The organism is Bradyrhizobium sp. LM2.9 (assembly GCF_054056555.1).
In genome coordinates this window covers 6,428,753-6,544,095 of record NZ_JBSRYJ010000002.1, presented here as the reverse complement: position 1 = coordinate 6,544,095, position 115,343 = coordinate 6,428,753, and the positions used below count along the sequence as shown (strand labels likewise).

Sequence of the window (115,343 nt, the reverse complement as noted above, 5' to 3'; positions counted from 1 at the left end):
GTCTGGACGCCCTGCGCGGGCCCGGTGCTCGGCTCGATCCTGACGCTGGTCGCGACCGCGAAGAATTTTGGCTGGGCCGGCACGTTGCTGGTGGCCTACGCGATCGGCGCGGCGATTCCGATGCTGGCGATCGCCTATGGCGGGCAGGCCGCGACCACGCGGGTGCGCAGCCTCGCCCGCATCTCGCCACGGCTTCAGCAGGGGCTTTGGCGTCGTGGTGATCGGCTTCGCCCTCGCCGCCTATTTCCAATACGACACGCTGATCGTGGCGTGGCTCACCGGCTTTTATCCCACCGGCCAGATCGGCCTGTGATCATCGCGCATCTCAACCGGAGGACTCATCCATGACTTTCAAACTGCTCGCCGTCTCCGCCGCACTGATCGGCATCGCTGTGACCGGCGCCGTCATTCCCGGCATCTGCGACGAGGCCGCGCGCGCCGTGCCTGTCGTCACCGCTGCCGCCAGCCAGGAGGCCGCGCCCGACTTCGCCGGCATCAACAACTGGTTCAACTCCAAACCGCTGAACATTGCCGATCTCCGCGGCAAGGTCGTGCTGGTGGACTTCTGGACCTATGGCTGCGTCAACTGCGTCAACACGCTGCCGCACGTCACCGAGCTCTATGCGAAATACAAGGACAAGGGCCTCGTCGTGGTCGGCGTGCACACGCCGGAATTCCCGTTCGAGCGCTCGGCCTCCAACGTCCAGTCCGCACTGAAGCGCCACGGCATCACCTATCCGGTGGCGCAGGACAATGATTCCAAGACCTGGAACGCCTACCGCAACCGATATTGGCCGGCGCAATACATCATCGACCAGAACGGCAAGATCGTGTTCCAGCACGAGGGCGAAGGCCGCTATGACGAGATTGATCGCACCGTGGCAAAGCTGCTGAACGCCAACAGCTGATGCCGGTTGCGGCGGTCCCGCCCTTGTTGCTTGACTCCACGGACCCGTCCGTGGAGTTTCGCGGCAACGCAATCAGCCGCCCGCGATGGACGACGCCAGCACCAGCACCGACATTCGCCTTCGTGAAGGCGCCTCGATCGCGCAGCGGCTGGTCATGGCCGGCTTTGCGGCCGCCGTTGCGCTGTGCTTCACGCCGGGCCTGTTCACGCACGACACCCTGGAAGTGATCATCTCCGTGGTCGCGCTCCTCGTGGGAGCAGCGTTCGTCGGCGTCATCATGCTGGCGCCGGCGGTGGTGTGGATCATCACGGCGGACGAGATCTTGATCGGAGAGCAGCGCCCGTTCGGAAAACTCCGGACGCGGGTCGTCGCCAAAGACGACATCAGGGGATTGCAGGTTCCCGGCAGCAAGAGGGCGAAAGCCCGCTTTCGGCTCGCCTTCACGCTGGCCTCCGGGGAGCGCCTGACATCCCCGCCGATCGCCGATGTCACCCACGTGCACGACACGGTGGCGCGGATCGCCGCACAATTCGACGTTCCCGACGTCGAGTCCCCCGTCAATCCGCTTGATGCCAGCAATCCCGAGATGCGTCTCGGCGACCCCCTCGAGCCGTTTTCCACGAGGGACATAAGGATCGTCGCACTGATCGTCGTCGCGCTATGTGCCGTACCCTACGCCTACAGGCTCTGGCGTGGCCTCTCCCCCGGGCCGGTCGACATGATGCTGCTGCCGGTTGGCGCGATTGCCGCTTTCGCCGTGCACAGATACGCCAATCTCGTGACCGGCGCTTTCTGGATCATCCGCCAAGGCGATATCCGCGTCGAACGCCTGTGGGGCGACGGCACGTTGCGCGCCGACCATATTGAAGGGCGCCAGGTGAAGACGATCACGGTCGAGCGCCGCGGCCGGTCGGAAGACGAGCACTGCATCGTTGTGATCCGGTTGCTCTCAGGACAACGGTTTCGCAGCCCGCGCATCGGTTCGCGGCCTGAGGCCCGGGCCGTAGGCGCCGAGATCGTCCGGCGCCTCGGGATCGCGGCTGAGAGCAATCAGATCCAGTGACAAGGTTGCCCTTCGGCTCACGTGATCTGGCCGCGTGCTCGCTCTAACCTCTCCCCCTTGCGGGAGAGGTCGGCGCAGAGCGCCGGGTGAGGGTTCTCTCCTCTGGGGGAGTCTTCCTGCGGAGACACCCTCTCCCCGACCCTCCCCCGCAAGCGGGGGGGAGGGAGCACATCGCGCCCAGCTCACTGCTTTTCGCGCCATGCCCCGTTTGTGGCATTGCCCGCGCTCCGTCAAAAAACCAAAGCATTCTCGTGACATACCAGCCGGGCGCAGCATCAACTTGCCATGAAGCTGCCCCTGGGTTCAGATGGTTTCTGATGATTTGCGCTGTGGCAGCGGGGAGAGCTTGAAATGACGGATATTCGTCGCCTGACTGGGATGTTTGTGGCTGCGATCGGCCTGGTCCTGGCCATCCCGCATGCCTACGCCCAGCAGCCCGACCGCGGCGACGAGCCGGGCCTGGTCGCCGACGATGCCTACCAGCTCGATCCGGAATGGCAGAAGCAGGTCGTCTACTTCCGCACCACCGAAGCGCCCGGCACCCTCATCATCTCGACCGCCGAACGGCATCTCTATCTGGTGCAGCCCGGCGGTCGCGCAATCCGCTACGGCATCGGCGTCGGCCGCGATGGTTTTCAGTGGCAGGGGCTAGTGAACATCACCAACAAGAAGGAGTGGCCGGACTGGACGCCACCGCCGGAGATGATCCAGCGCCAGCCCTATCTGCCGCGCTTCATGGCCGGCGGCCCCGGCAATCCGCTCGGTGCGCGCGCCATGTATCTCGGCACCACCGTCTACCGCATCCACGGCACCAATCGGCCCGACACGATCGGCACCAAAGTGTCCTCGGGCTGCTTCCGGCTCGTCAACCACGACGTCGCCGATCTCTACGATCGCGTCCCTGTCGGCACCAGGGTGGTGATCCGGCAGAAGCCCGAACTCTGATCTTCCCGCTTCGTCAAAATTCCTTTTCCCGATATTTTCGAGAGAGCAACATGATGCGCACTTTTCGAGGCGGCCTGCTGATCGGGCTCGCAGTCGCCGTGCTGGTCGCCGTCCTGGCCATCATCTATGAATTCTACGACACCCGCACGCTGAAGCGCACCGTGCGCCGCGGCGAAGTGCTGTGCGGCGTCAACAAGGGCCTGCCGGGGTTTTCGATCCCCGACGACAAGGGCAACTGGACCGGCTTCGACGTCGATTTCTGCCGCGCGGTGGCCTCCGCGATCTTCAACGATCCGAACAAGGCGAAATTCGTCGCGCTCGATGCCAGCGAGCGCTTCAAGGAATTGCAGAGCCGGAAAGTGGACATCCTCTCGCGCAACTCGACCTGGAGCATGGCGCGCGAACTCGAATATGACCTCTATTTCCCGGCGGTCGCTTATTATGACGGCGCAGGCTTCATGCTGCCGCGCGCGCGCAACAAGGAGACCGCACTGGACCTGACCGGCAGCAAGGTGTGCGTCCAGACGGGGACCACCACGGCGCTCAACGTCGCGGATTACTTCCGTGCGAACAACATGAAGTACGAAGAGATGAAGTTCGACAAGCTGGACGACGTCGTGAAAGCCTACGATACCGGCAAATGCGACACGCTGAGCGCCGACGTCTCCCAGCTCTACGCGCTGCGGATCAACCTGTCGAAGCCCGGCGACCACATGATCCTGCCGGACATGATCTCCAAGGAGCCGCTCGCCCCCGTCGTGCGCCAGCGCGACGACGACTGGATGATGATCGTGAAGTGGACGCTGTACGCGATGATCAACGCCGAAGAGCTTGGCGTCTCCTCGGAAAACATCGACGAGGCCCTGAAGTCGAAGAAGCCGGAAGTGATGCGACTGGTCGGCACCGAGGGCAATTACGGCGAGCAGCTCGGCCTCACCAAGGACTGGGTCGTCCGCATCATCCGCAACGTCGGTAATTACGGCGAGATGTACGAGCGCAATATCGGCGAGAAGTCCAAGCTGAAGATCCCGCGCGGGATGAACCAGCTGTGGAATGCCGGTGGCGTGCAGTACGCGCCGCCGGTGAGATAAGGAGCTCTATCCGCCGTCATTGCGAGCGGAGCGGGGCTCGCGCCACATCCTCATTCGTCATGCCCGGGCTTGTCCCGGGCATCTACGTTTGAGGCACATTAAGAACGTAGATGGCCGGGACAAGCCCGGCCATGACGACCTACGTAACGGGTGACGCTCTCTCCCCCTCATCCTGAGGAGCGCGGAACGCGCGTCTCGAAGGATGCAGGCCCCAGCCGGGCCTTCATGGTTCGAGACGCCGCGCAAGAGCGCGGCTCCTCACCATGAGGAGATGGAGCTCAATACCCCCGCGCCCTTGCCAGCTGCTCGGTGTGGTAATTGGCGTCCCCGAACAATTCCTCGCACACACGCGCGCGCTTCATGAAGAAGCCGATGTCGAACTGGTCGGTCATGCCCATGCCGCCATGCATCTGCACGCCTTCCTGCACCGCGCGCGCGGCGGTGGTGCCGGCGCGGGCCTTTGCCACTGCGACGGCTGAGGCGGCCTTGGCAACGTCCGTATCCAGCGCCTGAAGCGCCTTCATCGTCGCGGCGCGGGAAATCTCGATGTCGACATAGAGCTCGGCGGCGCGGTGCTGCAGCGCCTGGAATTCGCCGATCAGCTTGCCGAACTGCTTGCGGCTCTTCAGGTACTCGACGGTGCGGTTGAACACCTCTTCGCTCAAGCCCACCATTTCGGAGGCAACTGCGCCACGGCCGATATCGAGCACGCCGTCGAGCAGCGCGCCACCCTGGTCGACTTCGCCGAGCACGCTGTCGGCATCGACTTCGACATTGGCAAGCTCGATGCGCGCCGCATTGTGCGCGTCGACCATGATGGTGCGCTCGATCGCAACGCCCTTGGCCTTGGGGTTGACCAGGAACAGCGTCAGCCCCTCGCGCTCGCCGGCAGCGCCCGCGGTGCGCGCGGCGACGATGAGGAGGTCGGCGACATGGCCGTCGACGACCAGCGCCTTGGCGCCGGAGAGCCTGAAACCGTTGCCGGCGCGCACCGCCTGCAAGCTGGTTTGAAGCGGGCGGTGCTTTGCGCCCTCGTCGACCGCGAGCGTCGCGAGCAGCGAGCCGTTGGAAATCTTCGGCAAATATTCCGACTTCTGCGCGGCATTGCCGCCACGGTTCAGCGCCGAGGCCGCGACCACGCTGGTGGCGAGGAAGGGCGACGGCATCAGCGCGCGGCCGATCTCCTCCATCACCACGCCGGCCTCGACATAGCCGAGGCCGCTGCCGCCGAACTCTTCCGGCACCAGCAAGCCGGCAAAACCCATCTCGGCGAAGGAATGCCAAAACTCCTTGGAGAAGCCGGTGGGGTCTTTGCTATCGCGCAAGCTGCGCAGATGCGACACCGGCGCCTTGTCGCTGATCAGCCCGCGCGCGCTGTCGCGGAGCATCGATTGTTCTTCGGTAAGGACGAGGGCCATGGCGGGCTCCAACAAAGTGCGGTTCGGCGGAATTCGGTGGTGACCCTCATGGTGAGGCGACGCGTCAGCGCCGTCTCGAACCACGAGGCCATCTTCGAGACGCGGCCTGACGGCCACTCCTCGGGATGAGGACTTCGCTTACGCCCCCGGCAGATCGAGGATGCGCTTGGCGACGATGCCGAGCATGACCTCCGTCGTGCCGCCCTCGATCGAGTTGGCCTTGGTACGCAGCCAGGCGCGTGGCCGGGCGCCTTGCTTCGAACGCTCGCTCTCCCATTCCAGCGCATCGACACCGCCGGCCGACATCAGAATTTCGTAACGGCGCTTGTTGAGCTCGGTGCCGTAATATTTCATCGCCGAAGAGAACGCCGGATGCGCCTGACCCGCCTTGGCGAGGTCGACCGCGCGCTCGGCGCAGGCCGCGAGCGCAGCCTCGTCGACGTCGAAGCTGGCGATCCGGCCACGCAGCATGGGATCGTCGAGCCGCCCCAGCGCATCGGTGCCGACGGAATCCGCCGCGATCTGGCCGAGCGGACGACCGACGCCGCGCTCGCCCATGCCTGATATCATCGCGCGCTCATGCTGAAGCAGATATTTTGCGACGTCCCAGCCGCGGTTGACGGTGCCGACCACATGCGATTTCGGCACGCGGACATTGTCGAAGAAGGTCTCGCAGAACGGCGAGTAGCCGGAGATCAGGAGGATGGGCTTGGTCGAGACACCCTTGGACGTCATGTCGAAGAGGATGAAGCTGATGCCGTCGTGTTTCTTCGCCGCGGAATCGGTGCGCACCAGGCAGAAGATCCAGTCGGCATAGTTGGCATAGGACGTCCAGATCTTCTGGCCGGTGATGACGAAATCATCGCCGTCGCTCTCGGCGCGGGTCTGGAGCGAAGCGAGATCGGAGCCGGCGTTCGGCTCGGAATAGCCCTGGCACCAGCGGATCAGGCCCGCGGCGATGTTGGGCAGATGCTCCTTCTTCTGGGCGTCGTTGCCGTATTTCAGAAGCGCCGGCCCAAGCATCCAGATGCCAAAACTCGACAGCGGCGGCCGCGCACCCAGCTTGGCCATTTCCGCGCGCAGCACCTTGTGTTCGGCAGCGCTGAGGCCACCGCCGCCATATTCCTTCGGCCAGTCCGGCACGGTCCAGCCCTTGTCGCGCATGCGCTCGAACCAGATGCGTTGCGGCTCGGACGAGAATTTTGCGTTACGTCCGCCCCAGAACACATCGGCGTCGGAGATCGCGGGCCGGCGCATCTCCGGCGGGCAGTTGGCCTCGAGCCAGGCACGTGTTTGCTTGCGGAACGTTTCAAGATCGGTGTTTTCAGCATCGCTCATGGGCGTTTCCATCAATCAAAAACGACTTGTTGTCGGCGACTCTGGGCCATCGCCTCGTGGAATTCAACCACTTCCGCGTCCCGCATCGGCTATAGTCGCCGCGACGGCGAAGCTTGAAAAGAAAGAGGAAACAACAATGCGCCTGAAGCTTCTTTCGCCTGGCGAAATGAACGAGAGCCAGCGGCAGACCTATGACGAGTCGATTGCCGGCAAACGCGGCAAGCCGCCGGCGCCGATGATGGCCTGGCTCAACAGCCCCGACATGGCCCGTCACGCCACGCGACTCGGCGAGGTCCTGCGCTACGACACGATCTTCCCCGCAAAACTTTCGGAGATCGCGATCCTGGTGACGGCGCGGTACTGGACAGCGCATTACGAATGGTATGCGCATAAGCGCCTGGCGCTTGCAGGTGGCATGAAGCCCGAGATCATCGACGCCATCCGCGACCGCCGCACGCCCGTCTTCGACGATCCCAAGGGCAAGATGATCTACGACGTCGCGAAGTCGTTGCACGAGGGCCACGGCGTCGAGAAGGGCCTCTATGACGAGGCGGTAAAGGTGCTCGGCGAGCGCGGCGTCGTCGAGGTAATCGGACTGTGCGGTTATTACACAATGGTGTCGATGACGCTGAACACGTTTGAGTTCGAGTTGCCGGAGGGCGAGGTCCAGGAGCTGGCTTGATTGCCGATTCGGAAACGCTGGGTTTCGGAATAGCCCGGTAGCGCTGTGCCCCGGCTCGCCTTATGTGGAATTCACCAACGGAGCAGCTACATGTCGCAAAGCCCAGCCGTCCATGCCGGCACCAGGATCGGCCACGTTCACCTCAAGGTCGCCGATCTCGATCGCGCGCTCGGCTTCTATTGCGGCGTGCTCGGCTTCGAGCTGATGCAGCGGATGGGCTCCGGCGCGGCCTTCATCTCGGCCGGCGGCTATCACCACCACATCGGGCTCAATACCTGGGAGAGCAAGGGCGGCTCGCCGCCGCCACCTGATGCGACCGGTCTCTATCACACCGCGATCCTCTATCCGACACGGCCCGCGCTGGCGGATGCGCTGCACCGCGTGCTCTCGGCCGGCATTGCGCTGGACGGCGCCAGCGACCATGGCGTCAGCGAGGCACTGTATTTGCGCGACCCGGACCAGAATGGCGTGGAGCTGTATCGGGACCGGCCCAGGGAGCAATGGCCGTTCGGGGCGGACGGAAAGCTTGCGATGGTCACGAAGCGGCTGGACCTGGAAGAGCTGCTGAAGCAGCGCGAGGCTTAAACTCCACTCTCTCCCCGTCATTGCGAGGAGCGAAGCGACGAAGCAATCCAGAACCTTTCCGCGGTGGCAGTCTGGATTGCTTCGCTGCGCTCGCAATGACAGGGTGTGTAGAGACGCTGTCGGGCCCTACGTCGTCTTCACATGCGGTCTCCCGCGCACCATGATCAACGCGCGCCGCCACCACCTCCAGCGCGATGCAGAGATAGAACGGAAGCGCATAGCCGCCCGAAAAGTCGCGCAGGAAGCCGACCACGCCGGGGCCGAACGCATAGGTCACCTGGTTGATCGCGGTGTTGAGGCTGATCAGCACGCCGAACGAGGCGGAGTCGAATTCCTGCTGCACGATCAGCGACGGCAGCGTGATGAGGTTGCCGACGGAGAAGCCGAACAACGCGCAGGCGGCGATCAACACGTAATCATTGTGCAAATTGATGACGGCGAGAAGCGCCACGGCCTGGCTCAGGAACGACAGCGCGGACGCAAGCCGCTGGTTGAGGCGGTCGATCACCAGCGAGAACAGCACCCGACCGATCACCGCCATCGCCGTCAGCACCGCGACGGCCACGGCGGCGCGCTCGCGTCCGATCACGGGATCGAGGAACGAGATCAGGTGCACGATGAAGCCGACCTGCGCGAACAGCACCAGCGCGAACGCGACCGTCACGGTAAGAAAGCCGACATCGCGCAACGCCCCGGCGCGGATCTGCGCCGACGATTGCGGCTTTGCTTTCGTCGCTGCACGCCGACCATGGAGATCGGGCGGACGGCCGACGACAATCAGGATCACCGGCACGAGCAGCGCCAGCATGGCGCCGGCGACGGTGAACATCGCGCTGGCGAAGCCGATACGACCGATCAAGGTCACCAGCAGCGGCACGCCGACGATGCCGCCGAAGCTTGCGCCGTTCAGCGCCAGGCTGATCGCCATGCCGCGCTTCTGGTCGAACCACAGGCTGATCGTGTTGGTGATCATCGCCAAACTGGTGCCGGCCCAACCGAAGGCGAGCACGGCGTTCGCGAGATAAAGCTGCCACGGCTCGCGCACCGCGCCGATCGCGACCGCTGCGACCGACATCGCCAGCGTGCCCGCGATCAGGCCGAGGCGCGGCCCGTACTTGTTGACGGCCTCGCCAACGAAAACGACGAGCAGCGCGCCGAACAGATAGAAGAACGTCGTGCCGGATGAGATCAGCGAGGCCGACCAGCCGTGCGCGCGCTGGAGCTCGGCGACATAGACGCTCTGGCCGTAGAAGCCGAGGCCCCAGCCGAAGGTCGCGAGCAGGAAGCACACCGCGACGATGGGCCAGCCTTCGTAGCGAAGAGAGGATTCGTCGATGGATGCGTCGTGCCGGGGATTGTCGAGCATTTGCGCTTGTCCTTTGTTTCCCCGCGAGCGCCGTGCTTCACGCCCGCCTGTTCATGACGAGCATCATGTAACAACCCAAGCCCCGAAAATCACTTCGACCCGGGTCGAACTATCAACGCTGCTGACAGTCTCCTGCCACCTTAAATCGCATCCGGGAACTCACCCATGGCAGCGTCCAGCCGCGCCTTTCGGCGGCGGGCAAAGGAGGCGAACGAAAGCACGGCGAGGCCGAGCAGCACCGGTGGGAACACCACCATGTTCACCGCGGACCAGCCGTAATTGGCGAGCAATTGGCCGGACGAGAACGAGCCGATCGCCATCATGCCGAACACCAGAAAATCGTTGAAGGCCTGCACCTTGTTGCGCTCCTGCGGCCGGTGCGTCTCCAGCACCAGCGCGGAGGCACCGATGAAGGAGAAATTCCACCCCACACCGAGCACGATCAGCGTCGCCCAGAAATGCATTGCGGTGATGCCGGACAGGCCGATGCCGGCCGCACCGGCCTCCAGCAGCAGGCCGCCGGCAACGACCTTCGGCGCGCCGAAGCGCGCGATCAGCGCGCCCGTGAAGAAGCTCGGCCCGTACATGGCGACGATGTGCCATTGAATGCCGAAATTGGAATCGGAAAGGCTCAAGCCGCACAACTTCATGGCGAGCGGCGCCGAGGTCATCACCAGATTCATCATGGGGTAGGAGATAACGCCGCACAGCGCCGCCGCGATGAAGCGTGGCTGGGTCACGATGTCGAGCAGCGGCCGCCCGCCGTGCAGATCGGCCGGCGCCGGCTTCGGCATGTCGACTCCGGCGACGATGCCCATCGCGACCAGCGCGACCGCGGCCTGCACCAGGAAGCTGAAGGCGAACAGATAAGGCTGCCAGACGTCCATGGTCCATTGCACGAGCTGCGGACCGAGCACGCCGGCGAACACGCCGCCCGCCATCACCCAGGAAACCGCCTTGGGCCGGTACGCCGCGCTGGCGCCGTCCGCGGCGGCGAAGCGATAGGATTGCGCCACCGCGCCGTAGAGACCGCCGAGGAAGGTTGCGACACAGAACAGCGCGAACGAGGCGTGCAGGATCGCGAACGAGCCGAGCAGGCCGGTGAGCGTACCCAGACCCGTGCCGATGATGAACGCCCAGCGGCGACCGAAGCGGCGCGAGATCGCGCCGGTCGGCAAGGTGCCGGCCGCAAGCCCCAGCACATACATCGACAGTGGCACGGTCGCGAGCGACATGTCGGGTGCGAGCGTCGCACCGACGATCGAGCCGGTGGCGAAGATCACCGCCGAATTGGCGCCGGTCAGCGCCTGAGCGGCGGCAAGGCGCACCACATTGGCGCGCACGCGTGCGTCGGCGGCGATCTCATCGGCTGCAGTCACGTCTAACATCGGCATTTCCGCCCCAAGAGGCTTTCACGGGGCTTTCAAGGGACCCTGTTGATTCCAGGCACTATGGCGGGGCGCGCGAGGGCGGGCAACCGGTGCAAACGGGCGCAGGCCATGCCTCTGACGCAATCGGGCCGATGATAATGGGCCGCGCTCTTGACGGCTTGCGCTCGATCAAATCCTATCCGCCGCGATCTCAGGAGTTTCGTTCATGTCCGTCGACGACAGGCCTACGCTCAGCGCTCCCGACGACGATCCCTGGCTGTGGCTGGAGGAGATCGAGGGCAAGCTGGCGCTCGATTTCGTCGCGCGGCAGAACAGCCTGACGCTCGACGCATTTGGTGGAAAGGCCTTCGAGCGCGATCGCGACATCCTCGCGGCGATCTACGATCGCCCCGACAACATTCCCTATGTGAGCCGGCGCGGCAAAGATCTGCACAATCTCTGGAAGGACGCGACCAACCCGCGCGGCCTGTGGCGGCGGACTTCGCTTGCAGAGTTTCGCAAGCCGCATCCAGCGTGGGAGATCATGCTGGATGTCGACCAGCTCGCCGCGCGCGAAGGCGAGGACTGGCTGCTGAGCGGCATCACCACACAGCCGGGAAACTCGCGGGCGATTTTGAGCCTGTCGCGCGGTGGCAGCGACGCCGTCACCTTGCGCGAATTCGACATCGACACCAAGAGTTTCGTTGAGGACGGATTTGCGCTGCCGGAAGCCAAGGGCGGCGCCGATTGGCTCGATGCCGACACGCTGCTGCTGTCGAGCGCCCATGGCGAAGGCATGGCGACGAGTTCGGGATATTCGCGGACGGTTCGCCTGTGGCGGCGCGGCCAGTCTGTCGATCAGGCGCAGATGATGATCGAGACCACGGCCGATCATATGGCCATGTCCGGCATAGCCGACGACACCGCCGCGGTCCCACGCAGCTGGTTCGTCGACCAGATCGACTTCTTCAATCATACGATCTGGCTGCGGGATGCAGACGGCACGACGACGAAGCTCGACCTGCCGACCGGCATCTGGATGCAGGCACATGGCGACTGGTTCGCGATGAAGCTGCGCGAAGCCTGGTCGATCGAGGGGAGAACCTATGCCGCCGACACCGTGCTCGGCATGTCGCTCTCGGCATTCCTTGCCGGCAGCCGCGATTTCGCGGTCCTGTTCGAGCCGGAGCCTCGCCGCGCCCTGCAAGGTCTGTTCTGGGCCGGGGGCAGACTGGTACTGTCGATCCTCGACGAACTCCAGCCGCAATTCGAGATATGCACGCCGTCCGCCACGAGCTGGAGCCGCGAGTCACTCGGCGGCCTGCCGCAGATCGGCGTCGTCGACATCTGGCCGCTCGATCGCCATCCCTCCGAGAGCAATGGCGACCTGCTCGCCAATGTGCAGGATCCCCTGACGCCGCCGTCGCTGCTGCTGATGGAGCGCGGCGCCGCGAGCCCGATTGTGTTGAAGCAGGCGCCGAAGATTTTCACTGCCGACGGCCTCGTGGTGACCCAGCACGAGGCGATCTCGATCGACGGCGAGCGCATTCCCTATGTCCAGACCGGCCCCGCCGGCGAGAGCGGCGATGCGCCGGTCTATATGAGCGCCTATGGCGGCTTCGGGCTCTCGGTGAAGCCGTATTACAACGCATCGCTCGGCAAGCTGTGGCTGGAGCGCGGCGGCACGACGGTGCAGGCGAATTTGCGCGGCGGCGGCGAATTCGGCACACGCTGGCACGATGCCGGCCGGCTCGCCGGCAAGAAACTGTCGCACGACGATTTCGCCGCGGTCGCCGCGGATCTCGTCCGCCGTGGCGTGACCAAGGCGAAGCGCATCGCCGCGCAGGGCGGATCGAACGGCGGCATCCTCATCACCAACATGCTGGTGCGATACCCCGAACGTTTCGGCGCGCTGTTCTGCACGATCCCGCTGATCGACATGCGCCGCTACACAAAGCTGCTCGCCGGCGCGAGCTGGATCGCGGAATATGGCGATCCTGACAAGCCGGAGGAGTGGGACTGGCTGAAGACGTACTCCGCCTATCACAACGTCAAAGCCGGCCAGCCCTATCCGCCGATCCTGATCGCCACCACCCGGCGCGACGACCGCGTCCATCCCGGGCATGCGCGCAAGATGGCGGCAAAGCTCCAGGCGATGGGTTATGAAGCCTGGTTCTACGAACCGGAAGCAGGCGGCCACGGCTACGGCAAGGACAACAAGGAGCGCGCCGGCTTCGAGGTGCTCGGCTTCCGGTTCTTGAAGAACAAGATCGGGTGGGAGGACGGCGAGGCGTGATCGCCTCTTGCCCGAGTTCAGCGCACGCCGCCCAGCAAGTGGTGCATCTCTCCCGGTTGCGGGAGAGGTCGGCGCGTCCCGGGCGATGCGAAGCATCGTCCCGCGCGCCTGGTGAGGGTTTTATCCTCTAGGAGGTACCCCCGTTGCGGAAACACCCTTTCCCCAGCCCTCCCCCGCAGGCATAGGGGGAATCGCATATTGCACCGCTGCTGCAGGCGAGGTGGAATAACGACTTCCTCCTCTCCGTCCTCGCCCATATGCGATAGCCCTACCCCCGCGCGGCGAGCCGGAGCGGCGGAGAATTTAATTTGATTTTGCATTAAAATTATGTGTTATATATTTAATTCAGCTATCTTATTTATTCTATGACATTAATTAATTCGATGAGTACCAAAACCATGCGACCAGGCCGATTAATCACGCCATTGTAGTTGTTATTGAAAGAGGCGTGATGCATGCGCCGCCCAATTGATATTGCGCCGAGGAACGGAGAAGACATCTGGGTGGAAGATGCGGCCGGGGCTGTTGAGGCCGCCCACTGGTCGTGCGAGGAGGGCAAATGGGTTTGGACGGACGGCTCTCCGATCGACATCGCGCCGACCCATTGGTATCCCGCAACCGAGGATGTCGATCCAGAGGATTGAGCCGTCAGGCAGTTCGCTCGCGGCGGCTGTGATCTTGATCGTCGCAATCTTCGTGGGAGCAACCCTGCTCGGTGTGTTCGAGCCATTCAACGCGCGAACGGCTCAGGAGGCGACGCGCATCGACGGCGAAAGTGTCGTCAGCCTCGGTCGGCAGGCGGAAATCGCGACCAATTCGCAAGCAACACCTCAGCCAGAAACGATTGGAGCCCCGGTGTTGGCGGTGCCGGCAAGCACGGGCCGGCAGCAGCTCGTCGACGATTCTCCCCGCAGTGATCCACGCGCCAGCGAACTGGCCGGGGCGCGCAAAGAGCTTGACGAGGCGGTCCAGCGCACGCAGGCGGCTGAAATGGCCACGGAGCAGCTGCGGCAATCGCTTCAACAGGAGCAAGCTCACAGCGCCGCGCTCGTGGACCAACTCGCCGGAACCCGCCGCGAAATCGAGACGCGGAACCAACAATCGCGCGACGCGGAGGCTGTCGCTGCGCAGCAGAGAGATGCGGCGGCTCAGGACATCGCAGAACTGCGACGGTCATTGGAGAAGGAGCGGGACAGGAGCGCCGTGCTCGACAAGCAGGTGAACGCCGCGCAAGCAGCGACCGCGACCGCTGTGCAACAACGCCACGAGGCACAGTCACGCGCCGCGGCACTCGCGAGTGAACTTGCCGGAATACCTCGCGGACCGCTCACGCCGGATGGTGCGGCAGCTGAGCAAAGCGATCTAAAGGGACAGGAGATCGCGGAATTGCGGCAGTCCCTGCAGCAGGAACGGGAAAGGAGCGCCGTTCTCGTCGCAGAGGCCAAAGCGGCGCGAGCGGTAACGGCCGACGCCGAACAACAACGCCGCGCACTCGAAGAAGCCAGAGCGCACGCCGCTGCGCTGGCGAGCAAACTTACCGTAATGCGCCGCGAAATCGAAAGCCGAAACGTGCATTTGCGTGAGGCGGCCGATGCGGCCTCGCAGCAGGAACAGGCAGCGGGCCGAGAGATCGCCGATTTGCGGCAGTCGCTGCAACAGGAGCGGAGCAGGGCTGACGCCAGGGAGAGCGACCTCGCATCGGCGGGGCGCCCCGATGAGCGCGGCCCCGAGCAACCACCTGCAGGCTCGATCTTGCCGGCGACGCAGAAGGTGAAAGTGACCTCAGCGGAGCCGCTGATAGTTTCAGAGCAAAACGAGGTAGAGGCCAGATTGATCCCGCGCGCCAGGGAATTGCTCGATCAGGGAAATATTGGTGCAGCGCGAATTGTGCTTGAGCTTGCGGTTGAGAAGGACATTGCACGAGCAAGTTTCATGCTCGCGGAGACATATGATCCTGCGGTTTTGTCGGCCTGGGGTACCTATGGAACGCGCAGCGAAGCGATCAAGGCGCGAGAACTCTACGCCAAGGCACAGAGAGGCGGCATTCGCGAGGCCAAGGAACGGCTGGATGCGTTGCATCCCTGAGTCTTGTTGCAGAACGAAAGGCTGCGATGGCGATCGAGAAGGGAACGACATGAACAAGGTGCCAAGGTCACTCTCGCTGCTGCTGGTCACCGCGCTGGTGCCAATGGCCATTCTGCTTCAGCCGGCCTGCCTGAAAGCACAAACTGGGAAAAACTCCACGGGCGATGCACAATTCGTCCGACGGCCACTCCCGCAAGTGAACGAAAAAGACCGAATGAACGCCTGGACGGTCGGCCTTGCCGGCGGCCTGCTCGAGGGCGCGCCGATCCGTCTCGCAGCAGAAATGGCCCGGGTCGTTGACGACGGTGCAGACCTGCATCTCCTCCCGATCGTCACCCGAGGCGCTACCGACAATCTTAATGCGCTGCTCTATTTGCGTGGTGTCGATACCGCCATCATCAATTCCGACGCGCTCGATGAATACAAGCTTCAGGTACCGCAGATCCAAAGTCGCATCACTTATCTGCTCAATCTTTTCCCGTCTGAGCTGCACATTTTCGTGCGACCGGAGATCACAAGCCTGCAGGATCTTGCCGGCAAGAAAGTGAACTTCAATACCCAGGGCACCGCAGCCGCCTATTCAGGACCGCTGATCTTTAGCCGTCTCGGCATCGAGATCGACAAGGCGTTCATTCCGCATCAAGTTGCCCTGGAGCAGATGCGCAAAGGAGAGATGTCGGCCGTCGTGTTCATCACATCGAAACCCGTCGACGCCTTCGTGCGCGGCCGCTGGGAGGCGGGCTTCAAGTTTCTCCCTGTCCATTACGACAGGAAGTTCGAGGACTATTATCTGCCCGCGACCTTGGACGCAAATGAGTACCCCAATCTGATCAAGCAGGGTGAGCGGGTCTCGACCATCGCGGTGCCGACAGCACTTGTTGCATTCAACTGGCCGCCGCGCTCGAACCGCTATCAACGCGTGGCACGCCTTGTCGAGTACCTGTTCTCGCGCGTCGATCGCCTGCAGGCGCCGGGCTTTGACCCGAAATGGCGGTCGATCAATCTCGCGGCAACCGTCCCCGGTCTCACCCGCTTCCAAGCCGCGCAGGAATGGCTAGACCGCAAAGCGCGCAGCGCACAGGCGCCGCCATGAAGACTGCTGCTCCTCCACTCGCCGTCGCCTTCAACATTGTCTGCGGAATCGCGTACGCGCAAAGCACGAGCGATTCCATGGAAACACTTGGGGCATGTTCGGCGACGAAGGGATCAGCGCAGCTGGAGTGTGTGCAAGATTTATCACCTAAGGGCCCACCGCTTGGCCGACGCGGGGCAGATGATAGCTGGCTGGTCAGCGAGACCACATCGCCGGTCGACTATTCACCGATCGTCACCGCCACCATCTCTTCTGTCAGCGGCCCGAACGGCGCCGCGATGCAACTCGCTATCCACTGCCGCAAAGGTCGCACGGAAGTCATGATCGCGGGACCGGCGCTCTCACGCGGCGCCAACGAATATGCTGTCTCTTATCGACTCAATGCGGATCCGCCAATTCAACTTGCGGCCGCCTCGCCGTCGTTCGGGTCTGGAATCGCTTTGGGAGGCGATGCCGTGCAATTGCTGAAGTCATTACCCGATGACGGTAGCATCATTGTGCGTCTTTCCAGCCGCACCGGCGCGGTGCAAGAGGGACAGTTCCGGCTCGGCGGATTCAAGAACGTGCGTGAAAAAATGGCGGCTGCGTGCAAATGGCCACATAGCGTCGCCAGACCAGGAGGGTGATGGTCATGGAGCGGGGAGAAACAAGATGATCAGTCTGAAGTCGGCAATCGCAGTCATCAGCGGCTTGGCGATGATGTTCCTGGTCGGGCCAAACGTCCAGGCCGAGTCGGACAACCATATGATCCCGCAGGCGAGTGAGAGCGTAGCGAGCAATCAGAAGCACCCGGGCGGACACAGGCAGGCGAGAAAGCCGGCGCAGAATCAAACAATTAACCGGGCCCCCGCGAGTGAGACGCGGCTGGCTCAAGCAACAAGACCCGAGATCGCCAACAAGTCGCATCGGCTGATCCTGCAAGTGAATTCCAACGAACCCGCGATGATGAACTTGGTACTCAACAATGCAACCAACGTCGCGCAATACTACCGCGAGCTCGGTGAGGCGGTGTCGATCGAGGTCGTCACCTTTGGCCCTGGCCTTCACATGCTGCGCGATGACACTTCGCCGGTAAAGCCGCGCATCGAGGTGCTCGCGATGAGCCATCCCGAAATTTCTTTCAAGGCCTGCGGAAACACCCAGGAAAATATGCGTAAGGCGGAGAACAAGGACATCAACCTGATTGCTCAGGCGACGGTTGTTAAATCCGGCGTCGTCCGCGTTATGGAGCTGCAGGAGCAGGGCTGGAGCTACATCAAACCGTGAGGTCACGCGAGAACACCAGGGTCAGATTGTTCGCCGGCATGTCGATCGTATCGACGAGGCGAAGACCTACGCCGCGTGCGAGGCGCTCGACGTCGCTGATGTCGCGCACGCCCCAGTCGGGATTGCCTTCACGCAAGGATGTGTCGAACACGGCATTGCTGAGCGCGGTGTGCTTGCCGCCGCGCTTGAAGGGGCCGTAGAGGAACAGCTTGCCGTCGGCCCGCAAATAGCGGCCGGCGCCGGCGAACAGGCCCTCGGCGACCTCCCATGGCGCGATGTGGATGACATTGGCGCAGAACACGGCGGCAAGACTTGTCGGCCCCTGCCCGCTCGTCATCTCCAGACACCAGTCGGGATCCGTGAGATCGATCCGCAAGGGCGAACGGATGTTTTGCAGGCCGGCATGAACGCGCCAGGCCTCGATGCTCTTGATGTGGCGCTGGTTGAGATCGCTGGGCCACCAGATCAGGCCGGGCGTGTGGCGGGCGAAGTGGACCACGTGCTGCCCGGTTCCGCTGCCGAGCTCGACCACGTCGCCGGTGCAGCCGGCGAGATGCTTTTCCAGTACCGCCCAGAGCGATTCGTGATTGCGATGAAACGCGGGTGCATCGAGACGGCCATCCGACTCGACCCGCCCGCCGTCCCTGCCAAATTCGACGACATATTCAGCCAATTGAAGTCCCCGGAAAAGAAGAAGCAGACGAAAACGCGATCAGAGCCAAGCGCCCGAGAAAAAATGACTGGCCCCAACAGGCCTTACGGACGAACTAGCTCCTTAAGTTGCAATGCAGAAGATATTAACTCCATTTTGCGGCCTGCATAGTCTTGATTGTCAGAACGAGCCGGGTGTGCTTTTGAGCACTACCTTTGGTACACCAGATCATGTTTCGGGACGACGCCTTGACCGCCTTTCCCTGCAAACCCGCCCTGCTCGTTGCGCTGGCCGCCTTGGGGCTCTTGGCGGCCGCGACCCCGGTGCGGGCGCAATCCGCCGTGACCGAGGGCCAGAAACTCGCTTTCGACCGCGGCAAGGGCAATTGCCTGACCTGCCACGTCATCAAGGGTGGCGACCTGCCGGGAACGATCGGGCCGGAACTGAAGGACCTCAAGGCCAAGTACCCCGATCGCAACGAGCTGACCGCGATCATCTTCGACGAGACCAAGCGTAATCCGCAGACCATGATGCCGCCGTTCGGCCCGGAACCGGATTTTGACCGAACAGGAGATCAGCGCGATCGTTGATTTCCTGCAAACCCTGTGACCGCCGGCACGCCAGGAGACCTGAGATGACCGCACTCACCGGCCCACGCGCGACGCGGCGCCTGATCCTCCAGGGCGCGGCCTCGGTCGCGCTGCTCGGCCTCGGCAATCTGCCGTTCGCTCCCGCGCGTGCCGCGGCCAACGACAAATATCCGGAAGAGGCCTTCAGGCAGAAGAGCGAAGCGGACGCCATCAAGGCGCTCTACGGCAGGACCGCCGAGCCGTCCGACAAGGTCAAGCTGGATGCCCCCGAGATCGCCGAGAACGGCGGCGTCGTGCCGATCTCGGTGACGACGACGCTCGACAAGGTCACCTCGATCTCGTTCTTCGTGGCCGAGAACCCGAGCGCACTGGCCGCGAGCTACAAGATTCCCGAAGGCACGATCCCTGGTGTCGCCAACCGCCTGAAGATGGCCAAGACCACCAACGTCGTCGCAATCGTGGAGGCCGACGGCAAGCTCTACAGCGCGACCAAGGAAGTCAAAGTCACCGTCGGCGGCTGCGGCGGCTAAGCGAGGAAGTTCGACATGGCATCCAGCATTCGCGTCCGCGCTACCGCCAACGGCGACATCACCGAGGTTCAGGCGCTGATCCAGCATCCCATGGACACCGGCTTCGTCAAGGATGCCAAGGGCGAGTTGATCCCCGCGCATTACATCCAGGAGCTAAAGTTCGAATGTAACGGCAAGGACGTCTTCGTCGCCGATTGGGGCACCGCCATTTCCAAGGACCCCTACGTCAAGTTCAGCTTCAAGGGCGCCAAGAAGGGCGACGATCTCAAGATCTCCTGGACCGACAACAAGGGTGGCTCGGACACCACCACCGCGAAGATCGCGTGATGAAGGCCCCCATCTCTCTCCTGCTTGGCTCGTTGAGCGCCGCGCTCGTCGCGTTCGCCCTCGCCTCTCCGCGTGTGGTCGCGGCCGACAAGGTCGATCCCGTTGCCGATGCGAAAGCGTTCCAGAACTTCTTCTTCCAGAAATTTCCGACCGTGAAGCACGAGGATTTCGTCAACGGTCCTTATTCGATGAACGAGGACATGAAGCGGCAGTGGCAGGAGAAGGAGGAATTCCCGCCTTACGAGTTCGCGCTCGACGCCGGCAAGGAAATGTTCGCGACCCCGTTCAAGAACGGCAAGACCTATGCCGATTGCTTCCCGAACGGCGGCATCGGCGTCCGCCAGAACTATCCTTACTTCGACGAGAAGGAAGGCAAGGTCGTCACGCTGGAGCTGGCGCTCAACCGCTGCCGCGAGGCCAATGGCGAGGCGCCCTATTCCTACGTCAAGGACGAGATGGCCTCGCTCACGGCGTACATGGCCTTCACCTCGCGCGGCAAGCCGATGGACATCAAGATTCCCGATGATCCCCGCGCGCTCGCGGCGTTCGAGAACGGCAAGCGGTATTTCTACACCCGCCGCGGCCAGATGAATTTCTCCTGCGCGAGCTGCCATGTGCAGAGCCCGGGCGAGCGCATCCGCGCCGAGATCCTGGCGCCGGCGCTGGGCATCTTGAACGCGATGCCGATCTACCGCTCCGAATGGAGCGGCATGGGCACGACCACCCGCCGCTTCGTCACCTGCAACAGCCAGACCCGCGCGGTTCCACTGGAGCCGCAGGCGGATGAATATCGCGACGTCGAGTATTTCCTGTCCTACGTCGCCAACGGCCTGCCGATATCAGGCCCGGGAGCGCGGCCATGAAGCGGTCACTTCCTCTCGCCATGCTGCTCGCCTTGGGCCTCGCGCCGGCGGCGCGCGCGGCAAATGAGGCGGATTACAAGACGGCCTATTCCGCCGCCGAAGCCGCATCGAAGGAGGCCGCCAGCTTGCGCCACCAATGGACCGTGACCGTCTCGGCGCTGGCCGCCGCGAAGAAAGCGGGCGATGGCGGCGATTTCGACCGGGCCGTCGCCGCAGCCAAGCAGGCCGAGGCGCTGGCGAAGGCCTCGATCTTCCAGGCCATTTCCGAAAAAGAAGCCTGGAAGGCGATGGAAATCCGCTAGACTGTTCGCTCGTGCAACAGCCTTGCGACCATTAGAGGGCGCGGAGAATTTCTGGATGGCGATCCGCCGCCGCGATTTCCTGAAGAATGCTGGGCTCGCCGCCGCATCGCTCAGCCTGCCGCGGCTTGCGCGCGGAGCCGAGGCCGCGAGCATTTACGACCTCGAACGGTTCGGCAATGCGCGCATCCTTCACCTCACCGACACGCATGCGCAGCTCAATCCGGTCTATTTTCGCGAGCCCAGCGTCAATATCGGCATCGGCGAGATGGCGGGACGGCCGCCGCATCTGGTCGGCCGCGCCTTCCTCGAACGTTTCGGCATCCGGCCCGACAGCGCGGATGCCTATGCCTTCAGCTGCTTCGAGTTCGAGAAGTCCGCAGGCCGCTTCGGCAAGCTCGGCGGCTTCGCCCATCTGAAGACGCTGATCGATCGCCTGCGCGGCGATGCCGGCGAAAAGCACTCCGTGCTCGTTGACGGCGGCGATCTCTGGCAAGGCACGGGGCTCACCAACATCATGCAGGGCCGCGACATGGTCGAGGTCGCAAACCTGCTCGGTATCGAGGCGATGACCGGGCATTGGGAATTCACCTATGGCGAGCAGGCGCTGCGCGACAATCTCGGGCGCTTCAAGGGCGAGTTCCTGGCGCAGAACGTTTTTCTCACCGAGGAAGCCGCATTCAACGACGCGCCCGCCTTCGACAAGGCGACGGGGCGCGTGTTCAAGCCCTCGGTGATCAAGGAGCTAGGCGGCCATCGCGTCGCGATCGTCGGCCAGGCCTTCCCTTACGTGCCGATCGCGCATCCCAAACGGTTCACGCCGGACTGGACCTTCGGCATTCGCGAGGAAGAGCTCCAGAAGCACGTCGACGGCCTGCGCAACACCGACAAGGTCGATGCGGTCATCCTGCTGTCGCACAACGGCATGGACGTCGATCTCAAGCTCGCAAGCCGCGTCACCGGCATCAACGTCATTCTCGGCGGCCACACCCATGATGCGATCCCGCAGCCAATCGCAGTAAAGAACGCGAGCGGCACCACGCTCGTCACCAACGCCGGCTCCAACGGAAAATTTTTGGCCGTGCTCGACCTCGCGCTCGACAAGGGCAAGGTCAGCGATATCAAATATCATCTGCTGCCGGTCTATTCCGAGCTGTTGAAACCCGATCCGGGGATGGCCGAACTGATTGGCCGGTTGCGGGCGCCCTTCGTCACCGACTGGTCGGAGAAGATCGCAACGCCCGATCGCCTGCTGTATCGCCGCGACAATTTCGCCGGCCCGGTCGACGAGCTGATCTGCACCGCGCTGCGCAGCGAGCTCGATGCCGAGGTCGCGCTGTCGCCGGGCTTCCGCTGGGGCGTCACCGCGCTGTCCGGCCAGGCGCTGACCATGGAGGATTTGCTTGCGGAAACCGCGATCAGCTATCCCGAGACCTATGTGCAGGAGATGACCGGCACGCAGATCAAGGACGTGCTGGAAGACATCTGCGACAATCTCTTCAATCCCGACCCCTATTACCAGCAGGGCGGTGACATGGTGCGCGCCGGCGGGCTCCGCTACACCTGCACCCCGACGGCTGCGATCGGCAGCCGCATCTCCGAGTTGAAGCTCAACGGCGGCAAGGCGGTTTCCGCAAACCACCGCTACAAGGTGGCGGGCTGGGCCTCCGTCAACGGCCAGCAAGGCGCGCCGGTGTGGGAGGTCGTCGCCAAATATCTGCGCTCGGGCCGGATGTTACAGGAGCGGCTCGGCTCCGGCGTCACGCTGAAAGGCGTCGAGGGCAATCCAGGTATTGCAGGACAGGGATGATGCGATCGCAGATCTTATCCGCGATGCTGCTGGCGCTGCTCGCCTTCGCTGCCACGCCGCTCGCTTACGCACAGCAGGTGCCGCTCCAGGACAAGCCGTTCGCGGAGCACAAGGTCGTGTTGCAGCTCTCCGATGGCGATGCCAAGAAGCAGGCGCTGGTGCTGAGCGTCGCCAACAATTTGCTGAAGGCCTACGACCCCGACAAAATTGCGATCGAGGTGGTGGCGTTCGGTCCCGGCATCGATCTGCTGTTGTCAGGCAGCGAGCGCCGCAAGCAGGTCGAGAGCCTGATCGCGCAAGGCGTACGCTTCGACATCTGCCTCAACACCGTCGACACGATCGAGCGGGAGACGGGCAAGCGGCCGGAGTTCATTCCCGCGGCCACACCGGTGCAGGTGGGTGTCGGGCAGATCCTGTTTCTGGCGGAGAATGGGTACACATTGGTGCGGCCCTGAGCCTTTTGTCTGGGCAAAACGTCGCGGCACATTCGGTGTCGTCGCCCGCGGTCGGCGATCCAGGACTCCGACACCGCGAGGGGTACGGAAAGGCCGCGGCGTACTGGATTCCCCGCCTTCGCGGGGAATGACAGCGGTGGCTGAGGTGACTCCCAGCCGCCCATCGCGGGAATAAAAATCTTCTAAATTACCTTACTTAGACAGTCAATTACTTCTCTTTTTGGACCGAAGTGTAGTAGAATTTCAAGGTAGTTCACGCGGGTCTTGCCATGATCTTCCGCCAGCTCTTCGACAGTGTTTCGGGTACCTACAGCTATCTTCTGGCGAGCCGCCCCGGCGGCGAGGCGCTGATCCTCGATCCCGTGCTGGAGAAGGTCGACCGCTACTGCCAGTTGCTGCGCGAGCTCGACCTCAAGCTGGTCAAGGCGGTGGACACGCATCTGCACGCCGACCACGTCACCGGCCTCGGCGAGCTGCGCGACCGCACCCATTGCATGACCGTGATGGGCGACCAGACCAAGGCCGACGTGGTGGCGATGCGGGTTGCCGACGGCGACAAGGTGACGATCGAGGGCCTGTCGCTCGACGTGATGTACACGCCCGGCCACACCGACGATTCCTATTCCTATCTGATGGGCGACCGCGTCTTCACCGGTGATACGCTCCTGATCCGCGGCACCGGCCGCACCGATTTCCAGAACGGATCTTCGCGCGCACAATACGAGTCGATTTTCAATCGGCTGCTGAAGCTGCCGGACGAGACGATGGTGTTCCCGGCGCATGACTACAAGGGCGACACCGTCTCCACTATCGGCGAGGAGAAGCGCTACAATCCGCGGCTTCAGGTGCGCTCGGTCGACGACTATATCGAGCTGATGGCCAATCTGAAGCTGCCCAATCCGAAGATGATGGACGTCGCAGTGCCCGCCAACATGCATGTCGGCCTGCATCAGGAGGAGCTCGAGAAAGAGGGCCGCGCGCTCAGCGCCGTCGAGGCGATCCGCTCGCTCGGCCGGCCCGACATCCTGCTGGTCGATTTGCGCGAGACCAATGAGCGGATGAAGCACGGCATGCTCGAAGGCGCGCTGCATACGCCCTATCCATCCATTGAAGACAGCCTCAAGCCCGGCGGCATGCTGCGCGAGGTCGCGGCCGCCACCGGCCGCCGCGTCGTGTTCTTCTGCGCCTTCGGCGAACGCTCGGCGATGGCTGTGGCCGCCGCCAAGGAGACCGGGCTCACCAACACCGCGCATATCGCCGGGGGGATCGATGCCTGGAAGAAGGCCGGCGGGCCGGTGATGCACTGACGACGGCCTCGCCGCCATTCTTGAGATAGATCAGGAACCGCCCATATAGTCGGGCTAGGACGGATGCAGCATCACCATCCGGGAGCAGCCATGGCCAAGATCGGCAAGCCGAGCGAGCCGCCAAAGACGAAGACCAAGACGGCCGAGAACAAGGCAAAGCAGCCTCCGCCCCCGCGCGAGATCGACGACGATTACGAAGACGGCGATTTTGCTACACCGAAGCGTGATCGCCATGGGAATGACGATGAGCCCTTGTGAGGCGGTGATGTTCGCCCTGCGACCGCTGAATGATCGAGATCGCAGCCAGTCACCTCTGCTACCTGCCATGCGCCTGCGTTCATGGACAAATAACCGCTGTCCCCGATAATTTGCGCGTGTCCAAGTGACGTGAAACGGAACTGCAATGGTTGACGTTCTTGCCGCACCGCAGCAAGGCAAGGCGGACAGCGCGCTACGCACGCTGACCGGAATTTCGATCGCGCATTGGGTCAGCCATTTCCATCTGCTGGTCCTGCCGATGCTGTTCCCGTTCCTGAAAAGCCAGCTCGGCGTCGGCTATGTCGAGCTCGGCTTCGCGCTTACCGTGTCCGCCGTGGTATCGGGGCTGACGCAGGCGCCGACCGGCTATCTCGTCGACCATTTTGGCGCGCGAAAGATCCTGCTCGGCGGCCTCACCCTCGGCGGGATCGCGCTGATCCTGCTCGGCCTGCACCTGAGCTACACCTCGCTGATCGCCTGCGCCGTGCTGCTCGGGCTCGCCAACAGCGTCTACCATCCCGCCGATTACGCCATCCTCGCCGAGCACATGGACGAAGCGCGGATGGGCCGTGCGTTCTCGATCCACACTTTTGCCGGCTATTTTGGCGGCGCGGTCGCACCCGCAATCGTTGCTGCGCTCGTCACGGTGTCTGGCGGTGGCGGTGCGCTGATCGCGTCGGGCGCGATCGGTGTTCTGGTCGCGCTGTTGCTGGTGACCATGAACATTCCCGATGCCGGCGCGCACAAGTCAAAGCCGGGCAACGAGAACGCACCGAAGCAGGCCGTCATCACGCCGGCGCTGATCACGTTGACGGCGCTGTTCATGCTGCTCAGCCTGTCGGTGGCCGGCATCAACAATTTCGGCGTGGTGGCGCTGATGAGTGGCTATGGCGCGACCTATTCCGCAGCCAATGTCGCGCTCACCGCGTTCCTCGGTGCAAGCGCCGTCGGCGTGCTCGCGGGCGGCTTCCTTGCCGACCACACCGAGCGCCACGGCTATGTCGCCGCCGCCTGCTTCGCTGCGAATGCGCTGATCGTGCTGCTGATCGCGCTGGTGACGCTGCCCGGCTGGATCCTGACGGCCGCGATGATGATGGCGGGCTTCCTCTCCGGCGTGATCGCACCCTCGCGCGACATGCTGGTGCGCAATGCAGCTCCTCCCGGCGCGGCAGGCCGCGCCTTCGGCATCGTCTCCACCGGCTTCAATCTCGGCGGCATCGTCAGTCCGCTGTTGTTCGGCTGGATCATGGACCAGAGCGCGCCGCATTGGGTGTTCGGGGCGTCCGTGATCTTCATGCTGGCGACGGTGGTGCTGTCGCCGTTCACGGAGCGGAAGCGGCAAGCCAAGGCGTAGCTGCAACGCCGGGACGACAAGAAACAACAACAAACGGGGAAGAAACACCATGAGCAACCCTGATCTCGTGATCCGCGGCGGCACGGTCGCAGATGGAAGCGGCGGCGAGCTGTTCGAGGCTGACATCGCCATCACCGGCGGCAGAATCAGCAAGATCGGAAAGGTCGCTGCAAAGGGACAGGAAGAGATCGACGCGCGCGGCAAGCTCGTCACGCCGGGCTTCGTTGACGTTCACACCCATTACGACGGCCAGGTCACCTGGAGCCAGGACATGACGCCGTCCTCGCAGAACGGCGTCACCACCGCGATCATGGGCAATTGCGGCGTCGGCTTTGCGCCGTGCAAGCCCGCCGACCACACCCGCCTGATCCAGCTCATGGAAGGCGTCGAGGACATTCCCGAGCCCGTCCTGAGCGCCGGCATCCCCTGGGCATGGGAGAGCTTTCCGGATTACATGGAATGGCTCTCCAAGCGCGATTTCGACATCGATGTCGGCGCGCAGCTGCCGCATGCGGCGCTGCGGGTCTATGTCATGGGCGAGCGCGGCGCGCGCCGCGATCCTTCTACGGCGGAAGACAATGCGGCGATGGCAAAGCTCGCGGGCGAGGCGGTGCGCTCGGGCGCGCTGGGCTTCTCGACCTCTCGCACCCTCAACCACCGCACCTCGACCGGCGATTTCACGCCGACGCTGAAGGCCGGCGAGGACGAGCTCACCGCGATTGCGGGCGCGATGCATCGTGAGGGACGCAGCGTTCTGCAATTCGTGCTCGATCTCTCCACCATCGACGAAGACCTGCCGATGATGCTGCGGGTGGCTGACGCCACGAAGTGCCCGATCTCGTTCTCGATCACGCAGAACGACAAGGCGCCGCAGCGCTGGCGCCGGACGCTGGACGAGATCAATGCGGCAGCGAAGCGTGGCCTCTCGATCACCGCGCAGATCGCCGCGCGGCCCGTCGGCCTCCTGCTCGGGCTCGAGCTGTCGCGAAACCCGTTCCAGACCCATCCGAGCTACAAGGCGATCGCGCATCTGCCGCTGAAGGAGCGGCTGGCGCGGTTGCATCAAAGCGAGGTGCGCGAGGCAATTTTGAGCGAGACGGCGACTGCGACCGACGATCCGCTGTTCTTCCGTCCCAACTACGACAAGATGTTCTTGCTCGGCGACCCCCCCGATTACGAGCAGCCGCCGGAGAACGCGCTGGGCCCGCAGGCGCGCAAGCAGGGCCGGCAGCCGGAGGAGCTCGCCTATGAGGCGATGCTGTCGGACGACGGCCGCGGCATGCTTTACGTGCCGTTCCTCAACTATGCCGACGGCAATCTGGACGCGACGCGCGAGATGCTGATTGATCCGCAATCGGTGCCCGGCCTCTCCGATGGCGGTGCGCATTGCGGCATCATCTGCGACGCGAGCTTTCCGACCTATCTGCTGACGCACTGGACACGTGACCGCAAGCGCGGCGAGAAGCTGACGATCCCGTTCGTGGTCGCCGCGCAATCGCGCAAGACCGCGCTCTCGGTCGGCCTCACCGATCGCGGGCTGATCGCTCCCGGCTATAAAGCCGACGTCAATGTGATCGACTACGGCCGGCTGCATTTGCATCCGCCGAAGGTGCACTACGATTTGCCGGTCGGCGGACGGCGGCTGTTGCAGGATGTCGATGGTTATGAGGCGACGATCGTGTCGGGCGTGGTGACGCGACGGCAGGGCGAGGCCACGGGAAGACGGCCGGGGAAGTTGATTCGGGGTGCGCAGGGGATGCAGTAGCGCTAAGGCGCGGAGGCGCTGCCTCTATCTCCGGTGTCGTCCCGGCCTAGTGGGCAATTGCGGACGAGGCCGGGACGACAGTGTTGGTTGGAACGAGCAGCGCGCTCCTTACGTCGCCGACACCGCGCTCTTCAGCGGCGCAGCTTGCGGGGCTGCACTACCGGTCAGCCTGGCCCTTTCCGTGTTCGGCCAGAGCAGAAGCAGCCCGAGCAGACCGGAGCCGACCATGACCGCCGCGTTGATGGTGAAGCCGGTCATGTAACCGTCGAGCATGCTGCCGGAGCGCTGGATCACGGCGCCCATGACGTTCGGCGCGATGATGCCGGAGAGCGTGTAGAGCGCGCCATAGATCGCGAGGATCGCGCCGCGCTGCGACGTCGGCGTGAACTCGCCGAGCATCGGCGGGCAAACGACATAGATTGCGCCGCACAGGCCCGAGCCGACGACGAGTAGCGCGATCTGCAATCCAGCGCCCTGCACATGCGGCATCGTCGCCAGGATCAGACCGCCGATGATCAGCGGCACCGAGCCGAGCACGCCGCGCGAAATGCGCGTGGTATAGCCGCGCGCATTCATCACCTGCGAGATCCAGCCCGTGAGAATAACGATTGTGGCGCCGAACACCCAGGGCAGGATCGAGACGAAGCCGGCCTGGCTCTGCGTGAACCCGAGGCCCTTGACGATGAATGGCGTGAACCAGGTGAGGCCGAGCGACAGCGCCCAATAGGCGCCGAAGGTCGCGATCACGCAGCCGAGAAAGGTGCGTGAGGTTAGAAGGCGCAAGTAGGGGATTTTCGGTTGGGTCGCTGCCAGAGCCTGCGTATCCTCCAGCGGGCCTTCCTGGCCGAACGCGAGCCAGGCACAAACCCACATCAGGCCGACGACGCCGAGCGCGCCGAAAGCATAGTGCCAGGAATGGTTGACGATGATCCAGTTCAGCGCCGGCACCGCGAGGATTACACCGAAGGCCGAACCTTGCGACAGGATCGCGGTCGGCAGCGTCCGCTTCTCGTCGGGGAACCATTTGTAGATCGCGTGCGCGGCGACCGAGAAGGCGGGGCCTTCGCCGGCGCCCAGCACGATGCGACAGATCAAGAACGTGGTGAACGAGACGGTGCCGACCATCGGAAACTGCGCCAGCGCCCAGACCACCGCCAGCGCGAGCAACACCCAGCGTGTCGGCACCTTGTTGACGATGAAGCCGACTACGATGGCGGAAATCGAGAACAGGAAGAAGAACGAGGAGCCGAGCAGACCAAACTGCTCCGGCCGGAGATTCAGGTCTGCCATGATCGGCACGCCGGCGAGGCCGACGACGATCTTGTCGGCGAAGTTTACCAGCATGAACAGAAACAGCAGAAAGGTGACCGTCCAGGCTCCCTTTGGCGTCCCCGTCGTCTTGCCCGCCACCGCTGCCGTTCCCTGAACGCTCATGATTCCCCCCGTCGTCTTTTTGGCACTTTTTTGATTTGACCGTCCTGGAAGCTAACAACGGCTTCGAGACCAACGCAACCCGGCATTTCCGGAGCAAGTGTGCTACGCAGCAATTCCGCTAATTCCGTCCGGCGCCATTCATCGTGCTGAGCATTCGAAACCTCTCCAAGACGTTCCCTTCGGCCGGCGAGCCGGTCCATGTGCTGCGCGGCGTCGATCTCGACCTCAAGGCCGGCGAGCGGGTCGCACTGACCGGCGAATCCGGCAGCGGCAAGAGCACGCTGTTGCACCTGATCGCGGGGCTCGATGCCGCCGATGGCGGCACGATCCGGCTGGAAGGCACCGAGGTCACCAAGCTGTCTGATGCGGGGCGTGCAGGCCTGCGGCGCGATCGGATCGGCCTGGTGTTTCAGCAATTCAATCTGATCCCGTCGCTCTCGGTCGCGGACAATCTCGCCTTCCAGGCGCGGATCGCCGGCCGGCATGATGCAGCCTGGTCCAGGGAGCTGATCGAGCGGCTCGGGCTCGACAGCCTGCTCAAGCGTTATCCAGAAACAATTATCAGGCGGGCAGCAGCAACGGGTCGCGATCGGCCGTGCGCTGGCGACAAAGCCCTCGCTGCTGCTGGCGGACGAGCCGACCGGCAATCTCGACGAGGCCACCGCCGAGGACGTGCTGGCCCTGACGCGCGATCTCGTCACGCGCACCGGCTGCGGCTTCCTGATGGTGACGCACAGCCTGCATCTGGCTGCGACACTCGATCGCCAGGTCATCCTGCATGCAGGCCGGATCGCATGAGGCGCGCGCTCTGGATCCTCGCCGTGCTGCTCAGCCATTGGCGGCGCCACAAGATGCAGTTCGCGACGCTCCTGATCGGGCTGATTTCGGCAACCGCGCTGTGGAGCGGCGTGCAGGCGATCAACCAGCAGGCACGCAACGCCTATGACCGCGCCGCGGCGACCTTCGGCGGCGCGCGCACCGCGATGCTGGTCGCACCTGATGCCGCGACCTTTTCGCAGGAGCTGTTCGTCAAGCTCCGCCGCGCCGGCTGGCCGGTTTCGCCGATGCTGGAGGGACGGGTCCAGGTCAACGGACGCTCGGTGCGATTGCTCGGGATCGAGCCAGTGACGCTGCCGGCGGATGTCGGCAACGCGCCGCGCCTCGGTGCTTCGGATCTCGGCAGCTTCATCGCGCCGCCGGGCCAGACGCTGGTGGCGCGGGAGACGCTGAGCGATGTGCAGGAGCAGGAAGGCGCGGCACCACCGATCAGCAACGGCGCAAAACTGCCGCCGCTGCGCGTGCTGCCGCAGCTCGTGCCCGACGTGCTGGTGGTCGATATCGGCGTGGCGCAGCGGCTGCTGAACAAGCCGGACCAGATCTCGCGGCTTCTGATCGGCAAACCGAAGGGCAAGCCCGCGCCATTAGCGAGCGTCGTCGGCGACCAGTTGCAGCGCGTCGAGCCGAATGCGGAGACCGAGCTGGAGCGCCTCACCGACAGCTTTCATCTCAACCTCACGGCGTTCGGCCTGCTGTCGTTCTTCGTCGGTCTCTTCATCGTCAATTCAGCCGTCGGTCTCGCTTTCGAACAGCGGCTGCCGATGCTGCGCACGCTGCGGGCCTGCGGTGCCTCGGCGCGACTGGTCAACACCGTGCTGGTGGTCGAGCTGGTGGCACTGGCGCTGGTCGCCGGCCTGATCGGGCTGGTGTGCGGCTATTTCATTGCCGCCGCGCTGTTGCCCGACGTCGCGGCGTCGCTGCGCGGGCTCTATGGCGCGCAGATCCCGGGACAGCTCACGCTGCGCTCCGAATGGTGGCTCGCGGGTATCGGCATCAGCATTGCCGGCGCGCTGGTCGCGGCCGCGACCAGCCTGATCAAGGCGGTCAGGATGCCGGTGCTGGCGACCGCGCAGCCGCGCGCCTGGCAACAGAGGCAGCGCCGCTGGCTGATCCTGCAGAGCGGGGCTGCATGCGCCGTGTTCGCGGTCGCGCTGCTGCTGCTCCAGTACGGACAGTCGCTGATCGCGGGCTTTGGCGTGCTGGCAGCACTGATGCTCGGCGCGGCGCTGATCCTGCCGGCCTTCCTCGAACTCATCCTGCTCGTCGGTCAGCGTTGTGCACGAAAACCGCTCGCGCTGTGGTTCTGGGCGGACAGCCGGCAACAGCTCTCCGGGTTGTCGCTGGCGCTGATGGCGCTGCTGCTCGCGCTCGCCGTCAATGTCGGCGTCTCCACGATGGTGGAAACGTTCAGCCGCACTTTTGTCGGTTGGCTCAATGGGCGGCTCGCAGCCGACGTCTACATCAGCGCCTCCGATAATGCGAAAGCCATCGCGATCCGCAACTGGCTGAAGGAGCGCAGCGATGTCCAGGCGATCCTGTCGGGCGGGCGGGCCGAGACGCAAGTGCAGGGCCAGCCGGTGGAGCTGTTCGGCCTGCCCGACCACGCGCTCTATCGCGAGCGGTGGCCGTTGTTGGAGGCCGCGCCACGTGCATGGACCCAGCTCGTGCCCGGCAATGCCGCCTTCATCAGCGAGCAGCTGAGCCGCCGCCTCAACGTCCGCGTCGGCGATGTCCTGGAGGTGCCGGCGCCGGGCGGGACCTGGGAGCTCGACATCGTCGGCATCTATGCCGACTACGGTAATCCCAAGGGACAGTTGGCGGTGAATGTCGCGGCGCTGATCCGGCAATTTCCGCAGACGCCGCAGACGCGGATCGGCCTCATTGTCGCCAAGGAGAATATCCCCGGCCTGATCGCAGCGCTGCAGAAGCAATTTGCGCTCGACCACCGCAGCGTCGCCGACCAGGCGACGGTGAAAGCGGAATCCATCCGCATCTTCAACCGCACCTTTGCCGTCACTTCCGCTTTGAATGCGTTCACGCTCGGCGTCGCCGGGATCGCGCTTCTGACCAGCTTGCTGACACTGGCGAACTCGCGCCTGCCGCAGCTCGCGCCGCTCTGGGCAATCGGCATCACGCGGCCTCGCCTCGCCGCGATCGAATTGACCAAGACGCTGTCGGCTGCGCTGTTCACGTCGCTCTTGGCTGTGCCGCTCGGGCTGTTGGTGGCGTGGTGCCTGATCGCGATCGTCAACGTAAAAGCGTTCGGCTGGCGGCTGCCGTTCCACGTGTTTCCGCTGCAATTGATCGAGCTGGTCGCGGTCGCGCTGCTCGCCGCGCTGCTGGCCGCCCTGCTGCCGATGATCCGACTGGCACGGATGCAGCCGGCGAGCCTCGTCAAGGTGTTTGCCAATGAGCGCTGACGGGATTTCGCGGCGCACCTTCGCCGGCGGCATCGCCGCGCTCGCGGCTGTTCGCCGCGCCAGCGCGCAAGGCTATGCAGGGCTCGGCGAGACGGCCGACGGCTTTGCGAAGGTAACGCCCGGGAAAACGTTCGCTTTTCCGAACGATCACGGGCCGCACCCGGAGTTTCGCATCGAGTGGTGGTATCTCACGGCGAATCTCGTCGATGCCGGCGGCGCGGCTTGCGGCCTGCAATGGACGCTGTTCCGCCAGGCAGCGCAGCCGGGACCGCAAGGCGAGGGCTGGGCCAATCAGCAAATCTGGATGGCGCATGCCGCGGTGACGCGCGCCGATACTCACCGTTTCAACGAGCTGTTTTCACGCGGTGGGATTGGGCAGGCCGGCGTTACGGTAAAACCGTTTGCGGCCTGGATCGACGATTGGGCGATGAACGGATCCGAGCGCACCGGCGACCGAACCCTGGCGCCGCTGACGCTGAAGGCCTCGGGTGCCGATTTCAGTTACGCGCTGACGTTAGAGGCCGATCGTCCCTTGATATTGGAGGGCGATGGCGGCTACAGCCGCAAGTCGGAGCGCGGGCAGGCCTCCTACTATTACAGCCAGCCGTTCTATCGCGCCCGCGGCAGGCTCACCGTCGACGAAAAGACGCTCGATGTTTCCGGCCAGGCCTGGATGGACCGCGAATGGAGCAGTCAGCCGCTCGACACCGACCAGACCGGCTGGGACTGGCTGTCGCTGCATCTCGCGTCGGGCGACAAGCTGATGCTGTACCGGCTGCGCCAAAAGGGCGGCAAGGATTATCCGTTCGGCAACTGGATCAGCGCCGCCGGCGACACGCAAATGATCGCGGGCAACGACATCCAGATGAGTCCGAAGGCGACCGCCGAGGTCGCGGGACGCAAGCTGCCGGTGGAATGGCAGATCGCGATCCCCTCACGATCGTTCTCGATCCTCTGCAAGCCGCTCAATCCAAAAGCCTGGATGGGGACCGGCTTCTCCTATTGGGAAGGGCCGATCAGCTTTGCCGGCACGCATGACGGCGTTGGCTATCTCGAGCTGACCGGGTATTGAACCGGGACCTCTTCGAAGGGATTAGCGATGTATCACCTCACCGGCCTCGTCACGCTGCTGGCGATCCTGTTCTACTTCTTCACAGCCATGAACGTGTCACGCTCGCGCACCAAAACCGGCGTCAAGGTGCCGGCAATGTCGGGCCATCCGGATTTCGAGCGCGCGTTCCGAATCCAGATGAACACGCTGGAATGGATGCCGATCTTCCTGCCGGCTCTCTGGCTGTTCGCGATCTATATCGGCGACGCGATCGCAGCGGGAATCGGCGCGGTCTGGATCGCTGGCCGTATCGTCTATTTCATCGGCTATTCGAAGGCCGCCGCAAAACGCGGCCCGGGCTTCATGATCCAGGGCATCGCCGCGATTGCGCTGTGGGCGGGGGCGCTGGGAGCGTTGGTGTTGCGGCTGGCGTAGGGGGCGACGGCGTGGAGTAGCATGGGCCCCGGCTCTGCGGTGCACCGCCGAGAGGCGCTGCACCGCGTCCGGGACACGAGAAGCCTACTTCGTCAGCGGGCAGCCGCTTTCCTTGGCGGTGAAGAACGCCTGATCGCCCGGAACAACCGCGAGCTGCTTGTAATAGTCCCATGGCTTCTTCGACTCCGAGGGCTTCTTGACCTCGAACAGATACATGTCGTGGACCATGCGGCCGTTCTCCAGCACCTTGCCCTTGGCGAAGGCGTCGTCGACCGGCAGCTCCTTCAGCTTCTTGGAAACCGCTTCAGTATCCCCTTTGTGCCGGCCGCCTTGACCGCCTTGAGATAGCTCAGTGTCGCGGAATAGGTGCCCGCGTGGATCATGCTCGGCATCCGGCCGATGCGCTTGAAAAAGCGTTCGGAGAAGGCGCGCGTGGTGTCATTCTGATCCCAATAGAAGCCTTCGGTCAGGACCAAGCCTTGTGCCGCCTGCAGGCCTAGACCGTTCACCTCGGCGAGAGTCATCAGGAGACCGGCTAGCTTTTGGCCACCCTGCACGATGCCGAACTCGGCCGCCTGCTTGATCGAGTTGGTCGTATCCTGGCCGGCATTGGCGAGACCGACGATCTTCGCCTTCGAGCTCTGCGCCTGAAGCAGGAAGGAGGAGAAGTCCGAAGAGTTGAGCGGCACGCGCACTGAGCCGACCACCTTGCCGCCATTATGGATGACGATCTCGCTGGTGTCCTTCTCGAGCGCGTAGCCGAACGCATAGTCGGCAGTGAGGAAGAACCAGGTGTCGCCGCCGGCCTTGGTCAGCGCGCCGCCGGTGCCAACCGCAAGCGCATGGGTGTCGAAGGCCCAGTGGAAGCCGTAGGGCGAGCATGCAGCGCCGGTGATGCTCGAGGAAGCCGCACCGACCACGATGTCGATCTTCTTCTTTTCCTTCGACAATTCCTGCACGGCCAGCGCCACCGACGACGTCGTCAGTTCGGTGATCATGTCGACGTTGTCGGTGTCGTACCAGCGCCGCGCGATGGAGGTGGCGAGATCAGGCTTGTTCTGGTGATCAGCGGTGATCAATTCGACCTTCTGGCCGAGCACTTCGCCACCAAAATCCTCGATCGCCATCTTGGCGGCTTCGACCGAGTATTTCCCGCCGTAGTCGGCATAGACGCCGGACTGGTCGTTGAGAATGCCGATCTTGACGCCTTGCGCGAAGGCTGGCGCCGCCAGCAGCAGGGCAGAGGTTGCGACGGCGGCCAAAAGTGCTGATTTCATTCGTTAGCTCCCAGCAGTGTTCTATTTTGAAATCGCGCGGATATTAGTGAAGAACCCCGCGCCTGCCCATCCATTGCATGTTGGTCGTTAGTATGAAGGGCGGCACCATAATGCGCCGTCATCCAGGCTTTCGCAGGGACGGCGCTGTGGGAACATCACGCCGCGACCTTCGGCTTCTTCTCGTTCTTCCCCTCCGCCAGATTCCTCACCACCACGTAGAAGATCGGCGTGAACAACAGGCCGAACAAGGTGACGCCGATCATGCCGAAGAACACGGCGACGCCGACGGCTTGCCGCATCTCCGAGCCCGAGCCTGACGATATCACCAGCGGCAGCACGCCGAGGATGAAGGCGAAGGACGTCATCAGGATCGGCCGCAGGCGCAATCGACAAGCGTCGATCACGGCTTCCAGCCGCGGCTTGCCCTCCTTCTCGATGTCGCGGGCGAACTCGACGATCAGGATCGCGTTCTTTGCCGCCAATCCCACCAGCACGACAAAGCCGATCTGGGTGAGGATGTTGACGTCCTGCCCCATGATGCGCACGCCGATGGTGGCGGCCAACAGGCACATCGGTACGATCAGGATCACTGCGAACGGCAAGGTCCAGCTGCCATATTGCGCGGCGAGCACGAGATAGACGAACAGCACGCAGATCGGGAACACCAGCAGGCCCGCATTGCCGCCGGTGATTTGCTGGTAGGAGAGGTCGGTCCATTCGAAGGTGAAGCCGCTCGGCAAGGAATCGTCCGCGAGCTTCTTGACAGTGTTGAGCGCGGTGGTCGAGCTCACGCCCGGCGCTGGCTCGCCTTGGAGCTCGGAAGCTGCATAGAGATTGTAGCGAGCGACGCGGTCGGGGCCGGAAACATCCTTGAAGTCGACCACGCTGCCGAGCATCACCATGTCGCCGGAGGCGTTGCGCGTGCGCAGCCGCGAGAGATCGCTCGGCTCTTTGCGGAACGGAAAATCGGCCTGCGCGGTGACGTGATAGGTGCGGCCGAACAGGTTGAAGTCGTTGACATAGGTCGACCCGAAATAGGTCTGGATCGTGTCGTTAATGTTGGCGATCGGCACCCCGAGCTTCTGCGCCTTGGTGCGGTCGATGTCGACGAAGAGCTGAGGCGTGTTGGCTGAGAACGGCGAGAACACCGTCGGAGCGAGCAGCAAGGGCGATTTGCGCGCCGCGGCGACGAGTTCGTCGGTCGCGGCCGCGAGCATCTCCGGCCCGCGGCCTTGCCTGTCCTGGATGCGGATGGTGAAGCCTCCGCCAGTGCCGATGCCGGGCACGGCCGGCGGCGGAATCACGATGATGAAGGCCCCCTGAATCGCGGCCAGGCGCTTGCGCAGCTCGATCGTGATGGCGTTCGCAGACAATCCCTTCTTCATCCGCGCCTCGGGCTCGTCGAACACCGGGAAGAGCGCCGCCGCGTTGCCGGCCTGCGTGCGCGTGGCGCCGGAGAAGCCGGCGAAGGCGGCGACGCGGACGATGCCGGGCGTATCCAGCGAGATCCGCTCGATCTCGCGCACGACCTCGGTGGTGCGCGCCAGCGAGGCCGCGCCCGGCAATTGCACGGAGATAATGACGTAGCCGCGATCCTGCGCCGGAATGAAGCCCTGCGACGTGGTCGCGATCAGCCAGCCTGCGCTGCCGATCAGTACGACATAGATTAGGATCATCACCACTGAATGCCGGATCACGAAATTGGCGAGGCCGGCATAGCCATGCGCGAGACGGTCGAACACGCGATTGAAGACGCCTGTGAAAGCGTTCCAGCCACGTGCGAGAAGGTTCCAGCGCGCCGGCGGCCGCTTCTCCTCGTGCGGAACGAGCAGAAGCGAGGCCAGCGCCGGCGACAGCGTCAAGGAGCAGAAGCAGGAGATTGCGGTCGCAACCGCAATGGTGACGGCGAATTGCTGAAAGAATTGTCCGGAAATGCCGCCCAGGAACGCGGTGGGGACGAACACCGCGCATAGCACCAGCGCGATCGACACCAGTGCGCCGCCGACCTCCTCCATGGTCTTCAGCGCGGCGTCGCGCCGGCTCATGCCGTGCTCGAGATGTCGCTCGACATTCTCGACCACCACGATGGCGTCGTCGACCACAATGCCGACGGCGAGAACGAGACCGAACAGCGTGAGATTGTTGATGGAGAAGCCGAGCGCCGCCATTACCGCGAAGGTGCCGACCAGCGAGACCGGAATCGCGATGATCGGAATGATCGCGGGTCGCCATCCCTGAAGGAACACCAGCACCACGATCACCACAAGCAGCATGGCCTCGTAGATGGTCTTGATCAGCTCATGGACGGACTGCGCGATGAACTCGGTCGGGTTGTAGCCGATATTGTAGTCGAGGCCTTTCGGAAAGGTCTCCTTCAGCTTCGTCATCGTGTCCGAGATGTTTTTCGCGGTCGCGAGGGCGTTCGATCCGGGCCGCTGCGTCACCAGCATGGCGACCGCCGATTTGCGCAACAGGAAGCTGTTGGTGGAGTACGCCAGCGCACCGAGCTCGATACGCGCGACGTCGCGCAGGCGCACCGTACGGCCGTCGGAGCCGGCCTTGATCAGGATGTCCTCGAACTGCTTCTGGTCTTTCAGGCGCCCGGTGAAGGTGAGGTTCGGCTGGAAGGCGCGGTCGGAAATCGGCGGTTCGGCGATCTGGCCACCCGCGATCTGCACGTTCTGCGCGCGGATCGCGGCGAGCACTTCGGCCGAGGTCAGGCCGAGATTGGCGATTCGATCCGGGTCGAGCCAAAGCCGCATCGAATAGTCACGCGCGCCAAAAATCTGGATGTCGCCGACGCCGTCGATGCGCAGCAGCTGGTCGCGGACCTGGAGCAGCGCGTAATTGGAGATGTAGAGCTGGTCGAAGGTATCGTCGGGCGACAGCATGAACACGACCATCAGGATGTCGGGCGAGTTCTTGCGCGTAGTGACGCCATTGCGCTGCACTTCCTCCGGCAGACGCGGCTGCGCAATCGCGACGCGGTTCTGCACCAGGACCTGGGCCTTGTCGAGATCGGTGCCGAGCTTGAAGGTGACGGTGATGGTGAGCTGGCCGTTCGAGGTCGCCTGGCTGTAGAGATACAGCATGTCCTCGACGCCGTTGATCTCCTGCTCGATGGGAGCTGCGACTGTGTCGGACACGGTCTGCGCGGAGGCGCCGGGATATTGCGTGGTGACGACGACGGTCGGCGGTACCACTTGCGGATATTCGGAGACCGGCAGCGTGGTATAGGCCAATGCGCCGACGATCAGCAGCACGATCGACAGCACCATCGCGAGGATGGGCTGGTTGATGGAGAGACGGCCTAGATTCATGATTTGTCACCCGGCTTGCCACCGGCCGGCGCTGGCGCAGTCTGCGGCGCGACCTTGGCGCCGACACGGGCGCGCTGGATGCCGTTGACGATGACGCGATCGTCGGGCTTCAGGCCTTCGCGGATCACACGCAGGCCCTCATCGAGCGGCCCAAGCGTCACAGGACGCGCCTCGACGATGTCATCAGGCTTCACCACGAACACGATCTTGCGGGACTGGTCGGTCGCGACCGCGACGTCCGGAATCAACAACGCCTCATAAGGCGCGCTGCCGATCAGCCGGACGCGGCCGAACTGGCCGGGCAGGATCGAGAGATCGGTGTTCTTGACCACGGCGCGGCTGCGCAACGTGCCGGTCGAGACATCGAGGCGGTTGTCGAGGAAGTTGATCGAGCCCTCATGCGATGGCTTGGTCTCGCCGGCGAGCGTCACCTGTATCGGGTTCGCGGTATCGCGCGAGCTGGGGCGGCGACCCTCGAACCACAGCTTGCTGTATTTGATGAAGGTCGCCTCATCCATGTCGAAATAGACGTAGATCGGGTCGAGCGTCACGATCGAGGTCAGCAGCGTCGACGAGCCGTTGTCGCTGCCCTGCACGAGATTGCCGGGGCTGACGAGATGGCGGCCGACGCGGCCGGTGAGCGGCGCAGTCACATGCGTGAACTCGATGTTGAGCCGCGCGGCCTTGAGTGCGCCTTCGGCCTGCGACACCGCGGCGTGTGCCCCCTGCAAGGCCTGGCGGCGCTGGTCGACAACCTGCTCGGAAACCGCGCTGGTCTGAACCAGGCTCAAGCCACGGTCGAGCTCGCGCTTGGCAAGCTCCACCTTGGCGCGTGCGTCGGACAGCTGGCCGTCCGCCTGCTCGGCCACCGCCTCGAACGGACGCGGGTCGATGACGTAGAGCAGATCGCCCTGATGCACAATGGCGCCGTCCTGGAACTCGACGGAGTTGACGAAGCCGCCGACGCGGGGGCGCACCTGCACCTCCTCCGTCGCCTCGAAGCGGCCGGTGAATTCGTCCCAATCGGTGACGGTGCGCTTGACCGGCTGGGCGACGGTCACCGGCGCGGGCGGCGGTGCACCCGCCTGCGACGTCGGCTGGCCGCAACCGGCGAGAGCGAATACCGCAACGAGAAGCCCGGCGATCGCGCGAGGTCGAGGCGAAACGAGATCGTGCATTTTGACAAACTGCTCGCTTCCGTCCGGTCCACTCATTCCAGGTCCTCGCCTAAAGCCGCGGAAAAGGCAGGGTACGCCTCTACCCGCGGGCGCCACAAGATGGGTCGCAATGATGAACTGTTCAAGACCATCGCACGCGCAATGCTCGGAAGAATGCCCCGGCCGGATGGCGGGTTGACACGGACATAGCGGGCTTCGCACGCGATGATTAGCGGGCGGGATGCGAATGGAGCTATTCGCCGGGCTCATCAATGGCAGGAGGCGGTGCGTCGAAGGTGTCACCCTCCGCTGGAGGCGGGAGCGGGGCCAGCGTCTTCGCACATGACGGCCGGAGCCGGCTCGGCTAGATTACCCCCAGAAAACAAGACGAATTGTCCGGGGAGGACAGGCGTGCACCAGGGACGTGTCGTTTACGGCGCGATCGAGGAGGTTGTGTTCGGCCACCCCGCCGCCGACGCCGTGGTCGCGCAGATGGACCGGCTGGGGACGCGTCGCGCCTTCCTGATGGTGTCGGGCACGCTCAACCGGCAGACCGACGAAATCGCCAAGATCAAACAGGCCCTGGGCACACGCTGCGCGGGCGTCTTCGATGCCATGCCCGCGCACACCCCGCGCGAGGCGGTGATCGCCGCCACCAATGCGGCGCGGGAAGCGGGCACAGACCTGATCGTCACGGTGGGCGGCGGCTCGGTCACCGACGGCGCCAAGGCGGTACAGCTTTGCCTCGCCAACGGCATCGACGATATCGACGGCATCGAGCGTATCCGCGTGCACAAGGGCGTCGCGCCCGAGATGACCGCGCCGACTGTGCGCCAGATCAGCGTACCGACCACGATCGCAGGCGGCGAGTTCAGCTCCATCGCGGGCGTCACCGACCGCACCACGCATGTGAAGCAGATGCTACGGCATCCGCTCGCGGTGCCGCGCGCGACCATCCTCGATCCCGCCATCACCGTGCACACGCCGGAATGGCTGTTTCTTTCGACCGGCATCCGCGCCATCGATCATTGTGTCGAGGCGATCTGCTCGCGCGAGACGCACCCTTATGCCGACGCACAGTCGGTGAAAGGCCTCGCGATGCTCGCCGACGCGCTGCCGCGGGTGAAGGCTGACCCGTCCGACCTCGACGCGCGGATGGATGCGCAGATCGGTACCTGGCTGTCGATGGGCGCGCTCGCCGCCGGCGTGCCGATGGGGGCAAGCCACGGCATCGGCTACGTGCTGGGCGCGACCTTCGACGTGCCGCATGGCTACACCTCCTGCGTCATGCTGCCAGCGGTGATGCGCTGGAATGCGCGCGACAATGCCGAGCGCCAGATGATCGTCGCAGCCGCGATGGGCTTTCCCGGCCGCAAGGCAGCCGATGTGCTCGATGCCTTCATCCGCTCGCTCGGCATGCCGCGCAGCCTCGCTGAGGTTCACGTCTCGCCGGAGCATTTCGACGCCATCGCGGAGGCTGCAATGCGCACGAACTGGATCCCGCGCAACCCGCGCAAGATCGACAGCCCTGCGCAGTTGCGCGAAATCCTGCTTCTTGACCGCATGATCTAAAGCCGGAGGACTGATGTACCCAGGTTACCATGCCCGCCTGCGCCCGCTCCAGCCTGCCTTCATCATGGCGGCGACTGGCGAGGCCGTCACCTATCGCGAGCTCGATGCGCGCAGCAACCGGCTGGCGCATTTGTTTCGCAAGCACGGCTTGAAGCGGCTCGACCACTACGCGATCTTCATGGAGAACAATTCCCGCTACCTCGAAGCCTGCGGCGCGGGCGAGCGATCCGGGCTGTACTACACCTGCATCAACTCGTTCCTGACGCCGGGCGAGCTCGCCTATCTCCTCGTCAACAGCCAGTCGAAAATCCTGATCACGTCGGTTGCGAAGCTCGATATCGCCCGCGAGGCGATCAACGCCTGCCCCGAGATCAAGCTGTGCATCGTTGCCGACGGCCCGGGCGAGAGTGAGCGCATCGTCGGCCTCGCGGAGGTGACCGCCGATCAGCCGACGGCGCCGCTCCACGATGAATGGCTCGGTACCGCCATGCTGTATTCATCGGGCACAACGGGGCGGCCGAAGGGCATTATTCGGCCACTGCCGGAGGAGCCGCCGAAGCACAATCTGCCGCTGTTCGATTTCCTGACAAAGCTCTGGCAATACCGCGAGGGCATGGTCTACCTCTCGCCGGCGCCGCTCTATCATTCGGCGCCGCAGGCCGCCGTGAACCTCACGATCCGCATGGGCGGGACCGTGATCATCATGGAGACTTTCGATCCCGAGCGTTATCTCCAGCTCGTCGAGCAATGGGGCATCACCCACACCCAGCTGGTGCCGACGATGTTCTCGCGCATGCTCAAGCTGCCGGAGGGGGTGCGAAAGCGCTACGATCTCTCCTCGATCGAGATCGCGATCCACGCCGCCGCGCCCTGCCCGGCCTTGGTCAAGGACGACATCATCAAATGGTGGGGACCGATCATCCACGAATATTACGGCGCGACCGAAGGCCTCGGCTTCACCGCCTGCGACAGCGCGGAATGGCTCGCCCCATCGCGGCACCGTCGGCAAGGTGCTGCTCGGCGACCTCCATATTCTCGACGAGAACATGAAGCCATGCCCCACCGGCACCCCGGGACAGGTCTGGTTCAGGACGGCCACGCCATTCGAGTATTTCAACGATCCGGAGAAGACCAAGGAGGCGCGCTCGGCCGATGGCAGTATGAGCACGGTGGGTGACGTCGGCTATGTCGACGAGGACCGATTCCTTTATCTAACGGACCGCGCCACCTTCATGATCATCTCCGGCGGGGTGAACATCTATCCGCAGGAATGCGAGAATTTGCTGATCACTCATCCGAAGGTCGCGGACGCCGCGGTGTTCGGCGTGCCCCATCCCGATCTCGGCGAGGAGGTCAAGGCGGTGGTGCAGCCGATGCCCGGCGTCGTGCCGGACCAGGCACTCGCCGAAGAGCTGATCGCCTTCTGCGGGGCGTCGCTGTCGCGGCAGAAGGTGCCGCGCTCGGTCGATTTCGAGAAGGAATTGCCGCGCGGCTGCCGACAGGGAAGCTGTACAAGCGCCTGCTAAGGGACCGGTATTGGGGGAACAAGGCGTCGAGGATCGTGTGAACCCCGATGTCGTCCCGGCGTTCGCCAACGATGCCGGAGGAACTTCTCTCACATCGTGAGAGGAAATCGCCTGCGGCCTTCCGTCATCCGAATTGTCGAGAGCGTGGGCGGCCTTGCCGGTTGCCTCCCTCCGCGCGCGTCGCTATCGTCCGTTCAAACAGGCCGCGAAAGGCCGAGGTCCAGGGAGGACGAGGATGCGGAGCGTACGAGCGCTCGCCGCAATGGCGGCGCTATCTTTGCTGGCGTTTTCGACGATTGCATTGGCCGGCGAGCCAAAGCAGGGCGGGATTTTGCGGATGTACCACCGCGACAGTCCCGGCAATGCCTCGATCCACGAAGGCGCGACCTACTCGCTCAATGTTCCCTTCATGCCGGTGTTCAACAACCTCGTCATCTACAAGCAAGACGTGGCGCAGAACAGCATGGACACCATCGTGCCCGAGCTCGCCGAGAGCTGGGCCTGGGTCAACGACAACAAGACACTGACCTTCAAGCTGCGCGCGGGCGTGAAGTGGCACGACGGCAAACCGTTCACCTCGGCGGACGTCAAATGCACCTTCGACATGCTGATGGGCAAGTCACAGCAGAAGTTCCGGCAGAATCCGCGCAAGAGCTGGTATGAACAGGTCAACGACGTCTCCACCAACGGCGATCTCGAAGTCTCCTTCAACCTGAAGCGGCCGCAGCCTTCGCTGCTGGCCCTGCTCGCCTCGGGCTACACGCCGGTCTATCCCTGCCATGTCTCGCCCGGCGACATGCGCACCCATCCGATCGGCACGGGGCCGTTCAAGTTCGTCGAGTTCAAGGCCAATGAATCGATCAAGCTGACCCGTAATCCCGACTATTGGCGCAAGGGGCGGCCCTATCTCGACGGCATCGAGTTCACCATCATCCCGAATCGCTCGACCGCCATCCTCGCCTTCGTCGCGGGCAAGTTCGACATGACCTTCCCGACCGAGGTCAGCATTCCGCTGTTGAAGGACGTCAAATCGCAGGCGCCGAACGCGGTCTGCGTGGTCGAGCCCAACAACGTTGCGACCAACATCATCGTCAATTCGTCCGCGCCGCCGTTCGACAACATCGACATCCGTCGCGCCATGGCGCTGTCGCTGGACCGCAAGGCGTTCATCTCGATCATATTCGAGGGCCAGGGCGACGTCGGGGGCACCATGGAGCCCGCGCCGGCCGGCCTCTGGGCCATGCCGAAGGAGATGCTCGAGAGCATTCCGGGCTACGGCCCCGACATCACCGCCAACCGCGAACAAGCCAAGAAGCTGATGCAGAAGGCCGGCTACGGCCCCGACAAGCACCTCGCCGTCAAGGTCTCGACCCGCAACATCCCGGTCTACCGCGATCCCGCGGTGATCCTGATCGACCAGCTCAAGAGCATCTATATCGACGGCGAGCTCGACGTGGTCGAGACCGCAAACTGGTTCCCGAAGATCGCGCGCAAGGATTACATGCTCGGGCTCAATTTAACCGGCAATGCCGTCGACGATCCCGACCAGTCGTTCTACGAGAACTATTCCTGCGGCTCAGAGCGCAACTACACCAATTACTGCAACAAGGAGATCGAGAAGCTGTTCGACGTGCAGTCGCAGGAGACCGACCTCAACAAGCGCAAGAAGCTGGTGTGGGATATCGACAAGAAGTTGCAGGAGGACGTCGCCCGCCCGATCATCTTCCATGCACGGACCGGCAGCTGCTGGCAGCCTTATGTCAAGGGCGTGACGGTGATGTCGAACAGCTCGTATAATGGATACCGGTACGAGGATGTCTGGATGGACAAGTAGCGCTAGCAGCGGACGGGTTCGACGGGAGGCGATGCATGTTTGCCTATCTGGTGCGGCGCCTGTTCCTGATGCTCGTGACCCTGTTCGGGATCTCGGTCGTCATCTTCTTCCTGCTGCGCATCGTCCCCGGCAACATCGTCGACATCCTGTTTGCCGCGGCCGGCTATGTCGATCCCGCCGACAAGGCCAGTCTGGAGAAGGAGCTCGGCATCGATCAGCCGCTGGTGGTGCAATATTGGCACTGGATCAGCGGTTTTCTGCGCGGCGACTTTGGTTACTCCTATGTTTCCGAGAAGCCGGCGCTTCAGGAGATCCTGCCACGGATCCCGATCACCGCACGGCTCGCCGGGCTGGCGTTGTTGTTCTCGGCTTCGATCGGCATTCCCTTGGGCGTCATCAGCGCGGTGAAGCAGGGAACGAGGCTCGATTACGCGTTGCGTGTGGTGAGCCTCAGCGGATTGTCGCTGCCTTCGTTCTGGCTCGGCCTCTTGATCCTCACCGCGTCGGTGGCGATGTTCGGCCAGATGCCGATCTTCAACCCGAATCCGGCGACATGGCTGGAAGCCTTCGCAACCTATGCCGTGCCCGCCGCCGCCGTCGGCTTCCGCAGCGCGGCACTGACCATGCGCATCACCCGCTCCTCGATGCTGGAGGTGCTGCGACAGGATTATATTCGCACCGCGCGCGCCAAGGGCGCATCGGATGCCGCCGTGAACTATCATCATGCGCTGAAGAACGCGATTCTACCCGTCATCACCGTGATCGGAATCGAGGCGGCGTTCCTGATCGGCGGCCTCATTGTCACCGAGACCGTGTTCAACATCCCCGGCGTCGCGCGCTTCCTGGTCGAGGCGATCCGCTGGCGCGATTATCCGATCGTGCAGAACCTCGTGATGCTGATCGCCATCGTCGTGGTGAGCGCGAATTTCATCGTCGACATGCTCTACGCCGTGTTCGACCCGCGCATCCGATTTACGGATTAGGAGATCAGTTTGACCGCGATCGACTATGACGTTGAACTGAGGCGCGCCGGCGCCTACGCGCCCGGCGGCTGGCGGCGCGTGCTGTTCCTGGCGCAGCGGCACGTGCTGGGCGCGGCTGGGCTCGTGATCATGACCCTGTTCGTGTTCACCGCGGTCTTCGCCGACTTCATCGCGCGTTATGATCCCCTGACGATCGACGCAGCCCGGGCGCTGGGCCGCCCAAGCCTGTCGCACTGGATGGGGACGGATTCCTTCGGCCGCGACGTCTTCAGCCGCATCATCCATGGCGCGCGGATCTCGCTGGCGGTCGGGATCGGCTCGACTGCGCTCGGCGGCACCATCGGCGTGATCGTCGGATTGACCTCAGGCTATCTCTCCGGCTGGGTCGATCTCGTGTTCCAGCGCGTCTCCGACGTTCTCCAGGCGTTACCGCTCCTGGTCCTGGCCCTGATCATGACCGCCGCGCTGGGTCCCTCCTTGCCGAACGTCATCATTGCGATCGCCATTCCACTGATCCCGACCGTGTCGCGCGTCATCCGTGCCAACACGCTGGCGCTGCGCGAGCTGCCGTTCATCGAGGCCGCCAAGTCGATCGGCATGAGCGAGGTGCGGATCGCGCTGCGCCATGTGCTGCCGAACACGCTGGCGCCGCTGATCGTGCTCGCGACCGCCCAGCTCGGCTCGACCATCCTCACTGAAGCCTCGCTCTCCTTCCTCGGCCTCGGCATTCCCGAGCCTTATCCGTCATGGGGCCGCATGCTCTCTGAATCCGCCGCCGAATATGTCCGCACCGCGCCATGGCTGGTGATCTTCCCGGGCATCGCGATCAGCCTCGCGGTGTTCGGCGCCAATCTGTTCGGTGACGCCTTGCGCGACATCCTCGATCCCCGGCAGCGCGGCTGATGGCGGACAAATCCGATCTCGTGCTCGATGTGAAGAACCTGAAGACGGTGTTCTTCACAAACTCCGGACTGTTCAAGGCCGTCGATGACGTTTCCTTCACGGTGAGGCGCGGCGAGACGCTCGCGATCGTCGGCGAATCCGGCTGCGGCAAGAGCGTCACGGCCCTCTCCCTGATGCGGCTGGTGCCGGATCCGCCCGGCCGCATCGTCGGCGGCTCCGTCACGCTCGAAGGCACTGATCTTCTGGCGCTGGACGAAGCTGAGATGCGCGCGATCCGCGGAAATCGCATCTCCATGATCTTCCAGGAGCCGATGACCTCGCTCAATCCGGTGATGCGGATCGGCGACCAGATCGTCGAGGCGGTGCGGCTGCACCGGAACATGTCGAGCAAAGAGGCCCGCGACATCGCGATCGAGATGCTGCGCCTGGTGCGCATCCCCGAGCCGGCTCGGCGCGCGCGGGAATATCCGCATCAACTCTCAGGCGGCATGCGCCAGCGCGCCATGATCGCGATGGCGCTGGCGTGCCGGCCGGCGCTGCTGATCGCGGACGAGCCCACCACCGCGCTCGACGTCACCATCCAGGCGCAGATTCTGGCGCTGATCCTGGACCTTCAGAAGGAGCTCGGCACCGGACTCGTGCTGATCACGCATGATCTCGGCGTCGTCGCGCAGACCGCGCAGCGCGTCATCGTGATGTATGCGGGTCGCAAAGTCGAGGAAGCCAGCGTCGAGGCGCTGTTCGCCGCGCCAAAGCATCCCTACACGCGCGGATTGATGGCGTCGATCCCGGCAGTGCCGGCGCCGGGCGTCGCCGCGCAGGCACGGCTGAACGAAATTCCCGGCACAGTTCCGTCGCTGGTGCGACTGCCAAAGGGTTGCGCCTTCGCGCCGCGCTGCACGCTCGCTATCAAGCGCTGCGAGGCCGAATATCCGCCGCTCATCGATTGGGGCGGCGGTCATCTCGCGGCCTGCTGGCGCGCGGCCGAAGTGGCGGAGGTGGCATGACCGAGGCGCTGCTCGAAATCACTGACCTCAAGAAACACTATCCGGTGCGCGCCGGCGTGTTGCGCCGACAAATCGGCACCGTGCATGCGGTCGACGGCGTCTCATTTTCGGTTGGCACCGGTGAGACGCTCGGCCTTGTCGGCGAATCCGGCTGCGGCAAGTCGACGGTGGCACGCAGTGTGCTGCGGCTGGTCGAGCCGACCTCCGGCCAGATCCGCCTCGACGGCGAGGACATCACTCGCCTCTCCAAGGCTGCGCTGCGGCCGCACCGTCGTTCGATGCAGATCGTGTTCCAGGATCCGTTCGCGTCGCTCAATCCGCGCATGACCGCAGGCGACATCGTCGGCGAGCCGCTGCTCGTGCACGGACTCGCGACCGGCAAGGCACTGGAGGCGCGTACCGCAAAGCTGTTCGAGCAGGTTGGCTTGCGGCCCGACCAGATGCGCAATTTTCCGCACCAATTCTCCGGCGGCCAGCGCCAGCGCATCTGCATCGCGCGGGCGCTCGCGCTGGAGCCGCGGCTGATCGTCTGCGACGAGCCGGTCTCCGCGCTCGACGTCTCGATCCAGGCGCAGGTGATCAACCTGTTGATCGATCTGCAACGCGAGCACGGCTTCTCCTATCTCTTCATCGCGCATGACCTCGCCGTGGTTGCCCATATCAGTCACCGTGTCGCCGTGATGTATCTCGGCCGCATCGTCGAGATTGCCGACAAGGACGAGCTGTTCAGGAACCCGCGCCATCCCTATACGCAGGCCCTGCTCGCCTCCGTGCCGATCGCCAACCCACTCGCCAAAAAGCTCGCGCCGCTGGTCGACGGCGATGTGCCAAGCCCGGTCAATCCGCCGTCCGGATGCGCCTTTCACACCCGCTGCCGGTTTGCGATGGAGCGGTGCAAGACGGAGCGGCCGGCGCTGGTGGGTGCGGGCGACCGGCACCAGGTGGCGTGCTTGCTCAATGACGGGACGGGGCGGGGCTCTTGATTAGGCGCACGCCTTGCCGGGACGAAGTGCGAGACGGCACTATCTCCCCATCGTCATTGCGAGCGCAGCGAAGATTCCATGGGGAGTGGATAGCGACCAAGTCTGAGGCCAGACTGAGGTTGCAATACCACCCAACCTGGAGACGACGATGTTGCTCGATCATCCTTCCGACGGACCGACCGCTATCCGCACGCAGTTTGGCGCAATTTTTGTGTCTTTGGAACTGAGCCGTTCGACATGGCTGGTGACCTCGCTGTCGCCGGGCCATAGCGAGAAGATGTCCAAACACAGCGTGAAGGCCGGCGATCTTCCGGAACTTTTGAAGCTGTTTTCCGAGCTGAAGCAGAAGGCCCTGGCGCGAACGGGGGAAAGCTATCGGATCGTGAGCATCCAGGAGGCGGGGCTGGACGGGTTCTGGCTTCACCGCGCTCTGCAACAGGAAGACATTGAGAGCCACGTGGTCGATCCGGCCTCGATCGCGACCCCGCGCCGGCGCCGGCGCGCCAAGACGGACCGGCTGGATGGTGAGACGTTGTTGCGGTCGCTTCTGGCCTACAAGCGCGGCGAGCCGCGGGTCTGTGCGATGGTCGCTGCTCCCTCCCCGGAAGAGGAGGACCGTCGCAGGCTTTGCCGCGAGCGGCGGACATTGATCGCCGAGCGGATCGTGCATGTGAACCGGATCAAGGGTCTTCTGTTCGCACAAGGCATATTCGACTACGTGCCGATGCGGCGCAACCGCCGGGCAGCGCTCGATGTCCTGCGCACGGGGGACGGACGGGTGCTGCCGGCGCATTTGAAGGTCCAGATCGGCCGCGAACTCGACCGGCTCGAACTGCTGCTCGAGCAGATCGCGGCGGTGGAGCGCGAGCAGGATGCGTTGCTGGCCGCGAGCAGGCCGGCCGGAGGGACGGAGGGATCGAACCCGGTCGCGATGCTGCTCGACCTGAAGAGCATGGGTCCGAACTTCGCTGCCGTTCTCTGGACGGAGGCCTTCTGGCGACAGTTCGCCAACCGCCGCCAGGTTGCGTCCTATGCCGGTCTTGCGGCCACGCCCTGGCGCAGCGGCGGGATCGCGCGCGAGCAAGGCGTGTCGAAAGCCGGCAATCCGCGCCTGAGAACCACGATGATCCAGCTCGCCTGGTTATGGATCCGCCACCAGCCGCAATCGGCGCTGACCCGATGGTTCAACGCCAACAGCCCGCGCGGCCGCAAGCGCACGATCGTGGCGCTGGCGCGCAAGCTGCTCGTGGCCTTGTGGAAGTACGTGACCGCCGGCGTCGTGATTGAGGGAGCCGTGATGAAGTCCGCCGCCTGAGGCAACCCCTCTCACAGTCTTCAAACCAATCAGCCGAGGAACGATCAGCCTCGGCCGATCCGGGTGGACGAACCGATGGATTGCATGGCTTCAAATGCCGCAACGAAGAATGGTCCCGTCCTCTCGAGCCTGCCCCGCCGCAAGCGGAATGTTGGTGCAGTCGCGACCGCGCGACGACCGGATGTGAGTTTGATCTGGCACGCGAAACCAGATTGCGAAAACCGGCTCGAACCTGAGATCGCCTGACGAGAAGGAGCTATCCGCCCCGCATCCGCCCGACCACCAAAGCCTGATGGCGTGCTCGCTCGCGTCAAGGTCAAGCCGCTTCGCGGCGGCCCTCCGGGCCGACCTTGACACGATCTGCGCGCGCCATCCGAAAGACCCAGCGGTCGGGACGAAAAGCTGGCAGCAATCAAACAAAAAGCTGAACATCCGCCTTGACACACCAAATCCCCATGTGAGCAATCCAGAATCTTTCCCCGGATGCAGTCTGGATTGCTTCGTCGCTTCGCTCCTCGCAATGACGAGCTGCCGCTCTACCCAGCCCCGATCTCAGCCACGATTTTCCCCGTCGTGACCTGCTCGCCCTCGGCGACGTCGATCGCCGCGACCACCCCGTCGATGCCGGCCTTGTGGACGTGCTCCATCTTCATCGCTTCCAGTGTCATCACCGGCTGACCGGCGGTGACGCGCTCACCCGGCTTGACCAGCACGGCAACGACACGGCCGTTCATGGCGGCACGGACTTTTCCGTCGCCGCCATTTGTTGCAGCGGCTTTCGGCGCGGCGAAGGTGAGATCGGTCGCCGCGAGCGGGATGCCGCGGTACTGGAGGTAGAGCCGGTTGCCGTCGCGCAGGAATTTTGCGCTGTCCATCACGCCGTCATGGCGGAAGCGGATCACGTCGAGGTCGAGCTGATCGACCTCGAACTTGTCCTGCCGGCCGTCGATGGCAACGGTGTAGCTGCCATCGCGCTCCCGGGTGACCTCGAGCTCATGCGTCTGGCCGGCGATATCGATCTTTGCCGGTAGCGGAAACGTTGCCGCGAGGCTTCGCCCACTGCGCCACGTCGGTGCCTGCGGGCTCGTGACGTAGAGCAGAAGGCCCGCAAGCGCGGCGCTGAATGTGCTACTCGCAACCGGCCCCAGCAATTCGTCGCGATGCGCACCAATGAACGCCGTCGTCGCTTCGCCCTTGGCAAAGCCGGGATGGCGCAGGCATGACATCAGGAACGCCTGATTGGTGGTCACACCGAATCCGATCAGTTGCTCCAGACCGACGATCAGCCGCCCCCTTGCCTCCTCGCGTGTCGCCCCATGGCTGATCACCTTGGCGATCATGGAATCGTAGAACGGCGGAATCTCAGAGCCCGATTGCAGCGCATGCTCGACGCGAATGCCATCCGGCACCTGCCAGCGCGCCATGCGCCCGGACTGCGGCATGAAATCATGCGCGGCGTCCTCCGAGCACAGCCGCACCTCGATCGCGTGGCCTGTGAAGCGAATGTCCTGCTGCTTCACCGGCAATTGCTCGCCGCGCGCGACGCGCAGCTGCAGTTCGACGAGATCGAGCCCGGTGATCGCCTCGGTCACGGGATGCTCGACCTGGAGGCGCGTGTTCATTTCCATGAAGTAGAACGCGCCACTCGTATCGAGCAGGAACTCCAGCGTCCCGGCGCCCTCGTAACGCAACGCCTTCACCGCGGCGACCGCGACCTCGCCCATCTTTCCGCGCAACTCGGGCGTGACCGCGGGCGACGGCGCCTCCTCGATCAGCTTCTGGTGCCGCCGCTGCACCGAGCAATCGCGCTCGCCGAGATGAATGGCATTGCCGTGGCTGTCGCCGAACACCTGAATCTCGATATGACGGGGATTGTGGATGGCGCGTTCGAGGATGACGGAGGGATCGCCGAACGCCGCCTTCGCCTCAGACCGTGCACTGCGCATGGCATCGCCGAAGGATGCAGTGTCGGTGACGAGCCGCATGCCGCGGCCGCCACCGCCGGCGACCGCCTTGATCATCACGGGGAAGCCGATCTTTTTGGCTTCCGCCAGCATGACCTCGTCGCCCTGATCGGCGCCTTGATAGCCAGGCACGACGGGCACGCCGGCCTTGTTCATGATCTCCTTGGCGCCGGCCTTGTTACCCATCGCCGCGATCGCCTGCGGCGACGGGCCGATGAAGACCAGGCCGGCATCCTTGCAGGCCTGCGCAAAATCCTCGTTTTCGGCGAGGAAACCATAGCCGGGATGCACTGCATCCGCGCCGCTGGCTTTTGCGGCCGCAATGATCGCGGGGATGTTGAGATAGGACTGCGCCGGCAGGGCTTCGCCGATGTGCACGGCCTGGTCCGCCTGCCGCACATGGAGCGCGTCGCGATCCGCATCCGAATAGACCGCGACGACGCCGAGGCCGAGCTTCCGCGCGCTTCGCATCACCCGCAGCGCGATCTCGCCGCGATTGGCGACCAAAACCCTAGAGAACGGCCGGTGCTGCACTGATCCGTTCCTCATGGGCGGGCCACCGAGAATTGCATGCGCTGGGGCGTGCGCGCATCGCCCTCGCGGCAGATCGCGAGCACCTCAGACAGGACCGCGCGGGTGTCGCGCGGATCGATCACGCCGTCGTCGAGCATGCGCGCGCTGGTCGAGAACACGTCCATCTGGCCGTCGAACACGCCGATGATCTGCGCCTTCATGGCATCGAGCTTTTCCTTCTCGACCGGCTTGCCGCGGCGGACTGCGGCGGCTTCGGTGACGATCGCCATGGTCTCGGCGGCCTGCTCGCCGCCCATCACGGCAGTCTTGGCGTTGGGCCAGGAGAAACAGAAGCGCGGATGGAAGCCGCGCCCGCACATGCCGTAATTGCCGGCGCCGAACGAGGCGCCGCAATAGATGGTGATCTGCGGCACCGTCGCCGACGTCACCGCCTGGATCATCTTGGAGCCGTGCTTGATCATGCCGGCTTCTTCGTAGGATTTGCCGACCATGTAGCCGGTGGTGTTGTTCAGATACAGCAATGGCGTGCGGGTCTGGCAGCAAGCCTGGATGAAATGCGTCGCCTTGTTCGCGCCGGCGGGATCGAGTGGGCCGTTGTTGGTGATGATACCGATCGCCTGGCCCTCGATGCGGGCATGGCCGCAGACGGTGGCCGGGCCGTAGTTCGGCGCCATCTCGGTGAAATCGGAATCGTCGACGATGCGCGCGATCACCTGCTTCATGTCCACGGAGCGCTTGTGGTCCATCGGCATGATGCCGAGCAGCTCGTTCTGATCGTAGCGCGGCGGATGGAATTGCGCAGCTGCCTTGCCCGACCGCTCCCACTCCAGCGCCGCCATGATCTCGCGGGCGATGCGCAGGGCGTCGCGGTCATCCTCGGCGAGATAGTCGCCGAGACCGGAAACCTGCGTGTGCATCTCGGCGCCGCCAAGTTCCTCCTCGGTCGCGATCTCGCCAGTTGCAGCCTTCAGCAGCGGCGGACCCGCGAGGAAGGCGCGAGTGCGGCCACGGACCATGACGATGTAATCGGACAGGCCGGTCTGATAGGCACCACCGGCGGTCGACGAGCCATGCGTCACGGTGACGACGGGCAGCCCGGCAGCCGAGAGCCGCGCGAGATTGCGGAAGATGTTGCCGCCACGGACAAAGTCTTCGACGCGGTAGCGCAGGAGATTGGCACCGGCGCTTTCGACCAGCTGGACATAAGGCAGCTTGTTCTCCAGCGCGAGCTCCTGCACGCGTATCGTCTTGTCCAGGCCGTAAGGTTGGAGCGCGCCGGCATCGATGCCGGAATCGTTGGCGCTGACCATGCAGCGGATGCCCGAGACGAAGCCGATGCCGGCGATGACGCCGCCGCCGGGCACGCTCTTGCTTGGATCCGGCACGTCGAACATATAGCCGGCCAGCGTGGACAGCTCGATGAAGGGCGCGCCCGGATCGAGCACCAATGCGACGCGCTCGCGCGGCAGCAGCTGGCCGCGCTTGTGGAAGCGATCTTTCGCCACGGCCGACGCGGCGCGCGTCCGATCTTCCAGCGCCCGCATGCGGTCGATCAGGCCGAGCATGCCGTCGCGGTTGGCGTGATAGGCGGCGCTGCCGAGGGAAACTGTGTTTTCGAGAATGGACATAAATTCATCCTGCTCGTCATTGCGGGGAGCGGAGCGACGAAGCAATCCAGACGGCCTCAGCAGAAAGATTCTGGATTGCTTCGCTGCGCTCGCAATGACGGTTGAGGCGATAACTTACCTGTTCGTCCCAAAAATCTTCCGCGCTTCCGCCGGGCTCGCGATCTCGCGGCCCGCGCGCCGGGCGCAGGCGGCGATGGCCTCGATCAGCTGGCCGTTGGACGTCACCTTCTTGCCGTCGGCGAGATAGAAGGCATCTTCGAGGCCAGTGCGCAGATGGCCGCCGAGCTCAGCGCAGCGCTGATGCAGCGGCCAGATTTCTTCGCGGCCGATCGCCGTGACCTGAAAATGCGCCTCGGGACGCTTCAGCTTGATCAGGATCGGCAGCAGATCGGGATCGGACGGCATGCCGGAGGCGACGCCCATGACAAAATTATACTCGAGCGGACCCTTGTACATGCCGACCTGGCGGTACATGCCGACGCAACGAACAATGCCGACGTCGAAACATTCGAATTCGGGGATGGTTCCGACCGCATTCATGACGTCGAGATAGTCCTTCACCTTCTCGACCGCATTGTCGAACATCATCGGCGGCCAGGCCCAGCTGTTGTCGGCCTTCACCTTCAGGTAATTCAGCGAGCCTGCGTTGCAGGCCGCGATCTCCGGCCTGGTCTCGCGGATGCAATCGAGCGCGCCTGAGTAGTTCGGCCCGGAGACGCCCGAGGTGTGATTGATGATGACACCCGGGCAGGCTTCGCGGATGGCCTGCTGGATTTCCTTGCTGACGCTGACCTCCCAGGACGGCAGATGCCCTTTGTCCGGCGCCTGCTGGCGCAGATGGATGTGCATGATCGACGCGCCGGCATCGAACGCAGCCTTGGCCTCGCGCGCCATCTGCTCGGGCGTCACAGGCACATTGTGCTGCCTGGGGTCAGTGAGCACGCCGTTCAGCGCGCAGGTGATGACGGCCTTGTCGCTCATGCCTTGAATGTCTCGCACGTTGATAATTCAACGCTTGCGATCATGTGATGGGCGACACGCGGCTTCTTGCGCGGAGAAGCTGGAAAAAAGCGAGAAATCGCAGGGTGGGTTACGCTGTCGGACTGCGCTTCGCACAGCCGCGAGCTAACCCACCACTACGAGAGCGATGCTAGCTCGCCTCCGCCAGCCTCACCGTCTCGCTGCTGCGATAGATCGCTAGATCCCGCGAGCCGACGAAGATCGCGCGCGGCTTCAGGCCGTAGAAGCGGCGGATCGAATGGCTGAAATGGGTGCTGTCGGGATAGCCGATATCCTGCGCGAGATGGGCGAGGTTGAGGTCCTGGTTGGCGAAGTGCAGCAGATGCCGCGCGCGCTTCCAGGCGCGAAAGGAGCGAAACGAGATGCCGGTCTCTTCCTTGAACAGATGCAGGAAACGCGAAGCGGAAAGTCCGGCGTCCGCCGCACATGTGTCCGCCGTCACGGGCTCGCCCGTGAAGCGGCCGATGCGCGCCACCGCACGCGTCACGCGCGGGTCGAGCACGCGCCGCGGCAGCGCTTCGCCAAAACACATCTCGTCAAATTCGGCGGTGGTGATGTCGCCGTAGCGGCGCTCGCGCAACAACGTGTAGGCGGCGAGAATCTTGCGGGCATAGACAGCCTGGTCGGGTCCGGTGAGCCGCGCGGCCAAGGCCTCGATCACGCCATCAGGCATGCTCTCCGGCTCCAGCGTCACGCTGATCGCCGTGCGGTAGTCGCTGGCAATGGAATGCCGCTGGTTCGGCAGGGTGACGAACAGCTCGCCGGTGGCGAGGACTTCGTCGAGCGTCAGATGCAGGCTACCTTTGACCGCGACATACACGTGGCAGCAGCCGGGCGTCCGCTTGCGGGGGCGGCCGAGCAGGCCGGCATAGAATACCCGCTCCGGCGTGATCAGCATCAAATGGTCGGATTCGCGACCGTTATCTTCCATTGGGATCCTCCTCGCGCGGCTCTTTGGCCGCTGCGGACGGAGGTCACCTTAGCGGAAATTTGGGCGCTGTCACGGCGCGGTAGCGCTGTCATGGAGCGTAAAACATCGGCGTTCCCGGACGTCCAGAGGACGAACCCGGAACCGGCAAGCAACAATTTCGTCCAGGCGACGGAGCTACGCCCTCACACGCGCCGCGATGTTCTGTTCGACTCCAGCCTTCTGCTCCGCAGCAACCGCACGTTTGAATCCATCGCGCTGCTGCAAGCACGCCCAATAACCTGCGACATTTGGCCCAAAGTCCTTGGCGAGCCCGATGTTGCTGGCGAGGCGGAGCGCATAACCAATGACAATGTCAGCGGCGGTGAAGCGACCCGCGCACAATGTTTCGGCATTGGCGGTCGCGGCCTCGACGGCGCGCAGCCGGCCCAGGAACCACTTTGCATAGTCGGTAGCGACCTGCGGATTGCGGCGCTCTTCCGGCTCGAGCTGGGTGTATCGGAGCACCAGCGTCTGCGGGAACGTTAACGTGGCGTCGCTGAAATACATCCAGTTCAGGAACGCGCCATAGGCGGGATCCTCAGGTCCCACCATCAGCGGCGTCGGCCCGTGCTTGATGCCGAGATAGTGGCAGATGCCGGACGATTCCGTCATCTTGGTCTCGCCGTCGACCAAAAAGGGAATCGTGCCCAGCGGATTGAGCGCGAGGTATTCCTTGGCGAAGACCCGCGGCGGGAACGGCAGCATCTTCAGTTCGTAGGGAAGTCCCATCTCCTCCAGCATCCAGAGTGGACGGAAAGAGCGCGCTGCGTCGCAGTGATAGAGCGTGATCATCAAGAGCTTCCTTTGCTGCCGGGCAGCGTGCCCATCATCTTGCACAGGACCATCAGCATGACCTCGTCCGCGCCGCCGCCGATCGAAGTCAGGCGGCTGTCGCGATAGGCACGGCTGACCGGCGTCTCGTTGGTAAAGCCCATTCCGCCCCAATATTGCAAGCAGGCGTCGGTAAGCTCGCGGCCGATCCGACCAGCCTTCAGCTTGGCCATGGTCGCAAGTTTTGTGACATCCTCGCCCGCCACCAGCGCCTCGGCGGCGCGGTAGATCAGCGCGCGCAGCAGCTCGACCTCGGTCTGCATCTCCGCCAGCTTGAAGTGAACGACCTGGTTGTCGAGGATCGACTTGCCGAAGGCTTTTCGGTTGCGGGTGTATTCGATGGTCTCGTTGATGATGTATTCGTGCGCCTTCAGGCAGGCCGCCGCACCCCAGAGGCGCTCCTCCTGGAACTGGATCATCTGGTAGGTGAAGCCCTTGCCCTCCTCGCCGATCCGGTTGCGCCTGGGCACGCGGACATTGTCGAAGAAGATTTGCGCGGTGTCGGAGGAGCGCATGCCCATCTTGTCGAGTTTTCGCGCGACAGTGACGCCCTTGGTCTTCATGGGCACGCAGATCAGCGACTTGTTGCGGTGGACGGGCCCGTCGCCGGTGTTGGCGAGCAGGCAGATCCAATCGGCCTGGGTGCCGTTTGTGATCCACATCTTGCCGCCATCGATGACGTAGTCGTCGCCGTCGGTGCGCGCATTGGTCTTGATCGAGGCCACGTCCGAGCCCGCGCCGGGCTCTGAGACGCCGATGCAGGCTACATAGTCACCGGAGATCGAGGGTACCAGGAATTCGCGCCGCACCTCGTCCGAGCCGAACCGCGCCAGCGCCGGCGTCGCCATGTCGGTCTGCACGCCGATCGCCATCGGCACGCCGCCACAGGTGATGGCGCCGAGTTCCTCCGCCATCAACAGCGCATAGGAATAGTCGAGGCCGGAGCCGCCGAATTCGACCGGCTTGTTCAGCCCCAGAAAGCCGAGGCTGCCCATCTTCCTGAACAGCTCGTGCGCCGGGAAGATCTCGGCCTTCTCCCACTCATCGACGTAAGGGTTGATCTCATTCGCGATGAATTTTTGCAAAGAGCGGCGGATCTCGTCGTGGTCGGCGGTAAACAGCATTTCTTCCTCTCGTCGTCACAACCCCATCTGCCGCGACGCCAGATCCTTCATGATCTCCTCGGTGCCGCCACCGATGGCGTTGACCTTGACCTCGCGGTAGATGCGCTCGGCCTTGATGCCGCGCATGAAGCCGGCGCCGCCGAAGATCTGCACGGCTTCAGAGGCGCAGAACGCCATGGTCTGGGTCGCCTGGTTCTTCATCATGCAGATTTCGGCGACCGGGCTTTCACCCTGCTCCAGCCGCCAGGCCAGCATCTCCAGCATCGCTTGCGATGCGGCGACCTTCTGCGCCATGTCGACGATCTTGTGGCGGATCACCTGGTGCTGCGCGAGCGGCTTTCCAAAAGTCTTGCGCTCCTTGGCGTAGGCAATCGCTTCGTCGAGGCACACGCGCGCGAAGGCGGTGCAGCCCGCCGCCATGCCCATGCGCTCGCTGTTGAAATTATGCATGATGATCTTGAAGCCCTGGCCTTCCTCCCCGATCAGGTTTTCCGCCGGTACGCGGCACGCGTCGAAATGCAGACTTGCGGTGTCGGAGGCCCACCAGCCCATCTTCTTCAGCTTTGTCCGCGCCAGGCCGGGCGTATCCCCCTCGATCAGGAGCAGGCTGACGCCGCCGGCACCCTCGCCGCCGGTGCGCACCGCAACGGTCAGATAGTCGGCGCGCATCCCGGAGGTGATGAAGGTCTTCTCGCCGCTCACGACGTAGTGATCGCCGTCGCGCCGCGCCTTGGTCCGGAGGCCCGCGACGTCAGAGCCGCCGCCTGGCTCGGTGATCGCGAGCGCGGAGATTTTCTCACCCGCGAGCACCCGAGGCAGCACACGCGCCCTAACCTCAGGGCGTGCCGCGCGCGCGATCGGCGGCGCACCGATGGTGTGGCTCATCAGGCTGGCGCTGATCCCGCCGGCGCCGGCCCGCGCCAGCTCCTGGCTGGCGACGATCTTCATGAACTGGTCAGCGGCGATCCCGCCATATTCCTCGGGGAATCCGAGCCCCAAGAGCCCGATCCCGGCCGCCTTGCGATAGAGCGCGCGGGGGAATTCGCCGGCCTCGTCCCACTCGTGGGCGAACGGCGCAATCTCCTTGTCGACGAAGCGGCGCATCATCTCGCGAAAGGCATCATGCTCGGCGGTATAGAACGGGCTTTTCATCGCACTCTCGCCTTGCTGGCGGATTCGTCTCGTCCACCATGGCCGGAACCCTGGCGGCTCACTTGCGCGGAGTGGCTGGCCGGGCCCCCCTCCGAGCAGGACCGGCCTAGCAACTCAACGCAAGACGATTTTCACCGCTCGCGCGCCAACTCCTGATCAAAAAAAGCGTGATGCACAAACTCCGGCTGGCCCCAGGGCCACGCCGGGCATGGTGCAGAGCAATAGGGACGCAGGCGGCACCAGACCGCCGAGGGAGGAATTTTTGGCCGTTCGTTACTACGACTGGATCGTCCATCATGGCCGCCGCACGCCGAACAAGGTTGCGGTGATTGATCTCGCGAGCGAGCGGCGCTTCACCTATGCGCAGCTGGATGCGCGTATTTCTCGTCTCGCTTCATTTTTGCGTCATACGCTGAAGGTCTCGCGCGGCGACCGCGTCGCGGTGCTGGCGCTGAACACGACCGATACGCTGGAGGTGCAGTTTGCCTGCGGCCGGCTCGGCGCGATCTTCGTGCCCCTGAACACTCGCCTCACCGTTCCCGAGCTTCAGTTCATTACCGGCGACTGTGCGCCGAAGGTGATGATCCACGATACCGATCTGGCCGAGACGGCGCTCGCAGTGGCGAGACTGTGCGGCGTCACCAGCAGCCTGCTGCTCGGGCCCGGCGGCCCTTACGAGGCCGGCATCGCGGCGGCAACGCCGCTCGAGGCAATCGAGGAGGTCACGCTCGATGATGTCTCGACCATCATGTACACGTCGGGCACCACGGGACATCCCAAGGGCGCGACCATCACCCATGGCATGACCTTCTGGAATTGCGTCAATCTCGGCGGCCCTGCCTGCATCGGGCCGTCCTCGGTGCTGCTCACCGTGCTGCCGCTGTTCCACACCGGCGGGCTGAATTGCTACACCAATCCGGTGCTGCACGCCGGCGGTGCCGTGATGATCATGCGCGCCTTCGATCCCGGCACGGCGCTCGGCCTGATCAACGATCCCGCGCAGGGCATCAACGTGTTCTTCGGCGTGCCCGCGATCTACCAGTTCATGGCGCAGCATCCGGCGTTCGCGACCACCGATCTCGGCCGGCTGATCGTCGGCGGTGTCGGCGGCGCTCCGATGCCGGTACCTCTGCTCAAGGTGTGGGAGGCGCGCGGCGTCGCGCTCCAGCAGGGCTACGGCATGACTGAGACCTCGCCGGCCGTGCTGGTGCTCGACCGCGAGGATGCGGCACGGAAGGCCGGCTCCGCCGGCAAGCCGGTGCTGCACACGGAAGTGCGCATCGTGCGTCCCGATGGCAGCGACGCCGATGTCGGCGAGCTCGGTGAACTCTGGGTCAAGGGACCGAATATCACGCCCGGCTACTGGAACAAGCCCGAGGCGAACAAAACGTCGTTCACCGACGGATGGCTGCACACCGGCGACGCGACACGCGTCGACGACGAAGGCTTCTACTATATCGTCGACCGCTGGAAGGACATGTACATCTCCGGCGGCGAGAACGTCTATCCGGCCGAGGTCGAGAACGTCCTACACCAACTCAACGCCATCGCGGAAGCCGCCGTGATCGGCGTGACCGACGCGCAATGGGGCGAGGCCGGCCTCGCCATCGTCGCGGTCAAGCCGGGCCAAAAGCTGACCGAGGCCGATGTGTTCGCGCATTGTGCGGCGAATCTCGCGCGATTCAAATGCCCGCGACAGGTTCACTTCGTCGACGCGCTGCCTCGCAACGCCACCGGAAAAATCCACAAGCCGACGTTGCGCAAGGAGTTTTCGGTGGCCTCGGAAGTCGACAAGAAAGCCGCCAACGCCTGATCAAAGCGCCCCACTCGCGGGCGCTTTTCTTTTTTCGACGTGCCTGCTCCAACCCGCAAGAACCCCAAGGAATTTCAAGGAATTTTCATGAACAAGAAACTCTCCCTGCTTGCCGCAGCAACGGCGTTGGCGCTGCTCACAACCCAAACCGCGTATGCGCAAAAAGCGTACGACACCGGTGTCACCGACACCGAGATCAAGATCGGCAATGTCGAGGCCTATTCCGGCCCGGCTTCCGCCTACGGCGTCATCGGCAAGACCGAGGAAGCCTATTTCAGGATGATCAACGATCAGGGCGGCATCAATGGCCGCAAGATTAACTGGATCTCCTACGATGACGGCTACTCGCCGCCGAAGACCGTTGAGCAGATCCGCAAGCTGATCGAGAGCGACGAGGTCTTCCTGGTGTTCAACGCACTGGGCACGCCGACCCAGACCGCCGTGCAGAAATATCACAATTCCAAGAAGGTGCCGCAACTGTTCCTCGCCACAGGTGCCAGCAAGTGGAACGATCCGAAGAACTTTCCCTGGACCATGGGCTTCCAGCCCAGCTACCGCGTCGAGGCACAGATCTTCGCCAAGTATATTTTGAAGGAGAAGCCGGACGCGAAGGTCGCGATCTTCTATGCCAATGACGATTTCGGCAAAGACTACCTCGCCGGCATCAAGGACGTGTTCGGCGACAAGGCATCGAAAATGATCGTGGCGGAAGAGAGCTACGAGACATCGGAGCCTTCGATCGATGCCCATATCGTCAAGCTCAAGGGCACCGGCGCCGACGTCTTCGTCAACATCGCGACCCCGAAGTTTGCGGCACAGGCGATCAAGAAGATCGCCGAACTGGAGTGGAAGCCGATGCATCTCATGACCGATGTTTCGGTGTCGATCGGCGCGGTGATGAAGCCGGCCGGCCTCGAGGCATCCGAAGGTGTGCTGTCGGCCGGCTACCTGAAGGACGCTTCGGATCCGCAGTGGAAGCACGATGAGGGCATGAAGAAATTCATGGTCTTCGTCGACAAATACATGCCCGGTGCAAACATTTCGGACGCCAATCTGGTGTACGCCTATGCCGCGGCCCAGACCATGGTGCAGGTGCTGAAGCAGTCGGGCGACAATCTGACCCGTGAGAACGTGATGAAGCAGGCCGCGAGTCTCAAGGACTTCGTCCCCGACACGCTGATCCCGGGCATCAAGATCAACACCTCGTCCACGGACTTCGCGCCGATCGAGCAGCTCAAGATGTGGCGGTTCAAGAAGGGCCAGTGGGAGCTGTTCGGCGATATCATCAGCGCCGAGACAGGCGGCTAGTTCGACTGAAAATACATGCAGATGCAGAATAGCGGCCGAAGGGCCGCTATTCTCTTGCGGCGCATTCAGCCTGCGGGATGTCCTGGCCGACGTCGATCGCCACGATGGGACAGGCCGAGGCGACGCGAATCTCCGAGACCCCTGAGCACGGGGCATGACCACGCAAGAGTGGCGATGCCGGTTGGCGGAAAATCGACACTCAGCGTGTAGCTGTCGCAACCGGTCACGATCGCTTCGGGATCGATCGGCGCGCCGTCGAGGTAGAAATGCGTTCCGATCCTGTCAAGTGGCGCGCGAAGCGCAGGGCTCCGAAGGCGGACGGTGTTGTGGCCCGGCTCTCCCTTGATCCGCACGGCAGCCTGCGGCTCGCTCCAGCGGAACGTGTGACTTGACCCGACGCGCTTCAGCGCGGTCAAGACCGCGCGCGCGTGCGGCCGCGAGACGCGCTGCTGTGCGCGCGCCGAGAAGCACTGATCCAGCACCTTGCGCCAGGGATGTTGCTTCATGCCGAACTCGATGTCGGCCTGGTACATGGCGGCCTCTGCCACGCCAGGACAGCTCCCACTGCCCGCGATGATATTCGAGGGGGATGATGACGGAGAACAGCGGCGATTCACCGCCGCAGGGTGCGGGCACGTCCTGCATGCCTTCTTTCATAGACGCTTGCAATGCCATTCCGGACTAGTTCTCGCGGACTATGCCGACAGAAACAGCGCGAACGATTCGTCGACCGTGCGACGCAGATGCTTTTGGTACAATTCATGATTGGCGTCGCCGGGCGCGACCCGTCCCAGCGAGGGCTTCGGGAAGTTCCGGAGCGGCACGTAGGCGATCGGCGCTGCGATCGGCGTCAGCTGCGAGCCGGGGCCGGCGCGGAGCGTCGATATGATTCCGTACATCTCGCCCGCAACCGTCGGCCGCGACACTGTGATCACGCGATGCTGGCCGTGCTTGATGATGACGAGATAGATGAAGCCGGACTGATGCGGCACCGCGACCTCGCCGGTGTGCTCATAGGCGGCATCGGTCCGCTCACCCTCGCGGAATACCAGTGAAGAGACCTTTGGCTCCCAGACGATCTCGGTGCGGTAGGCGAAGATTGCGTCCTTGTCGCCGAACGACGGGCGCAGCGTGATGTAGACGTCCTCGATCCAGGTCACCGCGCGATGGGCATAGGAGCCGAGGCTGTCGGGCGCGACATCGCTTGCGGCCGGAGGCGTCGCCACGACGGGACTCTTGCGCAAGGAGACGCCCAGCGCCTGCTCCAGCCGCACCGTGGTCGCCAGCGTGAACGGCCGCCGACCGCCGAGCACCTTCTCCAGCGTCGACAGGCTGAGCTTGGCCTGCTCGGCCAGCGCCTGCCGCGAGATCCGGCGTCTGGCGAGCTCCTCGCGAATGATCTCCGCAATCTCGCGGCTCTGCTCGTCCGAAAGCTGCTTGTCGGCGAATTTGTCTTGGGTCTGCATCGTGGCCCCGCTCCAGGACGGCCATTCTAGCAGGGCGGACAAACCAGCACAAAACCACACTTGGCTGCCGCAGAGGCGGCCAACGCGGGCCAGCCGCGGCGGAACATTGCCGATCATTCTGCTCGCGAAATCGGGCCGTCCCGGCGGATGCTGAGAACCAGCAAACATGCTGTGGGAGCAGGCCAAATGGACACCTACGACACGATGGAGAGCGACGAGCACCCCATGCTGGGGCGGCTGATCAAGGTCGGATTGTTTCTTCTGGTGCAGGGCATCGCGGTGGCGCTGGTCGCCTTCGTGGCGCTGCTGGTGAGCTTCGAGCCGGGCTGGTCGGCGACGACGGAGCAGGCCAGCCTGCTCCAGCCCGGCGACGCCAAATCCGGATCTCTCCTCCTGAAGGAGGACGGCGCCTACACCGAAGCGATCCGCCTCGGCATCGACGTCGACATCACGGTATCGGGCCCGACGCTGCGCTCCCGCGTCACTCAAGTCTTCCGCAACCCGACCAGCGACTGGGTCGAGGCGACCTATGTCTATCCGCTCCCCACCGGCGGTGCCGTCGATACGCTGAAGATGGTGGTCGGCGACCGCGTCATCATCGGCGACATCAAGGAGCGGCAGCAGGCGCGCGTGATCTATGAAGAGGCGCGCCGCGCCGGCCGGAAGGCCGCGCTCACCGAACAGGAGCGGCCGAACATCTTCACCAACTCGGTCGCCAATATCGGCCCCGGCGAAACCGTGCTGGTGCAGATCGAATATCAGGAGCCGGTGCACCAATCCGGCAACGAATATTCGCTGCGCCTGCCGCTGGTGGTCGGACCACGCTACAATCCGACGCCGATCGTCCAGAGCGCCGACTTCCGCAACGACGGCTCCGGTTGGGGCGCGACGAATGCGGACCCGGTGCCGGACCGCGACCGTATCTCCCCGCCCGTGCTGGATTCCGCCAGGAATGCGCCGGTCAATCCGACCAGCATCACGGTAAGCCTGAATGCCGGCTTTACGCTCGGCGAGGTCAAGAGCCCGCACCATAACGTCAAGGTCGCGAGCCCGGACGACACGACGCGAATCGTCACGCTTGCTGACGGTGCCGTGCCTGCCGACCGCGATTTCGAACTGACCTGGAAGCCGGCCGCTGTAAAGGCGCCGTCGGTCGGTCTGTTCCGCGAACGCGTCGGCGACGCCGATTATTTACTCGCCTTCGTCACTCCGCCCACCGCCGAGCAGGCAACGCAGAAGCCACTGCCGCGCGAAGTGGTGTTCGTGATCGACAATTCCGGCTCGATGGGCGGCACGTCGATCGTCCAGGCCAAGGCGAGCCTCACCTACGCGCTCTCCCGTCTCCAGCCGACCGACCGTTTCAACGTCATCCGTTTCGACGACACCATGGACGTGCTGTTTCCGGCCTCCGTGCCGGCGGATGCCGCGCGCGTCGGTGAAGCCACCTCGTTCGTCAGTGCGCTGCAGGCGCGTGGCGGCACCGAGATGGTGCCGGCGATGCGGGCCGCGCTGACCGACAAGCTCGGCGATACCGGCATGGTTCGCCAAATCGTGTTCTTGACCGACGGCGCGATCGGCAACGAGCAGCAATTGTTCGAAACGATTACGGCGATGCGCGGCCGCTCGCGCGTGTTCATGGTCGGCATCGGGTCCGCGCCCAACACCTATCTGATGACGCGCGCCGCCGAGCTCGGTCGCGGTGCCTTCACCCATATCGGCTCCGTCGAGCAGGTCGAGGAGCGCATGCGCGGCCTGTTCGCCAAACTCGAGAACCCGGCCGTGACCGGCCTCAGCGCAAAGTTCTCCGAAGCCAAGGCCGACGTCACGCCGGCGATCATTCCCGACGTCTATCGCGACGAGCCGCTGGTGCTGGCGGCAAAGCTCGACAAGCTCGCGGGCTCGGTCGAGATTAGGGGCCGCGTCGGCGACCGCCCATGGGCGGTGACGCTGCCGCTGCAAAATGCAGCCGAAGGCAAAGGCCTGTCGAAGCTCTGGGCCAAGCGCAAGATCGACGACGCCGAAGTGGCGCGCACCCTGCGCGAGAAGACTCCCGAAGACTGCGACAAGGCGATCCTGGCGCTGGCGCTCGACCATCAGATCGTCACGCGGCTCACCAGCCTCGTCGCGGTGGACAAAACGCCGAGCCGTCCCGAAGGCGAGCCGCTCAAGCTCAGCGAATTGCCGATCAACCTGCCCGCCGGCTGGGATTTCGCGAAGGTCTTTGGCGAACGACCGCAGGTCCCGACGCAGCTCCGCGAACGTCACGCCGATGCGCGCAACCAGCCGGCCACGAGGCGGCCGACGCCCACCGCACCGGATGCGATCCGACTGCCCAAGACCGCGACATCGGCCGAGTTGAAGATGATCGCAGGCCTGATGCTGGTCGTGCTCGCCCTGATCCTGTTCTTGTTCGACCGACGTCAGACCTTGCTCACTGACGTCGCTTGAGAGAGGAGCCCCCCGATCTCCTCTGTTAGCGCGCGCGGCTGCCCGTCCCACACCAAAGGCCGCGCGCGCCTTTTTTGAACACGCCGCCTCAACCGAATTCGTCATTGCGAGCGAAGCGAAGCAATCCAGAAATCCCTCCAGGGACGCAGTCCGGATTGCTTCGTCGCTTCGCTCCTCGCCATGACGGGAAAATGTGCCATGCCCCGCTTCATCTCTCCCCTGGTTCTCGCGCTGATCGGCGTCATCCTGTTCGGCGACGGCGCCTATATCCATGCCAAAGCGTGGCTCGCGCAGGTGCTGCTGGAGCACGCGTTCGACCGGAGCGTTGCGACCGGCGAGGTGGTCAAGCCATGGTCATGGGCCGATACCTGGCCGGTCGCGCGGATCGAGGTGAGGCGGATCGGCGCCAGCGCGATTGTGCTGGAAGGTACCAGCGGCCAGGCGCTTGCTTTTGGGCCCGGCCATATCCGCCAAACGGCTGACGCGGGCGAGCGGGGTGTTGCCGTATATGCAGCGCACCGCGACACTCATTTCCGTTTCCTGCGGAATGTCGCCATTGGTGATGTGATCGATGTCACACGCAGTGACGGTGAACACTTTCGCTATCGCGCGGATTCCTCCGCTGTGGTTCGCTTCGATGCCTCGGGCATCGATCCTGCGGCACGGGATGCCGAACTCGTGCTCGCCACCTGCTGGCCGTTCGACGCCGTCACGTCCGGTCCGGAGCGCTACATCCTTCATGCCACCTTGATCGGAGCTGCCGCCCCATGACGGGCAAGGCGTTGCGATATGCCGAATACATTCCGCAAGAGAAGATGTTCTGGCGCAAACGCGTGTGGGACAGGATCGGGCCCATCGACGAGAGCTTACACTACGCGATGGATTGGGACTTCATCCTGCGGGCGCAAGCCGCGGGATTCAAATTCGCACGCCTGCCGCGCCTTCTCGCCTGCTTCCGAATCCATGATGCACAGAAGACGGCATCCACCTATGCGGTCGGCGTCAGGGAAATGGGCATTCTGCGGCGGCGCGTTCTCGGCTTCGATCCGACACAGATGCAGATCCGACACGCAATCGCTCCCTATCTCGCAAAGCAGCTGGCCTCTCAGTACGCCTGCAAGCTCGGGATACTGAAATACTTAACGACAACGCGGACCGCGTTCCGAGCGCGTCGATCACCGACGCTTGATGCATCGCTCATTCCATCGCGCGGCATTAACACGCTTACGGTTGCCACTCCCAACAACTCCCCATAGAACAGCGTGACGCGCCGCCAAGAACAACAACAGGTGAGGTCACGCCATGGAAGCCCCGGTGTCTGCTGCGTCCGTTTCTCCGCGCCCGTGGTCTCCACCGCCCGATGCGAACGATATCGTCAAGGGCATCCACGCCATGCTGCACCCGCACAACATCGTGCTGGTGGGCGCGACCGACAAGCCCGGCAACTATGCCGAGCGCATCTGGAACAATCTGGTCAAATACGGCTACGAGGGCGGGCTCTATCCGGTCAACACCAAACGCGACAGCATCTGGGGCGTCCCCTGCTACAAGGACTTTGCCAGCCTCCCGGAAAAGCCCGATCACGTGCTGGTGCTGGTGCCGGCGCGGTTTGCCGTGCAGGTGATCCGCGACGCCGCCGCCGCCGGCGCGCGCTCGGCCACCATCGTCACCTCAGGTTTCAGCGAGTTGCAGGATGAGGGGAGCCAGAAGCTCGCCGCTGAACTGCAAGCGGCCGTGCGCGAGACGGGATTGGCGGTCACCGGCCCGAACTGCCTCGGCAATTTGAGCGCCGGCGAAAAGCTCTTCACCAATATCGACGACCGTATCGTCACCATGGAACAGGGCGCGGTGGCGATTGCCGGACAATCGGGCGCCATCGTCATGGCGATCCGCCAGGCACTGGAAGATCGCGGCGTCGGGGTCGGCTACATGGTGACGACCGGCAACGAGGCCGGGCTCGATACGCCGGACCTGATGCGTTATTTCGCCGAGGATCCGAGCATCAAGGTGATCGTGGTCTACCTCGAAGGCGTGCGCAACACCAAGGCATTCCGGGACGCCTGCAAGGCGGCGCGCGCCGCGAGCAAACCGGTGATCGCGCTCAAGCTCGGGGCGTCCGAGGGTGGCCGCGCGGCGGCGATGGCGCACACCGGCGCGCTCGCGGGCTCGATCGAGACGTTCGACGCCATCGCAACGCGCGAAGGAGTCATCAGGGTCGGCGGGCTCGACGAGCTGATCGAAGCCACCGAATGCTTCGTCCACGCCGCGGTGCCCGAAGGCGACCGGCTTGCCGCGGTGACGCTATCCGGCGGCAAGCGCGGCATGCTGCTCGACGCCTTCTATGCCGCAGGCCTGAATTTTGCGCCGCTAAGCCCGCACGTCGGCTCCGAGCTGGCAAAAATGCTCGGCCCAGGCTCGATCGTCGGCAATCCGCTCGACGCCGGCTTTGCGGCGGTGGTCGATCCCTCCGTCTACATGAAATCGATCGAGCTGATGATCGAAGACCCCGATATCGATATCGTCATCGTCGATGCGGAGCTGCCAAAGGCGCCGCACGAGCTGCGCGAGCGCAACCTGCGCATCGTCAACGAAATGGCGAGCCGGGCCGGCAAGCCGGTGATCTATATCAGCGCGATGTCGATCGGCTTCACCGAGTTCACCAAGACCTTGCGCAAATCGCTGCCGCATCTCGCTGTCATGCAGGGCATGGATCGCGCGGTGACCGCGATCAAGTCGCTGCTCGACTACGCCAAACTGCGCAAGGAAGTGCCCGATATCGTCTCGAGCTCGAAGCCTGCCGCGCGTGCCGTGCTCGAGAAGGCGCTGAAATCGGCAACCGGCGCCGCGCTCGACGAGGTCGCCTCCAAGAGGCTCCTGAAGGCCTATGGCATCCCGATCTCGAAGGAGGCAATCGCACAGACGGCAGCCGAGGCCGTGAAGATCGCCAAGCAGATCGGCTTCCCTGTCGTGGCCAAACTCGTCAGCGCCGAGATTCTGCACAAATCAGACATCGGCGGCGTGGTGCTGAATCTCAACAACGCGGCCGAGGTCAAAAAGGCGTTCGCCGACATCACCGCGCGGGTGAACAAGCTGAAGGGCAAACCGAAGCTTGACGGCATTCTGATCGCGCAACAGGTCAAGGCCGATCTCGAGCTCGTGGTCGGGGCCTCGCTCGATGCCGAAATGGGTCCGGTCGTGCTGTTCGGCACCGGCGGCATCGACATCGAGCTGATGAAGGACGTGGCGCTCGCCGGTGCGCCACTGGACGAGGCCGAGGCGCGGCTTCTGATCGGCCGCACCAAGGCCGGCATCAAGATGCGTGGGTATCGCGGCAAGCCGGCCTTGCACGAGGCCTCCGCGGTGAAAGCGCTGGTCGGCCTGTCCAATCTGATCGCGGACGCCGGCGACCGGATCGCCTCGATCGACGTCAATCCGTTCCTGATCAATGCCAAAACAGGCGTCGCCGTCGATGCCCTGATCGTGCTGAACAATGCTGCGGCCAAACGCGCCACCGGGCATTGATGTCGCGTAGGGCGGATTAGCGCAGCGTAATCCGCCAATACTTGCGACAAACGCGAGAGGAAGTGGCGGGTTACGCTTCCCTAACCCGTCCCACTTAGGATTACGGCCGCAGCATCATCCTTCCAACTTCCCCGCTTTGGCCGTAAAATCACCCTGCATGGCACGCGCGAGCAATCTGGTGATCGGAACGGCGACGCTGGCGGTGATCGCCGTGGCGTTCGGCGGCCTGCTTGGCGTGCAGAAATGGCGCACCGCCCAGAGCCGCAGCCAGTTGCGCGTGGTGTTCGAGGGCGGTTCGGCCAGCGGACTGCGCCGCGGCGGGCCGGTCAATTTCGACGGTGTTCCCGCCGGCCAGATCCTGTCGATCAAGCTCGACAATCCCCGCAAGGTCGTGGCGCTCGTGTCGCTCGATAATGCAGCGCCGATCCGCAAGGACACTGTGGCCGGCATCGAGTTCCAAGGCCTTACCGGCGTCGCCGCGGTGTCGCTGATCGGCGGCGCCCCCTCCGCTCCGCCGGTGCCGCTCGACGCCGACGGCATCCCCGTGCTGACCGCCGATCTCAGCGACGCCGAATCCATCGTCGACACCCTGCATAGTGTCGATCGCACCATCGTCAGCAACGCCCCGGCGATCAAGGAGGGCCTGCGCACGTTCGAGAACTACACCGCCGATCTCAGGAGCAAGGGCGGCGAAATCGATTCCGTCATGGCCAAGGTCGACAGCGCTTTCGCGGGCTTCGACAAGGCGGTCACAAAGATCGAGGGCGTAGTGCCCGGCTTCGCCGATGGCAAGGCGGATGAGCTGTTCGAAAAGATACAGGGATTGCACGAGCTCGCCGACACCATGAGAAAGAAATCGGCGAATTTCCTCGAGGACATCCGTCGCTCGCTGCTCGACGTCAGCGAGGCCGCCAACAAGATGAGCGGGACGTCCGCCCCCGCCGCCGCCCCGCGCCCGCCGCGCAAGCCTACGCAGCAGAAGCGGTAAAGCCTACCAGGCGTAGCGAACGACACCTTTGCCGGCGTAGGAGCGGGTGACGTTCGAGAACTCGCCCTCGAAGGTCGCCGACGCAGACCAGCCGTTCATCCAGCTCATCTGCACCGCCGCTGTGGTCAGCGCGGAATCGTGCGCCTGAGCGGCGCCGTTCACCACGAATGCCGATCCCGGCAACGTCTGGAAGACCGCACCGACGGTGCGATCCGGATTGTAGTCATGCGCCCAGGCGACGCGGCCGCGCAGAGTCATCAGGCCGCCGGCCGCGGCGAATGACTTGTCCGCGCGCAGGCCGAGCTCGGTGCGGGTGCTGGTCACGTCCTTGGCGGCATAATTCAGCGCGAAGACGTTGCTGCCGACCACCGCGAACTCTGAATAGCTCGGAAGGCTGAACACGGTGGCCTGGAGCGCCGCATAGGGCGTGAGGCCGATCCACTGCGAGGCATGGCGATAGCCGCCCTCGATACGGCCCGAGAGCGCGTTGGCGTTGAACTGCGCACGCAACTGATCGACACCCGCGGCGGTGACGATGCGGTTGGTCGTGACGTCCTGCCAGCCATAGGCCAGCGCGGCCGTGATATAGGCTGGTCCGGCGGTATGACGCACGAAGACGCCGGCCTGGAACAGATCGGAGCGGCCCCAGCCGAGCCCGTTGACGTTGAAGCCGGTCGCCCCGCCCGCAAGCGCAAAGCCGGCGATCGTCGACGGCGAGAAGCGGTAGTCGAGGCCGACGGCGGTCCCGTAGACGCTGCTGCTGGTGTTGTTTGAGCCGAGGCCGGCATTGCCGTCGCTGGTCTGCGAGCCACCATAGCCGGCAGCCCACACGTCCCAACGTTGTTCGAAATTCGCCGGCGGCGCCTTGCGATAGATCGAGGCAAGGGCGTCGCGTGCGCTCTTGCCGGTCGCGGCATACGCGTTCGCGCTCGTCTCGTCGGCGAAGGGCGTCGCACCCGGCGTCCCGCTACGCCCCGAGCCAAACACGTCGGTGAGCAGGCCGAGGAACAGGTTCATCGCGCTGAAGGTCGCCTGCTGCGAACCCGTCGCCGGCTCGCCGGAGGCCTGTGTCAGGCCGGCCGGGCCGAGGCCCGCGAATTCCGCTTGCAGAAAGCCGTTCGCGTTGAAGAAATTCTGAAGCGTGGTGGCGACGTTCTTCTGATTGACGTTGAGGGCGTATTTCGCGCCATAGTCCAGTGTGAAATTGAGATAGACAGTGCCGGCAGGATCTACGGTCGTCGTACCAATCAGGCCGCCGGGAGCGGCGACACCGGCAAAGTTATCGGTGGCAGCGCCGGAAAACTGCATGATCTTGTATTGCGGCAAGATGGTGCTGCCAGCGTACAGCGAGACGCCGACGGTGCCATTCAGGCCGGCGTTGCCGAAAACATTGGCAAAGCTGGCGGTGGTTCCGCTACCGACCTGCACGAGGTAGAGCGCGCCAGACTGGAACGCGAGGTCACCGAGAACCGCCATGCTCGAGCCCGGCCCGCCGTCGCCGGGCGCATAGATGCCGCCGGCAGCAATGGTGGTGTTACCGACGATCCCGGCGCCGAACAGTGCGCCGCCCGCCTTCACGGTGGTCAGGCTCGATTGGGAGATGTCACCATCGACTCGCAGGATGCCGCCATTCACCGTCGTGGTACCGGTGTAGGTATTGGTGCCGGAGAGGATCAGCGTTCCGCTCCCTACTTTTTCAAGAGAGCCGGAGCCGATGAAACCGCACCCGCAGGGATCGTAGTCGCCGATGACCCCGTCGACCAGCATCGAGCGATTATTGCTACCGACGGCGAGCGTGTTGCCACCGCCGATATAGTAGGTGCCATTGCCTTCGATCGAACCGGCCGTGATGCGTCCGTCACCATGCGGGCCGAGGCTGATCCCAAAGTCAACGATGCCTGTGCCGGTGGTGATGAAGCGCGCGTTGCCGCCTGTGGAATTGTCGTAGAACTTGGTCGCGCCGCCATCCTTGGTGATGATGGTGGCATTGCCGGCCGTCGACAATGCGCCGAAAGCGGTCTGGCCGTCGACATCGTTTATGATTGTTGCGTTGTCGGCGGTCGCGGTGCTTCCCGGCACGGCGCCGAAGCTCGTGCCGCCAAAGTCCTTGTTCACGATGGTCGCCGAGCCCGCCGAGGCTTGATCGATGAATGCGGTGATGCCGCCACTCTGGTTGGTGATGCTGGCCGAACCTGCATTGGTCCGGCCAAAGAAGCCGATCGAGCCATCATTGGTGATGGTCGCCCGGCCGGCCGTGGCGGTGTCGATCCCGGTCCCGAACGGATCGCCAAAGTACAGCTGGCCGTTGTTGGTGATGATCATAGAGCTGGCGGAGGTCGCGTTGAGGAACATCGTCACGCCAGACAATCCGTTCAGGAGCGACGTGATGCCCGACGTGTCGGCATTGACGACATTGAAGAGACCGTCGTTGACGACGGCACCGATGATGCTCGCGGTGTGGGTCGCGTCGCCAAGCTGCAACGCCGCGCAAGCGCAGATGAAAGTGTCGCCGGCATAGGTGTTGGCGCCGATCAGCGCCAGGATCCCGGGCCCTTGGACGTTGATCCCGCCGCTACCGGTGATGCGCGAGGCGATCACGGCCGACGGATCCGCCGTGCCGGTGACATCGTTGGTGAAGATCATGGTGCCGCCCGAGGCTAGCCGGAGGTCGCCGCCCTGGATGGTGTAGACCGAATTGTCGGCGGTGAGGTCGAAACCCACGAGACCAGTGAGCTGGACGCCACTTGGCGCGACCGTCACGGTGCCGGCCGTGGCCGGTGTCGAGACTCCCGAGTAGCCGAATATCGTGCCGGCTGACGCAGGATCGTAGGCGCTGCTGGTCGAACCGAAGACGTCGCTCCAATTCGTGATGGTCGTGTCCCACACCCCGCCGCCGCCGTTGATGGCACCGTTCGGAGTGGTCTGCGATCCGTTGAAGACCTGCTGCGCGCCGGCGGGGTGCGTCGACAAGCAGAGGCCGAACAGAACCGCAACGACGGACGACCCGGCAGCACCCATGCGCAGCCGGTTCTGTCCGCCCGACTGCGATCGAAACTCCACCCCAGCGCCCTCGTTAGCGGCGCCTCAGCCGCGCCGCCGGCAAACTAAGCGACTAGTTCCCTCCGTCAAACTACGGAATCCGCGGAATGGCTGTCCGAGGTACAATTTGGGTTGATTCAGCAGATGATGTTGCAACCGCGCCACGGTTTTGCACCATAAATTCGCATTCCACACGCGTGGTCCTGCGTCAGAATGTCTACGCGCGTGTACGGCCGTTCACATTGATGGCTGGCAGCCCAGAGCGACGTTCGTCGCCAGCCATGGCGTCTTCAACTTCAATCGGCATAGGAGCGCGGAGATGGTATCTCCGCGTCCCCTGCCACACCACCCGGCATGCGGGTCCGCACCGGGCGGTTCGATGGGTCGAGGTCAACTGGCAAGTTTGGGGACTCCCAGCTGTTTGAAGTGGTTGTTCGGCAGCGGTTTGCACACCTGCGCGAGGCTTCGTCCGGCACTGCGCCGGGTCAGCTCGCGCACGCGCTGTTTCATGCGCGCGATGGCCTATGGCGCCAATGGTGACGTCGAGATAGTGCTGCTTGCCGGCACCAGCGAGCTCGGCCTCACCACCCGCGAAGGCGAGGTGCTGGCCTGGCTCAGCAAAGGCAAAACCAACCGCGACATCGTGCAGATTCTGGGCTTGAGCCCGCGCACGGTCGACAAGCATCTGGAGCAGATCTACGCCAAGCTCGGCGTGGAGAACCGCACCGCCGCGGCGGCGATTGCGACCAATGCGACGCGGCGGAATTCGTAGTCTTGCTACGAATGAGGTGCGACGTTGCCAGTCGAATAAATGGCGTCGTCCGCCGCTAGCACAAGCTATCCTCACCCATACACAAACGCCGCGTCATCCAGATCCGTCTTCGGGATTTCGTCCTTCTCGGTCCAGTAGTCCTGGCTGTGCTGCCATTCCGGCTTGTCGCCGCGCTTCGGCAGCAGGTCCATGTTGCGCATCATGTAGCCCGGGTTGAAGTTTTCCGGATCGATCCAGGGCAGGATCGGCATGTTGTGGTCCTCAGGGCGCAAGCTCACCTCGACCTTCTTCGCGCCCTTCCCCTTCATGTGTCCGATCAGGCGACAGACGAAGTCGGCGACGAGATCGACGCGCAGCGTCCAGCTGGCGCGGAAATAGCCGAACACCCAGACCAGGTTCGGCACGCCCGTAAACATCATGCCGCGATAGGTCACGGTGTCGCCGAAGGCCAGCGGCTTACCGTCGATCTCGAAGGCGATGTCGCCGAGAGCTGCGAGATGGAAGCCGGTCGCCGTGACGATGATGTCCGCTTCCAGCACTTTGCCGGATTTGAGCTGGATACCGTTCTCGACGAAGCACTCGATCTCGTCGGTGACGACGGACGCCTTGCCGCTGGCGATACCCTTGAACAAATCGGCATCGGGCACGAAGGCGATGCGCTGCCGCCACGGCCGGTAGCTTGGTGTGAAATGTGTGTCGACATCGTAGTCCGGACCGAGCACCGCGCTGATCTGGCCGATCAGCTCCTGCTTCACCTGCTCGGGTTTTGACAGGCAAAGCTTGGTGAACGCGTCCTGCTCGAACAGGATTTTGCGCCGGACAATCTCGTGGATCCATTCCTCGTCGACCTGAAGCCTGCGCAGCTCCTCCGCGATCTCGATAGCGTTGCGGCCGAGGCGAAAATAGGTCGGCGACCGCTGCAGCATGGTGACATGCGCGCATTTGTCCGCAATATTCGGAACCAGCGTTGCGGCCGTCGCGCCCGAGCCGATCACGACGACCTTCTTGTTCGTGAGGTCGATATCTTCAGGCCAGGTCTGCGGATGAACGATGCGGCCCTTGAAGCGGTCCGTGCCCTTCCATTCCGGCGTGTAGCCTTCCGAATGGCGGTAATAGCCCTGGCACATCCAGAGGAAGTTCGCCGTGAAAGTTTTCGATTCGCCGGTGTCGGTCGTCACCGCCTCGATGGTCCAGAGATTCTGCTCGCTCGACCAGCTCGCCGAAATGATCTTGTGCTTATAGCGGATGTGGCGGGCGATATCGTTGTCGTCGATCACCTCGTTCATGTAGGTGAGGATTTCCTCGGCGGTTGCGATGGGCGGTCCGACCCAGGGCTTGAAGCTATAACCGAAGGTGTGGAGATCGCTGTCCGAGCGGATGCCGGGATAGCGATGCGTGGTCCAGGTGCCGCCGAACGTCGCCTGCGTTTCCAGGATGACGAAGCTCGCGCCCGGAAGCTGCTTTGTCATGTGATAGGCGCTGCCGATGCCAGAGATGCCGGCGCCGACGATCAGCACATCGAAATGTTCAGAAGCTTGTTTGGTCGTGACGTGACTGCGAACAGCGACATTCATTGTTGCTACTTGCCTTGCTTGTTTTTGTGGCCGCCCTTGACCGAACGGCGCGTTTCCTCCGCGACGGGCGTGGTCGCCCATCGCGCTTCCGCTTTAAAATGGCATAGACCAAATCGCGGTCAAATCACAGCGCCGCACCCCAGCCCCGCGCGGTCTGCAATATCCAGTCGCGATAGAGCGTGAGCGGCGTGACCCCGGTCAATCCGCCGCAGCCGGCGGCGCCGTTCGGCCCGGTGGACCAACTGATGACGCCGACAAGCACAGGCCCGTTCGGCTTGTCCTCGAACACCGGGCCGCCGGAATCGCCGGTGCAGGCGCCAATTCCGTCGCGAACACCGTTAGTTACCGGATCGACCAGCCGGATCTGGAGCGTGCCGGGCTGCCCTGTGGCAACGAGACCGGCGACACGCGTCACACCGCCACTCTTGCCATCGCCGCGCACGGTGACGCCGATGCCGGCGACGACGAAGCGGCTGCCGGCCTGGATCGGAATAGTCGGCGCGCCGACCGGCACCGTCGATTTTCCCTTGAGTGGAATTTCCAGTTGCAGCAATGCCACGTCCGCGGTGGCGCGGTGCGCCTGCATCGCCTGCATGTTGAAGTTCGGATGGATCGCAACGGTGCGCACATTCAGTAATTGCGGCTGACCGTCGGCACCGCGATCGACAATCTTGTAGTCCGCGCCGGGCTGCACGCAGTGGGCGACCGTCAGCACCAGCTTTGGCGCGATCAGGCTGCCCGTGCAGAAATTACCGCGCGAGCCGACGATGGTGACGACTGCGCGCGTGCGCGGCACCATCGGTCTGCGGCGTGCCGCCACCCACGATGGCATAAGCGGGCGTGGCGAGCAGCAGAGCGGCTGTGATGAGGGTTGCAAGCTTCTTCATGGGAACACGCTTTGGCGTCGGTGAATGCGGAGGATCGCTTCGGACTGGTCCTTGCCGATAGCGCATGCTAGCGCTCTTGGAAAGGAATTGACGAGGGCAGGGCAGTGACGATCGAGGCTGTGATCTTTGATTTTGGCGGTGTGCTGACGAGTTCGCCATTCGAAGCCTTCGCGCGGTACGAGGCGGAACGCGGCCTGCCCATCGACATCATCCGGCGTACCAACGCCGCCAATCATCTGGAGAATGCCTGGGCCAAGTTCGAGCGCGCCGAGGTCGATATCGACACATTCGACAAGCTGTTCGCGACGGAGTCACTCGCGCGCGGCGCGGAAGTGCGCGGGCGTGACGTCCTGCCGCTGCTGCAGGGCGATCTGCGCCCCGAGATGGTCGAGGCACTGAAGCGCATCAAGACGCAATTCAAGACCGGCTGCATTACCAACAATTTGCCGGCCAATGCGATCGGCAGCATGACCGGCCGCTCACTCTATGTCGCCGAGGTGATGGTGCTGTTCGACCATGTCATCGAGTCCGCCAAGATCGGCCTGCGCAAGCCCGATCCACGCATTTATCAGCTGATGGTCGAGACGCTGAAGGTTGATCCGAACAACTGCGTCTATCTCGACGATCTCGGCGTCAATCTGAAGCCGGCACGCGAGATGGGCATGAAAACGATCAAGGTCACCAGCGGCGCCCAGGCGATCGCCGAACTGGAAGCCGCGACGGGATTGAAGCTGAGCTAGCGACGCTTACAACTCCTCATCCTGAGGAGCGCGCCCTTGCGCGCGTCTCGAAGGATGAAGGCCCCGCTCGTGCCCCTCGCCCTTCGAGACGCCACGCAAGCGCGGCTCCTCAGGGTGAGGGATTACACATCCTAATCAGCCGCCGCCGCCGTAGCGAGCCGCTCCGGAAACGCAGCCGCGAGTGACGCACGATCCGGCTTCAGCACGCCGCGCTCGGTGATGAGGCCGGTGACGAGCCGCGCCGGGGTCACGTCGAACGCGTAGTTCGCGACCGGCGAGCCCTCCGGCACGATCCGCACCGTCTCCAGCCGTCCATCCGCGGTGCGGCCGGTCATGTCGGTGACCTCCGTGCCGCTGCGCTGCTCGATCGGGATGTCGCGGATGCCGTCATCAACGGCGAAATCGATCGTCGGCGACGGCAGCGCGACATAGAACGGCACGTTATTGTCGTACGCGGCGAGCGCCTTCAGATAAGTGCCGATCTTGTTGCAGACATCGCCATTGGCGGCAACACGATCGGTGCCCACGATGGCGAGATCGACCATGCCATGCTGCATCAGATGCCCGCCGGTGTTGTCGGCAATCACCGTATGCGGCACGCCGTGATGGCCGAGCTCCCAGGCCGTGAGCGAGGCACCCTGGTTGCGCGGGCGCGTCTCGTCGACCCAGACATGGACCTTGATGCCGCGCTCATGCGCCATATAGATCGGCGCTGTTGCCGTGCCCCAGTCGACGGTGGCAAGCCAGCCGGCATTGCAATGCGTCAGCAAATTGACGGTCTCGCCCGGCTTCTTCCTTGCGACGATCGCCTCAACGAGTTTCAGGCCGTTGCCAGCGATGCCACGGTTGATCTCGACGTCCTGCTCGACGATCTCGTCGGCGCGCGCATAGGCGGCCTCCGCGCGTTCGAGCGGATCGACCGGCGCGAGCGTCGCGCGCATCTCGTCCAGCGCCCATTTCAGATTGATCGCGGTCGGCCGCGCCACCACGAGCGTATCGTAAGCGCGCCTAAGACCGGCATCCGAGGCATCTTCGCGCATCGCGAGCGCCATGCCGTAAGCTGCGGTCGCGCCGATCAGCGGCGCCCCGCGCACCAGCATGTCGCGGATGGCGAGGGCCGCGTCCTCGCACGAGGCCAGCTTTGCAATGATGAACTCATGCGGCAGCCGGCGCTGGTCTATCGCGCCGACCGACCAGCCGTCGCGCTCACGCCAGATGCTGCGGAAATGCTTGCCGTCGACCTTCATGGCATTCTGCCTTTCGTATCACGCCCGCAGGATGCGGCCGGCCACCGCATCGAGCTTCTTCAAAAGTTCGGGATCGCGCGCCTCGGGCGCGGTGATGAGCGCAGTGTCGAGCGCGCGGTCCGAACCGATCGGACACGGTTCATGCTCGCGCGGGAAATCCTTGGCCAGCCGCGCCACCAGCGCCTTCGCCTTGTCGGCGTTCGAGCTGAGCACGCGGATGATGTCCTGCACGGTGACGGCGTCATGATCGGGATGCCAGCAGTCGAAATCCGTCACCATCGCGACGGTGGCGTAGCAAAGCTCCGCCTCACGCGCGAGTTTCGCTTCAGGCATGTTGGTCATGCCGATCACGGAATAACCCAGTGTCTTGTAGGTCATGCTTTCCGCATAGGTGGAGAATTGCGGTCCCTCCATGCAGACATAGGTGCCGCCGCGCGCAAACGCGATGCCCTCGGCTTCAGCGGCCACGGCAAGATGAATACGCAAGCGCGGCGAGACCGGGTGCGCCATCGACACATGTGCGACGCAGCCCCGGCCGAAGAACGAGCTCTCGCGCTTGTGGGTGCGATCGACGAACTGGTCGACGAGAACAAAGGTGCCGGGCGGCAGCTCCTCCCTGAACGAGCCGCAGGCCGACAGCGAGATCAGGTCGGTGACGCCGGCGCGCTTCAGGACGTCGATATTGGCGCGATAGTTGATGTCGGAAGGCGACAGCCGGTGGCCTTTGTCATGGCGCGGCAGGAACACGATCGGCAGGCCGGCCATGGAGCCGCGCCGCAAGGACGCCGACGGCTCACCCCAGGGGCTCTTGATCACCTGTTCGCGAGCGTCCTCGAGTCCCGGCAGATCGTAGATGCCGGAGCCGCCTATGATGCCCAATACCGCCTGCGTCATGCCTGCTCCACCCCGTTCGCGCCATCGCGATCCCGCGGAGAAGCTATGCCAGTTTTGCGGCGCTTTTGGAACGGGGGTGGTGGGCGGGGTGTCGATGCTGTGAGGAGCGACGCCGCATATTCCGTGTCGTCCCGGAGGGGCTGACTAGGCCGCGGTCGCCGGCTGCAGCTGGGTCGCCACCATGCGCTCCAGCGTCTCGATGGACTGGAAGTTCTCCGGTGTGATCTCGGACTGGGGAATCGTGAAGTCGAACTCGGCTTCGACGCCGAGCATCAGATTGACCATGTCCATCGAGGTCAGGCCGACGTCGACGAGCCTGGCCTGCGGCGTGACGTCAGCGGCAAGCGAATTCTGTGCGAGAATGCCCTTCACCAGCTTGATGACGCGATTGCGCAATTCGGTATCGAAGCCCTGCATCGGCAAATTCCCATCTGTCTGTTAAAGGTCGGACCGGTTGCCGGCTACGATGGGCACGGCGGGCCGATCCCGCAATGGACGCCACCATTACTTCGCGTTTCTTAGTAAACGATGACTCAGATTGTCTGGAATTCCGGCTTCTTACAGATCCCTAACGCGATCGCGGAAATACGGGCGATGCAAACAACCCGACCTTAACTGCTTGTTCGGAATTGGACTTTGTTTACCCTCTATTTCATCGACGAATTTGAATTAAATCCGTAGCCTCATCTCATAAGCAAAGATGGTCGGAGGATCGCTCAAGCGGCATCGCGAATGATGCCGGCGATCCTGAACGGCAAACCGGAGGCGGACGAGCATGAACGTGCGTGAAGCAGTCCTCACTGTCGACGAGACGCAGACGAGCTATCTCGAGCAGGGTCCTTCCCTCGTCGAGCGCACCGCCCGGACCGCCGCCGCGGCGGCAGTCGACGCAGACGGGGTCGATCGCGACGCCCGCTTCCCCCACAAGGCTTTCGAGGTCGCGCGCGAGCAGAAGCTGCTCGGCGTCATGATCCCGGTCGAGTTCGGCGGCTTCGGCGCCTCGATCCACGACGTCACCGATATCTGCTACGCGCTCGGACGCGCCTGCGCCTCCACGTCGATGGTCTACGCGATGCACACGACAAAGGTCGCCTGCGTCGTCAGGCACGGTCACGGCATTCCCTGGATGGAAACCATGATGCGCCGGGTCGCGCGCGACCAGTGGCTGCTGGCCTCCTCCACCACCGAAGGGCAGAACGGCGGCAACATCCGCGCCAGCGCGGCTGCGGTCGACCACGCCGGCGATACCGTCTCGCTCGTGCGAGACGCCACCGTGATCTCCTACGGCGCCGAGGCCGACGGCCTCGTCACCATCGCCCGCCGCGCCACCAATGCTTCTGCGTCCGACCAGGTGCTGCTGGCGCTCGCCCGGGACGATTATTCGCTGAAGCGGACGCTGGGCTGGGAAACGCTCGGCATGCGCGGCACCTGTTCGACCGGTTTCGAGTTGAAGGTCGACTGCCCCGCCGACCGCGTCTTCCCGGAATCCTATGACAAGATCCACGCCCAGACCATGACGCCGTTCGCGCATCTGTGCTGGTCCTCGGCCTGGGCTGGTATCGCTGCAGCCGCAGTTACCCGTGCGCAGGCCTTCGTCCGCAAGGCGGCCCGCACCTCGGGTGGTCAGATGCCGCCGGCGGCCGCGCATTTCACCGCCGCCAAGATGTCGCTCGCCAAGCTGCGTGCACTGATATCAGCCAATATCGACACCTTCGCCCGTGCCGAACACGACGAACGCGCGCTCGGCTCGCTCGACTTCCAGTCTTCGATCACGCTTCTGAAGGTGCAGGCCTCGGAGCTCGCGGTCGAGACCGTGATGCATGCGATGCGCACCGCAGGCCTTTCCGGTTACCGCAACGACGGTGAGTTCACCATGGGCCGTCACCTGCGCGACGTGCTGTCATCGCCAATTATGATCAACAACGACCGCATTTTGGCCAATGCCGCGACATCGACCCTGATGAGCGGCGTGCCGACCAGCCTTCATGACTGACGTGCCTCTTCGTGCCTGACGTGCCTTGGCGTGACTGACGTACCTTGGCGACTAAACCAACAAGAACAATTTTGAGATAGCAGGACACCGAACCATGAACATTGCCGTCCTCCCCAATTCGCCCGAGACCGCGCCGCAAATGGCCGATCCGCTCGATCATCTCGCCGGCAAGCTGTTCCACTCCATGGGCTCGGACGGCGTCTACGCCCGCACCGCGCTCTATGAGGGAATCGTCGAGCGGCTCGCCGCACTGATCACGAGCCATCGCGAGGCCGGCACCGAGGTGATGCGCTTCCCGCCGGTGATGAGCCGTTCACAGCTCGAGAAGTCCGGCTATCTCAAGAGCTTTCCGAACCTGCTCGGCTGCGTATGTGGCCTGCACGGCACCGAGCGCGAGATCAACGCCGCGGTAAGCCGCTTCGATGCCGGCGGCGACTGGACCAGCTCGCTCTCGCCGGCAGACCTCGTGCTGTCGCCGGCGGCCTGCTATCCCATCTATCCGATCGCGGCGAGCCGCGGCCCGCTGCCGAAGGGTGGCCTGCGTTTCGACGTCGCCGCCGACTGCTTCCGCCGTGAGCCGTCAAAACATCTCGACCGGCTGCAGTCGTTCCGGATGCGGGAATATGTCTGCATCGGCAGCCCCGATGACGTCGCCGATTTCCGCGAGCGCTGGATGGTGCGCGCGCAGGCGATCGCGACCGATCTCGGTCTCACCTTCCGCGTCGACTATGCCAGCGACCCCTTCTTCGGTCGCGTCGGCCAGATGAAGGCGGTGAGCCAGAAGCAGCAGCAGCTCAAGTTCGAGCTGCTGATCCCGCTGCGCTCGGAAGAGCAGCCGACCGCCTGCATGAGCTTCAACTATCACCGCGAGCATTTCGGCACGACCTGGGACATCCAGGACGCCAATGGCGAGCCAGCCCACACCGGCTGCGTCGCCTTCGGCATGGACCGCCTAGCCGTCGCCATGTTCCACACCCACGGCACCGACCTTTCCGCCTGGCCTGCCAAGGTGCGGGAGATCATGGGCCTGCAGTCGCGGGCCGCGGCCGATGCCCATGGCGAAGGCTGGCGCTAACGGAACGAGGCCGGTCATTTCCACGGGAAAAACGAGCGTGATCCACACCAAGGTCCGATGCCGCGAGATTACCGAGTCCGACGTCGAGGCAGTCGCGGACTTGCTGACGCGCGGCTTCGTGGGCCGCTCGCGCAACTACTGGATCCAGGGCCTGCGCCGGCAGGCCTTCCGGCCCGTGACGGAAGGTTACCCGCGCTTCGGCTACATGCTCGACAATGACGGCACGCCGGTCGGCGTGCTGCTTCTGATCTACACGGCGCGGAAGGACGGCGGCGAGACCGCCATCCACTGCAATTTGTCGAGCTGGTACGTCGATCCGGCCTACCGCAACTACGCCCCGCTCCTGACCAAGATCGCGCAGCGGCACAAGGACGTTACCTATCTCAACATCAGCCCGGCGCGGTGGACCTGGCCGATCATCGAGACGCAGGGCTTTCGCGCCTATTGCCGCGGCATATTCTTCTCGGTACCTGCGTTGGCGCGCGCGCCCCGCTGGAGCAAGATCGAGGTCATCTCGCAGCACGCCAAGACGATCGATGGACTTTCCGAACCCGAGACCGAGCTCTTGACGCGGCACGCGCGCTACAATTGCCTCAGCTTCGTGTGCCGCACGCCGAAGGGAACGTTCCCTTTCATCCTGCAACCGGTGCGCATCCGCCGCGGCTTCATTGCGCCTCCCGCAATGAAGCTGATCTACTGTCGCAACGCCGCCGAATACACCGAATGCGCAGGCCGCATCGGCCGGCTGCTGCTGCGGCTCGGCAAGATCTCGGTTGCCATCGATTCCAATGGCCCGGTTCCCGGCCTCGTCGGCATCTACACCGAGCGGCGTGGCCGCAAATATTTCAAAGGCCCGCACCGGCCGCAGCTCGCCGACCTCACTGATACGGAGCTGGTCCTGTACGGGCCGTAGAAGATCAATTTCCCCGGCCTGGCCTGTAGCCCGCATTGAGCGCAGCGACATGCGGGAACGACCGCCCCGATATTGCTGCACATCCGGCTACAGGACTATGGCCTTGCCGGATGGCCGTTTGCGGGCTCGCACCCCACCGCTGGTCACCCTCCGTAAACTACGGCGCTTAAGGGAATTTTCCCGCCTCTTCGCTACCCTCAGCGACTGAATTACGCTGCGTTAAGTCTATTGCCCGCCGAGACCCCGCCGCCCCATGACGTCGATCCGCGCCAACGAGCTTGATGCACGCCGCGAAGAGGGCCCGGAGGCCCTCGTCGGACTGAGCCAGCTTGCGCTCGACCACATGGAGCAAGGCGTCTGCGTCTACGACGTCGCCAACCGGATCGTGCTGGTCAATCAGCGCTACCTCACGCTGTTCAACATGTCGGCCGAGATCGTGCGGGTCGGCACGAGCTATCGCGACGTGCTCGCTCATAGCGCTGAGCTCGGCAACTTCCCGGCGAACGACCTCGATGCGCTCTATGCCAGGCGCATGAAGCAGATCGCGGACGGTCAACCGTTCCGAACGGAGCAGCATCTGGCAAGCGGCCTCGTCATGGCACTCGAGCTGAAGCCGCTCCCCGGCGGCGGCTGGATGACGATCTGCGACGACGTCAGCCGCCTCGCCCGGCTCGAGGCGGAGCTGCACGTGCAGACCGAGCGCAGCCAGCACGCACTCGCGAACATGTCGCACGGGCTCATCATGTATGATTCCGACAGCCGCGTCGTCGTCTGCAACGAACGTTTCCTGAACCTCTACAATCTCGACCCGGAAATCGTGAAGCCGGGCGTCACGCACCGCAAGGTCATCGATCACTGGCTTTCGCGCGGCAACCTGCCAGGGATGTCGGCCGAGGAATTCCACGACACCAGGCTGAAGGACGTGTGCGCCAGGAAGGCAAAAACCCTACTGGTGATGCGCTACGACGGACGGATGGTGCAGGCGGTCTCCCGTTTCCTGCCCGACGGCGGCTGGGTGACGGTGCATGAAGACGTCACCGAGCGGCTGCAATACGAGGAGACGCTGAGGCAGCAGAACTTCATCCTCGATGCCGCGCTGGAGAACATGGCGCACGGGCTCGCCTTCTACGACAGCGACATGCGCCTGCGCGTCTGCAATACCACCTACCGGAAGATCTATCGGCTGTCGCCGGAGGAGACCAAACCCGGCACGCATCTCGGCGAGCTGATCGAGCGCTCGATGACGAACGGCGCGTTCTCATCCGAATATAGTCCGCAGCAGCTCCTGGAAGCCGCCAGCGCGAGGATCGCCGACCGTGACTCCTCGCCGAGGCGCCGGCGCATGTCGAACGACACCATGATCTCGGTGCGCTATTGCGCGCTGGCCGAGGGCGGCTTCGTTGCCACCTATGAGGACATCACAGAGCGCGAGCAGGCGGTCGAGGAGTTGAGCGAGCAGTATCGGCGCTTCGACGCGGCTCTGAACAACATGAGCCAGGGCCTGTGCATGCTCGATCCGAGCCTGCGCGTGATCGTCTGCAACCGCCGCTATATCGAGATGTACGGACTGTCGCCCGAATTGGTGAAGCCGGGCGTCTCGATGCGCGAGATCATGGAGCACAGCTGCGACCTCGGCATCCATCCGAATACCACCGCCGCGCGGCTCTATGCCGACTATGTCGAGAGGTTGCGCGAGGGCGAGCACACGCTGCACCACCATCTGAGCGACGGCCGCATCATCAAGTTCAATCACAAGCGAATGGAGCACGGCGGCTGGGTCGTCACCTATGAGGACGTCACCGAGCGCCACAAGGCGCAGGCCCGCGTGGCGCACATGGCCCGGCACGATTCGCTCACTGACCTGCCCAACCGCACGCTGTTCCGCGAGAAGATGGGCGAGGGGTTGAACCAGGTCGCGATCGCCGGCGGCGCGATGGCGGTGCTGTGCTTCGACCTCGACAATTTCAAGACCGTCAATGACCGCCTCGGCCACGCGGCCGGCGACCGGCTGTTGCGTTGGGTCGCGGCGCGGCTGAAAGAGAATGTCGGCGAGCACGACACCGTCGCGCGGCTCGGCGGCGACGAATTCGCCGTTCTCCAGCGCGGACCGCAGCCGCAATCGGCGGAAAAGCTCGCACGCCGCCTGGTTGAGGTCATCGGTCACCCGCCGCCGCTGGAGAACCAGTCGATCCATGTCGGCGTCTCCGTCGGCATCGCAATCGCGCCCGAGCACGGGCTCGATGCCGACGAGCTGATGAAATGTGCCGACCTCGCGCTGTACCAGGCCAAGGCCAAGGGGCGCGGCGCCTATCAACTGTTCGAGCCCGAGATGGAGGAAGAGGCCCGGAGCCGGCACGCGCTGGAGCACGACCTGCACGGCGCGCTGGAGGCACGGGAATTCCACCTAGTGTTCCAGCCGCAGGTGCGGCTCGATTCGACCGAGCTCACCGGCTTCGAAGCGCTGCTGCGCTGGAAACATCCGTCGCGCGGCGTCGTCTCGCCGGCCGAATTCATCCCGATCGCGGAAGAGAACGGGTTGATCGTTCCGATCGGCGAATGGGTGCTGCGCACGGCGTGCGCGACTGCCGTGTCCTGGCCCGATCTCACCGTCGCGGTGAACCTGTCGCCGGTGCAGTTCCGCGCGCGCGGGCTGGTGGCGATGGTCACGAGCGCGCTTGCGGAGGCCGGCCTGCCGCCGCACCGGCTCGAGCTCGAGGTCACCGAGACGGCGCTGCTCGACGACAGCGAGGCGACGATCGAGATCCTGCACCAGCTCCGCGCGTTAGGGGTGCGTGTCAGTCTCGACGATTTCGGCGTCGGCTATTCCTCGCTGAGCTATCTGCGCAAATTCCCGTTCGACCGCATCAAGATCGACCGCTCCTTCGTCGGCACCCTCGGCGAAAGCCCGGAGAGCGTGGCGATCGTCCGCACCATCGCCAGCCTTGGCTCGGTGCTCGGCGTCGAGACCACGGCGGAAGGTGTGGAGACGGCGGAGCAACTCGATTTCGTGCGCGAATGCGGCTGCACCGACGTGCAGGGATATTATTTCGGCAAGCCCTGCCCGGCCGCCGAAGTCGAGCGCATGATCGAGACGCTGAACGCAGTCCGCCGCGTGGCGTAAAGGCTCCGCCGACGGCAAATTCCGTATCTCGGCACACTTCCAAACGACCAATTGTCGCACGTGCGTTTTTCGCCGGAATCACCGTCTCGCCCCGGCGGAGCCGCCGCGCAATGCGCTTTTCTTCTCCCATGATTTCGGGGACAATCCCGTCATAACAATGAGAAACGGCGGCCCGAACGAGGCCACTGCGAGGGAGGAATTTCGATGTCGCGATACGGGCTGAAGACAATCGCGTTTGCCGCCATGCATACCGTCGTGAGCGCGTTGCTCGCAACCGCCGCCGGTGCGCAGGACTATCCCACCAAACCGGTGACGCTGATCGTGCCATGGCCGGCCGGCGGATCGACCGACATCTCGATGCGCGCGATCGCCGACAGCGCCTCCAAGGTCCTGGGGCAGCCGATCGTGATCGACAACAAGGCGGGCGGCGGCGGCACGGTCGGACCTGCCACCATGGCCGCGGCCGCAAAGCCGGACGGCTACACCATCTCACAGCTTCCGGTCACCGTCTTCCGCCTGCCCCTGATGCAGGAGGTGTCGTGGGATCCGGCAAAAGATTTTACCTACATCATTCATCTCACCGGCTACACCTTCGGCGTAACCACCAGCGCGGAGTCGCAGTTCAAGTCCTGGAAAGACGTGGTTGCGTTCGCGAAGGCAAATCCGGGCAAGGTGACCTACGCGACGCCGGGCACCGGCACCTCGCTTCATATCGGCATGGAGCAGATCGCCGCGATGTCCGGCATCAAGCTCACGCAGGTGCCGTTCAAGGGCGGGGCAGAGACCAACGCCGCGGTACTCGGCCAACACACCATGCTGCAAGCCGACTCCACCGGTTGGCGGCCCTTGGTTGACGCCGGCAAGCTGAAGCTTCTCATGGTTTGGACCGGGGCGCGGTCGCCGAACTATCCTGACGTGCCGACGCTGAAGGAGCTCGGCTATCCCATGGTCTTTGATTCCCCGTTCGGCATCGCAGGACCCAAGGGCATGGATCCCAAGATCGTCGCCAAGCTGCACGACGCCTTCAAGAAGGCGGTCGAGGACCCCGCGGTGATCGCCACGCTCGCCAAATACGACATGGTGCCGAGCTACAAGAATACCGAGGACTACAGGAAGTTCGTCGTCGAGGTCACGGAGTCAGAGCGCAAGGTGATCGACACGCTCGGGCTTGCGAAGAAGTAGGATTGAGCCACTTTTATGTCTCGGACGCCGTGCAGCGCTTCTCCAGCGCTGCGTCGCGTCCGGGATCTACATTTGCCACGCATCTATGGACCCCGGATCTGCAGCGCACCGCCATAGCATGTCGAAGACGTGCGTGAACGCACTTATGGCGCTGCGCAGCGTCCGGGAAACGGCCGAGAGGGCGTCTATGAACGACAAAACCAACGTCAAACTCCGCCTCAACAACTCCGAACTCTGGGGCGGGTTGATCGGGCTCGCGCTGGGCGGCTTCGTGATCTGGCAGGGCGTTAAGCTCAAGCTCGGCACCATCAACGACCCCGGCTCCGGCTACGTGCTGTTCTACACGGGCATCTTGATGTGCGTGTTCGCGGTCAGCATTATCATTTCGGCCATCACGGAGGGCGGCCCGACGCTGGCCTCACGCTGGGATAATGTGAGCTGGGGCAAACCACTCCTCGTCATCGCCTGCCTCACCGCATTCTCCTTTGCCCTGGAGCCGCTGGGATTCCTGTTATCGTCGATCCCGTTGATGCTGCTCTTGTTACGGTTGATCGATCCCGTGCGCTGGACACTGGCGATCCCGGTCGCGGTGCTGGTGCCGCTCGGGATGTGGTGGGTGCTCGAGCGGGTGCTGCTGATCCAGTTGCCCTCGGGCCTGTTCGGGATGGGTTAGCCGCATGGACACGCTCGTCAACGTCGCGCACGGGTTTGGCGTCGCGCTGCTACCGATCAACCTGCTCTATTGCTTCATTGGCGTCTTCATCGGCACGCTGGTCGGCGTACTGCCGGGCATCGGGCCGATCTCGGCGATGTCGCTGTTGCTTCCGGTGACGCTGTCGGGAACGCCGGAGTCCGGCATCATCATGATGGCGGGCATCTATTACGGCTCGATGTATGGCGGCTCGACCACCTCGATCCTGGTCAACATCCCCGGCGAAGCAGCTTCAGTCGTCACCTGTATCGACGGCCACCAGATGGCGAAGCAGGGCCGAGCTGGCCCTGCGCTAGGCATCTCTGCCTTCGGTTCCTTCATCGCCGGCACGTTTTCGCTGGTCGCGCTGATGCTGGTGGCGCCTCGGCTTGCGGGCATTGCGATCGCGTTTGGCCCGGCCGAGTATTTCAGCCTGATGGTGCTGGGCCTCGTGGTGCTCACCTTCCTCACCCAGGGCTCGATGCCAAAGGCGCTGTTGATGGCATGCACGGGTGTCGTGCTCGGACTGATCGGGCTCGACAGCATCACGGCGCAGCCGCGGCTGACATTCGGCCGCATGGAGCTGATCGACGGTATCGGACTCGTCCCCGTCGTGATGGGCCTGTTCGGGGTCGCCGAGGTGTTGCTCAACATCGAGCAGGCGATCAAGCGCGACATCATCAACGCCAGGATTACGCAACTCCTGCCCACCAAGGCCGATTGGCAGGCGAGCGCCGGCCCGGTCGCGCGCGGCACCGTGCTCGGCTTCCTGCTCGGCATCCTGCCGGGCGGTGGCGCTGTGGTGGCCTCGTTCGCGTCCTATGCGCTGGAGAAGCGGCTGTCGAAAACGCCGGAGCGTTTTGGCCATGGCGCGATCGAAGGCGTCGCAGGCCCAGAATCCGCCAACAACGCGGCAGCCGGCGGCGCGTTCATCCCACTGATGACGCTGGGCATCCCGCCAAACGTGGTGATGGCGCTGCTGCTCGGCGCTTTCGTCATCCACGGCCTTCAGCCGGGACCGCTGCTGATCACGCAAAACCCCCGGCCTGTTCTGGGGCATCGTCGCCAGCATGTATATCGGCAACGTCATGTTGCTGATCCTCAATCTACCGATGATCGGCATGTGGGTGCAGCTGCTCAAGCTGCCCTACAACATTCTCTTCCCCCTGATCATCCTGTTCACGATCATCGGCGTGTACTGCTCGAGCAACAACGTGTTCGACGTCTATGTGATGATCGCATTCGGTATCATCGGCTATTTCATGCGCAAGCTCGGCTACGAGCCGGCCCCGCTGGTGCTCGCCTTCGTGCTCGGACCGATGCTGGAGAACAATCTGCGCAAGTCGCTGATCCTGTCGCAGGGCGACCTCTGGACCTTTGTGCAGCGGCCGATCTCGGCGGCGTGTCTCGTACTGGCGCTGGTGCTGCTGGTCGCGCCGCTGTTGCCGGCGCTGCGCAAAAAGCGCGAGCTGGTGGCGCTGGATGAAGGGGCGTGAGGGTTTTGTCTCAGCCTGCCGCAGGCAGCACGTTATCCGGCGACGCGCTCCACGGACGGTCGGCCGACGCGAGCCCGATCAAACGGCCCTGGATGTAGTCGCAGCCCCAGTCGCGCAGCATGTTTGCGGCCTCTTCGTCCTGCACCCATTCGGCCACCGTCTTGATGTCGAGGCGGCAGGCGAGGTCGATCAGGGTCTGCACGAAGGCGCGGTCGTCGGCGGAATGGGTGATGTTCTGCACGAAGGCGCCGTCGATCTTCACGATATCCACGCCGAGCTTGCGCAGATTGCGGAACGAGGTGTAGCCGGCGCCGAAATCGTCGATGGCGATGCGGCTGCCGAAATTCTTCAGCCGCGTGACGAAGCCGCGTACGTCGTCGATGTCCTGGATCGCGACCGTCTCGGTGATCTCCACGATCAGACGCTCGGCAACACCGGGATGCGCGCGCATCAGCGATTCGATGCTGGCCCACCAGTCCGGATCCATCGTTGTGTCTGGCGAGATGTTGAGGCTGAGGCAGATGTCGGGCGCGGCGGCGAGCTCGGCGACCACGAGCTCGAGCACGCGGTGATCGACCAGGCGGATCAGGCCGAGCCGTTCGGCGACCGGCACGATGTCGGGCGCGAGCAGCACCTGGCCGCCGCCCTGGTCCATCCGCACCAGGCATTCGTGGAAAGCGCGCTCGCGCGAGGCGGCCGAGACCACCGGCTCATAGGCGAGCTTGATACGGCGCTCGTTCAGCGCGGTGACGATCTCGTCGGTAACGCGGATGTTGACGCGGCGCTGCGCGTCGCGCGCGGCATCGGGACGCCAGGTCGCGAACGAACCCACGCGGCGTTGTTTTGCGGCATCCAGCGTCTCATGGGCGCGATTGACGGCCTCGTCGGTGTTGCGGGCATAGCGCGGCACGCTGACCGCGCCGATCGAAGCAGTGACCGACACCGGGCCGGATTTGGTCGGCACCACCTCGTCGCGGATACCGGCGAGGAAGCGCTCGGCGGCGACGTTCATGTCGTCAACTGTGCAGTTCTTCAGGATTAGGCCGAACTTGTTGCCGGAGAAGCGGCCGAGCACATCGCCGCCGCGCAAGCGCGCACGGATGCGCTTGGCGACGTCGAGGATCACGGCATCGGCAACGTCGAAACCGAAGGCATCGTTGACGCGCGCGAGATGATCGATGCCGACCAGCATGAAGGCCGCGGTCGACCGGAAACGGGTCGTCTCCTCGATCGCCTCGGCCAGCGCCGCGATCAGATGCGAGCGATTGAGCTCGCCGGTCAGCGGATCGAGCCGGGCCAGCTTCGTCAGTTCCTCGTCGCGGGCGTGGCGCTCATTGTTGATGCGGACGGAGCCGATCGCGCGCACCGGCCGACCATCGGGTCCCGAGAACCAGCGGCCGGTCTCTTCGATCCAGACCACGGGATCGGCAGCGCTCATGCGCACACCGTACTCGACCCGGTAGGGCGTGCCGTCGGCGCCGTGCACGGCGGAGGTCTGCGCCAGCGCAGCGGTCCGCAGCGATTGAGCGGGCTCGATCAGCTTGGCGAATTCGGTGCCGGTGGCCAGCCGCTCGGCGGGAATTCCGGGGAAGATGGCGCTGACCTGCTCACCCCAGACCATGGCATCGCTGGCGATGTCCCAGGCGAACACGGCTTGGCCAAGGGCGGCCAGGATGTCGGAGGCTTGCGGCAATGCGGGGGTCAAAATCGCCTCGTTTCGGGACAGCGGGGAGTCCTGAGTCGGCACAGGATAAAGCCAGATTCGCCATTGACCCTAGGCAAAGTTGATAAACAATTTGGAAACCACGTTTCCTCACGCCGCAGGAACCAAACCGGCCCGTCCGGCATAGGCCTTGCGAGTACATGACACGCACCGGCGCCAGCGTCCCGAAACGCGACAGGCTTGCCGGATCAACGGTGATAGCGATGTTGAGTACGAACCGATCGGACCAGGCGGACAACGGCACGGGCACGGCCCTGGTGCCGCAGCTGCCGATTTTGCAGTGGGTCCACAAGGCGCCGCTGCCGCGCCCCGATCCCAGCTTCGTCACCCAGCTCATTGCCAATGCCGAGAACCTGCCCCAGACGAGCCGGCTCCGCCGTGCGTCTTCCGAGGATGCGCAGGTAGCCTATGGCAGCAAGCATCCGCTTCCGAGCGTCACCGCGCGCACGCGGCAGGTGGCTTGAAGTAGATCAGCGCGGCGCGTCGGGAGACGACGGCGTGCCGTTGCCGGGCTGAAGGTGCGGCGAGGGGATTTCCGGCGAGGACGTGCTCTGAGCCGGCTTCGGCGCGGGGTGATCGATCAGCACGGATTCGGCGACCGACTGCGCGGAGGGTGCGGATGCGGGCGGCACCGCCGGCGCAGAGACTGGCTCGAACTTGGACTCGACCACCGCTTCATCGGCTGCCACTTCAGCCTGGCGCCTGGCCTTGCGCGATGCCGGCACAGTCTCGGCGACATAGGCGCCGCGGCGGCGCGTGCGCTGGGCGATGCCGCCGAGGAAGTCGGCCATCGCGAGCAGCACCAAAAGGAAATAGGTGGAGTTGCCGAATTTCGGCCACATCACGAATTCGGCCGCAGCCGCGCCGAACACGATCAGCGACAGCAAATGATCCATCAGGAATTTCGAGCCGGGCCGCGCGCCCTTGACCACCTCGAGCAGCAACAGCACGACGCCAAGCGCGAGCATCACGTCGGCGAGTGTGACCGGCCAGGCCTCGCCCGTGATCATCGGAACCTTGAACAGCACGTCCGTAAAGGACACGCTCGGCATCAGGAAGGCGATGATGTTGTAGACCGCGAGCGGGATCAGAAGCAGCGGGAAACCGACCATCGGCGAATGCCTTCTCGATCAAGATATCCAGACAGGACAATGCGGCGGCGAAGCATTCGCTCCGCCGCCGTTACTGTCATATCTCATGGGTTGGCCGAAATCAGGCAGGCGAAATCATCCTGCCTGGGGAAAGGTCCTGAATTCAGGACTCTTTCTTCTTCAGGACCTGACGGCCCTTGTACATGCCGGTCTTGAGGTCGAGATGATGCGGACGACGGAGCTCGCCGGAGTCCTTGTCTTCCACATAGGTCGGCTTTTTGATGGCGTCTGCCGAGCGGCGCATGCCACGACGCGACGGCGAGGTTTTTCTTCTCGGAACGGCCATTTCAATATCCTCTAGGGATTGGTGTTTCGGGGCATCGTCCGCGAGGGGACGGCTCAGCACCCGCAAACCGAGGCGAGCTGAATGCCGGTCAAGGCCGGGCTTATAGAGGAAGGTCGGGCTTAAATCTAGGGTTCTGGGACGGAAAATGCGCCCGAAAAGGACCCGAAATCAGCGATTTTCCCGCCAGCAGGTCGAAAGCGAGCTCGCCTGCGCCCGCGCAACATAGGTCCCGGCCAGCCGCCGGACGCCCGGTCCCGGCGTCCTGGCGCTACGTTTGACCGGATTCGGCAGGATTGAGGCCAAAAGGGCGGCCTCCCGGAGGGAAAGACTGGCGGCTGACTTGCCGAAGGCATAGGTGCTGGCCGCCTCCACCCCAAACTGGCCCTGCGGTCCCAGTTCGGCGATGTTGAGGTAGATCTCCAGGATCCGCGCCTTGGGCAGGACCAAGTCGATCCACAGCGCCAGCGGGAATTCCAGCGCCTTGCGGACAAAATCGCGCCCCTGCCAGAGGAACAGGTTTTTCGCCAGCTGCTGGGTGATGGTGGAAGCGCCCCGGAACGGGGTGCCGTCCTCCTGCGCGTCGTCGATGGCCTCACGCAGCGCGCCCCAGTCGATGCCGTGATGCTTGCAGAAATGGGCGTCCTCGGCCGCCACCACCGAGCGCGGCAGTGAGGGCGACATCGCCGCCAGATCGATCCATTCCCGCTGCATCGGCGCGGCCCGGAGCGAGCGCCAGGCCATCAGCGTCGAAACGGGATGGCCAATGCGGTAGAACGGCGCGATCACATAGGGCGCGAGAGCCGCGACCACCAGCACCAGGAGAAGGGTTTTGACGACGCGCAAATCAACCTTTCCGGCGCAGAACGTAACGCGGCCACGGGCCCGGCATTAAGTCTGTGATAATTCGGGCGTTTTCCAGCACTTTTTAGGCCTTCCAAACGATTGACTGAGGCGGGCGCATAAAGGATTGTCCCGCCGAATTTTAGTTCTGGAGCCCTTCTTGATGACCGGCACGTCCCCGTCCGATTTCGCCAAACGTCTGGACAAGACCGCTGATGACACCGAGGCGCTGCTCGGGCGCCTGTTGGCGGACGACATCCTGCCCGATGAGATCGCCCGGCCCAAGCGACTGATGGACGCAATGCGCTATTCGAGCCTCAACGGCGGCAAGCGCCTGCGGCCGTTCCTGGTGGTCGAGAGCGCCGCCGTGTTCGGCGTGCCCCGCGAAGCCGCGCTGCTCGCTGGTGCGGCGCTCGAATGCATCCACTGCTACTCGCTGATCCATGACGATCTTCCGGCAATGGACAATTCGGACCTGCGCCGCGGCCGCCCGACCCTGCACAAGAAGACCGACGACGCCACCGCGATCCTCGCCGGCGACGGCCTCCTGACGCTCGCCTTCGACATCATCACCCGCGACGAGATTCATCGCGATGCCAATGTGCGGCTCCTGCTGACGCGCGCGCTGGCGCGCTGCGCCGGCATCGGCGGCATGGTCGGCGGCCAGATCCTCGATCTCGCCGGCGAAGGCCGCTTTGGCGACCGCGAGCCGGTGGACGTGGCGCGTCTTCAGCAGATGAAGACCGGTGCGCTGCTGCGTTACGGCTGCATCGCCGGGGCGATCCTCGGCCAGGCCTCGCAAAAGGAATATCAGGCGCTCGACGATTACGGTCGCGCACTCGGCGAGGCCTTCCAGATCGCCGACGACCTGCTCGACGTCGAGGGCGACGCGGCTGCGCTCGGCAAGCCCTCGGGCCAGGACGCAGCGATGGGCAAGACCACCTTCGTCACGCAACTCGGCCTCGAAGGCGCCAAGCAGCGCGTCCGCGACCTGCTCGCGCGGGCCGACAGCGCCGTGTCGATCTTCGGCGATCGGGCCGCCGTGCTGCAAGCGGCTGCGCGGTTCGTCGCTGAACGGAAGAGCTGATAGCGCTATGGCGAGCGGCAGCAAGGAAGATCTTGCCCTCGCTCGCTTCCGCAAGATGTCGAGGCCGGTGCGCCTGGTGTATGCGCGGCCGCGAACGTTCATATCGCTTGCCGTCGGTATCCTCGTCTGCCTGCTCATACCGGGTTCGTACCGGCTGACGACGCGGCTTGTGCTTGGGTGGGATGCACTGATCGCGGTCTATCTGGTGCTGGTCTACGCGATGATGCTGTGCAACGACCACCAGCACATCCGCCGCGCCGCTGCGATGCAGGACGACGGCCGCTTCGTGATCCTGCTGGTGACGGCGACCGGTGCCTTCGCCAGCATCGCCGCCATTGTCGCCGAACTCGGCGTCCACCGCGGCGCCGCGGAGCTGACCATCGCGATCACCACCATCGCGCTGTCCTGGGCCGCCGTGCACACGACTTTCGCGTTGCATTACGCGCATGATTATTATCGTCACCCAACGCCGGGCGGCCTTCAGTTTCCCAGCGGCGACAAGGAAGACCACGCTGACTATTGGGACTTCGTCTATTTCTCGTTCGTGATCGGCATGACCGCGCAGGTCTCCGACGTCGGCATCACCGACAAGACCATCCGCCGCACCGCCACCGCGCACGGCATCGTCTCTTTTATCTACAACACGGCATTGCTGGCGCTGACGGTGAACATCGCGGCGAGTGCAATCGCGACTTGATCCGTCGTCCCGGCGAAAGCCCGGACGACCCGGTAGTGTCAGTTACACACCTCGACATTTGCATCGTTGCCGGGGCCGCCGCCGCCGCGATATTCGAGATGGCAGCCGCGGTTGACCGCACGACAGCCGCCGTTATTGCAGAATAGCTGTCCGCCACCTGCGGCGCGGCCGGCGCCGGCCGCAGCCGCAATGCCGGCAGCGCCACCAAAGCCGCCCGCCGCACCGGCACCTGCGCCGCCTGCCTGACGACGCTGCCGCACCGGATGGTCTTCGCCGTCGTCGCGTCGCGAGGTCGCGGGCTTGGAAGCCGTGGGCTTTGCGGCACGCTTCTTCTCGCATTCATTGTCATCGTTCAGCGCATAGCCGTCGCCGCAGACGATCCTGGTGCACTTGTCGCCGTCGGCCTTGAAGCCGTGCTCGCAAACCCGCGGACAGACGCGCGACTGTTTTGACTTGACCGTGTCGAGTGCATCGATGCTCGCCACCTTCACGTCGAGCTTGGTGCCGGCATAGCGGTTGAACTGCGACAACGACCGCTGCGCGGACGTCGTCCAGTTGCCGTCGGCAGCACCGGAGAAGCAGCCGACGCGGCCGAGCTCGGTCTGCACCGAGCGGCTGAGATCGGCCGGCGCAGTGGCCGGCGTCAGCGACGCGACGTTGGTGCCGGCAGGGCTCGCCGTGCTGGCGGGCGCAGCACTTGGCGCCGTGGCGGCGAGATTGACGCGTTGCTGCTCGGCAGCGGCCGCCTGCTGCTGCGCCTGCTCCTTGACCTTCTGCGCGGAAAGCTGCACTTGCTCCGCGGCCTTCGCGTCGGCGGCTGCCTTGGCCTGCGCATCCTTCTGCGCACCGACAGCAGCAAGGCGATCGCGCTCGGCCTCGGCCTGCTTCGCCTTCTCGGTGGCCGCCGCATGAGCCTGCTCGGCGCCGATTTTTTCGAGCTGAAGCTTGGCGAGGCTCGAATAGAAACCATCGGGATGCTGGGCGAGGAAGGCATCCCACGCCGGCCTGTTGCCGACCTGCAGCGCGAGCTCGTAATCGCGGCGGATGTCGGCCTGCGGATTCAGCGCAGGCGCTGCCGGAGCCGCAGCGGCGACCTTGACCGGCACCAGCGGCACGTCCTCGCCGCCGAGCGAGCCATATACGAACGGCTCTTGCTTGTTGCCGGTCGACTTGAGCACGTCGTCACGCACGAAGCCGAAGGCGCGGCGAATGTCGAGGCCCGGTGTCGTCAGATGCTTCGACAGCGCCATGGTAAAGGGGCTGTTGGCGCCGTCGCCGTCCTGCGCCGTGAAGCCGGCCTTGGCCGAATAGGCGATCAGCGTGTTGGGGCTGGTCGGCTCGACCTGGACGAGGCCGCGGCCGATGCCGCGCGAGGCGACCGTGCGCTTCATGGTCTTGCCGAACGGATTGTCACGGCAGGCGTCCAGTATCACCAGTCGAAGCTGCTTGGCCGGTTCGACCGCGACCAGGACGCGGTCGAGGGAGAGCGCCTCGTCAAAGACGTCGGTGTCACGCTCCAGCTTGGCATCGACAGGGATCAGATAGTTCGAGCCTTCGACTTCGATGCCGTGGCCGGCATAGTAGACCACGGCGATGTCGGCATCGCGGGTCCGGTCGGCGAATTCGCGCAGCACGCGCCGGGTGTCCAGCGCCGTCAGATCGTGCCGGGAATCGACGATGTCAAAGCCGGCCTCTTTCAGAGTCCTGGCCATCACCGAACCGTCATTGACAGGGTTCGTAAGCGACGGCGCGTGCTGATAGGCCCGAGTTGGCGATCACCAGCGCGACGCGCTTCCCGGCCAAAGCGGGCCCGGCGCCGAATAGCAGCGCGACCGCGAGGAGAAGTGGGCAAAGTCTGAGCGATTTGCGCATAACGCGACTTCCGGGTTCAGGGCAGTTCGCGCCCCTTTGGGATGGCTTTAGCAGGGTCCGCCGCGGGCGATGGAGGTCACGAAGGTGGCACCGGCGGCAGGCCGAAAAACCCCCTTTGTTTGTCGCGCCAGTCCGGTCGCGGTTCGCCGAGAAATAGGCGCGCAGCAGGTTCCCTCAGGCATCCCCCACGTGGCCCCGATATTGCGGCAGATTGTCCGTAATCTCGTGCCAGGGCGCTTTCGAGCCCACGAAAATGTGGACGCTCGGTCGGATCGAGGGGGCATCGACCAGGGTTCCCATGGCGACATGGACCCATTTTCCCTCGCGCACCCGGGAATAAAGCAGCGAGCCACAGCGGGCGCAGTGGGCGTCATGGGTGGTCTCGTCGCCGAAGATGAGGCGCTGATCTTCACCATGGGTGATGCGCAGCTTGTCCTGGGTTATTCCGGCAAACGGCTTGAAGGCGGCGCCGGTGGTGCGGCGGCAATTCGAGCAGTGGCAGTTCACCGCATAGGAGAATGCGTCCGCAACCTCATAGCGCACGGCGCGGCAGTAGCATTCGCCGATCAGGATACGAGCGTTCGAATTCTCTGATCCGGTCATCACAGTGTCCTCGCACAAATGGTACGCACTCCCATAGCGCATTTTGATGAGTACGACTAAGTTCGCCCCGAGCCATCATTCAAAGGGATGACCCATGAGCCAGAACCGCGCGAGCGTCGAAGCCGTCGTGCAATCCTATTTCGATGGACTTTACGAGGGCGATGCCGAAAAACTCGGCGCCATCTTCCACCCATCCGCCGATTTGCGCTGGGTCGAGAACGGCGAACTGCAGGTGCTGACCGTGCCGGACTGGCTCGACCGCGTGCGCAAGCGCCCCTCCGGCAAGGCCGAAGGCAAGCCGCGCGAGGATTTCATCGTCACCATCGACCGTTCGGACGACAAGACCGCCTTCATCAAGGTCCGGTGCCAGTTGCCGCCGCGTTTTTTCACCGACTATCTGGTGGCGATGAAGCTCGCCGACGGCTGGCAGATCGTGTCGAAGTCGTATCGGTATGACCTGCGGGAGTGAGGGGCTTCCCTCCGGCTCGTCGCTGCCTCCTCCGTCTCGCCTGAAAGTCCCCGATGCTTCTCGACCGCCGTTCGCTGCTCGCCTCGCTGTGCTGGATGGCCACATCTCCCGCGCTCGCCGCGGACGCGCAGCCTGAGCTCGAAACGTATGAGCGCGAGAGTGGCGGCCGGATCGGGGTCTATGCGGAGAACCTCGCGACCGGCGCAAAGCTCGCCTGGCGGGCCGACGAACGGTTCGTCATGTGCTCGACATTCAAGGCTTCGCTCGCGGCTTGCGTACTGGCGCGGGTCGATCGTGGCGAGGATCAGCTCGCGGGCCATGATTCCGTACGGCAAGGCCGACCTGCTGGAGTACGCACCGGTCGCCAGGCAAAATCTTGCCGCCGGCGCAATGTCGGTCACCGAGATGTGCAAGGCGATCGTCGAGCTCAGCGACAACACCTGCGCCAATTTGCTGCTCGCGCGGATCGGCGGTCCCGCCGCGCTCACCGCCTTCTGGCGGTCGCTCGGCGATAGCACCTCGCGACTGGACCACAACGAGCCCGAGCTCAACCGCTCACCGCCCGGCGATCCCCGCGACACCACGACCCCGGCGGCGATGGCGGGCAATCTGCGGCGGCTGGTGACGGGCGCGGCGCTGTCGCCGGCCTCGCGTGCTCAACTCATGGAATGGATGGTGGGCTGCAAGACCGGCGCGAACCGGCTGCGCGGCGGGCTCCCCGCAAACTGGAAGATCGGCGACAAGACCGGCAACAACGGCAAGGACGCCTCTGGCGATATCGCGGTGGTCTGGCCCAAGCCCGATACGAAGTCCGATACGAAGCCCGATGCACCGATCCTGATCGCGGCCTACACCCAGGGCGGCACGCCCAACGCTGCGCAGTTCGAAGCCGTGTTCGCGCGCATCGGCCGCATGGTGGCTGAGCGGCTGGCCTGAGCCGCGCCGCATTGACCTTGCGGTTGCTTCCGGCCAAGACAGGCCATGATCGAAGCGAAATTTCAGACCTTTCTCATCCTGCTTGCCGTGTTGGCGGGCACTGCGCTTGTCGCGCGCCGCTTCAACATCGCGCCTGCCATTCTGCTGATGCTCTCCGGTATCGGTCTCGCCTTCGTGCCGGGCATGCCGCCGGTCGAACTGCCGCCGGAACTGGTACTGCTGATGGTGCTGCCGCCGCTGATCTACTCGGCCAGCGTCGCCATGAGCTGGCGCGAGTTCAGGAACAATTTACGCCCGATCGTGCTGCTCGCGGTCGGCGCGGTGATCTTCACCGCGGCGCTGGTGGCGGCCGCCACGCATTATGTGATTGGCCTGCCCTGGGCTATCGGCTTCCTGCTCGGCGCCATTGTCGCGCCGCCCGACGTGGTGGCACCGCTCGCGATCGCGCGCCGGCTGCACATGCCGCGCCGGCTTCTGGTCATCCTCGAAGGCGAAGGGCTCGCCAACGACGCTACCGCGCTGACCCTCTATCGTTTCGCGCTCGCCGCGATCATGGTCGGGCATTTCTCGCTGCCTTTGGCAGCCGGCGAGTTCTTGCTCATCGTCGCCAGCGAGATCGCCTTCGGCATCGGCGTCGGCTGGCTGTCCCTGCGCTTGCGCAAATGGTCCAGGGATCCGCAGGTCGAGCTGACGCTGTCGCTGATCACGCCCTTCGTCTCCTACTGGCTGCCCGAGCACGTCGGCGGCTCCGGCGTGATCGCCACGGTCGCCTGCGGCCTCTATGTGAGCTGGAACGGGCCGCTGCTGATCTCGGCATCGACGCGTCTGCAAGGCATCTTCTTCTGGGACCTCGTGATCTATTTGATCGAGGGCTTGCTGTTCCTGCTCACCGGATTCCAGATGCGCGCGCTCTATGAGAAATCGAAGGCGTTTCCGCTCGACGACATCATGATCGCAACCGCCGTGGTCCTGGTGGTCGTCGTGGGCGCGCGCTTCGCCTGGCTCTATCCCGCGACCTATCTGCCGCGGATGTTCAGCAAGTCGCTGCGCGCCCGCGATCCCTCACCGCCATGGCAATGGCCGTTCGTGCTCGCGTTCACCGGCGTGCGCGGCGCCGTGTCGCTGGCGGCTGCGCTGGCGCTGCCTTTCACGTTGCCGGGCGGCGAGGCCTTTCCGTATCGCGACCTGATCCTGTTCGTCGCCTTCGCCGTCATTTTCGTCACGCTGATCGGAGTCGGCCTCACACTGCCACCGGTGGTGCGCTGGCTCGGCGTCGCGGAAGCCGGTCGCAACGAGCATGTCGCCGAGCACGAGGCCGAGATCGCGGCACGCCGCCAGGCTCTCGATGCCGCCCTGAAGTCGCTCGACGTGCTGACCGAGGAGAAGGAAGTCACGGACGAGGTGATGCGGCTGCTGCGCGCACGCCACGAGATTCGCGTCAACCAGCTACCGGACTCGCTCGATCCCACCCACCACGACGTTTCGGCCGCCGGCACCGCCCTGACGCGTGACCTGATCGAGGCCGAGCGGAAATTCATCCACGACCTGCTGCGCGACGGCCAGATCACCGACGAGACGCGCCGGCGGATCGAGCGGGATCTGGATCTGGAGGAGGCGAGTTTGGCGAACCGGGAGTATCGGGGAGGGCCGCTATAGATTCTCGTCATTGCGCGAGCAATCACCGCCTCTCGCAGAACTCCCTGATCGCCACCGCCACGGCGCCCGCAATCATCTCCTGCCGCCCCGGCGAATTCATCGCCATTTCCTCGTCGCGGTTGATGATCGAGCCCGCCTCGAGCAGCACGGCGGCGCTGCGGGTTTGCGCGAGCACGACGAGCCCGTCATAGCGGTAGACGCCGACATCCTTGTCGAGCAATTGGCGCCGGTAGCGGCCCATCACCGGCAGAGTGTATTGGCTGGCATAGTGCAGGTCCTGCTCTTTCAGCTGCCTGCCGATCATCCGGGCCAGCATCAGGCTGGCGGCGAAGTGCTGGTTCCGCTGCGACACGAATAGAGAGTGGCCCGAAAAACGATCGCTGAAATAGCTGTGCGCGCCGTCGAACTCCCAACTCTCGAGCAGCTTGTCCGGCACCGAATCGTGATGGATCGACAGGAAGAGATCGGTCCGACCGTCATTCGCGGCACTGACCCGCTTGAACAGGCTCGGCCGTGCCTTGCCGTCCGTGACGAGCAGGCGGGCTGCGGCGAAGCCTTCAGACTTGAGTTTCGCCGTGATGAGCCTCGCAAGCCGGAAGTTGAAGCCGAACTCCGGATCATTGCGCGCGCTCAACGCGCCGTAGGAGTCTGGCGTGTGCCCGACATCCACGACGATCCTGAATTTCGGCACCTCGCATTTGGCCGGTGATTGCGGCGGCTTGGGCTTCGCATTTTTTCGCGCGATAGCCGCATGACCGGCGTCAGCAGGCGTCAACGATAGCAAGATCGACGCGACGAGCGGCAAGACGAGACATGCGATGATGCTGCGCGAATGCCTCAAACCCTACTCCGCTGCCGCAATCCTGGGACGGCCGACGAATCCCGCGACGTCACCAAAGCGTTCCAGCATCACGGCGGGCAAGTCCTTGGCCTTGCTGGTGACGCAGGCGCCCGAGCGCACGGCGTAACGATCCTGATGCGCGGCCTGCGGCGGCGGCTCGCCCTGCTGAAGCGCCCGCGCCAGCTCCATCACGACTTTCCGGAAATGCATGATACCGAGATCGGTCGGGCCGAGATGCTCGCGGGTGCGGTCGGCGATCGGGCCTTGGCTGTCCTGCACGGCGGCGTCCTGTTCGGAGACGCCCTTGATGCCGGTGTAGCTCCTGGTCTTCTGGAGTTTGCGGTCGATCAAATAGTCGTTGCCCTTGTGGCGCGTCGGCACGTAATTCTCGTCGACCTCCGCGATCACGCCATTGCCGCGGTCGAAGGCATCACGCTCGGCTTGGGTCAGCGGCCGCTCCGGATTCCAGGCATAGGTGTAGATCCAGCAATTGGTGTCGGTGACGGGCACAAAGGTCTGGCCAAAAATGTTCTCGCCCGGCATCGCGCTCGGCGCATAGGCGTGGAACGGCATCAGGAATTGCGCGATGCGCCAGTAGATACTGTCGCCGCCGGTGAGACGCCCACCGGCAATCGTCAGCCCCGCGTCGTGCGGCTGGATCTCGATCACAGGGCGCGGATCCTCCGCGATCCAACGCATGTGGTCGCTCGACATCCGCGCGATCGGATTCACAAAATGCTTCTTGATGTCCAGAATCTCGTTCTCCTCCTTGTCGAAGGAGAGATGGGCGAAGGTGAAATGCGCGGTGTCGATCGAGCCTTCCAGCGCCTGCACCCAGTTGCAGTCCTGCCATTTCTTGCCGACATAGCGGTGCGAGGCCGGCAGCAGCGCCATTTCGAGATCTGGCAATTCGGGCATGACCTCGGCCGGGCCCATATAGGCCCAGATCATCTCGCCCCATTCGCGCACCGGATAGGATTTGATCCGGATGAGGTCTTTGGCGTTGATGTCGGGATAGGAGGTCGGCATGTCGACACATCGGCCGTCGGTGTCGAACTTCCAGCCGTGATAGACGCAGCGAATGCCGCATTCCTCATTGCGCCCAAGCCAGAGATTGGCGCCGCGATGCGGGCAATACTGATCGATGATTCCGACAACGCCGCGCGAGTCACGGAACGCGAGCAACTCTTCGCCGAGCACGATGATCTTCTTCGGCTCGCCGTCCGGCTCGGAAAGCTCTTCGGAGAGAGCCACGGGAATCCAGAACCGGCGCAACAGCTCGCCCATTCCCGTGCCGGGGCCCGACTCGGTCAGGAATTTGTTGTCCTCGGCGCGGAGCATGGCTGATCCTCCCGACGTCTTTGTTTTCGGCAAGATTGGCGCGGACGCGGGAAGACGTCAACGCGGAACGCGGTGCGCAGGCGGATTAAACCGGCCGCTCGCCCTTCACCGTCACGCGCGTGCCGGAGCGTGTGTGCGGCCAGTAGTCCCACATCGCGCGGTGCTGGGCGCAGCGGTTGTCCCAGAACGCGATGGCGTTCTCGGTCCAGCGGAAGCGGCACTGGAACAGCGGGTTCTCGGCGTGCTGGTAGAGATAGGCCAGCATCGCGTCGCTCTCGTCGCGCGGAATACCGTTGATGTGGCGGGTGAAGCCGCGGTTGACGTAGAGCGCCTTCCTGCCCGTGACCGGGTGCGTGCGCAGCACAGGGTGCTCGGCGTTCGGATAGGACGGACGGTCAGCCACGCCGTAATTGGCGTAGAGCCCACGGTAGATCGGCTCGCCGTCGTGCAGCGCGGTCAGGCCGTCGAGATAGGCCTTCATGCGGTCCGACAGCGCCTCGTACGCAGCGTACATGTTCGCGAACAGCGTGTCGCCGCCGCGCGGCGGGCACTGCTTGATGTAGAGGATCGAGCCCATCGGCGGTTCGAGGTCGCAGGACACGTCGGAATGCCAGCCTTCGCCGTTGGCGCGCGGCGAGTTCGCATCCGCGTAGATCTTCATCAGCGCCGGGTCTTCATCCTCATGCGGCGCGGCAGGATGGAAATGCAGTTCGCCGAACTTGCGGCCGAAGGCGAGATGCTGCTGCGGCGTGATGCGCTGGTCGCGGAAGAAGATGACGAGGTTTTCGGCGAGCGCGCGCTGAATCTCGTCCATCTGCCGGTTGGAGCGGGCATCGTCCGAGACCAGCTTGCCGATGTCGACGCCGGATATTTCCGCACCGATGATCGGGGTGAGCTTTTCGACCGCGATGGTTTCGTACGGCGCGCCGTCATCCGCAGTGTGGCGATAGCGCGGGCCCTGCTTGCCGGCGAGTGAACTCATGGCATCTCTCCCGATCGTTTTGATTGGGGGCATGGTAGCGGGGGGTGACAGATACGCAATCTGCGCTGCAAACACAGCCGTCGTCCCGGACAAGCGTAAGCACAGATCCGGGACCCATAACCACAGGATTAGGTTTGGCGAAGACTCGGAGTGACATCCTGCCGTCACCACGAAATCCTGTGGCTATGGGTCCCGGATCTGCGCGCGCCGAGGCGCGCTTGTCCGGGACGACGGCGGAGTGTGGGCCCGAGTGAAGTTAGATCACTCCGCCGCGGTCACCGGCACCTTGGCACCCTGGCCGTAGCGCTGCTCGATGTAGTCGATCACGAGCGCCTTGAAGTCGGTGGAGATGGTCGGGCCGCGCAGGGTCCGGAACTTCTTGCCGTCGACGAACACGGGAGCAGCCGGCGCTTCGCCGGTGCCCGGCAGCGAGATGCCGATATTGGCGTGCTTGGATTCGCCGGGGCCGTTGACGATGCAGCCCATCACCGCGACGTTGAGCTCTTCCACGCCGGGATATTTGGTTTTCCAGGTCGGCATCTCGTCGCGGATGAAACCCTGGATCGAGCTGGCCAGTTCCTGGAACGTGGTCGAGGTGGTGCGGCCGCAGCCGGGACATGCCGCAACCAGCGGCACGAAGGTGCGGAAGCCCATGGTCTGCAACAGCTCCTGGCCGACCTGCACCTCACGGGTGCGGTCGCCGCCGGGCTCCGGTGTCAGCGAGATGCGGATGGTGTCGCCGATGCCCTGCTGAAGCAGGATGCCGAGCGCGGCGGATGAGGCGACGATGCCCTTGGTGCCCATGCCGGCCTCGGTCAGGCCGAGATGGATGGCGTAATCGGAGCGGCTGGCGAGAACCTCGTAGACCGCGATCAGATCCTGCACCGCCGACACCTTGGCCGACAGGATGATGCGGTCCTTGGGCATGCCGAGCTCTTCGGCGCGGGCAGCCGAGAGCAGCGCCGACTGCACCATGGCTTCGCGCATCACCGCGCGCGCATCGCGCGGATTGGCCGAGGCGGTGTTCTCGTCCATCAGCCTGGTCAGAAGCTCCTGGTTCGAGCGAGCCCCAATTGGCGCCGATGCGGACCGGCTTGCTGTTCTTGTTGGCGATCTCGATGATGTCGGCGAACTGCGTGTCGCGCTTGTCCTTGAAGCCGACATTGCCGGGATTGATGCGATATTTGGCGAGCGCCTCAGCGCAGGCCGGATAGGCCGCGAGCAGCTTGTGGCCGATATAATGAAAGTCGCCGATCAAGGGCGTGGTGATGCCGCGCTTGAGCAGGCCGTCGCGGATATGCGGGACGGCGGCAGCGGCTTCCTCGCGGTCCACGGTGATGCGGACCATTTCGGAGCCCGCGCGCGCGAGCGCTGCGACCTGGGCGATGGTGCCCTCGATATCGGCGGTGTCGGTGTTGGTCATCGACTGCACGACGATCGGCGCACCGCCGCCGACGGCAACGTCGCCGACCTTGACCTGGGTGGTGTGATGGCGCGGCGCAGGCCCCGCGATGTCGGAATCGATGGTGGTTTCGAGCTTGTTCATGGGGTCCAAATATCAGGTTTTGGTGACGTTCAGCAATGCATCGCGCGGCGCCGCAGCGGATTGGCTGGGACGGTTAACCAGAAAAAGCCCAGCAATTACAAGGACCGCTGCCGCCCCAAATGTCAGGTTCAGGGTGTCGTGCATGATGAAATAGCTACCCACCACGCCAAACAAAGGGGTGATGAAGGTAAAAGCCGACAATTTGCTGGCCGAATAGGTCTTCACCAGCGCGAACCAAAGCGTGAACGTGGTTCCCACCACCCAGATCGCCTGGAAGGCCATCAGGCCCAGCGACAGCGTCGACGGGGTGTGGGGGATGGTCTCCCCAAACAGCCAGGCGGCCGTGCCGAGGATCGGGATCGAGGTCGCGACTTGATAGCCGAGGGCTTTTTCAGGCGCCGCGAAGCGCAGCCGGGTGCCCTTGGCAACCAGCGTGGTCGCCGCCCACAGCGCGGCGCCACCGACGATCATGAGGTCGCCGAGCAGAACATGCGAATCGACGTTGGGCTGCGGTACCCCGATCGCGAGTGCGACACCGGCAAAGCTGACGGCCAGCCCCAGCCATTGCGTACCGCCAAGTCGCTCGCCAAGCACCTGGTAGGAGCCGAGCGCGACGAAGAACGGCGCGGTGTAGAGGAACACGACCGCCCGCGACGCCGGTGTGAAGCGCAGGCCCTGGAAGATCAGAACGAACTCGATGCCGAACATCAGTCCGGCGATCACGCCGGGCTTCCAGGTGCCGTCGCGTTCGAAGAATTTAACGCCACGCAAGCTGCCGATGATGAACAGCACCGGCAGCGCGCCCATCGAGCGGAACGTGGCCTGAAGCATCGGCGGGATGTCCGGCAGCACCAGCTTCACCGCGATCTGGTTGAACCCCCAGGTCAGGCACAGCATGAGCATCAGAGCGATGGCGCCGGCACTGAGGGGACGACCGGCGGACGATAGGGCTTGTGGTGAGGACATGTCTTCCTGAAAAACCGGCGTTGCGCCGTTGTTGCTTTATGCAGCTTTCTGACAATGCGCACAGACGCCCGTGATTTCCACCACGGACAGTTTGGGAGCGAAGCCTGAACTGCGCGCGGCGGCGGTGAGGTCCCTGGCGAACGACGCCGACGGAATCTCACCGACCAGACCACAGCGCTCGCAGATCAGGAACGTCACCGCCGAGGTCGCGTCATGGTCGTGGGCGGCGCAGGCGAGATAGGCGTTGCGGCTTTCGATGCGGTGCACGAGGCCGTTCGTCATCAAGAAATCGAGAGCACGATAGACCGTGATCGGCGCCGGCCGCGGCATCGATTTCGCCAGTTCGTCGATCACTTCATAGGCTCCCAGCGGCCGGTGGCTCGAGAGCAGCGCCCCCAGCACATGGCGGCGGATCGGCGTGAATTTCTGCGTGCGCTGCTCGCAGACGGCTTCGGCATGCGCCAGCGCATCGGCGGTGCAACGGCCGTGATCGTGATCGGGCGCGGGAAAAACCGGCTTTGCGAAGGTCATGGGACCGGTGTTCCTAGCATTTCGAAAGGGGAACCCAAAGCAGGACCGGCGGTGCGGCGATCAGCCATGCTCTTGCTGCGGGACAGCATCCCGCTATCCCGCCATGAAATAATCATAAGCTTGCTTATTATATCCCAAGCTTATTGGAGACCAAGCTCATGAGCCGCGGGCCCGTGGACCAGAACTTCCTGTTTACGCTTGCCGAGCTCTATCGCCTGCTCCGCGTCTATGCCGACAAGGAAGCCTCGCGCTTCGGCATCACCCGCGCGCAATGGGCGGTGCTGGCCAAGGTCGAGCGCAGCGAAGGCATGAAGCAGTCGGAACTCGCGGAGCTTCTCGAGGTGCAGCCGATCACGCTGACGCGCCTGATCGACAAGCTCTGCGACAGTGATTGGATCGAACGCCGCAACGATCCTTCGGACCGCCGCGTCAAGCGGCTGCACCTGAAGAAGGCGGGGCGGCAATTGCTCGGACGGATGAGCGGGCTGAAGTCCGAGCTCACGGCCAACGCGCTCGAGGGCATCACTCCGGCGGACGCCCATCGCCTCCTCACCCAGCTCGAAACAATCAAGGAAAACGTGCGTACCGCGATCCAGACATCGGTGGCGGAACAAGCGCGTAAGGAGCAGCGCTATGGCTGATCAGGTTCTCAAATTCCAACCCGAGCAGAAAATCGACAGCGGCAAGCCCACCAAGAAAGCCGGCACCAATCCGCGTCGCCGCCTGATCGCCGGCCTGCGCCGTTATCGCCGCGTCCTGCTTCTGGTCGTGCTGCCGGCCGTCGTCGCCATTGCCGGCCTGACCTTCTATCTCAATGGCGGCCGCTATGTCGGCACCGACGACGCCTATGTCGGTGCCCAGAAGGTGCTGGTGACGCCCGACATTTCCGGCAAGATCGAGAAGGTCATCGTGAAAGAGGGCCAGGTCGTCAAGCAGGGCGACGAGCTGTTCGAGATCGACCCCGTGCCGTTCCGCCTCGCGGTCGACCAGGCAAAGGCCGCGCTCGACCAGTCTCGCACGACTTATGACAATCTCATCGCGAACATCAAGATATACGCACAGATGCTCGATTTGGCGCAGCGGGGCGTCGACCTGAAGCAGCGCGACGTCGAGCGCAAGCAGTCACTGGTAAAGAGCAATTTCGGCTCGCAGCTCGACCTGGACAACGCTGCTAATGCGCTGGTCACCGCTGGCGCCCAGACGCAGTTCGTCAAGCAGCAGTTGTCCAATGCGAAGACCCAGCTGCTCGGCAATCCCGACCTGCCGCTCGAGCAATTCCCGCCCTACGCCCAGGCCAAGGCCAAGCTCGACGACGCCCAGCGCAATCTCGACCACGCCGTCGTGCGGGCCCCGATGAGCGGCGTTGCGACGCAGGTCGAGCAGATCCAGCTCGGCCGCTACGTCACCGCCGGCACGCCGGTGTTCTCCATCATCGACGTCGCCCATCCCTGGGTCGACGCCAATCCGAAGGAAAGCGACCTCACCTACGTCACCGAAGGGCAACCGGTCACGCTCGAGGTCGACGCGTTCCCGAACCATGTCTTCAAGGGCAAGATCGGCTCGCTCTCGCCCGGCACCGGCGCGCAGTTCGCGATCCTGCCGCCGCAAAACGCCACCGGCAATTTCGTCAAGGTCGTGCAACGTGTGCCGATCCGCGTCTATTTCGACGAGACCGACAAATACGTGCGGAAGCTGAAGGCGGGCATGAGCGTCTACGCCACCATCGACACCGGCCATCAGCGCTCGCTCGCCGGCCTGCTCGGCCTGGCGGCGACCGCAGGCCACGAAAAAGACTGAGACAAGGACCGATCCGATGTCCGGCCCCCATGCGAGCCTGATGGTCCCCGGCATGCGCCGGAACATGGTAACGATCTGCGCCATGACGGCGACCATCATGCAGGCGCTGGACACCACCATCGCCAATGTCGCCCTGCCCTACATGCAGGGCACGCTATCGGCCTCGCAGGACCAGATCAACTGGGTGCTGACGTCCTACATCGTCGCCGCTGCGATCATGACGGCGCCGGTGGGCTGGATCTCCAACCGCTTTGGCCGCAAGCGCATCTTCATCGCCTGCGCGGCCGGCTTCACCTTCGCCTCCGTGCTGTGCGGCCTCGCGCAGGACATCAACCAGATGGTGCTGTTCCGCCTGCTGCAGGGCGTATTCGGCGCAGCGCTGGTGCCGCTGTCGCAGTCAGTGATGCTCGACTATTACACGCTTCAGGAACGCGCCACGGCGATGTCGATCTGGGGCATGGGCGTGATGATGGGCCCGATCATGGGCCCGTCGCTGGGCGCCTGGCTCACCGAGAGCTATTCCTGGCACTGGGTGTTCTTCGTCAACCTGCCGTTCGGCGCGATCACCGTGCTCGGGCTCGCCGTCTTCATGGACGAGACCGATAAGAATCTCAGCCTGAAGTTCGACTGGTTCGGCTTTGCCGCGCTGGCGATCGGGATCGGCGCACTCCAGCTCGCGCTCGATCGCGGCGAGCAGCTCGACTGGTTCGAGTCGGTCGAGATCGTGACCGAGTTCGCCGTCTCCGGCGTCGCCTTCTATTACTTCTTCGCCCACTCCTTCACGACCTCGCGTCCCTTCATTCAGTTCGCGCTGTTCAGGGATCGCAACTTCCTCACCGGCTGCATCTTCATGACGGTGATGGGCCTCGTGCTGTACTCGACCATGGCGCTGGCTTCGCCCTACCTGCAGAACGTGATCGGTTATCCCATCATGACCGCGGGCGGCCTGCTCGCAAGCCGCGGCTTCGGCACTTTCTTCGCCATGATGATGGTCGGCCGCATCATGCGCTGGATCGAGGCGCGCACGCTGATCATCTGCGGCCTGACGCTGACGGCGGCCTCGCTGTTCCAGATGACGGGCTGGACCGACCAGACCCAGGTGCCGGAAATCGTGGTCGTCAGCGTGATCCAGGGCTTTGGCTTCGGCCTCGTCTTCGTGCCGCTCTCGACGGTGGCGTTCCTGACGCTGCCGAACCACTTGCGCACCGACGGCACCTCGATGCTGACGCTGCTGCGCAACGTCGCGAGCTCGGTCGGCATCTCCATCGTCGTCGCCGAGCTGACGCAGGGCACGCGCAAGACCTATGCGATCCTGTCCGAGAACATCAACCCGTTCAACCACGCGCTCCAGATGCCCAACGTCAGCGGCATGATCAATCTCTCCACCGACGCCGGCCGCGCCATGGCCGACAGGATGGTCAGCGTGCAGGCGCAGATCATCGCCTTCGCGCACGACTACATGTTGGTGATGATCTTCATCCTCTGCACCATCCCACTCGCCCTGATGATCGGCTCGTCCAAGGCCACGCTGCGCAAGCAGTCGGCCGGGCCGGAACATGCGGTGATGGAGTAGGGTGCGTCACAACTTGGACGACGGCGAGCGTGCAGCGCCAACTACCCCAAAAACTCCTCGCACCCTAAATCCTCGACCGCCAGCATCACCCGCTCCAGATTGTTCCACCAGATCACCGGCGGGATGTTGATGCTCCATTGCCAGACCGGCGTGGTGATGTGCCAGAGCACCGACCAACGGTAATCCTGATCGAGCGCGCCGCGCGTATAGCCGCTGGCGCCGCGCGCGATCAGCGTCTCGTAGTAACGGTTGAGCAGCGCCCGCTCGAGCGTCTGCCGGCGTTCCGGATACCATTGCATCGCCATCATGTAGGCGAGGTCGTTGGTCGGCACGTTGATGTTCCACAGGTCGAAGTCGAAGATCCGCACGGTATCGGCGACGCCGGCGCGCGGCAGCAGGAAATTCCAGATATGGGCATCGCCATGAGTGATGCTGACATGACGTCGCAAATGATAGCGCAGGGATAGCCGGGCCGACTGATCGATCAGCCGGCGGTAGAGGATGCGGCGCTCTTCGCTGAGGCGATCGCCGAGCAGGTCCGCGAAGCGATCGTAATGGCCGGCGAAGGTCTCCATGTGAGTTGCGCTGTCCTCCTCGCTCGCCCAGGTGCCGACGGTCTCGCCGAGACCGGGATGGTCCCACCAGGCCGCGTGCCATCGCGCGAGCGTCGTGACGATCGCCATCGCCTGATCGCGCGACGGTGGCAGCGGCCATTGCGTCGCAATCTCATGGCTGTCGGTGAGGTCTTCGAGCAGGAGATGCCAGGTCTCGCTCTCCTCGTCGAAATGCCCGTCGAAGCAGCGCGGCACAAGCCCCGCCGGCACTGTTGGCGCGAGTTGCGTATAGAAGGCCACTTCGTGCCGGCCGCCATTTGCAAGCGTCTTTGCGAAGTCGGAATGCGCGGTCTTCAGGATCAGCGATTGCGGGGCGCCGGCGGATTCCCCCACATAGCGCAGGCCAAGGCGGATAATGTGCGACACGACGGTGTCGCGCTGATGCAGCACTTTCACCTCGCGGACTGCGCCGGCGTCCAGCACGCCACTCCTGCGGAGCGCTGCCGTCAGTCGGGCGGGCTCAACGACCGCCGGCAATTGTGGAGGTGTCATAGCCACGATGCCCCTGTCCCGCGTCATACTGCACGATCACGCCCCACGCACCAGCGGCCAACCCGATGCCGGCCTAAGCCGCAGCGGTCGAGGCGCGCACGGTCCTGACCACGACCGACCGGAGCTGTTCGAGATTGGCCGCCATGCCGGCGATCGCCTGTCTGACCTCCGCGGCGCGCTCGTTCACGGAGGCGGCGTCGCGGCTGACATCGCCGATCTTGGCCGAGACCTCCTTCGCCGCGGAAGCCGATTCGGAGATCGACCGCGTGATCTCACGCGTCGCGGCGTCCTGCTCTTCCATCGCGGCGGCAACCGAGGTGGCAACTCCGTCGATCTCGAGGATGTGGCCTCCCATGGTTTCGACGGCATCGACCGCGGCCTGCGTCGAGGCCTGGATCTCGGCAATCAGCCGCGCGATCTCCTCGGTGGATTTGGCGGTCTGGTCGGACAGGGATTTCACTTCGGCGGCGACCACCGCGAAACCGCGGCCGGCTTCGCCGGCACGCGCGGCCTCGATCGTGGCGTTGAGTGCCAGGAGGTTGGTCTGACCGGCGATGCCGCCGATGAGATCGGAGACCTCGGCGATTTTCTTGACCGAACCGGCCAGCGCCTGGATGGTCGAACGCGCCTGTTCACGACCGGCGACCGCCGATTTTGTGACCGTGCTGGTCCGCGCGACCTGGGTCGCGATCTCACGGATCGAAGCACTCAGTTCTTCCGCCGCGGCTGAAACGGTTTGCGAACTGCTCAGGGCCTGGGTGGACGCCGAGGCAACCGCCTGCGACTCCGTGGACAACGACCGCGCGATCTCGGACAGGCTGGAGGCCGCCCGTTCCACGCCTTGGGTCGCAGCGCTTGCGGTATCGACCGAGCGGCCGGTTTCCCGCTCAACCGTATCGGCCATCTGTTGCAGGGCACCACGCTTGGCCAGCGCCGCCTCCTGCTCCTGCTACAGCTGTTCTTCGCGCAGCCGGGCATTGTCGACTGCCGCCTGCTTGAACACCAGCAGGGCGCCCGCCATCGACCCGACCTCGTCCTGACGGTGTGCGAAGGGGATGTCGGCGGCGAGATCGCCGGTCGCGAGCTTTTGCATCGTGCCTGTCATGCGCACGATCGGGCGCACCACGCCGAGCGCGACGCCGAGCAGGCCCGCGGCAATGAATGCCAGAACGGCGGCGGAAACGCCCATGAGGATATAAAGCATGGAGCTGTCGCGGTCCGCGGCCAGCTTCTCCATTTCGGCATTCTGCTTGTTGGCGCTCTCGACAATGCTGTCGATGACGGCGCGATGCGCGGTGTAGGCATCCTTGAGCTGCGCGTAGGCGCGCTCGGAGGCGGCCGTGTCCTTGGCCTTGAGGGCCGGCAGGAGCTGGTCGGACAACAGCTTCCAGAACTTCTGCACCTCGGCGTCGGATTTCGACACCAGCGCGGTCTTCAGGTCGGCCGAGAGGCTGGAGGTAACCCAGAAAGCCTTGCGCTCGTCGTAATCCTTGCGGAGCTGGACCAGGCGGTCGCCGTGCGCCGCCAGCCGGTCCGGCTCGCGCATGGCGAGGGTAGCCTCGAGATAGGCCTCGATCACATATTCCGGCGGGGGCAGGATGTCCGCGATGAGGTCATTGCCGAGCTTGATGTCGGTATAGAGCGGGCCGCCGACCTTGAGCTCGTGCAGGGCGTAGAGGCTGGTGGAGACCACGGCGGTAAAGCCGATGGCGAGGACGATGCCGAAAGCAATGATTGCGGAAGAAAGCGAAAGGCGAATTTTCATGAAACAATCCGATGGGCCGCGCCAAATCCAACGGATCCTAGAGGATTACGGTAAACACGGGATTGCTTCGCGCGGAATTTGAATCGCGCGGACTCCGGAGAACTACGGGAAAACGGCGTCAGCGAGCGGTTTCGGGCAGCGAAAGTTGGGCCCGGTCCTCCGCCATCGTCCCGGATAGGCGCAAGCGCAGATCCGGGACGCCACCTCAGTCACACGTCGAAAAACACAGTTTCGTTGTCGCCCTGCAATCGCAGGTCGAGCCGGTACACTGGCTTGCCGGCCTCGCGTACGGCGGTCAACGTGGCGCGGCGGTCGGCCGGCACCAGCGCCAGCACGGGGTCGGCGGCGTTGCCGGCCTCGTCGCCGAAATAGATGCGGGTATAGAGATGCCGCAGCATGCCGCGGCCAAACACCGCAAGCAGGATATGCGGCGCCTGCGGCTTGCCGTCGGGATCGGGCACCGCGCCTGGCTTGATGGTTTCGAAGGCGTAGTTGCCATCCTTGTCGGTGCCGCAGCGGGCAAAGCCGCGGAAGCTCGCATTTGGCAGCGCGCGCTTGTCCTGCGGATCGGCAAAGCGCCCCTGCGCATCGGCCTGCCAGATCTCCAGCATGGCATCAGGCACAACGACTCCGTCGCCGTCGAACACACGGCCCTCGATGCGGACGCGATCGCCGGTGACGTCGGGAGTCAGCGTCGAGTTCGTGAACGCATCGTTCCAGGCGTAGTCGCCGTTTGGCGTCAGGCCATATTTGAAGAACGGGCCGACCGTCTGCGATGGCGTGATCCCATTATCCTGCACTTAATGGTTCTCCATAGGCGTGGCGTTCTTGCCGCGCAGCACGATGTCAAAGCGGTAGCACAGCGCCCATTCGGGCTGGGTATTCTCTAAGTCGAACGACGACACCATCCGCGCCCGCGCCTTCTCGTCCGGCACCGAATTGAAGATCGGATCGAACGGGAACAGCGGATCGGCAGGGAAGTACATCTGCGTCACCAGACGCGTGACGAAGGAATGGCCGAACACCGAGAGATGGATGTGCGCGGGACGCCAAGCGTTGTGGTGGTTGCCCCAGGGATACGCGCCAGGCTTGATCGTGACAAAACGATAATAACCGGAGGCATCGCTCACGGTGCGGCCGGCGCCCGTAAAATTCGGATCGAGCGGGGCCGGATGCTGGTCGCGGACGTGAACGTAGCGGCCGCAGGAATTGGCCTGCCAGATCTCGACCAGTGAGTTCGGAACGCCGCGGCCGTCCTCGTCGCGCACATGGCCGTGCACGATGATGCGCTCTCCGAGCGGCTCGCCGGTGTGCTGGGTGGTGAGGTCGCTGTCTCCCTCGCGCACAGTCTCATGGCCGTAGACCGGGCCGGTCAGCTCCGACAACGTATGGCGCATCGGGATCAAGGGCTTG

At 64.1% G+C, this 115,343-nt stretch carries 89 protein-coding genes and 13 pseudogenes (2 of these 102 running past the window's edge); 61 read left to right on the top strand and 41 right to left on the bottom strand.

The features are described 5' to 3' along the window. The 5 genes and pseudogenes from ACVWW3_RS33545 to ACVWW3_RS33525 all read left to right on the top strand — a co-directional run. Nucleotides 1-313: pseudogene (locus tag ACVWW3_RS33545) on the top strand (cytochrome c biogenesis CcdA family protein) (it extends 388 nt beyond the left edge of the window). A 31-nt stretch (nt 314-344) separates the two neighbouring features. After that, on the top strand, nt 345-908 hold the full coding sequence (locus tag ACVWW3_RS33540; protein ID WP_456651818.1) for a redoxin domain-containing protein: 564 nt from the start codon (nt 345-347) through the stop codon (nt 906-908). Between the two features lie 85 nt (nt 909-993). Continuing rightward, nucleotides 994-1,971 carry a hypothetical protein gene (locus ACVWW3_RS33535; RefSeq protein ID WP_456651819.1) on the top strand — a complete coding sequence of 326 codons (978 nt, stop codon included), beginning with the start codon at nt 994-996 and terminating at the stop codon, nt 1,969-1,971. Between the two features lie 351 nt (nt 1,972-2,322). Next, a complete protein-coding gene (locus tag ACVWW3_RS33530; RefSeq protein WP_247351845.1) occupies nt 2,323-2,916 on the top strand; it encodes a L,D-transpeptidase in 594 nt (197 codons plus the stop codon). Between the two features lie 53 nt (nt 2,917-2,969). Then, nucleotides 2,970-4,007, top strand: a complete 1,038-nt coding sequence (locus ACVWW3_RS33525) for an amino acid ABC transporter substrate-binding protein (protein ID WP_247351867.1) — start codon at nt 2,970-2,972, stop codon at nt 4,005-4,007. 278 nt (nt 4,008-4,285) lie between these two features. On the opposite strand, the gene ACVWW3_RS33520 is transcribed toward ACVWW3_RS33525, so the two are convergent. Both ACVWW3_RS33520 and ACVWW3_RS33515 read right to left on the bottom strand, forming a co-directional pair. Next, nucleotides 4,286-5,425, bottom strand: a complete 1,140-nt coding sequence (locus ACVWW3_RS33520; RefSeq protein WP_456672279.1) for an acyl-CoA dehydrogenase family protein — start codon at nt 5,423-5,425, stop codon at nt 4,286-4,288. Between the two features lie 138 nt (nt 5,426-5,563). Continuing rightward, entirely contained in the window at nt 5,564-6,763 is a 1,200-nt protein-coding gene (locus ACVWW3_RS33515; RefSeq protein WP_456651820.1) for an acyl-CoA dehydrogenase family protein, read from the bottom strand. Between the two features lie 136 nt (nt 6,764-6,899). On the opposite strand from ACVWW3_RS33515, the gene ACVWW3_RS33510 reads away from it, so the two are divergent. Both ACVWW3_RS33510 and ACVWW3_RS33505 read left to right on the top strand, forming a co-directional pair. Next, nucleotides 6,900-7,445, top strand: a complete 546-nt coding sequence (locus ACVWW3_RS33510) for a carboxymuconolactone decarboxylase family protein (protein ID WP_456651821.1) — start codon at nt 6,900-6,902, stop codon at nt 7,443-7,445. A gap of 90 nt (nt 7,446-7,535) precedes the next feature. Then, nucleotides 7,536-8,030, top strand: a complete 495-nt coding sequence (locus tag ACVWW3_RS33505) for a VOC family protein (protein WP_456651822.1) — start codon at nt 7,536-7,538, stop codon at nt 8,028-8,030. A 126-nt stretch (nt 8,031-8,156) separates the two neighbouring features. On the opposite strand, the pseudogene ACVWW3_RS33500 reads toward ACVWW3_RS33505, so the two are convergent. Together ACVWW3_RS33500 and ACVWW3_RS33495 are read right to left on the bottom strand one after the other, a co-directional pair. Beyond that, nucleotides 8,157-9,396, bottom strand: a pseudogene (locus ACVWW3_RS33500) (MFS transporter). Between the two features lie 140 nt (nt 9,397-9,536). Beyond that, a complete protein-coding gene (locus ACVWW3_RS33495) occupies nt 9,537-10,784 on the bottom strand; it encodes an MFS transporter (protein WP_456651824.1) in 1,248 nt (415 codons plus the stop codon). A gap of 208 nt (nt 10,785-10,992) precedes the next feature. On the opposite strand from ACVWW3_RS33495, the gene ACVWW3_RS33490 reads away from it, so the two are divergent. From ACVWW3_RS33490 to ACVWW3_RS33465, 6 genes are all read left to right on the top strand, one after another. Beyond that, on the top strand, nt 10,993-13,062 hold the full coding sequence (locus ACVWW3_RS33490) for a prolyl oligopeptidase family serine peptidase (RefSeq protein ID WP_456651825.1): 2,070 nt from the start codon (nt 10,993-10,995) through the stop codon (nt 13,060-13,062). 455 nt (nt 13,063-13,517) lie between these two features. Beyond that, nucleotides 13,518-13,706 carry a hypothetical protein gene (locus ACVWW3_RS33485; protein ID WP_456672278.1) on the top strand — a complete coding sequence of 63 codons (189 nt, stop codon included), beginning with the start codon at nt 13,518-13,520 and terminating at the stop codon, nt 13,704-13,706. Nucleotides 13,707-13,740: 34 nt separating this feature from the next. Continuing rightward, complete coding sequence (locus tag ACVWW3_RS33480; RefSeq protein ID WP_456672277.1) at nt 13,741-15,147, top strand: hypothetical protein; 1,407 nt, start codon at nt 13,741-13,743, stop codon at nt 15,145-15,147. Between the two features lie 49 nt (nt 15,148-15,196). After that, nucleotides 15,197-16,240 (top strand): TAXI family TRAP transporter solute-binding subunit, encoded by a 1,044-nt coding sequence (locus tag ACVWW3_RS33475; protein WP_247351830.1) that lies wholly within the window; start codon nt 15,197-15,199, stop codon nt 16,238-16,240. Then, nucleotides 16,237-16,866 carry a hypothetical protein gene (locus tag ACVWW3_RS33470; RefSeq protein WP_456651827.1) on the top strand — a complete coding sequence of 210 codons (630 nt, stop codon included), beginning with the start codon at nt 16,237-16,239 and terminating at the stop codon, nt 16,864-16,866. Before ACVWW3_RS33475 ends, ACVWW3_RS33470 begins: the two co-directional genes overlap by 4 nt. Nucleotides 16,867-16,891: 25 nt before the next feature. Next, a complete protein-coding gene (locus ACVWW3_RS33465; protein WP_456651828.1) occupies nt 16,892-17,506 on the top strand; it encodes a DsrE family protein in 615 nt (204 codons plus the stop codon). Here the strand turns inward: ACVWW3_RS33465 and ACVWW3_RS33460 are convergent. Next, the gene (locus tag ACVWW3_RS33460) at nt 17,496-18,179 is read right to left on the bottom strand and encodes a DUF938 domain-containing protein (RefSeq protein WP_456651829.1); all 684 of its coding nucleotides are present in this window, start codon (nt 18,177-18,179) and stop codon (nt 17,496-17,498) included. The two genes, ACVWW3_RS33465 and ACVWW3_RS33460, sit on opposite strands and share 11 nt — an antisense overlap. 227 nt (nt 18,180-18,406) lie before the next feature. Here ACVWW3_RS33460 and soxX point away from each other — a divergent pair. The 11 genes and pseudogenes from soxX (at nt 18,407) to ACVWW3_RS33405 (ending at nt 27,716) form a co-directional block, all read left to right on the top strand. Then, nucleotides 18,407-18,767, top strand: a pseudogene (soxX, locus tag ACVWW3_RS33455) (sulfur oxidation c-type cytochrome SoxX). A 25-nt stretch (nt 18,768-18,792) separates the two neighbouring features. Further along, nucleotides 18,793-19,278 (top strand): thiosulfate oxidation carrier protein SoxY, encoded by a 486-nt coding sequence (gene soxY, locus ACVWW3_RS33450; protein WP_247351821.1) that lies wholly within the window; start codon nt 18,793-18,795, stop codon nt 19,276-19,278. Between the two features lie 15 nt (nt 19,279-19,293). Then, nucleotides 19,294-19,605 (top strand): thiosulfate oxidation carrier complex protein SoxZ, encoded by a 312-nt coding sequence (soxZ, locus tag ACVWW3_RS33445; protein ID WP_247442181.1) that lies wholly within the window; start codon nt 19,294-19,296, stop codon nt 19,603-19,605. Beyond that, on the top strand, nt 19,605-20,468 hold the full coding sequence (gene soxA, locus ACVWW3_RS33440; protein WP_456651831.1) for a sulfur oxidation c-type cytochrome SoxA: 864 nt from the start codon (nt 19,605-19,607) through the stop codon (nt 20,466-20,468). The genes soxZ and soxA overlap by 1 nt, the downstream gene beginning before the upstream one ends. Beyond that, on the top strand, nt 20,465-20,770 hold the full coding sequence (locus tag ACVWW3_RS33435; protein ID WP_247442178.1) for a hypothetical protein: 306 nt from the start codon (nt 20,465-20,467) through the stop codon (nt 20,768-20,770). Before soxA ends, ACVWW3_RS33435 begins: the two co-directional genes overlap by 4 nt. Before the next feature lie 55 nt (nt 20,771-20,825). Further along, a complete protein-coding gene (gene soxB, locus ACVWW3_RS33430) occupies nt 20,826-22,577 on the top strand; it encodes a thiosulfohydrolase SoxB (protein ID WP_456651832.1) in 1,752 nt (583 codons plus the stop codon). Then, nucleotides 22,574-23,032, top strand: coding sequence for a DsrE family protein (locus ACVWW3_RS33425; protein WP_456651833.1), 459 nt, complete (start codon nt 22,574-22,576; stop codon nt 23,030-23,032). The genes soxB and ACVWW3_RS33425 overlap by 4 nt, the downstream gene beginning before the upstream one ends. A 269-nt stretch (nt 23,033-23,301) precedes the next feature. Further along, nucleotides 23,302-24,339, top strand: coding sequence for an MBL fold metallo-hydrolase (locus ACVWW3_RS33420; protein WP_354103282.1), 1,038 nt, complete (start codon nt 23,302-23,304; stop codon nt 24,337-24,339). A 90-nt stretch (nt 24,340-24,429) separates the two neighbouring features. Then, the gene (locus tag ACVWW3_RS33415; protein ID WP_247351809.1) at nt 24,430-24,597 is read left to right on the top strand and encodes a hypothetical protein; all 168 of its coding nucleotides are present in this window, start codon (nt 24,430-24,432) and stop codon (nt 24,595-24,597) included. 145 nt (nt 24,598-24,742) lie between these two features. Continuing rightward, nucleotides 24,743-25,951 carry an MFS transporter gene (locus ACVWW3_RS33410; protein ID WP_354048202.1) on the top strand — a complete coding sequence of 403 codons (1,209 nt, stop codon included), beginning with the start codon at nt 24,743-24,745 and terminating at the stop codon, nt 25,949-25,951. A gap of 49 nt (nt 25,952-26,000) precedes the next feature. Then, nucleotides 26,001-27,716, top strand: coding sequence for an N-acyl-D-amino-acid deacylase family protein (locus tag ACVWW3_RS33405; RefSeq protein ID WP_456651834.1), 1,716 nt, complete (start codon nt 26,001-26,003; stop codon nt 27,714-27,716). 108 nt (nt 27,717-27,824) lie between these two features. Here ACVWW3_RS33405 and ACVWW3_RS33400 read toward each other — a convergent pair whose 3' ends face one another. Continuing rightward, the gene (locus tag ACVWW3_RS33400) at nt 27,825-29,150 is read right to left on the bottom strand and encodes an MFS transporter (protein WP_456651835.1); all 1,326 of its coding nucleotides are present in this window, start codon (nt 29,148-29,150) and stop codon (nt 27,825-27,827) included. Nucleotides 29,151-29,293: 143 nt separating this feature from the next. Here ACVWW3_RS33400 and ACVWW3_RS33395 point away from each other — a divergent pair. The 4 genes and pseudogenes from ACVWW3_RS33395 to ACVWW3_RS33380 all read left to right on the top strand — a co-directional run bounded on the left by ACVWW3_RS33395 (nt 29,294) and on the right by ACVWW3_RS33380 (nt 33,893). Further along, nucleotides 29,294-29,948: pseudogene (locus ACVWW3_RS33395) on the top strand (ABC transporter ATP-binding protein). Next, a complete protein-coding gene (locus tag ACVWW3_RS33390; RefSeq protein ID WP_456651837.1) occupies nt 29,945-32,407 on the top strand; it encodes an ABC transporter permease in 2,463 nt (820 codons plus the stop codon). The pseudogene ACVWW3_RS33395 and the gene ACVWW3_RS33390 overlap by 4 nt, the downstream one beginning before the upstream one ends. Next, nucleotides 32,397-33,479, top strand: a complete 1,083-nt coding sequence (locus ACVWW3_RS33385; RefSeq protein ID WP_456651838.1) for a lipocalin-like domain-containing protein — start codon at nt 32,397-32,399, stop codon at nt 33,477-33,479. Before ACVWW3_RS33390 ends, ACVWW3_RS33385 begins: the two co-directional genes overlap by 11 nt. Before the next feature lie 27 nt (nt 33,480-33,506). Then, nucleotides 33,507-33,893 (top strand): MAPEG family protein, encoded by a 387-nt coding sequence (locus ACVWW3_RS33380; RefSeq protein WP_456651839.1) that lies wholly within the window; start codon nt 33,507-33,509, stop codon nt 33,891-33,893. A gap of 84 nt (nt 33,894-33,977) precedes the next feature. On the opposite strand, the pseudogene ACVWW3_RS33375 reads toward ACVWW3_RS33380, so the two are convergent. The 3 genes and pseudogenes from ACVWW3_RS33375 to ACVWW3_RS33365 all read right to left on the bottom strand — a co-directional run bounded on the left by ACVWW3_RS33375 (nt 33,978) and on the right by ACVWW3_RS33365 (nt 39,704). After that, nucleotides 33,978-35,170, bottom strand: a pseudogene (locus tag ACVWW3_RS33375) (ABC transporter substrate-binding protein). A gap of 155 nt (nt 35,171-35,325) precedes the next feature. Continuing rightward, a complete protein-coding gene (locus tag ACVWW3_RS33370) occupies nt 35,326-38,490 on the bottom strand; it encodes an efflux RND transporter permease subunit (RefSeq protein ID WP_456651841.1) in 3,165 nt (1,054 codons plus the stop codon). Beyond that, a complete protein-coding gene (locus ACVWW3_RS33365) occupies nt 38,487-39,704 on the bottom strand; it encodes an efflux RND transporter periplasmic adaptor subunit (protein WP_456672276.1) in 1,218 nt (405 codons plus the stop codon). Before ACVWW3_RS33365 ends, ACVWW3_RS33370 begins: the two co-directional genes overlap by 4 nt. Nucleotides 39,705-40,058: 354 nt before the next feature. Here ACVWW3_RS33365 and ACVWW3_RS33360 point away from each other — a divergent pair, with 354 nt between their 5' ends. From ACVWW3_RS33360 to ACVWW3_RS33325, 8 genes and pseudogenes are all read left to right on the top strand, one after another. Further along, nucleotides 40,059-41,219, top strand: coding sequence for an iron-containing alcohol dehydrogenase (locus ACVWW3_RS33360; protein ID WP_456672275.1), 1,161 nt, complete (start codon nt 40,059-40,061; stop codon nt 41,217-41,219). 13 nt (nt 41,220-41,232) lie between these two features. Continuing rightward, nucleotides 41,233-42,786, top strand: a pseudogene (locus tag ACVWW3_RS33355) (AMP-binding protein). A 194-nt stretch (nt 42,787-42,980) separates the two neighbouring features. After that, nucleotides 42,981-44,579, top strand: a complete 1,599-nt coding sequence (locus ACVWW3_RS33350) for an ABC transporter substrate-binding protein (protein ID WP_456651844.1) — start codon at nt 42,981-42,983, stop codon at nt 44,577-44,579. 35 nt (nt 44,580-44,614) lie between these two features. Beyond that, nucleotides 44,615-45,562, top strand: coding sequence for an ABC transporter permease (locus ACVWW3_RS33345; protein WP_456651845.1), 948 nt, complete (start codon nt 44,615-44,617; stop codon nt 45,560-45,562). 9 nt (nt 45,563-45,571) lie between these two features. After that, nucleotides 45,572-46,465, top strand: coding sequence for an ABC transporter permease (locus ACVWW3_RS33340; RefSeq protein ID WP_247351781.1), 894 nt, complete (start codon nt 45,572-45,574; stop codon nt 46,463-46,465). Continuing rightward, nucleotides 46,465-47,472: an ABC transporter ATP-binding protein gene (locus tag ACVWW3_RS33335; protein ID WP_247351779.1), complete on the top strand. Its 1,008-nt coding sequence runs from the start codon at nt 46,465-46,467 to the stop codon at nt 47,470-47,472. The genes ACVWW3_RS33340 and ACVWW3_RS33335 overlap by 1 nt, the downstream gene beginning before the upstream one ends. After that, the gene (locus ACVWW3_RS33330) at nt 47,469-48,455 is read left to right on the top strand and encodes an ABC transporter ATP-binding protein (protein WP_456651846.1); all 987 of its coding nucleotides are present in this window, start codon (nt 47,469-47,471) and stop codon (nt 48,453-48,455) included. Before ACVWW3_RS33335 ends, ACVWW3_RS33330 begins: the two co-directional genes overlap by 4 nt. A 148-nt stretch (nt 48,456-48,603) precedes the next feature. Beyond that, nucleotides 48,604-49,770 carry an IS110 family RNA-guided transposase gene (locus ACVWW3_RS33325; protein WP_247341006.1) on the top strand — a complete coding sequence of 389 codons (1,167 nt, stop codon included), beginning with the start codon at nt 48,604-48,606 and terminating at the stop codon, nt 49,768-49,770. A gap of 536 nt (nt 49,771-50,306) precedes the next feature. On the opposite strand, the gene ACVWW3_RS33320 is transcribed toward ACVWW3_RS33325, so the two are convergent. From ACVWW3_RS33320 to ACVWW3_RS33290, 7 genes are all read right to left on the bottom strand, one after another. Then, a complete protein-coding gene (locus ACVWW3_RS33320) occupies nt 50,307-52,283 on the bottom strand; it encodes an acetyl-CoA carboxylase biotin carboxylase subunit (RefSeq protein WP_456651847.1) in 1,977 nt (658 codons plus the stop codon). Further along, a complete protein-coding gene (locus ACVWW3_RS33315; RefSeq protein ID WP_456651848.1) occupies nt 52,280-53,896 on the bottom strand; it encodes an acyl-CoA carboxylase subunit beta in 1,617 nt (538 codons plus the stop codon). Before ACVWW3_RS33315 ends, ACVWW3_RS33320 begins: the two co-directional genes overlap by 4 nt. Before the next feature lie 114 nt (nt 53,897-54,010). Further along, nucleotides 54,011-54,877, bottom strand: coding sequence for a 3-keto-5-aminohexanoate cleavage protein (locus ACVWW3_RS33310; protein WP_456651849.1), 867 nt, complete (start codon nt 54,875-54,877; stop codon nt 54,011-54,013). Between the two features lie 169 nt (nt 54,878-55,046). Next, nucleotides 55,047-55,847, bottom strand: coding sequence for a helix-turn-helix domain-containing protein (locus ACVWW3_RS33305; protein ID WP_456651850.1), 801 nt, complete (start codon nt 55,845-55,847; stop codon nt 55,047-55,049). 174 nt (nt 55,848-56,021) lie between these two features. Beyond that, nucleotides 56,022-56,678 (bottom strand): glutathione S-transferase family protein, encoded by a 657-nt coding sequence (locus tag ACVWW3_RS33300; RefSeq protein WP_456651851.1) that lies wholly within the window; start codon nt 56,676-56,678, stop codon nt 56,022-56,024. Then, nucleotides 56,678-57,841 (bottom strand): acyl-CoA dehydrogenase family protein, encoded by a 1,164-nt coding sequence (locus tag ACVWW3_RS33295; protein ID WP_456651852.1) that lies wholly within the window; start codon nt 57,839-57,841, stop codon nt 56,678-56,680. The genes ACVWW3_RS33300 and ACVWW3_RS33295 overlap by 1 nt, the downstream gene beginning before the upstream one ends. 15 nt (nt 57,842-57,856) lie before the next feature. Continuing rightward, complete coding sequence (locus ACVWW3_RS33290; protein WP_456651853.1) at nt 57,857-58,993, bottom strand: acyl-CoA dehydrogenase family protein; 1,137 nt, start codon at nt 58,991-58,993, stop codon at nt 57,857-57,859. A gap of 262 nt (nt 58,994-59,255) precedes the next feature. On the opposite strand from ACVWW3_RS33290, the gene ACVWW3_RS33285 reads away from it, so the two are divergent. Together ACVWW3_RS33285 and ACVWW3_RS33280 are read left to right on the top strand one after the other, a co-directional pair. Continuing rightward, nucleotides 59,256-60,806, top strand: a complete 1,551-nt coding sequence (locus ACVWW3_RS33285) for an acyl-CoA synthetase (protein WP_456651854.1) — start codon at nt 59,256-59,258, stop codon at nt 60,804-60,806. An 87-nt stretch (nt 60,807-60,893) separates the two neighbouring features. After that, the gene (locus ACVWW3_RS33280) at nt 60,894-62,114 is read left to right on the top strand and encodes an ABC transporter substrate-binding protein (protein WP_456651855.1); all 1,221 of its coding nucleotides are present in this window, start codon (nt 60,894-60,896) and stop codon (nt 62,112-62,114) included. 65 nt (nt 62,115-62,179) lie between these two features. On the opposite strand, the gene ACVWW3_RS33275 is transcribed toward ACVWW3_RS33280, so the two are convergent. Both ACVWW3_RS33275 and ACVWW3_RS33270 read right to left on the bottom strand, forming a co-directional pair. Continuing rightward, the gene (locus ACVWW3_RS33275) at nt 62,180-62,662 is read right to left on the bottom strand and encodes a hypothetical protein (protein ID WP_456651856.1); all 483 of its coding nucleotides are present in this window, start codon (nt 62,660-62,662) and stop codon (nt 62,180-62,182) included. A 147-nt stretch (nt 62,663-62,809) separates the two neighbouring features. Beyond that, entirely contained in the window at nt 62,810-63,580 is a 771-nt protein-coding gene (locus tag ACVWW3_RS33270) for a helix-turn-helix transcriptional regulator (protein ID WP_456651857.1), read from the bottom strand. Between the two features lie 186 nt (nt 63,581-63,766). Between ACVWW3_RS33270 and ACVWW3_RS33265 the strand changes: the two genes are divergently transcribed. The 5 genes and pseudogenes from ACVWW3_RS33265 to ACVWW3_RS33245 all read left to right on the top strand — a co-directional run bounded on the left by ACVWW3_RS33265 (nt 63,767) and on the right by ACVWW3_RS33245 (nt 70,538). Continuing rightward, complete coding sequence (locus ACVWW3_RS33265) at nt 63,767-66,028, top strand: marine proteobacterial sortase target protein (protein ID WP_456651858.1); 2,262 nt, start codon at nt 63,767-63,769, stop codon at nt 66,026-66,028. A 198-nt stretch (nt 66,029-66,226) separates the two neighbouring features. Continuing rightward, nucleotides 66,227-66,799, top strand: a complete 573-nt coding sequence (locus tag ACVWW3_RS33260; RefSeq protein ID WP_456651859.1) for a class GN sortase — start codon at nt 66,227-66,229, stop codon at nt 66,797-66,799. Then, a pseudogene (locus ACVWW3_RS33255) lies at nt 66,786-67,167 on the top strand (glycosyltransferase); the annotation flags it as partial. The gene ACVWW3_RS33260 and the pseudogene ACVWW3_RS33255, both read left to right, overlap by 14 nt. 163 nt (nt 67,168-67,330) lie before the next feature. Next, nucleotides 67,331-69,550 carry an acetate--CoA ligase family protein gene (locus ACVWW3_RS33250; RefSeq protein ID WP_456672274.1) on the top strand — a complete coding sequence of 740 codons (2,220 nt, stop codon included), beginning with the start codon at nt 67,331-67,333 and terminating at the stop codon, nt 69,548-69,550. 157 nt (nt 69,551-69,707) lie between these two features. After that, the gene (locus ACVWW3_RS33245; RefSeq protein WP_247442144.1) at nt 69,708-70,538 is read left to right on the top strand and encodes an MlaD family protein; all 831 of its coding nucleotides are present in this window, start codon (nt 69,708-69,710) and stop codon (nt 70,536-70,538) included. A gap of 3 nt (nt 70,539-70,541) precedes the next feature. On the opposite strand, the gene ACVWW3_RS33240 is transcribed toward ACVWW3_RS33245, so the two are convergent. Next, a complete protein-coding gene (locus ACVWW3_RS33240) occupies nt 70,542-73,556 on the bottom strand; it encodes an autotransporter outer membrane beta-barrel domain-containing protein (protein WP_456672434.1) in 3,015 nt (1,004 codons plus the stop codon). Between the two features lie 586 nt (nt 73,557-74,142). Here ACVWW3_RS33240 and ACVWW3_RS33235 point away from each other — a divergent pair. Beyond that, nucleotides 74,143-74,349: pseudogene (locus tag ACVWW3_RS33235) on the top strand (response regulator transcription factor); the annotation flags it as partial. Nucleotides 74,350-74,420: 71 nt separating this feature from the next. Here ACVWW3_RS33235 and ACVWW3_RS33230 read toward each other — a convergent pair. Together ACVWW3_RS33230 and ACVWW3_RS33225 are read right to left on the bottom strand one after the other, a co-directional pair. Further along, the gene (locus tag ACVWW3_RS33230; protein ID WP_456651862.1) at nt 74,421-75,923 is read right to left on the bottom strand and encodes a flavin-containing monooxygenase; all 1,503 of its coding nucleotides are present in this window, start codon (nt 75,921-75,923) and stop codon (nt 74,421-74,423) included. Between the two features lie 124 nt (nt 75,924-76,047). Further along, nucleotides 76,048-76,810, bottom strand: a pseudogene (locus tag ACVWW3_RS33225) (S1 family peptidase). Between the two features lie 104 nt (nt 76,811-76,914). Here ACVWW3_RS33225 and ACVWW3_RS33220 point away from each other — a divergent pair. Continuing rightward, nucleotides 76,915-77,550 (top strand): HAD-IA family hydrolase, encoded by a 636-nt coding sequence (locus ACVWW3_RS33220; protein ID WP_456651864.1) that lies wholly within the window; start codon nt 76,915-76,917, stop codon nt 77,548-77,550. 131 nt (nt 77,551-77,681) lie between these two features. Here ACVWW3_RS33220 and mtnA read toward each other — a convergent pair whose 3' ends face one another. The 3 genes from mtnA to ACVWW3_RS33205 form a co-directional block, all read right to left on the bottom strand. Then, on the bottom strand, nt 77,682-78,797 hold the full coding sequence (gene mtnA / locus ACVWW3_RS33215) for an S-methyl-5-thioribose-1-phosphate isomerase (protein ID WP_456651865.1): 1,116 nt from the start codon (nt 78,795-78,797) through the stop codon (nt 77,682-77,684). 18 nt (nt 78,798-78,815) lie between these two features. Beyond that, nucleotides 78,816-79,691 (bottom strand): S-methyl-5'-thioadenosine phosphorylase, encoded by an 876-nt coding sequence (locus ACVWW3_RS33210; protein ID WP_456651866.1) that lies wholly within the window; start codon nt 79,689-79,691, stop codon nt 78,816-78,818. Nucleotides 79,692-79,835: 144 nt separating this feature from the next. Beyond that, on the bottom strand, nt 79,836-80,108 hold the full coding sequence (locus tag ACVWW3_RS33205) for a phosphopantetheine-binding protein (RefSeq protein WP_456651867.1): 273 nt from the start codon (nt 80,106-80,108) through the stop codon (nt 79,836-79,838). A gap of 358 nt (nt 80,109-80,466) precedes the next feature. On the opposite strand from ACVWW3_RS33205, the gene ACVWW3_RS33200 reads away from it, so the two are divergent. From ACVWW3_RS33200 to ACVWW3_RS33170, 7 genes and pseudogenes are all read left to right on the top strand, one after another. Next, the gene (locus ACVWW3_RS33200; RefSeq protein WP_456651868.1) at nt 80,467-81,684 is read left to right on the top strand and encodes an acyl-CoA dehydrogenase family protein; all 1,218 of its coding nucleotides are present in this window, start codon (nt 80,467-80,469) and stop codon (nt 81,682-81,684) included. Nucleotides 81,685-81,778: 94 nt separating this feature from the next. Continuing rightward, on the top strand, nt 81,779-82,759 hold the full coding sequence (locus ACVWW3_RS33195) for an amino acid--[acyl-carrier-protein] ligase (RefSeq protein WP_456651869.1): 981 nt from the start codon (nt 81,779-81,781) through the stop codon (nt 82,757-82,759). A 37-nt stretch (nt 82,760-82,796) separates the two neighbouring features. Then, a complete protein-coding gene (locus tag ACVWW3_RS33190) occupies nt 82,797-83,672 on the top strand; it encodes an acyl-CoA acyltransferase (RefSeq protein ID WP_456672273.1) in 876 nt (291 codons plus the stop codon). 253 nt (nt 83,673-83,925) lie between these two features. Then, nucleotides 83,926-86,793 (top strand): PAS-domain containing protein, encoded by a 2,868-nt coding sequence (locus ACVWW3_RS33185; protein ID WP_456651870.1) that lies wholly within the window; start codon nt 83,926-83,928, stop codon nt 86,791-86,793. Between the two features lie 204 nt (nt 86,794-86,997). Then, nucleotides 86,998-87,975 carry a tripartite tricarboxylate transporter substrate binding protein gene (locus tag ACVWW3_RS33180; RefSeq protein ID WP_456651871.1) on the top strand — a complete coding sequence of 326 codons (978 nt, stop codon included), beginning with the start codon at nt 86,998-87,000 and terminating at the stop codon, nt 87,973-87,975. Between the two features lie 187 nt (nt 87,976-88,162). Next, the gene (locus ACVWW3_RS33175; protein ID WP_247351720.1) at nt 88,163-88,648 is read left to right on the top strand and encodes a tripartite tricarboxylate transporter TctB family protein; all 486 of its coding nucleotides are present in this window, start codon (nt 88,163-88,165) and stop codon (nt 88,646-88,648) included. Between the two features lie 4 nt (nt 88,649-88,652). Continuing rightward, nucleotides 88,653-90,162 (top strand): annotated as a pseudogene (locus ACVWW3_RS33170) (tripartite tricarboxylate transporter permease). A 10-nt stretch (nt 90,163-90,172) separates the two neighbouring features. Here ACVWW3_RS33170 and ACVWW3_RS33165 read toward each other — a convergent pair. Continuing rightward, complete coding sequence (locus tag ACVWW3_RS33165; RefSeq protein ID WP_456651873.1) at nt 90,173-91,867, bottom strand: EAL domain-containing protein; 1,695 nt, start codon at nt 91,865-91,867, stop codon at nt 90,173-90,175. 221 nt (nt 91,868-92,088) lie between these two features. Between ACVWW3_RS33165 and ACVWW3_RS33160 the strand changes: the two genes are divergently transcribed. Further along, nucleotides 92,089-92,349: a hypothetical protein gene (locus tag ACVWW3_RS33160; protein ID WP_247351715.1), complete on the top strand. Its 261-nt coding sequence runs from the start codon at nt 92,089-92,091 to the stop codon at nt 92,347-92,349. Nucleotides 92,350-92,355: 6 nt separating this feature from the next. Here ACVWW3_RS33160 and ACVWW3_RS33155 read toward each other — a convergent pair whose 3' ends face one another. From ACVWW3_RS33155 to mtgA, 3 genes are all read right to left on the bottom strand, one after another. Then, a complete protein-coding gene (locus tag ACVWW3_RS33155; protein ID WP_354048111.1) occupies nt 92,356-92,997 on the bottom strand; it encodes a hypothetical protein in 642 nt (213 codons plus the stop codon). 142 nt (nt 92,998-93,139) lie between these two features. Continuing rightward, nucleotides 93,140-93,322 (bottom strand): 50S ribosomal protein L32, encoded by a 183-nt coding sequence (gene rpmF / locus ACVWW3_RS33150; RefSeq protein ID WP_007598106.1) that lies wholly within the window; start codon nt 93,320-93,322, stop codon nt 93,140-93,142. A 168-nt stretch (nt 93,323-93,490) separates the two neighbouring features. Continuing rightward, entirely contained in the window at nt 93,491-94,165 is a 675-nt protein-coding gene (gene mtgA / locus ACVWW3_RS33145) for a monofunctional biosynthetic peptidoglycan transglycosylase (protein WP_456651874.1), read from the bottom strand. 160 nt (nt 94,166-94,325) lie between these two features. On the opposite strand from mtgA, the gene ACVWW3_RS33140 reads away from it, so the two are divergent. Together ACVWW3_RS33140 and ACVWW3_RS33135 are read left to right on the top strand one after the other, a co-directional pair. Then, the gene (locus tag ACVWW3_RS33140) at nt 94,326-95,249 is read left to right on the top strand and encodes a polyprenyl synthetase family protein (RefSeq protein WP_247351710.1); all 924 of its coding nucleotides are present in this window, start codon (nt 94,326-94,328) and stop codon (nt 95,247-95,249) included. 7 nt (nt 95,250-95,256) lie between these two features. Further along, nucleotides 95,257-95,946 (top strand): DUF1345 domain-containing protein, encoded by a 690-nt coding sequence (locus ACVWW3_RS33135; RefSeq protein WP_456651875.1) that lies wholly within the window; start codon nt 95,257-95,259, stop codon nt 95,944-95,946. Between the two features lie 38 nt (nt 95,947-95,984). On the opposite strand, the pseudogene ACVWW3_RS33130 reads toward ACVWW3_RS33135, so the two are convergent. Together ACVWW3_RS33130 and ACVWW3_RS33125 are read right to left on the bottom strand one after the other, a co-directional pair. Continuing rightward, nucleotides 95,985-97,818, bottom strand: a pseudogene (locus tag ACVWW3_RS33130) (caspase family protein). A gap of 174 nt (nt 97,819-97,992) precedes the next feature. After that, entirely contained in the window at nt 97,993-98,421 is a 429-nt protein-coding gene (locus ACVWW3_RS33125) for a GFA family protein (protein WP_456651877.1), read from the bottom strand. A 94-nt stretch (nt 98,422-98,515) separates the two neighbouring features. Between ACVWW3_RS33125 and ACVWW3_RS33120 the strand changes: the two genes are divergently transcribed. The 3 genes and pseudogenes from ACVWW3_RS33120 to ACVWW3_RS33110 all read left to right on the top strand — a co-directional run bounded on the left by ACVWW3_RS33120 (nt 98,516) and on the right by ACVWW3_RS33110 (nt 101,482). Then, a complete protein-coding gene (locus ACVWW3_RS33120; protein ID WP_456651878.1) occupies nt 98,516-98,890 on the top strand; it encodes a nuclear transport factor 2 family protein in 375 nt (124 codons plus the stop codon). 53 nt (nt 98,891-98,943) lie between these two features. After that, nucleotides 98,944-99,826 (top strand): annotated as a pseudogene (bla, locus tag ACVWW3_RS33115) (class A beta-lactamase). Nucleotides 99,827-99,871: 45 nt separating this feature from the next. Beyond that, a complete protein-coding gene (locus ACVWW3_RS33110) occupies nt 99,872-101,482 on the top strand; it encodes a Na+/H+ antiporter (protein WP_456651880.1) in 1,611 nt (536 codons plus the stop codon). A gap of 22 nt (nt 101,483-101,504) precedes the next feature. Here ACVWW3_RS33110 and ACVWW3_RS33105 read toward each other — a convergent pair whose 3' ends face one another. From ACVWW3_RS33105 to ACVWW3_RS33080, 6 genes and pseudogenes are all read right to left on the bottom strand, one after another. After that, entirely contained in the window at nt 101,505-102,323 is an 819-nt protein-coding gene (locus tag ACVWW3_RS33105; RefSeq protein ID WP_456651881.1) for an N-acetylmuramoyl-L-alanine amidase, read from the bottom strand. A 3-nt stretch (nt 102,324-102,326) separates the two neighbouring features. Further along, nucleotides 102,327-103,664: a Rieske 2Fe-2S domain-containing protein gene (locus tag ACVWW3_RS33100; RefSeq protein WP_456672272.1), complete on the bottom strand. Its 1,338-nt coding sequence runs from the start codon at nt 103,662-103,664 to the stop codon at nt 102,327-102,329. Between the two features lie 85 nt (nt 103,665-103,749). Next, entirely contained in the window at nt 103,750-104,646 is an 897-nt protein-coding gene (locus tag ACVWW3_RS33095; protein ID WP_456651883.1) for a TauD/TfdA dioxygenase family protein, read from the bottom strand. A gap of 261 nt (nt 104,647-104,907) precedes the next feature. Then, nucleotides 104,908-106,192 (bottom strand): annotated as a pseudogene (ispG, locus tag ACVWW3_RS33090) (flavodoxin-dependent (E)-4-hydroxy-3-methylbut-2-enyl-diphosphate synthase). 12 nt (nt 106,193-106,204) lie between these two features. Next, nucleotides 106,205-107,158, bottom strand: coding sequence for a DMT family transporter (locus tag ACVWW3_RS33085; RefSeq protein WP_354048087.1), 954 nt, complete (start codon nt 107,156-107,158; stop codon nt 106,205-106,207). Nucleotides 107,159-107,194: 36 nt separating this feature from the next. Further along, entirely contained in the window at nt 107,195-107,689 is a 495-nt protein-coding gene (locus ACVWW3_RS33080; RefSeq protein WP_456651885.1) for a Fur family transcriptional regulator, read from the bottom strand. A 158-nt stretch (nt 107,690-107,847) separates the two neighbouring features. Here ACVWW3_RS33080 and ACVWW3_RS33075 point away from each other — a divergent pair, with 158 nt between their 5' ends. The 3 genes from ACVWW3_RS33075 to ACVWW3_RS33065 are packed head-to-tail and all read left to right on the top strand — an operon-like array spanning nt 107,848 to nt 111,059. Next, a complete protein-coding gene (locus ACVWW3_RS33075) occupies nt 107,848-108,330 on the top strand; it encodes a MarR family winged helix-turn-helix transcriptional regulator (protein ID WP_247351687.1) in 483 nt (160 codons plus the stop codon). Next, nucleotides 108,323-109,486, top strand: a complete 1,164-nt coding sequence (locus tag ACVWW3_RS33070; protein ID WP_354048082.1) for an HlyD family secretion protein — start codon at nt 108,323-108,325, stop codon at nt 109,484-109,486. The genes ACVWW3_RS33075 and ACVWW3_RS33070 overlap by 8 nt, the downstream gene beginning before the upstream one ends. 16 nt (nt 109,487-109,502) lie before the next feature. Next, nucleotides 109,503-111,059, top strand: coding sequence for an MDR family MFS transporter (locus tag ACVWW3_RS33065; RefSeq protein ID WP_247351683.1), 1,557 nt, complete (start codon nt 109,503-109,505; stop codon nt 111,057-111,059). 41 nt (nt 111,060-111,100) lie between these two features. On the opposite strand, the gene ACVWW3_RS33060 is transcribed toward ACVWW3_RS33065, so the two are convergent. From ACVWW3_RS33060 to pcaH, 5 genes are all read right to left on the bottom strand, one after another. Next, nucleotides 111,101-112,192 carry a phosphotransferase gene (locus ACVWW3_RS33060; protein WP_456672271.1) on the bottom strand — a complete coding sequence of 364 codons (1,092 nt, stop codon included), beginning with the start codon at nt 112,190-112,192 and terminating at the stop codon, nt 111,101-111,103. Nucleotides 112,193-112,238: 46 nt separating this feature from the next. Beyond that, a complete protein-coding gene (locus ACVWW3_RS33055; RefSeq protein ID WP_456672270.1) occupies nt 112,239-113,069 on the bottom strand; it encodes a methyl-accepting chemotaxis protein in 831 nt (276 codons plus the stop codon). 45 nt (nt 113,070-113,114) lie between these two features. After that, complete coding sequence (locus ACVWW3_RS33050; RefSeq protein ID WP_456672269.1) at nt 113,115-113,930, bottom strand: HAMP domain-containing protein; 816 nt, start codon at nt 113,928-113,930, stop codon at nt 113,115-113,117. Between the two features lie 209 nt (nt 113,931-114,139). Next, nucleotides 114,140-114,730, bottom strand: a complete 591-nt coding sequence (gene pcaG, locus ACVWW3_RS33045; RefSeq protein ID WP_247442103.1) for a protocatechuate 3,4-dioxygenase subunit alpha — start codon at nt 114,728-114,730, stop codon at nt 114,140-114,142. Next, nucleotides 114,731-115,343, bottom strand: partial view of a protocatechuate 3,4-dioxygenase subunit beta gene (pcaH, locus tag ACVWW3_RS33040; protein ID WP_247442101.1) — the 3' portion only. It continues 89 nt past the right edge of the window; only the last 613 of its 702 coding nucleotides appear in the window; its start codon lies beyond the right edge, outside the window; it ends in the stop codon at nt 114,731-114,733.

Bases quoted from the DNA above. Each gene is read 5' to 3' on its own strand.
- ACVWW3_RS33320 (WP_456651847.1), bottom strand. From the start codon at position 52,283: ATGAGGAACGGATCAGTGCAGCACCGGCCGTTCTCTAGGGTTTTGGTC.
- ACVWW3_RS33485 (WP_456672278.1), top strand. From the start codon at position 13,518: ATGCGCCGCCCAATTGATATTGCGCCGAGGAACGGAGAAGACATCTGG.
- soxA (WP_456651831.1), top strand. From the start codon at position 19,605: ATGAAGGCCCCCATCTCTCTCCTGCTTGGCTCGTTGAGCGCCGCGCTC.
- ACVWW3_RS33530 (WP_247351845.1), top strand. From the start codon at position 2,323: ATGACGGATATTCGTCGCCTGACTGGGATGTTTGTGGCTGCGATCGGC.
- ACVWW3_RS33270 (WP_456651857.1), bottom strand. From the start codon at position 63,580: ATGCAGACCCAAGACAAATTCGCCGACAAGCAGCTTTCGGACGAGCAG.
- ACVWW3_RS33250 (WP_456672274.1), top strand. From the start codon at position 67,331: ATGGAAGCCCCGGTGTCTGCTGCGTCCGTTTCTCCGCGCCCGTGGTCT.
- ACVWW3_RS33390 (WP_456651837.1), top strand. From the start codon at position 29,945: ATGAGGCGCGCGCTCTGGATCCTCGCCGTGCTGCTCAGCCATTGGCGG.
- ACVWW3_RS33420 (WP_354103282.1), top strand. From the start codon at position 23,302: ATGATCTTCCGCCAGCTCTTCGACAGTGTTTCGGGTACCTACAGCTAT.
- ACVWW3_RS33100 (WP_456672272.1), bottom strand. From the start codon at position 103,664: ATGCTCCGCGCCGAGGACAACAAATTCCTGACCGAGTCGGGCCCCGGC.
- ACVWW3_RS33315 (WP_456651848.1), bottom strand. From the start codon at position 53,896: ATGTCCATTCTCGAAAACACAGTTTCCCTCGGCAGCGCCGCCTATCAC.
- ACVWW3_RS33435 (WP_247442178.1), top strand. From the start codon at position 20,465: ATGAAGCGGTCACTTCCTCTCGCCATGCTGCTCGCCTTGGGCCTCGCG.
- ACVWW3_RS33240 (WP_456672434.1), bottom strand. From the start codon at position 73,556: ATGGGTGCTGCCGGGTCGTCCGTCGTTGCGGTTCTGTTCGGCCTCTGC.
- ACVWW3_RS33230 (WP_456651862.1), bottom strand. From the start codon at position 75,923: ATGAATGTCGCTGTTCGCAGTCACGTCACGACCAAACAAGCTTCTGAA.
- ACVWW3_RS33095 (WP_456651883.1), bottom strand. From the start codon at position 104,646: ATGAGTTCACTCGCCGGCAAGCAGGGCCCGCGCTATCGCCACACTGCG.
- ACVWW3_RS33405 (WP_456651834.1), top strand. From the start codon at position 26,001: ATGAGCAACCCTGATCTCGTGATCCGCGGCGGCACGGTCGCAGATGGA.
- ACVWW3_RS33310 (WP_456651849.1), bottom strand. From the start codon at position 54,877: ATGAGCGACAAGGCCGTCATCACCTGCGCGCTGAACGGCGTGCTCACT.
- ACVWW3_RS33365 (WP_456672276.1), bottom strand. From the start codon at position 39,704: ATGAGTGGACCGGACGGAAGCGAGCAGTTTGTCAAAATGCACGATCTC.
- ACVWW3_RS33280 (WP_456651855.1), top strand. From the start codon at position 60,894: ATGAACAAGAAACTCTCCCTGCTTGCCGCAGCAACGGCGTTGGCGCTG.
- ACVWW3_RS33050 (WP_456672269.1), bottom strand. From the start codon at position 113,930: ATGAAAATTCGCCTTTCGCTTTCTTCCGCAATCATTGCTTTCGGCATC.
- soxB (WP_456651832.1), top strand. From the start codon at position 20,826: ATGGCGATCCGCCGCCGCGATTTCCTGAAGAATGCTGGGCTCGCCGCC.
- ACVWW3_RS33120 (WP_456651878.1), top strand. From the start codon at position 98,516: ATGAGCCAGAACCGCGCGAGCGTCGAAGCCGTCGTGCAATCCTATTTC.
- ACVWW3_RS33195 (WP_456651869.1), top strand. From the start codon at position 81,779: ATGAACATTGCCGTCCTCCCCAATTCGCCCGAGACCGCGCCGCAAATG.
- ACVWW3_RS33470 (WP_456651827.1), top strand. From the start codon at position 16,237: ATGAAGACTGCTGCTCCTCCACTCGCCGTCGCCTTCAACATTGTCTGC.
- ACVWW3_RS33465 (WP_456651828.1), top strand. From the start codon at position 16,892: ATGATCAGTCTGAAGTCGGCAATCGCAGTCATCAGCGGCTTGGCGATG.
- ACVWW3_RS33260 (WP_456651859.1), top strand. From the start codon at position 66,227: ATGCCCCGCTTCATCTCTCCCCTGGTTCTCGCGCTGATCGGCGTCATC.
- rpmF (WP_007598106.1), bottom strand. From the start codon at position 93,322: ATGGCCGTTCCGAGAAGAAAAACCTCGCCGTCGCGTCGTGGCATGCGC.
- ACVWW3_RS33350 (WP_456651844.1), top strand. From the start codon at position 42,981: ATGCGGAGCGTACGAGCGCTCGCCGCAATGGCGGCGCTATCTTTGCTG.
- ACVWW3_RS33290 (WP_456651853.1), bottom strand. From the start codon at position 58,993: ATGAAAAGCCCGTTCTATACCGCCGAGCATGATGCCTTTCGCGAGATG.
- ACVWW3_RS33060 (WP_456672271.1), bottom strand. From the start codon at position 112,192: ATGACGCGGGACAGGGGCATCGTGGCTATGACACCTCCACAATTGCCG.
- ACVWW3_RS33475 (WP_247351830.1), top strand. From the start codon at position 15,197: ATGAACAAGGTGCCAAGGTCACTCTCGCTGCTGCTGGTCACCGCGCTG.
- ACVWW3_RS33070 (WP_354048082.1), top strand. From the start codon at position 108,323: ATGGCTGATCAGGTTCTCAAATTCCAACCCGAGCAGAAAATCGACAGC.
- ACVWW3_RS33515 (WP_456651820.1), bottom strand. From the start codon at position 6,763: ATGAGCGATGCTGAAAACACCGATCTTGAAACGTTCCGCAAGCAAACA.
- ACVWW3_RS33075 (WP_247351687.1), top strand. From the start codon at position 107,848: ATGAGCCGCGGGCCCGTGGACCAGAACTTCCTGTTTACGCTTGCCGAG.
- ACVWW3_RS33330 (WP_456651846.1), top strand. From the start codon at position 47,469: ATGACCGAGGCGCTGCTCGAAATCACTGACCTCAAGAAACACTATCCG.
- ACVWW3_RS33210 (WP_456651866.1), bottom strand. From the start codon at position 79,691: ATGACGCAGGCGGTATTGGGCATCATAGGCGGCTCCGGCATCTACGAT.
- ACVWW3_RS33110 (WP_456651880.1), top strand. From the start codon at position 99,872: ATGATCGAAGCGAAATTTCAGACCTTTCTCATCCTGCTTGCCGTGTTG.
- ACVWW3_RS33385 (WP_456651838.1), top strand. From the start codon at position 32,397: ATGAGCGCTGACGGGATTTCGCGGCGCACCTTCGCCGGCGGCATCGCC.
- ACVWW3_RS33520 (WP_456672279.1), bottom strand. From the start codon at position 5,425: ATGGCCCTCGTCCTTACCGAAGAACAATCGATGCTCCGCGACAGCGCG.
- ACVWW3_RS33400 (WP_456651835.1), bottom strand. From the start codon at position 29,150: ATGAGCGTTCAGGGAACGGCAGCGGTGGCGGGCAAGACGACGGGGACG.
- ACVWW3_RS33080 (WP_456651885.1), bottom strand. From the start codon at position 107,689: ATGACCTTCGCAAAGCCGGTTTTTCCCGCGCCCGATCACGATCACGGC.
- soxY (WP_247351821.1), top strand. From the start codon at position 18,793: ATGACCGCACTCACCGGCCCACGCGCGACGCGGCGCCTGATCCTCCAG.
- ACVWW3_RS33305 (WP_456651850.1), bottom strand. From the start codon at position 55,847: ATGGAAGATAACGGTCGCGAATCCGACCATTTGATGCTGATCACGCCG.
- ACVWW3_RS33380 (WP_456651839.1), top strand. From the start codon at position 33,507: ATGTATCACCTCACCGGCCTCGTCACGCTGCTGGCGATCCTGTTCTAC.
- ACVWW3_RS33510 (WP_456651821.1), top strand. From the start codon at position 6,900: ATGCGCCTGAAGCTTCTTTCGCCTGGCGAAATGAACGAGAGCCAGCGG.
- ACVWW3_RS33495 (WP_456651824.1), bottom strand. From the start codon at position 10,784: ATGTTAGACGTGACTGCAGCCGATGAGATCGCCGCCGACGCACGCGTG.
- ACVWW3_RS33135 (WP_456651875.1), top strand. From the start codon at position 95,257: ATGGCGAGCGGCAGCAAGGAAGATCTTGCCCTCGCTCGCTTCCGCAAG.
- ACVWW3_RS33370 (WP_456651841.1), bottom strand. From the start codon at position 38,490: ATGAATCTAGGCCGTCTCTCCATCAACCAGCCCATCCTCGCGATGGTG.
- ACVWW3_RS33525 (WP_247351867.1), top strand. From the start codon at position 2,970: ATGCGCACTTTTCGAGGCGGCCTGCTGATCGGGCTCGCAGTCGCCGTG.
- ACVWW3_RS33055 (WP_456672270.1), bottom strand. From the start codon at position 113,069: ATGGCCGATACGGTTGAGCGGGAAACCGGCCGCTCGGTCGATACCGCA.
- ACVWW3_RS33540 (WP_456651818.1), top strand. From the start codon at position 345: ATGACTTTCAAACTGCTCGCCGTCTCCGCCGCACTGATCGGCATCGCT.
- ACVWW3_RS33410 (WP_354048202.1), top strand. From the start codon at position 24,743: ATGGTTGACGTTCTTGCCGCACCGCAGCAAGGCAAGGCGGACAGCGCG.
- ACVWW3_RS33415 (WP_247351809.1), top strand. From the start codon at position 24,430: ATGGCCAAGATCGGCAAGCCGAGCGAGCCGCCAAAGACGAAGACCAAG.
- ACVWW3_RS33125 (WP_456651877.1), bottom strand. From the start codon at position 98,421: ATGACCGGATCAGAGAATTCGAACGCTCGTATCCTGATCGGCGAATGC.
- ACVWW3_RS33205 (WP_456651867.1), bottom strand. From the start codon at position 80,108: ATGCAGGGCTTCGATACCGAATTGCGCAATCGCGTCATCAAGCTGGTG.
- ACVWW3_RS33300 (WP_456651851.1), bottom strand. From the start codon at position 56,678: ATGATCACGCTCTATCACTGCGACGCAGCGCGCTCTTTCCGTCCACTC.
- ACVWW3_RS33345 (WP_456651845.1), top strand. From the start codon at position 44,615: ATGTTTGCCTATCTGGTGCGGCGCCTGTTCCTGATGCTCGTGACCCTG.
- ACVWW3_RS33535 (WP_456651819.1), top strand. From the start codon at position 994: ATGGACGACGCCAGCACCAGCACCGACATTCGCCTTCGTGAAGGCGCC.
- ACVWW3_RS33295 (WP_456651852.1), bottom strand. From the start codon at position 57,841: ATGCTGTTTACCGCCGACCACGACGAGATCCGCCGCTCTTTGCAAAAA.
- ACVWW3_RS33085 (WP_354048087.1), bottom strand. From the start codon at position 107,158: ATGTCCTCACCACAAGCCCTATCGTCCGCCGGTCGTCCCCTCAGTGCC.
- ACVWW3_RS33325 (WP_247341006.1), top strand. From the start codon at position 48,604: ATGTTGCTCGATCATCCTTCCGACGGACCGACCGCTATCCGCACGCAG.
- ACVWW3_RS33335 (WP_247351779.1), top strand. From the start codon at position 46,465: ATGGCGGACAAATCCGATCTCGTGCTCGATGTGAAGAACCTGAAGACG.
- ACVWW3_RS33065 (WP_247351683.1), top strand. From the start codon at position 109,503: ATGTCCGGCCCCCATGCGAGCCTGATGGTCCCCGGCATGCGCCGGAAC.
- ACVWW3_RS33245 (WP_247442144.1), top strand. From the start codon at position 69,708: ATGGCACGCGCGAGCAATCTGGTGATCGGAACGGCGACGCTGGCGGTG.
- mtnA (WP_456651865.1), bottom strand. From the start codon at position 78,797: ATGAAGGTCGACGGCAAGCATTTCCGCAGCATCTGGCGTGAGCGCGAC.
- ACVWW3_RS33155 (WP_354048111.1), bottom strand. From the start codon at position 92,997: ATGGTCGGTTTCCCGCTGCTTCTGATCCCGCTCGCGGTCTACAACATC.
- ACVWW3_RS33265 (WP_456651858.1), top strand. From the start codon at position 63,767: ATGGACACCTACGACACGATGGAGAGCGACGAGCACCCCATGCTGGGG.
- ACVWW3_RS33175 (WP_247351720.1), top strand. From the start codon at position 88,163: ATGAACGACAAAACCAACGTCAAACTCCGCCTCAACAACTCCGAACTC.
- ACVWW3_RS33140 (WP_247351710.1), top strand. From the start codon at position 94,326: ATGACCGGCACGTCCCCGTCCGATTTCGCCAAACGTCTGGACAAGACC.
- ACVWW3_RS33505 (WP_456651822.1), top strand. From the start codon at position 7,536: ATGTCGCAAAGCCCAGCCGTCCATGCCGGCACCAGGATCGGCCACGTT.
- ACVWW3_RS33160 (WP_247351715.1), top strand. From the start codon at position 92,089: ATGTTGAGTACGAACCGATCGGACCAGGCGGACAACGGCACGGGCACG.
- ACVWW3_RS33200 (WP_456651868.1), top strand. From the start codon at position 80,467: ATGAACGTGCGTGAAGCAGTCCTCACTGTCGACGAGACGCAGACGAGC.
- soxZ (WP_247442181.1), top strand. From the start codon at position 19,294: ATGGCATCCAGCATTCGCGTCCGCGCTACCGCCAACGGCGACATCACC.
- ACVWW3_RS33425 (WP_456651833.1), top strand. From the start codon at position 22,574: ATGATGCGATCGCAGATCTTATCCGCGATGCTGCTGGCGCTGCTCGCC.
- ACVWW3_RS33180 (WP_456651871.1), top strand. From the start codon at position 86,998: ATGTCGCGATACGGGCTGAAGACAATCGCGTTTGCCGCCATGCATACC.
- ACVWW3_RS33185 (WP_456651870.1), top strand. From the start codon at position 83,926: ATGACGTCGATCCGCGCCAACGAGCTTGATGCACGCCGCGAAGAGGGC.
- ACVWW3_RS33490 (WP_456651825.1), top strand. From the start codon at position 10,993: ATGTCCGTCGACGACAGGCCTACGCTCAGCGCTCCCGACGACGATCCC.